The sequence below is a fragment of the Pseudanabaena sp. FACHB-1998 genome, from assembly GCF_014696355.1.
Classification (GTDB): domain Bacteria; phylum Cyanobacteriota; class Cyanobacteriia; order Pseudanabaenales; family Pseudanabaenaceae; genus Pseudanabaena.
In genome coordinates this window covers 173,015-288,357 of the sequence record NZ_JACJQA010000033.1, presented here as the reverse complement: position 1 = coordinate 288,357, position 115,343 = coordinate 173,015, and the positions used below count along the sequence as shown (strand labels likewise).

The 115,343-nt window shown below is 42.1% G+C and carries 110 protein-coding genes and 2 tRNA genes (2 of these 112 running past the window's edge); 46 read left to right on the top strand and 66 right to left on the bottom strand.

Annotated features, from left to right (window positions below; genetic code table 11):
* The 4 genes from cobJ to H6F42_RS15135 form a co-directional block, all read right to left on the bottom strand.
* Positions 1 to 604: the 5' portion of a precorrin-3B C(17)-methyltransferase gene (gene cobJ, locus H6F42_RS15150; protein ID WP_190400192.1), read on the bottom strand. 839 nt of this gene lie to the left of the window's left edge; the window shows 604 of its 1,443 coding nt (coding positions 1-604); the start codon lies at positions 602 to 604; its stop codon lies off the left edge, out of view.
* A 35-nt stretch (positions 605 to 639) separates the two neighbouring features.
* On the bottom strand, positions 640 to 1,023 hold the full coding sequence (locus H6F42_RS15145) for a pentapeptide repeat-containing protein (protein ID WP_190400191.1): 384 nt from the start codon (positions 1,021 to 1,023) through the stop codon (positions 640 to 642).
* Positions 1,024 to 1,109: 86 nt separating this feature from the next.
* Entirely contained in the window at positions 1,110 to 1,490 is a 381-nt protein-coding gene (locus tag H6F42_RS15140; protein ID WP_190400190.1) for a hypothetical protein, read from the bottom strand.
* An 86-nt stretch (positions 1,491 to 1,576) separates the two neighbouring features.
* Positions 1,577 to 2,971, bottom strand: a complete 1,395-nt coding sequence (locus H6F42_RS15135) for an anthranilate synthase component I (protein ID WP_190400189.1) — start codon at positions 2,969 to 2,971, stop codon at positions 1,577 to 1,579.
* Positions 2,972 to 3,346: 375 nt separating this feature from the next.
* Here H6F42_RS15135 and H6F42_RS15130 point away from each other — a divergent pair, with 375 nt between their 5' ends.
* Entirely contained in the window at positions 3,347 to 3,532 is a 186-nt protein-coding gene (locus tag H6F42_RS15130) for a hypothetical protein (RefSeq protein WP_190400188.1), read from the top strand.
* Between the two features lie 63 nt (positions 3,533 to 3,595).
* Here the strand turns inward: H6F42_RS15130 and H6F42_RS15125 are convergent, their stop codons facing one another.
* The gene (locus tag H6F42_RS15125) at positions 3,596 to 3,934 is read right to left on the bottom strand and encodes a rhodanese-like domain-containing protein (protein WP_190400187.1); all 339 of its coding nucleotides are present in this window, start codon (positions 3,932 to 3,934) and stop codon (positions 3,596 to 3,598) included.
* 110 nt (positions 3,935 to 4,044) lie between these two features.
* Here H6F42_RS15125 and H6F42_RS15120 point away from each other — a divergent pair, with 110 nt between their 5' ends.
* Positions 4,045 to 4,509, top strand: a complete 465-nt coding sequence (locus tag H6F42_RS15120; protein ID WP_190400186.1) for a tetratricopeptide repeat protein — start codon at positions 4,045 to 4,047, stop codon at positions 4,507 to 4,509.
* A 50-nt stretch (positions 4,510 to 4,559) separates the two neighbouring features.
* Here the strand turns inward: H6F42_RS15120 and H6F42_RS15115 are convergent, their stop codons facing one another.
* The 5 genes from H6F42_RS15115 to H6F42_RS15095 form a co-directional block, all read right to left on the bottom strand.
* Positions 4,560 to 5,735, bottom strand: coding sequence for a DegT/DnrJ/EryC1/StrS family aminotransferase (locus tag H6F42_RS15115; RefSeq protein ID WP_190400217.1), 1,176 nt, complete (start codon positions 5,733 to 5,735; stop codon positions 4,560 to 4,562).
* Entirely contained in the window at positions 5,713 to 6,387 is a 675-nt protein-coding gene (gene plsY, locus H6F42_RS15110; protein WP_190400185.1) for a glycerol-3-phosphate 1-O-acyltransferase PlsY, read from the bottom strand. Before plsY (H6F42_RS15110) ends, H6F42_RS15115 begins: the two co-directional genes overlap by 23 nt.
* Positions 6,388 to 6,673: 286 nt before the next feature.
* Entirely contained in the window at positions 6,674 to 8,125 is a 1,452-nt protein-coding gene (locus tag H6F42_RS15105) for a hypothetical protein (protein WP_190400184.1), read from the bottom strand.
* Positions 8,126 to 8,155: 30 nt separating this feature from the next.
* Positions 8,156 to 9,232, bottom strand: coding sequence for a PIN/TRAM domain-containing protein (locus tag H6F42_RS15100; RefSeq protein ID WP_190400183.1), 1,077 nt, complete (start codon positions 9,230 to 9,232; stop codon positions 8,156 to 8,158).
* A 341-nt stretch (positions 9,233 to 9,573) separates the two neighbouring features.
* Positions 9,574 to 10,002 carry a pentapeptide repeat-containing protein gene (locus H6F42_RS15095; protein WP_190400182.1) on the bottom strand — a complete coding sequence of 143 codons (429 nt, stop codon included), beginning with the start codon at positions 10,000 to 10,002 and terminating at the stop codon, positions 9,574 to 9,576.
* A gap of 479 nt (positions 10,003 to 10,481) precedes the next feature.
* Here H6F42_RS15095 and H6F42_RS15090 point away from each other — a divergent pair, with 479 nt between their 5' ends.
* On the top strand, positions 10,482 to 10,847 hold the full coding sequence (locus H6F42_RS15090) for a hypothetical protein (protein ID WP_190400181.1): 366 nt from the start codon (positions 10,482 to 10,484) through the stop codon (positions 10,845 to 10,847).
* A 42-nt stretch (positions 10,848 to 10,889) separates the two neighbouring features.
* On the opposite strand, the gene H6F42_RS15085 is transcribed toward H6F42_RS15090, so the two are convergent.
* From H6F42_RS15085 to mfd, 4 genes are all read right to left on the bottom strand, one after another.
* A complete protein-coding gene (locus H6F42_RS15085) occupies positions 10,890 to 11,393 on the bottom strand; it encodes a hypothetical protein (protein WP_190400180.1) in 504 nt (167 codons plus the stop codon).
* Between the two features lie 62 nt (positions 11,394 to 11,455).
* The gene (locus H6F42_RS15080; protein ID WP_190400179.1) at positions 11,456 to 12,187 is read right to left on the bottom strand and encodes a hypothetical protein; all 732 of its coding nucleotides are present in this window, start codon (positions 12,185 to 12,187) and stop codon (positions 11,456 to 11,458) included.
* 114 nt (positions 12,188 to 12,301) lie between these two features.
* Positions 12,302 to 14,050 (bottom strand): DMT family transporter, encoded by a 1,749-nt coding sequence (locus H6F42_RS15075; RefSeq protein ID WP_190400178.1) that lies wholly within the window; start codon positions 14,048 to 14,050, stop codon positions 12,302 to 12,304.
* A 248-nt stretch (positions 14,051 to 14,298) separates the two neighbouring features.
* Entirely contained in the window at positions 14,299 to 17,574 is a 3,276-nt protein-coding gene (gene mfd / locus H6F42_RS15070) for a transcription-repair coupling factor (protein ID WP_242018460.1), read from the bottom strand.
* Here mfd and H6F42_RS21955 point away from each other — a divergent pair.
* Positions 17,573 to 17,740, top strand: coding sequence for a hypothetical protein (locus H6F42_RS21955; protein WP_242018459.1), 168 nt, complete (start codon positions 17,573 to 17,575; stop codon positions 17,738 to 17,740). The genes mfd and H6F42_RS21955 overlap by 2 nt on opposite strands.
* A 208-nt stretch (positions 17,741 to 17,948) precedes the next feature.
* Here the strand turns inward: H6F42_RS21955 and H6F42_RS15065 are convergent, their stop codons facing one another.
* Positions 17,949 to 18,377: a hypothetical protein gene (locus H6F42_RS15065; RefSeq protein ID WP_190400176.1), complete on the bottom strand. Its 429-nt coding sequence runs from the start codon at positions 18,375 to 18,377 to the stop codon at positions 17,949 to 17,951.
* A gap of 170 nt (positions 18,378 to 18,547) precedes the next feature.
* On the opposite strand from H6F42_RS15065, the gene H6F42_RS15060 reads away from it, so the two are divergent.
* A complete protein-coding gene (locus tag H6F42_RS15060; RefSeq protein WP_190400175.1) occupies positions 18,548 to 19,312 on the top strand; it encodes a transposase in 765 nt (254 codons plus the stop codon).
* A 251-nt stretch (positions 19,313 to 19,563) separates the two neighbouring features.
* Here H6F42_RS15060 and H6F42_RS15055 read toward each other — a convergent pair whose 3' ends face one another.
* Together H6F42_RS15055 and H6F42_RS15050 are read right to left on the bottom strand one after the other, a co-directional pair.
* The gene (locus H6F42_RS15055; protein ID WP_190400174.1) at positions 19,564 to 21,891 is read right to left on the bottom strand and encodes a GUN4 domain-containing protein; all 2,328 of its coding nucleotides are present in this window, start codon (positions 21,889 to 21,891) and stop codon (positions 19,564 to 19,566) included.
* 35 nt (positions 21,892 to 21,926) lie between these two features.
* Positions 21,927 to 22,502, bottom strand: a complete 576-nt coding sequence (locus tag H6F42_RS15050) for a Uma2 family endonuclease (RefSeq protein ID WP_190400173.1) — start codon at positions 22,500 to 22,502, stop codon at positions 21,927 to 21,929.
* 156 nt (positions 22,503 to 22,658) lie between these two features.
* Here H6F42_RS15050 and idi point away from each other — a divergent pair, with 156 nt between their 5' ends.
* Together idi and H6F42_RS15040 are read left to right on the top strand one after the other, a co-directional pair.
* Positions 22,659 to 23,207, top strand: a complete 549-nt coding sequence (idi, locus tag H6F42_RS15045) for an isopentenyl-diphosphate Delta-isomerase (RefSeq protein WP_190400172.1) — start codon at positions 22,659 to 22,661, stop codon at positions 23,205 to 23,207.
* Positions 23,208 to 23,250: 43 nt separating this feature from the next.
* A complete protein-coding gene (locus H6F42_RS15040; protein WP_242018458.1) occupies positions 23,251 to 23,733 on the top strand; it encodes a 2TM domain-containing protein in 483 nt (160 codons plus the stop codon).
* A gap of 261 nt (positions 23,734 to 23,994) precedes the next feature.
* On the opposite strand, the gene H6F42_RS15035 is transcribed toward H6F42_RS15040, so the two are convergent.
* The 3 genes from H6F42_RS15035 to ligA all read right to left on the bottom strand — a co-directional run bounded on the left by H6F42_RS15035 (position 23,995) and on the right by ligA (position 27,127).
* Positions 23,995 to 24,762 (bottom strand): PspA/IM30 family protein, encoded by a 768-nt coding sequence (locus H6F42_RS15035; protein WP_190400170.1) that lies wholly within the window; start codon positions 24,760 to 24,762, stop codon positions 23,995 to 23,997.
* A gap of 94 nt (positions 24,763 to 24,856) precedes the next feature.
* Positions 24,857 to 24,930: transfer RNA gene (locus H6F42_RS15030), tRNA-Met, on the bottom strand.
* A gap of 112 nt (positions 24,931 to 25,042) precedes the next feature.
* A complete protein-coding gene (ligA, locus tag H6F42_RS15025) occupies positions 25,043 to 27,127 on the bottom strand; it encodes an NAD-dependent DNA ligase LigA (RefSeq protein ID WP_190400169.1) in 2,085 nt (694 codons plus the stop codon).
* 179 nt (positions 27,128 to 27,306) lie between these two features.
* On the opposite strand from ligA, the gene H6F42_RS15020 reads away from it, so the two are divergent.
* A complete protein-coding gene (locus H6F42_RS15020; RefSeq protein ID WP_190400168.1) occupies positions 27,307 to 29,247 on the top strand; it encodes a S9 family peptidase in 1,941 nt (646 codons plus the stop codon).
* A gap of 23 nt (positions 29,248 to 29,270) precedes the next feature.
* Here the strand turns inward: H6F42_RS15020 and H6F42_RS15015 are convergent, their stop codons facing one another.
* The 6 genes from H6F42_RS15015 to H6F42_RS14990 form a co-directional block, all read right to left on the bottom strand.
* Positions 29,271 to 30,068 (bottom strand): peroxiredoxin-like family protein, encoded by a 798-nt coding sequence (locus H6F42_RS15015; RefSeq protein WP_190400167.1) that lies wholly within the window; start codon positions 30,066 to 30,068, stop codon positions 29,271 to 29,273.
* A gap of 73 nt (positions 30,069 to 30,141) precedes the next feature.
* Complete coding sequence (gene rpsN / locus H6F42_RS15010; RefSeq protein ID WP_190400166.1) at positions 30,142 to 30,447, bottom strand: 30S ribosomal protein S14; 306 nt, start codon at positions 30,445 to 30,447, stop codon at positions 30,142 to 30,144.
* 195 nt (positions 30,448 to 30,642) lie between these two features.
* Positions 30,643 to 31,305 (bottom strand): methyltransferase domain-containing protein, encoded by a 663-nt coding sequence (locus H6F42_RS15005; protein ID WP_190400165.1) that lies wholly within the window; start codon positions 31,303 to 31,305, stop codon positions 30,643 to 30,645.
* 8 nt (positions 31,306 to 31,313) lie between these two features.
* The gene (locus H6F42_RS15000) at positions 31,314 to 32,900 is read right to left on the bottom strand and encodes a glycoside hydrolase family 3 N-terminal domain-containing protein (protein ID WP_190400164.1); all 1,587 of its coding nucleotides are present in this window, start codon (positions 32,898 to 32,900) and stop codon (positions 31,314 to 31,316) included.
* Positions 32,901 to 32,922: 22 nt separating this feature from the next.
* Complete coding sequence (locus H6F42_RS14995) at positions 32,923 to 33,531, bottom strand: GerMN domain-containing protein (RefSeq protein ID WP_190400163.1); 609 nt, start codon at positions 33,529 to 33,531, stop codon at positions 32,923 to 32,925.
* Positions 33,532 to 33,623: 92 nt separating this feature from the next.
* On the bottom strand, positions 33,624 to 34,298 hold the full coding sequence (locus H6F42_RS14990) for a phosphoribosylanthranilate isomerase (RefSeq protein WP_190400162.1): 675 nt from the start codon (positions 34,296 to 34,298) through the stop codon (positions 33,624 to 33,626).
* Between the two features lie 21 nt (positions 34,299 to 34,319).
* Between H6F42_RS14990 and H6F42_RS14985 the strand changes: the two genes are divergently transcribed.
* A complete protein-coding gene (locus tag H6F42_RS14985; RefSeq protein WP_190400161.1) occupies positions 34,320 to 35,021 on the top strand; it encodes an SRPBCC family protein in 702 nt (233 codons plus the stop codon).
* A 153-nt stretch (positions 35,022 to 35,174) separates the two neighbouring features.
* Here the strand turns inward: H6F42_RS14985 and menB are convergent, their stop codons facing one another.
* Positions 35,175 to 36,005 (bottom strand): 1,4-dihydroxy-2-naphthoyl-CoA synthase, encoded by an 831-nt coding sequence (gene menB / locus H6F42_RS14980; protein ID WP_190400160.1) that lies wholly within the window; start codon positions 36,003 to 36,005, stop codon positions 35,175 to 35,177.
* Between the two features lie 487 nt (positions 36,006 to 36,492).
* Between menB and H6F42_RS14975 the strand changes: the two genes are divergently transcribed.
* The 3 genes from H6F42_RS14975 (at position 36,493) to H6F42_RS22330 (ending at position 38,088) form a co-directional block, all read left to right on the top strand.
* Positions 36,493 to 36,789, top strand: coding sequence for a hypothetical protein (locus tag H6F42_RS14975; protein ID WP_190400159.1), 297 nt, complete (start codon positions 36,493 to 36,495; stop codon positions 36,787 to 36,789).
* A gap of 188 nt (positions 36,790 to 36,977) precedes the next feature.
* The gene (locus H6F42_RS14970; RefSeq protein ID WP_190400158.1) at positions 36,978 to 37,652 is read left to right on the top strand and encodes a hypothetical protein; all 675 of its coding nucleotides are present in this window, start codon (positions 36,978 to 36,980) and stop codon (positions 37,650 to 37,652) included.
* A gap of 325 nt (positions 37,653 to 37,977) precedes the next feature.
* Positions 37,978 to 38,088 carry a PetM family cytochrome b6-f complex subunit 7 gene (locus tag H6F42_RS22330; RefSeq protein ID WP_190400216.1) on the top strand — a complete coding sequence of 37 codons (111 nt, stop codon included), beginning with the start codon at positions 37,978 to 37,980 and terminating at the stop codon, positions 38,086 to 38,088.
* Between the two features lie 101 nt (positions 38,089 to 38,189).
* Here H6F42_RS22330 and plsY (H6F42_RS14960) read toward each other — a convergent pair whose 3' ends face one another.
* The 7 genes from plsY (H6F42_RS14960) to H6F42_RS14930 form a co-directional block, all read right to left on the bottom strand.
* Positions 38,190 to 38,831, bottom strand: a complete 642-nt coding sequence (plsY, locus tag H6F42_RS14960; RefSeq protein WP_190400157.1) for a glycerol-3-phosphate 1-O-acyltransferase PlsY — start codon at positions 38,829 to 38,831, stop codon at positions 38,190 to 38,192.
* 143 nt (positions 38,832 to 38,974) lie between these two features.
* Positions 38,975 to 39,181 carry a hypothetical protein gene (locus H6F42_RS14955; protein WP_190400156.1) on the bottom strand — a complete coding sequence of 69 codons (207 nt, stop codon included), beginning with the start codon at positions 39,179 to 39,181 and terminating at the stop codon, positions 38,975 to 38,977.
* Positions 39,182 to 39,329: 148 nt separating this feature from the next.
* A complete protein-coding gene (locus H6F42_RS14950) occupies positions 39,330 to 40,397 on the bottom strand; it encodes an NAD-dependent epimerase/dehydratase family protein (RefSeq protein ID WP_190400155.1) in 1,068 nt (355 codons plus the stop codon).
* A 369-nt stretch (positions 40,398 to 40,766) separates the two neighbouring features.
* The gene (locus H6F42_RS14945) at positions 40,767 to 42,029 is read right to left on the bottom strand and encodes a glycosyltransferase (protein WP_190400154.1); all 1,263 of its coding nucleotides are present in this window, start codon (positions 42,027 to 42,029) and stop codon (positions 40,767 to 40,769) included.
* Positions 42,030 to 42,218: 189 nt separating this feature from the next.
* Positions 42,219 to 42,905: a methyltransferase gene (locus H6F42_RS14940; protein ID WP_347272314.1), complete on the bottom strand. Its 687-nt coding sequence runs from the start codon at positions 42,903 to 42,905 to the stop codon at positions 42,219 to 42,221.
* Between the two features lie 85 nt (positions 42,906 to 42,990).
* Complete coding sequence (locus tag H6F42_RS14935; RefSeq protein WP_190400153.1) at positions 42,991 to 43,995, bottom strand: hypothetical protein; 1,005 nt, start codon at positions 43,993 to 43,995, stop codon at positions 42,991 to 42,993.
* A 180-nt stretch (positions 43,996 to 44,175) separates the two neighbouring features.
* Complete coding sequence (locus tag H6F42_RS14930; RefSeq protein WP_190400152.1) at positions 44,176 to 45,240, bottom strand: NAD-dependent epimerase/dehydratase family protein; 1,065 nt, start codon at positions 45,238 to 45,240, stop codon at positions 44,176 to 44,178.
* Positions 45,241 to 46,018: 778 nt separating this feature from the next.
* On the opposite strand from H6F42_RS14930, the gene H6F42_RS14925 reads away from it, so the two are divergent.
* The gene (locus H6F42_RS14925; RefSeq protein WP_190400151.1) at positions 46,019 to 47,704 is read left to right on the top strand and encodes a hypothetical protein; all 1,686 of its coding nucleotides are present in this window, start codon (positions 46,019 to 46,021) and stop codon (positions 47,702 to 47,704) included.
* A 67-nt stretch (positions 47,705 to 47,771) separates the two neighbouring features.
* Positions 47,772 to 48,815 (top strand): thiamine phosphate synthase, encoded by a 1,044-nt coding sequence (locus H6F42_RS14920; protein WP_190400150.1) that lies wholly within the window; start codon positions 47,772 to 47,774, stop codon positions 48,813 to 48,815.
* A gap of 37 nt (positions 48,816 to 48,852) precedes the next feature.
* Here H6F42_RS14920 and H6F42_RS14915 read toward each other — a convergent pair whose 3' ends face one another.
* The 4 genes from H6F42_RS14915 to H6F42_RS14900 form a co-directional block, all read right to left on the bottom strand.
* Positions 48,853 to 49,365: a hypothetical protein gene (locus H6F42_RS14915; protein ID WP_190400149.1), complete on the bottom strand. Its 513-nt coding sequence runs from the start codon at positions 49,363 to 49,365 to the stop codon at positions 48,853 to 48,855.
* A gap of 7 nt (positions 49,366 to 49,372) precedes the next feature.
* Positions 49,373 to 49,597 (bottom strand): hypothetical protein, encoded by a 225-nt coding sequence (locus tag H6F42_RS14910; RefSeq protein WP_190400148.1) that lies wholly within the window; start codon positions 49,595 to 49,597, stop codon positions 49,373 to 49,375.
* Between the two features lie 77 nt (positions 49,598 to 49,674).
* Positions 49,675 to 51,492, bottom strand: a complete 1,818-nt coding sequence (locus tag H6F42_RS14905; protein ID WP_190400147.1) for a S8 family peptidase — start codon at positions 51,490 to 51,492, stop codon at positions 49,675 to 49,677.
* 70 nt (positions 51,493 to 51,562) lie between these two features.
* Positions 51,563 to 52,012, bottom strand: a complete 450-nt coding sequence (locus H6F42_RS14900) for a Rieske (2Fe-2S) protein (RefSeq protein ID WP_190400146.1) — start codon at positions 52,010 to 52,012, stop codon at positions 51,563 to 51,565.
* A gap of 326 nt (positions 52,013 to 52,338) precedes the next feature.
* Here H6F42_RS14900 and H6F42_RS14895 point away from each other — a divergent pair, with 326 nt between their 5' ends.
* Positions 52,339 to 54,135 carry a phosphodiester glycosidase family protein gene (locus tag H6F42_RS14895; protein WP_242018456.1) on the top strand — a complete coding sequence of 599 codons (1,797 nt, stop codon included), beginning with the start codon at positions 52,339 to 52,341 and terminating at the stop codon, positions 54,133 to 54,135.
* 31 nt (positions 54,136 to 54,166) lie between these two features.
* Here H6F42_RS14895 and H6F42_RS14890 read toward each other — a convergent pair whose 3' ends face one another.
* Complete coding sequence (locus tag H6F42_RS14890) at positions 54,167 to 54,889, bottom strand: tRNA threonylcarbamoyladenosine dehydratase (protein WP_190400144.1); 723 nt, start codon at positions 54,887 to 54,889, stop codon at positions 54,167 to 54,169.
* 253 nt (positions 54,890 to 55,142) lie between these two features.
* Between H6F42_RS14890 and H6F42_RS14885 the strand changes: the two genes are divergently transcribed.
* Complete coding sequence (locus H6F42_RS14885; RefSeq protein WP_190400143.1) at positions 55,143 to 55,526, top strand: pentapeptide repeat-containing protein; 384 nt, start codon at positions 55,143 to 55,145, stop codon at positions 55,524 to 55,526.
* Between the two features lie 47 nt (positions 55,527 to 55,573).
* On the opposite strand, the gene H6F42_RS14880 is transcribed toward H6F42_RS14885, so the two are convergent.
* Entirely contained in the window at positions 55,574 to 56,146 is a 573-nt protein-coding gene (locus tag H6F42_RS14880; protein ID WP_190400142.1) for a response regulator, read from the bottom strand.
* A 635-nt stretch (positions 56,147 to 56,781) separates the two neighbouring features.
* Here H6F42_RS14880 and ftsE point away from each other — a divergent pair.
* Positions 56,782 to 57,555, top strand: coding sequence for a cell division ATP-binding protein FtsE (gene ftsE / locus H6F42_RS14875; RefSeq protein ID WP_190400141.1), 774 nt, complete (start codon positions 56,782 to 56,784; stop codon positions 57,553 to 57,555).
* 40 nt (positions 57,556 to 57,595) lie between these two features.
* Positions 57,596 to 58,510 (top strand): ABC transporter permease, encoded by a 915-nt coding sequence (locus H6F42_RS14870; RefSeq protein WP_190400140.1) that lies wholly within the window; start codon positions 57,596 to 57,598, stop codon positions 58,508 to 58,510.
* A gap of 4 nt (positions 58,511 to 58,514) precedes the next feature.
* Here the strand turns inward: H6F42_RS14870 and H6F42_RS22155 are convergent, their stop codons facing one another.
* Positions 58,515 to 58,640 (bottom strand): hypothetical protein, encoded by a 126-nt coding sequence (locus tag H6F42_RS22155; protein ID WP_277873873.1) that lies wholly within the window; start codon positions 58,638 to 58,640, stop codon positions 58,515 to 58,517.
* 33 nt (positions 58,641 to 58,673) lie between these two features.
* Here H6F42_RS22155 and H6F42_RS14865 point away from each other — a divergent pair.
* From H6F42_RS14865 to H6F42_RS14855, 3 genes are all read left to right on the top strand, one after another.
* Positions 58,674 to 58,747 (top strand) — tRNA-Arg (locus H6F42_RS14865).
* A gap of 121 nt (positions 58,748 to 58,868) precedes the next feature.
* Positions 58,869 to 59,315, top strand: a complete 447-nt coding sequence (locus H6F42_RS14860; RefSeq protein ID WP_190400139.1) for a hypothetical protein — start codon at positions 58,869 to 58,871, stop codon at positions 59,313 to 59,315.
* A 271-nt stretch (positions 59,316 to 59,586) separates the two neighbouring features.
* Positions 59,587 to 60,132: a sterol desaturase gene (locus H6F42_RS14855; protein ID WP_190400138.1), complete on the top strand. Its 546-nt coding sequence runs from the start codon at positions 59,587 to 59,589 to the stop codon at positions 60,130 to 60,132.
* A 69-nt stretch (positions 60,133 to 60,201) separates the two neighbouring features.
* On the opposite strand, the gene fetB is transcribed toward H6F42_RS14855, so the two are convergent.
* Complete coding sequence (gene fetB / locus H6F42_RS14850) at positions 60,202 to 60,981, bottom strand: iron export ABC transporter permease subunit FetB (RefSeq protein ID WP_190400137.1); 780 nt, start codon at positions 60,979 to 60,981, stop codon at positions 60,202 to 60,204.
* 72 nt (positions 60,982 to 61,053) lie between these two features.
* The gene (locus tag H6F42_RS21945) at positions 61,054 to 61,923 is read right to left on the bottom strand and encodes a peptidoglycan-binding protein (protein ID WP_190400136.1); all 870 of its coding nucleotides are present in this window, start codon (positions 61,921 to 61,923) and stop codon (positions 61,054 to 61,056) included.
* 442 nt (positions 61,924 to 62,365) lie between these two features.
* Here H6F42_RS21945 and H6F42_RS14840 point away from each other — a divergent pair, with 442 nt between their 5' ends.
* From H6F42_RS14840 to H6F42_RS14820, 5 genes are all read left to right on the top strand, one after another.
* Positions 62,366 to 63,352 (top strand): SPFH domain-containing protein, encoded by a 987-nt coding sequence (locus H6F42_RS14840; RefSeq protein WP_190400135.1) that lies wholly within the window; start codon positions 62,366 to 62,368, stop codon positions 63,350 to 63,352.
* An 86-nt stretch (positions 63,353 to 63,438) separates the two neighbouring features.
* The gene (gene nth / locus H6F42_RS14835; protein ID WP_190400134.1) at positions 63,439 to 64,098 is read left to right on the top strand and encodes an endonuclease III; all 660 of its coding nucleotides are present in this window, start codon (positions 63,439 to 63,441) and stop codon (positions 64,096 to 64,098) included.
* Between the two features lie 155 nt (positions 64,099 to 64,253).
* The gene (locus H6F42_RS14830) at positions 64,254 to 64,727 is read left to right on the top strand and encodes a photosystem I reaction center subunit XI (RefSeq protein WP_190400133.1); all 474 of its coding nucleotides are present in this window, start codon (positions 64,254 to 64,256) and stop codon (positions 64,725 to 64,727) included.
* Between the two features lie 113 nt (positions 64,728 to 64,840).
* A complete protein-coding gene (locus H6F42_RS14825; protein WP_071590184.1) occupies positions 64,841 to 64,951 on the top strand; it encodes a photosystem I reaction center subunit VIII in 111 nt (36 codons plus the stop codon).
* A 309-nt stretch (positions 64,952 to 65,260) separates the two neighbouring features.
* Positions 65,261 to 65,746, top strand: coding sequence for a pentapeptide repeat-containing protein (locus H6F42_RS14820; protein ID WP_190400132.1), 486 nt, complete (start codon positions 65,261 to 65,263; stop codon positions 65,744 to 65,746).
* A 70-nt stretch (positions 65,747 to 65,816) separates the two neighbouring features.
* On the opposite strand, the gene mtnA is transcribed toward H6F42_RS14820, so the two are convergent.
* The 5 genes from mtnA to H6F42_RS14795 form a co-directional block, all read right to left on the bottom strand.
* Positions 65,817 to 66,908 carry an S-methyl-5-thioribose-1-phosphate isomerase gene (gene mtnA / locus H6F42_RS14815; protein ID WP_190400131.1) on the bottom strand — a complete coding sequence of 364 codons (1,092 nt, stop codon included), beginning with the start codon at positions 66,906 to 66,908 and terminating at the stop codon, positions 65,817 to 65,819.
* A 259-nt stretch (positions 66,909 to 67,167) separates the two neighbouring features.
* On the bottom strand, positions 67,168 to 68,037 hold the full coding sequence (locus tag H6F42_RS14810) for an aldose epimerase (RefSeq protein WP_190400130.1): 870 nt from the start codon (positions 68,035 to 68,037) through the stop codon (positions 67,168 to 67,170).
* A gap of 158 nt (positions 68,038 to 68,195) precedes the next feature.
* Positions 68,196 to 68,606, bottom strand: a complete 411-nt coding sequence (locus H6F42_RS14805; protein WP_190400129.1) for a DCC1-like thiol-disulfide oxidoreductase family protein — start codon at positions 68,604 to 68,606, stop codon at positions 68,196 to 68,198.
* A 58-nt stretch (positions 68,607 to 68,664) separates the two neighbouring features.
* Positions 68,665 to 72,822, bottom strand: a complete 4,158-nt coding sequence (locus tag H6F42_RS14800; protein ID WP_190400128.1) for a pentapeptide repeat-containing protein — start codon at positions 72,820 to 72,822, stop codon at positions 68,665 to 68,667.
* A 354-nt stretch (positions 72,823 to 73,176) separates the two neighbouring features.
* The gene (locus tag H6F42_RS14795) at positions 73,177 to 74,358 is read right to left on the bottom strand and encodes an LL-diaminopimelate aminotransferase (RefSeq protein WP_190400127.1); all 1,182 of its coding nucleotides are present in this window, start codon (positions 74,356 to 74,358) and stop codon (positions 73,177 to 73,179) included.
* A gap of 293 nt (positions 74,359 to 74,651) precedes the next feature.
* Here H6F42_RS14795 and H6F42_RS14790 point away from each other — a divergent pair, with 293 nt between their 5' ends.
* Positions 74,652 to 74,864 carry a hypothetical protein gene (locus H6F42_RS14790; RefSeq protein WP_190400126.1) on the top strand — a complete coding sequence of 71 codons (213 nt, stop codon included), beginning with the start codon at positions 74,652 to 74,654 and terminating at the stop codon, positions 74,862 to 74,864.
* 39 nt (positions 74,865 to 74,903) lie between these two features.
* Positions 74,904 to 75,257: an iron-sulfur cluster assembly accessory protein gene (locus H6F42_RS14785; protein WP_190400125.1), complete on the top strand. Its 354-nt coding sequence runs from the start codon at positions 74,904 to 74,906 to the stop codon at positions 75,255 to 75,257.
* A 45-nt stretch (positions 75,258 to 75,302) separates the two neighbouring features.
* Here H6F42_RS14785 and H6F42_RS14780 read toward each other — a convergent pair whose 3' ends face one another.
* Both H6F42_RS14780 and H6F42_RS14775 read right to left on the bottom strand, forming a co-directional pair.
* Positions 75,303 to 76,448, bottom strand: coding sequence for a glycosyltransferase family 4 protein (locus tag H6F42_RS14780; RefSeq protein ID WP_190400124.1), 1,146 nt, complete (start codon positions 76,446 to 76,448; stop codon positions 75,303 to 75,305).
* A 107-nt stretch (positions 76,449 to 76,555) separates the two neighbouring features.
* Positions 76,556 to 77,812 carry a glycosyltransferase family 4 protein gene (locus tag H6F42_RS14775; protein ID WP_190400123.1) on the bottom strand — a complete coding sequence of 419 codons (1,257 nt, stop codon included), beginning with the start codon at positions 77,810 to 77,812 and terminating at the stop codon, positions 76,556 to 76,558.
* Between the two features lie 714 nt (positions 77,813 to 78,526).
* On the opposite strand from H6F42_RS14775, the gene H6F42_RS14770 reads away from it, so the two are divergent.
* Both H6F42_RS14770 and H6F42_RS14765 read left to right on the top strand, forming a co-directional pair.
* Positions 78,527 to 79,348 (top strand): glycosyltransferase family 2 protein, encoded by an 822-nt coding sequence (locus tag H6F42_RS14770; protein WP_347272313.1) that lies wholly within the window; start codon positions 78,527 to 78,529, stop codon positions 79,346 to 79,348.
* A 224-nt stretch (positions 79,349 to 79,572) separates the two neighbouring features.
* A complete protein-coding gene (locus H6F42_RS14765; RefSeq protein ID WP_190400122.1) occupies positions 79,573 to 80,688 on the top strand; it encodes a glycosyltransferase family 4 protein in 1,116 nt (371 codons plus the stop codon).
* Between the two features lie 37 nt (positions 80,689 to 80,725).
* Here the strand turns inward: H6F42_RS14765 and menA are convergent, their stop codons facing one another.
* On the bottom strand, positions 80,726 to 81,640 hold the full coding sequence (gene menA, locus H6F42_RS14760) for a 2-carboxy-1,4-naphthoquinone phytyltransferase (RefSeq protein WP_190400121.1): 915 nt from the start codon (positions 81,638 to 81,640) through the stop codon (positions 80,726 to 80,728).
* 155 nt (positions 81,641 to 81,795) lie between these two features.
* On the opposite strand from menA, the gene pds reads away from it, so the two are divergent.
* Entirely contained in the window at positions 81,796 to 83,259 is a 1,464-nt protein-coding gene (gene pds, locus H6F42_RS14755) for a 15-cis-phytoene desaturase (RefSeq protein ID WP_190400120.1), read from the top strand.
* Positions 83,260 to 83,263: 4 nt separating this feature from the next.
* Positions 83,264 to 84,151 (top strand): phytoene synthase, encoded by an 888-nt coding sequence (locus tag H6F42_RS14750; RefSeq protein WP_190400213.1) that lies wholly within the window; start codon positions 83,264 to 83,266, stop codon positions 84,149 to 84,151.
* A gap of 75 nt (positions 84,152 to 84,226) precedes the next feature.
* Here H6F42_RS14750 and H6F42_RS14745 read toward each other — a convergent pair whose 3' ends face one another.
* Positions 84,227 to 86,608, bottom strand: a complete 2,382-nt coding sequence (locus H6F42_RS14745; RefSeq protein ID WP_190400119.1) for a HAMP domain-containing protein — start codon at positions 86,606 to 86,608, stop codon at positions 84,227 to 84,229.
* A gap of 660 nt (positions 86,609 to 87,268) precedes the next feature.
* Here H6F42_RS14745 and H6F42_RS14740 point away from each other — a divergent pair.
* Entirely contained in the window at positions 87,269 to 88,285 is a 1,017-nt protein-coding gene (locus tag H6F42_RS14740; protein WP_190400118.1) for an AEC family transporter, read from the top strand.
* On the opposite strand, the gene H6F42_RS14735 is transcribed toward H6F42_RS14740, so the two are convergent.
* From H6F42_RS14735 to rpoD, 10 genes are all read right to left on the bottom strand, one after another.
* A complete protein-coding gene (locus tag H6F42_RS14735; protein ID WP_190400117.1) occupies positions 88,274 to 89,404 on the bottom strand; it encodes a glycosyltransferase family 4 protein in 1,131 nt (376 codons plus the stop codon). The genes H6F42_RS14740 and H6F42_RS14735 overlap by 12 nt on opposite strands.
* A 30-nt stretch (positions 89,405 to 89,434) precedes the next feature.
* Positions 89,435 to 89,935 carry a YceD family protein gene (locus H6F42_RS14730; protein ID WP_190400116.1) on the bottom strand — a complete coding sequence of 167 codons (501 nt, stop codon included), beginning with the start codon at positions 89,933 to 89,935 and terminating at the stop codon, positions 89,435 to 89,437.
* 15 nt (positions 89,936 to 89,950) lie between these two features.
* On the bottom strand, positions 89,951 to 90,457 hold the full coding sequence (locus H6F42_RS14725; RefSeq protein WP_190400115.1) for a R3H domain-containing nucleic acid-binding protein: 507 nt from the start codon (positions 90,455 to 90,457) through the stop codon (positions 89,951 to 89,953).
* A gap of 152 nt (positions 90,458 to 90,609) precedes the next feature.
* The gene (yidC, locus tag H6F42_RS14720) at positions 90,610 to 91,920 is read right to left on the bottom strand and encodes a membrane protein insertase YidC (protein WP_190400114.1); all 1,311 of its coding nucleotides are present in this window, start codon (positions 91,918 to 91,920) and stop codon (positions 90,610 to 90,612) included.
* A gap of 101 nt (positions 91,921 to 92,021) precedes the next feature.
* Positions 92,022 to 92,420, bottom strand: coding sequence for a PH domain-containing protein (locus tag H6F42_RS14715; RefSeq protein WP_190400113.1), 399 nt, complete (start codon positions 92,418 to 92,420; stop codon positions 92,022 to 92,024).
* Positions 92,410 to 92,760, bottom strand: a complete 351-nt coding sequence (gene rnpA / locus H6F42_RS14710; protein ID WP_190400112.1) for a ribonuclease P protein component — start codon at positions 92,758 to 92,760, stop codon at positions 92,410 to 92,412. Before rnpA ends, H6F42_RS14715 begins: the two co-directional genes overlap by 11 nt.
* Before the next feature lie 62 nt (positions 92,761 to 92,822).
* Positions 92,823 to 92,963 carry a 50S ribosomal protein L34 gene (gene rpmH, locus H6F42_RS14705; protein WP_009626678.1) on the bottom strand — a complete coding sequence of 47 codons (141 nt, stop codon included), beginning with the start codon at positions 92,961 to 92,963 and terminating at the stop codon, positions 92,823 to 92,825.
* Between the two features lie 124 nt (positions 92,964 to 93,087).
* Entirely contained in the window at positions 93,088 to 93,699 is a 612-nt protein-coding gene (locus H6F42_RS14700) for a DUF3782 domain-containing protein (protein WP_190400111.1), read from the bottom strand.
* 172 nt (positions 93,700 to 93,871) lie between these two features.
* The gene (locus tag H6F42_RS21940) at positions 93,872 to 93,976 is read right to left on the bottom strand and encodes a DUF29 family protein (protein ID WP_347272316.1); all 105 of its coding nucleotides are present in this window, start codon (positions 93,974 to 93,976) and stop codon (positions 93,872 to 93,874) included.
* A 92-nt stretch (positions 93,977 to 94,068) separates the two neighbouring features.
* Positions 94,069 to 95,256, bottom strand: a complete 1,188-nt coding sequence (rpoD, locus tag H6F42_RS14690; protein ID WP_190400110.1) for an RNA polymerase sigma factor RpoD — start codon at positions 95,254 to 95,256, stop codon at positions 94,069 to 94,071.
* Positions 95,257 to 95,553: 297 nt separating this feature from the next.
* Between rpoD and H6F42_RS14685 the strand changes: the two genes are divergently transcribed.
* Both H6F42_RS14685 and H6F42_RS14680 read left to right on the top strand, forming a co-directional pair.
* Entirely contained in the window at positions 95,554 to 96,138 is a 585-nt protein-coding gene (locus H6F42_RS14685) for a DUF2854 domain-containing protein (protein WP_190400109.1), read from the top strand.
* A 248-nt stretch (positions 96,139 to 96,386) separates the two neighbouring features.
* Positions 96,387 to 96,965 carry a Sua5/YciO/YrdC/YwlC family protein gene (locus H6F42_RS14680; RefSeq protein ID WP_190400108.1) on the top strand — a complete coding sequence of 193 codons (579 nt, stop codon included), beginning with the start codon at positions 96,387 to 96,389 and terminating at the stop codon, positions 96,963 to 96,965.
* Positions 96,966 to 97,075: 110 nt separating this feature from the next.
* Here H6F42_RS14680 and H6F42_RS22150 read toward each other — a convergent pair whose 3' ends face one another.
* The 3 genes from H6F42_RS22150 to rimI form a co-directional block, all read right to left on the bottom strand.
* Positions 97,076 to 98,419 (bottom strand): peptidoglycan-binding protein, encoded by a 1,344-nt coding sequence (locus tag H6F42_RS22150; RefSeq protein WP_190400107.1) that lies wholly within the window; start codon positions 98,417 to 98,419, stop codon positions 97,076 to 97,078.
* 52 nt (positions 98,420 to 98,471) lie between these two features.
* Entirely contained in the window at positions 98,472 to 99,092 is a 621-nt protein-coding gene (locus tag H6F42_RS14670; protein WP_190400106.1) for a hypothetical protein, read from the bottom strand.
* Positions 99,093 to 99,227: 135 nt separating this feature from the next.
* Positions 99,228 to 99,767, bottom strand: coding sequence for a ribosomal protein S18-alanine N-acetyltransferase (gene rimI / locus H6F42_RS14665; RefSeq protein WP_190400105.1), 540 nt, complete (start codon positions 99,765 to 99,767; stop codon positions 99,228 to 99,230).
* 80 nt (positions 99,768 to 99,847) lie between these two features.
* On the opposite strand from rimI, the gene H6F42_RS14660 reads away from it, so the two are divergent.
* The 8 genes from H6F42_RS14660 (at position 99,848) to H6F42_RS14625 (ending at position 109,409) form a co-directional block, all read left to right on the top strand.
* A complete protein-coding gene (locus H6F42_RS14660) occupies positions 99,848 to 100,762 on the top strand; it encodes a sulfite exporter TauE/SafE family protein (RefSeq protein WP_242018455.1) in 915 nt (304 codons plus the stop codon).
* Positions 100,763 to 101,583: 821 nt separating this feature from the next.
* Positions 101,584 to 104,073 (top strand): ATP-dependent Clp protease ATP-binding subunit, encoded by a 2,490-nt coding sequence (locus H6F42_RS14655; RefSeq protein WP_190400104.1) that lies wholly within the window; start codon positions 101,584 to 101,586, stop codon positions 104,071 to 104,073.
* Positions 104,074 to 104,287: 214 nt separating this feature from the next.
* Positions 104,288 to 105,343, top strand: coding sequence for a septum site-determining protein MinC (minC, locus tag H6F42_RS14650; RefSeq protein ID WP_242018454.1), 1,056 nt, complete (start codon positions 104,288 to 104,290; stop codon positions 105,341 to 105,343).
* Between the two features lie 62 nt (positions 105,344 to 105,405).
* Complete coding sequence (minD, locus tag H6F42_RS14645) at positions 105,406 to 106,209, top strand: septum site-determining protein MinD (protein ID WP_190400103.1); 804 nt, start codon at positions 105,406 to 105,408, stop codon at positions 106,207 to 106,209.
* A gap of 8 nt (positions 106,210 to 106,217) precedes the next feature.
* Positions 106,218 to 106,991 (top strand): cell division topological specificity factor MinE, encoded by a 774-nt coding sequence (gene minE / locus H6F42_RS14640; protein ID WP_190400102.1) that lies wholly within the window; start codon positions 106,218 to 106,220, stop codon positions 106,989 to 106,991.
* A 127-nt stretch (positions 106,992 to 107,118) separates the two neighbouring features.
* Positions 107,119 to 108,357, top strand: coding sequence for a CCA tRNA nucleotidyltransferase (locus tag H6F42_RS14635; RefSeq protein WP_190400101.1), 1,239 nt, complete (start codon positions 107,119 to 107,121; stop codon positions 108,355 to 108,357).
* 113 nt (positions 108,358 to 108,470) lie between these two features.
* Complete coding sequence (gene def, locus H6F42_RS14630; RefSeq protein WP_190400100.1) at positions 108,471 to 109,037, top strand: peptide deformylase; 567 nt, start codon at positions 108,471 to 108,473, stop codon at positions 109,035 to 109,037.
* A 12-nt stretch (positions 109,038 to 109,049) separates the two neighbouring features.
* A complete protein-coding gene (locus H6F42_RS14625; protein WP_190400099.1) occupies positions 109,050 to 109,409 on the top strand; it encodes a cupin domain-containing protein in 360 nt (119 codons plus the stop codon).
* Between the two features lie 110 nt (positions 109,410 to 109,519).
* Here H6F42_RS14625 and H6F42_RS14620 read toward each other — a convergent pair whose 3' ends face one another.
* On the bottom strand, positions 109,520 to 109,804 hold the full coding sequence (locus H6F42_RS14620) for a YggT family protein (protein WP_190400210.1): 285 nt from the start codon (positions 109,802 to 109,804) through the stop codon (positions 109,520 to 109,522).
* Positions 109,805 to 110,641: 837 nt separating this feature from the next.
* Here H6F42_RS14620 and H6F42_RS14615 point away from each other — a divergent pair.
* The 3 genes from H6F42_RS14615 to sir form a co-directional block, all read left to right on the top strand.
* The gene (locus H6F42_RS14615; protein ID WP_347272315.1) at positions 110,642 to 111,970 is read left to right on the top strand and encodes an ammonium transporter; all 1,329 of its coding nucleotides are present in this window, start codon (positions 110,642 to 110,644) and stop codon (positions 111,968 to 111,970) included.
* A gap of 295 nt (positions 111,971 to 112,265) precedes the next feature.
* Positions 112,266 to 113,768: an ammonium transporter gene (locus H6F42_RS14610; protein WP_190400097.1), complete on the top strand. Its 1,503-nt coding sequence runs from the start codon at positions 112,266 to 112,268 to the stop codon at positions 113,766 to 113,768.
* 354 nt (positions 113,769 to 114,122) lie between these two features.
* On the top strand, positions 114,123 to 115,343 hold the 5' portion of the coding sequence (gene sir, locus H6F42_RS14605; protein WP_190400096.1) for a sulfite reductase, ferredoxin dependent. Its footprint extends 708 nt past the window's final position; only the first 1,221 of its 1,929 coding nucleotides appear in the window; the start codon lies at positions 114,123 to 114,125; the stop codon falls past the right edge of the window.

Below are 115,343 nucleotides of genomic sequence, written 5' to 3'. Positions count from 1 at the left end.
GATCTGCATCCTGAGCCAGAATTTCAATGTAGTGTTCCACCAGTTGGGGCTGCGCCTCATCTGCAAAGGGTAAATTACTTTCTAAGAGCCAAGGAGCCTCGCCAATGAGCTTAACCGAGGCTCCCGCCAATAAATCGGCTAAAAAAGTCTTTGCCTGTTCGTCAGAATTGAGCAGTTGATAACCTGCGGGCGGCGACAAGAGAGAGGTCTGAAATCGTAAATGCCCCGTCGTTGTAATTGCGGGCTGAATTTGAAAGAGCTGGGCTATTTCGGAAGCTAATTCATTGGCTCCGTTTAAACCGCCCAGTAATGGCACTACCGCGCTACCATCTTCTGCGATCGCAATTACTGGTGGTTCGGCTCGTTTATCAGAGAGTAGTGGTGCTAGCGATCGGATTAAAATTCCTGCGGCACAGATGCCAATAATCGGATGCCCTTGACTAAATAATTCACTAACGATGTCGCTAAATTTGGCATAGACGCGATCAGCACTTTGGGTGCGGGAAGCTAATCCGTAAATCGTGATCTGGGAATTAATTGCTTGAATTTGGCGAGCGATCGCAATACTTTTCTCTCCTAAAACGATGATGGCGGGAGGTTTCATTGTAAGTTTTGGCTAATTTGGAGCTAAGTTTTAGGCTAAGTTTTGGCGTTGTAAAGATTAACGTTAGTCATCTGAGCGCCATCAAATTGGGCTTCCTGCAAATAAGCCCAGCTTAAATTTGCACCTCGCAAATCTGCCCCACGCAGATCGGCTTTGCGGAGGTCGGCTCCCTTCAGGTTGGCATGACGTAAATTAGCGCGATGGAGATCGGCACTGCTGAGATTGGCATAGCTTAAATCTGAGCCAACTAATAAGGCTCGACAAAGCTTAGCTTTCGACAAATTTGATTTGCTCATTAATGCATGGCTAAAATCAACCTTGTGGAGGTCGGTATTCTGTAGATCTACCCCCACAAGGACAGCATTAGCAAAACTTTTTTTCCCCGTTCGGTATAGTTGTAAAAATTCTTTAGCATCCATCAATTGCAACAATTTTAAAAATAGATAAATTAAGAGATAAATTAAGTTAACGAAAGTATCGCCAAGCGGTACTTTCGTTAAAAACTCTAGCCTTCAAAGGAATCAAGATCGAGAGCCGCAGAGCCACCGCGATCGAGTTCTACTAACATTTGTCCTAATTGTCTCCAAACGAGGAGCGCAATACCCAAGGTGATCGGGACAGCAACGATATAGCCAAATAGGGTTGGTAGCCCAAATACTTCTAGTCCTGTAGCCATAAAGATCGCAATACTAATGGTCATGCCAAGGTAAGGAACTTTAATGCTGGCACTTTTGAGTTCTAACAAAACTCGCGAGGATTTGCTTTTTGACCAGATTTGCACAAGGTTGCGGAGAGTCACTTCAAAGGCGCGACCGCAAGCTAGCCCTGCAACTAGAGAAATTGCAAATAAAAAATAGGGGGGATCGGATGGAAAGTAGTAGTTCACAGGTATATAAACTTTTGGAGTATGTTTTTATCTTATAGCGATCGCCGCTTGTGTAATACCAAATTAAGAAATGGCGTAGCGATTTCTTAATTTGGTATGAGTCCGAGGGCAGCTAATTGAGCTTGAGCTTTTTGGAGGGATTCGCGCCACTCGCGATCGCTGACACTATCAGCCACAATCCCTGCGCCCACCTGCCCCCAGATCTGTCCATTGGTTTTCAGTAATGTCCGAATTAGGATATTGAGATCCATGTTGCCACGTTTGTCGATATAGCCACAGGAACCATAGAACAAACTACGGCGTTGAGGTTCCAACTTTTCGATAATTTCCATGCAACGCACCTTGGGACAGCCCGTAATTGTGCCTCCGGGGAAGGTGGCACGGATCAGATCGACTAGGGTGCGATCGCTGCGTAATTTACCGACCACATTACTCACCAGATGCATCACATGACTATAGCGCTCGATCGCCAAAAGCTCATCGACCTGCACAGTTCCCCATTCACAGACTCGCCCTAAATCATTGCGCTCAAGGTCAACCAGCATAATGTGTTCGGCTTGCTCCTTGGTACAGGCAAGCAATTCTTGCCCCAAGGCAAGATCTTGCTCAGGGGTCTTACCGCGTGGTCTTGTGCCTGCGATCGGACGGGTTTCAGCATGGCGATCGCGTAGGCTGACGAGGCGTTCTGGAGAGACGCTGATCACTTCGCCCCAAGTGGTGCGCCAGTAGCTTGCAAAAGGGGAGGGATTAATTTTTTGTAAATGTCGATATAGTTGCCAGCCGTCCGCTTGCCAAGGATAGCCAAAGCGCAAAGATAGATTTGATTGAAAAATATCCCCTGCATAGATATGACCCTTAGCAGTTTCCACCATTGCCTCATAGCCTTGCTGTTCAGGAGAGTAACTAGGTAACTGAATGTTTGCCAAAGGCAAACATTCAGTAGATTTAATTTGGTTGTGATGTAAGTCATGGCTTATGTACCGATCTAAGCGATCGCCTAATTCTTTTAGCTCTTGGCGATCGCTAGCCGCTAGCCAAACATCTTGAGACTGATGATCGATGACAGCAAAGCTGGAAGGCTTGTACCAAAAGGCTACGGGAAAAGGTAAATTGTCAGGCTTGGTGTAGGGAAGACGCTCAATTTCCCATGCAAGATCATAGCCAAGCCATCCCAAATAGCCTCCTGTAAAAGGTAAATGATCGGGTAAATCGGAAAAGTTTTCCGAAAAGTTTTCCGATTGGGGAATTGCTTGCATTTGCGATCGCAATTCCTCAAGACAGGGCAGAATTTCGCCAACGGCAGGAGTCCAAATCTGAAGCGGTTTCCCTGCGGCGATCGAATAGCGGGCTAGTTTTGAGGGGACTTGGGCAGGACTTTCCAATAAAACTGTAATTGGTTCCCCCGCATAGAGCGCTTCCCAGAGATCTGCGCCTGTCATTGCCGCAGGAAGCGATCGCTGCACCCACAACCAATCAGTCATAGAAAGATGTTTAAAAGTTAGTACGGTTTTATTATATAGACAGCACGGATCGCACCTGTTTACTGATGCCAAATCAAAGTACTACTCCCTTCCATAGCAAGAATTAGTGGTGCGGCGCGAAGCGCCGCACCACTAATTCTTGCTATAGCAATAGTAAGTTTTGCTTAGGACATAAAATTCAAAAAGCGAGTTGCAGCGCTTCGCGCTGCAACTCGCTTTTTGGGTTTGGTTTGTACTGGCTAACTCTTGCTTTGCTATATTTTTACACTGGAAAGGGATTACTCTCTTCCCAGTGTAAGAGTAGGCGTTGTAAATTAAGTAATTAGGAATGCCTTGCTTGGCAAGGCATTCCTAATTACTTAATGGGAAGGGATTATGAATCGTAGTTTATTTATCGGAATTCTCGTTGTGATTGGACTGATGGTATTGGCGAGTTCTTTGCCGAATAAATTCTATGGAGCCAACGATCGTAAGTTTATCGTGATCACAATTATTACTTGCATTGTTTCGGCGATCGGCTTAGCCGCATTTTTTGCAGTTCCATTTTTCACCAGCCATTAGGAAATCAAAACCCCAAGAAACAAGTGGCGGCGCGAAGCGCCGCCACTTGTTTCTTGGGGTTGATTAGTACTTTGCCATGTTGGGATCAACACCGTAGGCATAGGCATCAATGCCGCCCGCAATATTTTTAACATTTGTAAATCCCTGATTTACCAGCCATTGGCACATTTGCCCAGAGCGCATTCCGTGATGGCACAACACCAAGGTTTCCGCTTGGGGATCAAAATTTTCCTTGAAATCGTTTCCCCATAGCTCATATTCGCTAAGTGGCAAAACCGTAAAACCATCGATCGCCGCAATTTCCACCTCATCTCGTTCCCGCACATCGATTAATTGCAAATCTTGGTGATCGCCAGCTAAGCGTTCGGCTAGCTCTTGGACAGAAATTTGTATGATAGACATACGTGTAAAATATCTCTCAAAATATCTCTTAGGTATGAGTTAAAAACCTAGCATAAGACCCTGCTTCTACCACAAACTTATTCCCATTACCTACGCATCTGTCGAAACTAATGAGCCAGCCCATCGAAGAATTGTTGCAAGATCTCAAGAGTGAAGATGAACATATCCGCGATCGCGCCACACAAAATCTTTGGGAGATGTGGTTCATGCAAAAGGGAATGCAGGGTTTGCAGGTTCTTCGCAAGAGTCAAACCCTTGCGGACGGCGGCAACTTTAAACAGGCGGAATTGATGTTGACCCAATTAATTCAAGATCAACCCGATTTTGTCGAAGCTTGGAATCGACGAGCCGTTTTGTTTTATATGCAAGGTAATTACAAACGTTCGATCAAGGATTGCCAAAAGGCGATCGCCTTAAATCCCTATCATTTCGGTGCGGTGCATGGCTTAGGTTTATGCTATGCGGCGATCGGTAGTTACCATGAGGCGATCGCTACTTTTCGGATAGCTCTAGAAATTCAGCCCTTTTCCTTGACTAACAAAAAGCTCATCCTTGAATGTACTGCCATGCTCTAGAGTAAAACCTAAAAGGTGACGGCGCTTTGCGCCGCCACCTTTTAGGTTTTTTAATTCCGATTAATTAATTGGGCAAGGCGAGTTAATTCGTGCGAGGGAACAGAAGCGTAAATCGGTAAATACAGCACGCTATTCATTAATTTGGTGGCAAATACTGTCTCTTTTGCCAGTGATTTCAAACTAGTGGTTCCTGTAGTTGAGTCAAATCCTGCCTTTCTTAACTTCTGCATTAACATCTCTGGATTCTCCATCATCAAAGGAACTACCCAGTAGGAATGACTTATTGCATCTTTTCCCACACGCGCAACCGAATTCTCCAATAAATTAAGAAAGTCACGGGCAACCTGCGATCGCCGATCATAATAGGAAGCATCAAGATGCTCTAGTCGTTGTTGTAAAAGTCTGAGCATTCCATTGGGGGGGCGATATCGCAACTGAGCCTGAATATCTCCTTTCCCAAATCCACGAGTTAGCGTACTGATAAAATTATTGGTATCTATTTTCAGAAAATCTAAACAAGCGACAAGAAGCCCAAAGATTATCGGCGTAGAAAGAGATTTAAGGCAGAGATATTTGAGTAATCTTTTAAAGAACCAAAAATTGCTCTTAGTTAGATACGTTTGCTCGATCTCACGCATTCTCTCCGCCAAACTTTGATCGTGAACTATGGTGATAGAGCCACCTAAAGCTGAACAGGATTTAATTGGACCAAAACTAAAAAGATTGATATCCGCATCAGGATGCCCCAAATAACGCAATCCATCGAAAGCTTGAGCGCAGTCTTCTACGAGCAAGATATTATGCCTCTGGCATATCTCTACATAAGCATCAAGCGGTGCGATCGCCCCAAACAGATGCGCTACCACAAATAACCGACTGCGACTAGAAATAGATGCTTTGAAAAGTTCTAAGGATGGTGCAAGGGTCTCTAAATCAATATCGATGGGAATAGGAATCAAATTATGCTTTTTGACAATCTCTTCCATATGTCCGATATTCACAGCACTCATCATGATTTCCGATCCAGCAGGTAAGCTTAATGCTTGGAGTAGGAGATCGAAAGAAGTTCTGACACAAAGTGTGACCAAAATTTCTTTTGGTGTATGCCAATAGGATTGAATCTGAGTAATTATTTTCGCTCTATCAGACCATGCAAAGGAAGAAATTAGGCTGAGACTTAAATCCTTAATAGTGATATCTAAATTAATTCGTGGATATACTTTCATGGCGATCGCTCTCAAAAAAGCTGATTTTTTGCTCTGTACCATGCCATAGGCGATCGAGGTTGCTGCGATGTCGGTAAAGTATGAGGAGACTGCCGACACAAACCATCAATTTGTAGGCGAAGGGTGATTGAGTCAAAAGCATTAAACTTGGAGCAGCGATCGCTGCCAATGAAGAACTAATCGATGTCGTTCGCCACACAACGACAGTTGCTAACCAAAGACCAAATGCTCCTAAAGCTACGCTCCAATTCAAAGCTAATAGAATTCCCAAACCTGTAGCTACGGATTTTCCACCTTTAAAATTAATCCAACAGGAGTAACTATGTCCCAAAATTACTAGTAATGCTGAACTTACTACAATCCATTCATTCTGGAGTTGAATATTCATCTCAAAACTGCCAGTAAGCCATGCATTGGCGATGGGTTTAAATTTAGTAGCAGATTGAATTAGTGAGATAGTCGCTGCTCCTTTGATTAAATCAACTCCAAATACAAAAATGCCTTTACCCTTGCCAAGGGTGCGCCAGACATTGGCGGCTCCAGTCGAACCAGAACCATATTCTCTAATATCAATTCCTGCGCTTCGTCCTACTAAGTAACCTGTTGGTATCGAGCCTATAAAATAGGCAAGAATCAATAAGCCAAGTTCCATAACTAATCTCGCCAAGAGCGTATTTGAGCAATTAAATTAAGACTAATTCCCACTGGAGAATTGGTGCTATAGGGCTTCGTCCAATATCACTAATTCTTCATTTTATTATGCTTATTATGCCTGTTTTTTTATTAGAAATATAGCTATATTCACTTGCATTAGGACAAATCAAAACCCAAGAAGCGAGTGGCGGCGCAAAGCGCCGCCACTCGCTTCTTGGGTAACAAGACTGGCTATAGAAATACAACAAAAGGTGGGGCGTACGCCCCACCTTTTGTTTGTATTTCTAATAATTGTTATTCCAGAGAGGAGTGCGGCGGACAAAGGCGAGAATACAAACACCGATGCTGAGGCTGAGCCATCCGAGAATGAGCGTAACTAAAGGTAAAGCTTGATTAAAACTAAACAGAGACGTAAATTTTGACGAATTTTGGGTTGCAAAAAAAATGCTCATTAACAATAGAGCCGAGCCAACTTCCCAAGGCTGAAGATGCTTATCTGAAGATCTCGGTTGATCGCGATGGAGGCTATTTGTAGCAACTAATTGCAAGAAAAATCTGGCGATCGCAGGGCTGACAATGCAGACCCCAAGCAAAGCGATCGCACTGGCGATCGATAATTTGGAGGCTAAAGGAAACAAAAACAAAATTAGTCCGCCAACCGCAATAAACGCCGTACCTGCTAAAATCCCTGCCCCTTGCGGTAGCAAAACATTGGCTAAGCCAAGGCTATCTCGCTCCGTTTCCTGTTTCGCCAAATGAAACTCTTCTCGCAAAATTTGCCCTAATTGATCATTATGGCTCTCTCCCTCCTTGGTTTGACTGGTTAACATCGTCATTGCCAAAGGGAGCGTAATTTCACTCCTATTGCCAGACAGTTGCATCCAGCTTAATTCCCCATTCGCCTCCTGTAACTTCACTACCGCTAGTTGGGAAAATTGGCGTAAATCGATCGCATATTCCGCCGCCATTTCCCAGAGTCCACTAAAGCGCAGGTGCAGAATTTGGTCAGTAATTCTTAATTGGGCTTGCCATGTAAAAAATCCTGTTAGCCCAGTAGTCGCAAAAGCGATCGCCGCGATCGCTCGGATACTGGCTGAAAAATCCAGCATTGTCCAAAAGAAAAATCCCAAAACCATTAACACCAAACTATTAAACTGCCGAGGTTGCTGTCCTAATGCAGAAGGACTGACTAGAACAGTTTGGTCGGAATAGGTAACAATATTGAGCGCATCAGCACTAATTGTCTCCGTGGGAGTCTGGGGCTTGAGCTTTTTGTCTAAGGATGACGATTTTGATTGATTAGAGCGCAGGAGTAATGCAAAGGATAGTCCAGTAAAAATCGCCGCAGGTAAAGTCCACCACACAGCAATTACTGGTTTTGCCAAATTTTCACCAAGAATCTCAAAACTACTAAGTAACCCAATTAAAGTCAAAAAATAGCCAGCAATAGCAATTAACTGACCTTGCGAAAATGCATATTCCGAATTTTGGCGGCAAACATCCACCACTGACTTCGCTGTATATAAACCTATAAGTAGCCCGCCAATTAAGAGGCAAGACTCAATCACTAAAAATAGGGGATCGCCGATTCTCATAAGTAGCGAAGTTGCTACTATTAGCATCAAGAAACCTGCAAAGCCAAAATTTAGAGAAATAGGATAAGTCGCTTGTCGCCATCCCCACCCGACTTTACCTGATACCAATTGTCGCTGTGAGTGAAAGGGCGAAACTTGCATAGGCGTAAATATTAGTTAAGTAAGTGATTATTAAACCGTAGCGATCGCCTCATGTCGCGCAAAAATCATCCGACCTGCTGAAGTCTGCAAAGCACTGGTCACGATCACAATGATTTGCTTACCGAGATATTCGCGACCTTCTTCGATGACCACCATTGTGCCATCTTCCAGATAGCCAATCCCTTGAGAGGCTTCCTTGCCTTCCTTCAGTACCTTGAGTTCGAGGGAGTCCCCCGGCAAATAAGTGGGGCGCAAGGCTTGAGCCAGATCGTTAATGTTGAGAACTTCAACCTGTTGCAAATTGGCAACTTTGTTGAGGTTGTAGTCATTGGTAATTAGGGTGCAGCTTAGCTCTTGGGCGAGGCGCACTAATTTAGCATCAACGGTATGCAAATCCTCAAAGTCCGCCGAGTGGATCGTGATGCGATCGCTATACTGCTCACGCATATTATTGAGAATATCTAAACCACGTCTGCCACGTACCCGTTTTTGATCGTTAGAACTATCTGCGATCGTCTGCAATTCTTGAATTACAAAATGCGGGATCAGTAACTGCCCTTCCAAAAATCCCGTTTCCATCAAAGTCTGGATGCGTCCATCAATGACCGTGCTAGTATCCAAAACCTTAGCGGTGGCTGTACGCAAAGTTCCATCGGCTAACAAGCTGCTTTCGACATTGTTGGGATTGATTAAGCGCAATAGAGCGCGTCCGTGAGTATCTGAGAGGGTCATCCCCGAATAGGCAAAGATAATGCTCACTAAGATGGCAGTAAGGGGCTTAATGAAGGCAAAATCTTCGGGAATGGGGATCAAGAATAGGGGAGCTAACATCAAGTTAGCCACCAATAGCCCAAATACTAAGCCAACCGCCCTTCCCAAAATTGTCTCAATGGGCAAGTCGCGGACATTGGACTCGATGCGGCGATAGGTGTTTTGGACAATCAAGCCCGCCACTAGCCCCACAAAGGAACCAACACCCAAAGTCACCCAACGGAAACTTTGCACATTGAGTTGGGCGATCAGGTCTGACGGTAGAAAATCAATGCCGTGGAAGCCAGTGCCTGCTCCCGCTAGAATGAATGTGAAGATGATAATAGCGTCAATCATAGGGCGGAACTCCGCTTGGACGAATAAATATTAAGGATTTGAGATCAACAAAAATAATCTCTAGCCTATCGGTCTAATTGAGTTTTTGGTAATAGTCTTCCAACTTTCTCAATCCTTTGCATACAATTCTACACAACTCTCAACAATGATGTATCTCTTGATGCATCCAGTCCCGTCTATTTACTTCAAAACTATAGCAAAGCAAGAGTTAGCCAGTACAAACCAAAACCTAAAAAGCGAGTTGCGGCGCGAAGCGCCGCAACTCGCTTTTTGGGTTTTATGTCCTAAGCAAACCTTACATTGCTATAAGAATTAGTGGGGCGATGATTCGCGCCGCCCTACTAATTCTTGGGGGCTAAAGGACTAGCTTCTTTAGGACAGCCTTCGTTAGACTTTTGACCGTCAGGCATAATTGCGCCGCAAAAGTTTGTCTCGTTGATATATGCGCCTGTCAAATCTGCGCCTGTGAGGTCGGCTCCGCGTAAATCTGCTTTATCGAGAATTGCCCCAATCAGATTTGCTTCCCGAAGATCGGCAAGCTTGAGGTCTGCCGAGAATAGATTGGCATTGCGTAGACTCGCTCCGCGAAGATTGGCAAAGCTGAGTTTGACTCGCGAGAGGTCGCAACCTTGACATTCTTTGGTTTGTAAAATTTGACGAATTTGATTGGGATCGGCAAAAGCGGCTTCGTAATTAGTAGTGGCGATCGCCACCACTAGCCCTGAAATTAGTCCTGATAGTAGCCAATAAGGATTAATGAAAGTTTTCATAAATTAGGGGTCTGCAAGAATTAATTTGGGGTGATGGGGCAAAGCTACGCTACTAAAAATTGATTCTTTATTTTACTGTGCCTTTCATAATCAAGGCGTTGTTTGACAACGACTTGATTATGAATTAGGAAACTGCATCACCAAAAATTGCGATCGCAATCACAAGCACTGAGATCTTATGTCACTGAGGGTTGCTCTAAAAAACCTGATTATATATTCATCAAGCAATCGGTATCGCCCATTCGGTTAAGTTGATCGGAGGAAGTGGCGATCGCCACCTTTACCAGAAAATTAAGTCTTATACCAAATGAAGAAATTACTACGCCATTTCTTTATTTAAAAAACCTTACTGGGTTTGGTGTTTAAATCACAAAAGTGTTGTCAAACTTTCGTGATTTGGTATTAGAAGGTAAGTTGTTGATTTTGATGATTAATCGATTTTGTTGAAAGCATTTAGAGAACGCAGCAGAGAGGCAGTTATGAAAAGTACATTTGTCGCCACATTATTAGCAGTTTCAGGTTTCGCTATTTCAGGTTTCGCTTTTGCTAACTCCGTTAATGCCCAAAGTGCGATCGTTGCTGCCCTCTACCAAAATCCACCTGCTCCTCAAACCGAAGTGCGCTACGAAGAAAACTTAGGAGCAAATAGCAATCAAATTATCATTGCCGTTAATACTACGCCAGAGGTCAAGGCGATCGCTGAAAATTTGATGTTTGGTGATAGCTACGATCGCATTGTGACTATGAATAGCTCTGGAAATAGCTCTGAGCATTTAGCTTGTATGGTTAATGGCAAAGGTTCTGTGGATGGGACTGTAATGTGTGGCTTTATCGATCACGAATAGTACTCTCCAAAAGTGGCGACGCAAAGCGTCGCCACTTTTGGATTAAGCAATATTGGCGTTATTTTTAATTTCGTTGAGCTTTTGTAAGCCAAACTGAGCACGTTTAATCTGCTTTTCGCACAGATTCTCTATGTCAGTTCGCCCGATCTCAATGCCATGCTGAGTATCGGTAGCTCGATCAAAAAATACAATACTGTCAACCTGTTTCATGCCAATTAAACGAAATAGCATCTCAATTACGTTGTATTCTGCACATTCTAAACTTTCATCATTGAGCTTAAGTCGATCAATATTGGCGGGAGTGCGATCGCAATAGGCATATATCGTCACTTTTTCCACCTCAGGATTATCGTGATTACTAAGCGGCGTAAGCAACCATCCGCCTTCAATATCTTGAATCAGAAAGTAATTAGTGTATTTTAAATTTTTGGCGATCGCTTTGAGTACTGAGGCGATCAAGCTGACTGCGCTGGCAGTTTCCTCATCGGGTGTACTTTGAACTAATAAAGCTACTTGGCGATCGAGAATTTGCTCTTTAGTTAGCATTAATATTATTACCTTCCTAATAAATAAATACTGGTGCGCGGCGAAGCCGCACCAGTATTTATTTAAGTTATATCCGCACTATTAGCAGATCGTCTTAGCGATGGCTTAAGAACGTTTGGCTGTAAGGCTTCCAAAGTCTCAAATAGGGCTTCGCGGGTGGTGATTTCAGTTTCACGGTTCAGCAAAAGATTGCAATAGTCGGCGATCGCTTTCTCTTGAACCGCAGGCAAGCGATTAGTTTGGACATATTGCGTAATTTGCTTAATCGCAATTAACCGAGCCAGATCGTCATTAACGGCTAGCTGGGTAATCAGTTGATCAAAATTATTTTGCTGACGTTGGAGCCATTGACTAAAACTTTGACGAATTAAAAGTACTAAAACAGTTAAGGTCGCGCCTAATTGCAAAATACTAGCCGACGCTAGCCAATGATTGTCTTGGCTTGACCAGAGGGCTAGTAAGGTATAGGTCAAAAAAACTGTGACCGTGCCACTTGCCACCGATAAAGGCAGATAACGGTAAGGACTTTGGAAAAATTTGTGGATCTTCCACAAAATCGCATTCCAGTTCCAGTCCTGCATTACATAAATGGCAGTCATCGCCATAATTCCTGCACTAGTTGCGGCAATTAATTGCCAATTCCACACCAGCAGCATCACCAAAAAAATTGCTAACAAAGCCCATACTGGCAAGCCTTGCTCGCGAGTAAGTCCATGCCAAAGCGATCGCAAAGCCTGTTGAGACTGCGATGTTGAATTTGTATCCTGCTCTTGAAATCGGAAATCTTTGACCACTGTGTATCCCTAGGGACTCTACTAGCTAATATACCAAAAGAAGAAGCCCGCTTCGCGCTTAATACCAAAACACAAAATGGCAAAGCCATTTTGTGTTTTGCCTTTATTTTGTTTTTATTTGGCTGGGCGCTTGTACATATTTTGCAAACTGAGCATTCCTACGCCGCCTGTAACTAGAAATACACCAAATAATTGAATGAAATCTAGCTTGTTTCCCAAAATTGTAAAGGCTAAAAACGTAGTAAATACGGGACCACTAGCACTAACAATCGAGGCTTGGGCAGCACCCATAAGCTTTGTGCCAAAACTAGTAAGCAGATAACCACCCAAAGTAGTTAGAGCAATTAGGAAGCACATGAACACCAAGGAGCCATTCAAAGAAATGGATGACAGGGTAAATGGCATAGTCCCGATACATAGCAAGAGAATGATCGCAAAGTTAATGGATGTAAAGGACACAGGGTTAAGCTGTTTGAAACAGGCCTGTGAAGTAATGATATATCCTGCAAAAGAAATACCTGAAAGCATTGCAGCAATTACTCCCCATGTATCAGGTTTATTAACTCCAAATACGTTGTAGGTCAGCATGATGCCCACATAAATTACTCCGATCACCATCCACCGATCTTTGCTGGGGCGATCGCCAAAGAGTAACCAAGCCATGAGGACGGTGACAGTAGGAAATATAAAAAATAAAGTGACTGCCAATCCGGGGTTCAAAATGCCAAGAGCTATGTAGATAAAGGCAAAAGAGCAAAATTGTAATAAGGCGCTAAAGGCTACCCGCCACATTAATAAACGACGGTTAGGCATCATAAGCTGCTGAAAATCGCGAAATACATCAACCCGAAAGATAGTTTTGGCGACTATCCACATAATGGGGGTGGCAAAAAGCATCCTCAACAGCAGCAACATAAACGAGTTCGGCACACTCGCCTTAATTAATCCCCCAAATTGAAACAGTCCAAAAATATTGGAACTAGAGAAGATCACTCTTACTAAAATATTCTGTAAAGATAGGACTACCGAAGCTCCCAGAACCAAAATAAAGCCAAACCACCAATCATTAAGGCGCTTAGCAGGGGGAGCTACATTGGTGGTGGGTTCGGAAGACTCAAAGGGTGCTGTGGGTTCTTCGACGTAGGGACGAGTATCATTTTGGTCGTATTGCCGAAACTGAGCGCTATTAAATGTCGGGATTTGGATTTGACTGTAGTTGCCATTCCCATTGGGTTTGGCTGGTACTGTGCTATTGCTGCCGATCGCCCCTGTAAAATTTGAAGTCCCCGTAAAATTTGTGCTGGGCGGGTTGCCTCCTGCACCGCCATAGCGATCGCCTGAAGGTCGGCGCAGATATTCGTCAATTCTTTCCACCAGAGCCGAAAGCATTAACTCACCTTGCTGACGCTGGGTATACATTCTTTGCATCTGATCATCAAGATCGCGCTGATAGGTATCCACATCTCGCTGCAAGGACTGAAAGGTAGTACGGATCGCACTATCAAGATTGAGCATTAGTTGCTCAAAATTTTGAGAATGGTCATTGAGGACTTGAGAATTAGTCACGATTACATCATTTTTGAGGTGATAGGTAATCGCTTGTGCAAGTTGCTCGATCCATTGCTGACGCTGGATCTCCTGTTGATTCATCCCCTGCTGTGCAACCGTTAGTACCTCTAGCTCTTTGCGTTGAGACTGGAGGCGCTGAATGTCATCAGTTAAAGCATTTTTTTGGGCTTGTAAAATTAAAATTTCACGGCTGAGTTTGCCCAAGATATTTGCCCGCAGATCTGACAAGTCCTTGGTGACTCCCGCGAGGGTCTGCTCGTAATTGCTATTACTACGAATATTATTACTCTCCATTGAAGAAATCACCTCGTAACAATGCCATCTGAAATAAAGCTAGGGACTATGTTTGGCACTACTTTGTTATTGATTGGTCTTGGTTGCGTCTAGTTTGCGAACTTTATAGCACTAATTTGAGCATCTGGCATATTTTGTTTTGTGAGTAAGCCTAACAAATATCATATTTTTGTGAAATATAAATATCGTAGAGGGCTTCGTTACCCAAAATCCAGTCAAGTCGTTAGCTTAGCGTAAGTCCTAGTAATCTATGCTTGAGTTTTAGCTTGATGCATAGCATCTAGCCATTCAATCAAACTATCAAGTTGCTTATCGTGGGAGAGAGTGCCTATCCCTCTGACAGTGACATGACCTTTACTATAGACAAAGCGCGATCGCAAATGACTGGGAAGATGCTCATGGAGTAACTTCCATGCGGGTTCTTCCATTTTCGATTCGAGGACAACGTGCTGCTTGCCTTCGGGCTTGATGCGGGAGAAGCCGATGCGTTTGGCAAGCAGCTTTAGTTCCATCACTTTAATCAACTGCATCGCTGGTGCGGGAACCTTGCCATAGCAATCATTCCATTCTTCGATGATTTGAGTAAGTTCGCGGCGGCTGGTAACCGCAGAGATGGCACGGTAGGCGCTCATCTTGCGATCGCCATCGGGAATATATTCCGCAGGGATAAAGGCGGTAATCGGTAGATCGACTTGGGTATCATCGACTTCAGGAATTTCTGAGCCGCGGATTTCGGCGATCGCTTCTTGGAGCATTTCCATATAAAGATCGAAGCCGATCGTGTTAATTTGTCCTGATTGTTCGGAACCGAGGAGATTGCCCACACCACGAATTTCCATATCGCGCATCGCTAACTGATAGCCTGACCCAAGATGGGTAAACTCTTGAATCGCTTTAAGACGTTTTCGCGCCACATCGGTGAGTTCGCCTTTTTCTTGATAAAAGAGCCATGCGTGGGCTTGAATCCCTGCACGACCGACGCGACCCCGCAATTGATAAAGTTGAGCAAGTCCAAAGCGTTGAGCATCTTCGATAATGATCGTATTCACACGCGGAATATCTAAGCCTGATTCGATAATCGTGGTGCAAATCATCATGTCGGATTCGCCACTACTGAAGCTAAGCATGGTGGACTCTAGCTCTGACTCAGGCATTTGTCCATGGGCGATCGCCATGCGAACTGAGGGCAGCATTTCATGGACTCGCGCTGAAACCTCGTCAATATCATCAATGCGCGACACTACATAGAAAATTTGCCCACCGCGATCGAGTTCTTGGCGGATAGCGGCGCGAACTAGTTCGGAATTGTAGCGCGATAAATGCGTCATGATTGATCGCCGCGATGGCGGTGGTGTCGTAATTAGGCTCATTTCGCGCACCCCAGACATAGCCATATAGAGGGTTCTGGGAATGGGCGTTGCGGAGAGCGTCAGCACATCCACTTCCGTTTTCATGGTTTTGATTTTCTCTTTTTGTGCCACCCCAAAGCGTTGCTCTTCATCAATTACAAGTAAACCTAAATCCTTAAAATCTACATCCTTGGATAAAAGTTGATGTGTACCGACAACGATATCTAATTCACCCGTTTTCAGCTTGCGGATAATCTCTTTCTTTTCAGAAGCGCTTTTAAAGCGATTGAGTAACGCAATATTCACAGGATAGGCGGCATAGCGTTCTTGTAAGCTGTGGTAATGCTGCTGCGCGAGGATAGTCGTGGGAACGAGTAGCGCCGCCTGTTTCCCAGAAGTTACTGCCTTAAAAATCGTGCGAATCGCAACTTCTGTTTTACCAAAGCCAACATCACCGCACACAAGGCGATCCATCGGACGCGCACTTTCCATATCCTGCTTTACATCCTGCGTTGCCTTCAACTGGTCAGGAGTTGCTTGGTAGGGAAAGGAATCTTCCATTTCCTGTTGCCAAGGATTATCGGGCGGAAAAGAATATCCTAATTGTTGCGATCGCTTGGCATATAGTTCCAACAAATCAAAGGCAATCTTCTTAATTGCTTTCTTTGCTTTAGCGGTGCTATTTGTCCAAGCCTTGCCCGTCATCTTGTGCAGTTCGGGCTTCGCCTCATTCATTCCCCGATAGCGCGACAGGATCGACATCTGATCGACGACGACGCGCAATAAGCCATCGGCATATTTGAGAACCAGATATTCGCGAGTTTCCTTATTGACCGTCAACTTCTCTAATTTGACAAACTGCCCGACCCCATGATTTTTGTGAACCACATAATCCCCTGGGGAAAGCTTGTTTAAGTCCACCTGCTTTGATGCGGCTCTGCGGCGCTTGCGGACATAATTGGGCGTACCGAGAGCGTGCTGTCCAAAAAACTCGCGATCGCTAATTACGGCAATGCGATAAGTGGGCAATACAAACCCTTGAATTTCGGCAATGCCTGAATATTTCAAAGCAACGGCGATGCGGAGGTTATGGGTTTTGTCGATCGCAGGATAATCGCGGACATTGGGAATAAATTGAGCTTGGCAATCATGCTCTTGTAATAGAGCCACAGTACGCGAAGGTTGCGCGGAAATGAGAATGATTTTGTACTTTTGTTCGCGATAGTCACGGATGGTTTGGGCAAGCTTCCCAAATTGGTGGGGAATCGCAGGAACCGAGCGAGTAGACATATTTACGCCACGATTTTCTTCGGCAAGTTCAAAAACATCGAGGCGATAGAATTTAGTAATTTCTGTTAAACAGTCGGCAAAGGCGCGATGGAGTTTGCCCTCACCCCCAGCCCCTCTCCCAAAGGAGGAGAGGGGAGACAATTCTGCGGCGGATTCGTACCAGCGATCGCAATGGGCTTGGCATTGTTCTAACTCATCGATTACTACCAAACATTGCTCTGGATTGGGTAAATAGTCGAGGATGGAAGCACTAGATAAGGGATGAACCGCAAAACCTTTGGCACTAAATTCATCTTCAGCGTCCTGATCGGGAAATTCTAAACTCCCTAAAATATGCCCGTAACTAATGGGAGTTAGTAAAACGGAAGGAATACTATCTAAGGCTCGTTGCGTTGTCGGCTCGAATTCGCGAATTCTCTCAATCTCATCGCCGAACCAGTCAATCCGCACAGGCATTTCGCTCGACACAGGGAAAATGTCGATGATATCCCCACGCCTTGCCCATTGCCCTTCAGTTTCCACGGTAGAAGCGTTTTCATAACCCATGAGCGTGAGATTTTCTGCCAAATCCCGCAGCTTAATCTCACAGCCAACTTCTAGTTGTGAGCAATAGTCATTAAATTCCTGCGGACTAGGTAAATGTTTCTGTAAAGCGCGATCGGTTGCCACGATCGCCATTTTTTTCTTTTCCCCTTCCTGCTGATCCCAATCTGCTAAATCCGCCAACACCTGCATTTGTCCCCAAATCACCTCTGACTCTGGCTGATATGGCTCATAGGGCAACATATCCGAAGTCGGATAGTAATGCACCGTTGCCCAGCCCATCGTTTCTAGCTGCACCGCCCAACGTCCTGCCTCCTCAATGGTGGAGGTAATCACCAGCATGAGCTTTTCTTCTTTTTGGCTCAGGGTCGAGCTAACCAGTCCTTTAGCGACTCGCGATAAGCCTGAAAGGGTAAGCTGGCGCGATCGCACCAGTTTACTCTCTAGTTCATCGGTGAGAGGCGATCGGATTAATGAACGGATGACGGAAGAAAAGGGCATGGGCTAAGGAATAAGATGGGAAAATGGCAACTTTTAAAAGTTTAGCAATTATACTCCCTTGCCAAGGAGTGAGGACTTTGCCGTAAAACAAAGAACCAAATTTTAGATGGGGCAGCTTCGCCGCCCCATCTAAAATTTGGTTCTTTATTAAATTAATGGTGCAGGACAAAGCCGCGCACCAACAATTACAAATAGAGATAAAGATTTACTTTTAGCTAATTTGAGCGTAACTGCTCTAACTCAGATCGTAAACTTGCTAGTTGCTGGGTGAGTTCTGCAATTTCATCCCGCATACTTGCTTTGACCTTTTGATTGGACTTTTCGGAATCAGGATCAGATGCATTCTCATCAACAGTTTTGGCGGTAGTCGTTACGGTGGTTAAACCTGTTGAATCTGTTTCTGTACTTGCCTTACCACTCACCTGTTGAGCAATAAAGCTATCTACATAGCTACGAGCCTCTGCTTCAGTGGTAACGCCTTTTTCGGCAAGGGTTTGGGTGATTTCCTCAAAACTCCGCCCTAGTATTTTAAGGTTCTCTTCGCGTTTGATGGGGTCTTGGATTACTTCAATTAATGATGAGGTTGCGCCTAATGTAACGTAGTAGCCTCTTTGCACAAGCTTTTCTAAGTCGATGGTATCCATAAAACTCCTGCAAATGTGTAGTTTTGTAATATATTCTAACCGATCTGTTTAGGTCAGTTGGTGTAAAAGTTGGAGGTTTAGGGCAGAGCATTACCGTATTGAGCGGATCTGAGAATTGATAGATTGTGGCGGTAATGCTTTGCCCCTACGTGAATTATGGAAATAAAATCATGTCTCGAAAACCTCGCGAACTCATTGCTGGCTATTGCTATCACATTACGGTGCGATGTAATAATCGCGAGTTTCGATTGATTCGTGATGAATGTCGGAAGGTGCTGCTCTATGGGATTCAAAAATTAAAAGAGAAATATAAGCTCAAGCTTTACGCGATCTGCATCATGAGCAATCACATTCATTATTTGCTCGAACCTGAAAACGTGGATGAGTTGCCAAAAATTATGCACTGGCTGAATTGGTATACTGCCATGTGTTTTAACAAAATGCTCAATCGCACGGGGCATTTCTGGGAGAAACGATATCACAGTACGGGGTTTGCGAATAGCGATCGGCAGAGGGCTTTGAATACGTTGCGATATATCCATGCGAATCCCAAGGCGGCGGGATTTCAGCGCGGATTTTTTTATGATTTTAGTAATTATGGCAGTTATGAACGGTTGACCGATGACGGTTTGACAGAGTGGCATCCTGCTTTTTTGGCTTTGGGTAAGAGTTTGCAGGAATGTGCGGAGCGTTATAAAAAGTTTTGCGAGAAGTATCGACCGAAGCCAAAACCAGAAATTAAAAGAAAATGGGGTAACAAGTTACTGGCGGGTTTGGGGATTGCGCGGGGCAGCCCTAAGAAAAAGTGTAAAGGTCAGATGGGGCTACCTTGGGACAGTTGGGAAGCAGAAAATGCGGCAATTTTGGCGGTGGCGATCAAATTTGTGCAGGCTAATGCTCTGAACCCGAAAATTGCTTTGATGATGTTGGGGTAACAAGGAAAAAGTTAAAAGGCAATAGGAAAAAGTGGAGATTCAGATCCCCGACTTTTTCTGCACTAGCAAAGACCATCTGTAAATTTACAGAAAAAGTCGGGGATCTTGGCTTAAAGATTATTCACCTTTCCTTTTTCCTTTTTCCTTGCCTCTGGTGACAGGTAACAAAAGTCCTGGAAGGCTGATTATGTCGTAGAAATGGGATTGTAACAAAAGCTTAATATTGAACTGTAATCGTTATCTGCTACAGTTCACAAGTCTCGATGCGAGAAAAGAACCCCTCGCACTTCCACCAACCCCACATACACGGGGAGGTGTCCCTTCACACACATAAAATTATTCTTAAAAAATTGATCGGGATAGTCTACCCATTTACCCTCGCTTTTCCATGCAGTGCGATCGCAAAATTTATCCCAAATCTCATCACTCGGATAACTAAAATCTAGCTTACCACCCAACTCGACATAAATCTGCTTCTGAACGCTAAAGCCAAACTCAAATCCATGTTTCTTGCTATATTCCACCCACAGGCGATCTAGAGTTAATAAATCCTCGCAAGGGAAATTTTTAATATCTTCTGCTCTCACCCATCCCTCTTCCTCTCGCTCCGTCACCTTAAGTATCAGTTCCCAAGTTTCCTGATCCGCCTCATACCATTGCTGATTTTCGAGATATTCTTCCAATTGTTGATAGAGAGAATTTTTAACCTCAATTTCTACCGCTTGTAACTGACGTTGTTCTTCTAGAGCTTGTAAATCCTTTTTGACATTTGCATCAATCTGCTTCCTCGTTTCCTGAGTGCAAGCCAAAGCCAAATCGATCGCCCCTGCATCTAGCGCGGTTTTAATTAGATTGCTAGGTTTCTTAACCTTACTCACATACAACAAAATTACCTGCTTCCACCAATCATCGTGGAAATGTGAATGCAGAATACTTTCTTGATTGGTGCGAATAATTTCCATTGCCGCTAGAAACTCTTGAAAACTTAAATGTGAAAACTCCAGCTCGTCATCTTTCTGTACTAGCAATTCACTAATCTCTTCTACTTGTTTGAGAAACTCATTCGTCTCAACAGTTTCATCCTGTATGGACAAATAATCATCTAGTCTCGCTATCAAAAGCTCACGATCTATCCGTTCCTCCTTTTGCTGCATCATCTCTAATGCCAGCATTTGCAAGATTACTTGTGCATCGCCATCCGTGAGCATCGTCTCTAACTGCCGCGCCATGGGACGATCCTTTAATTGCAACTTACAGATTTCCTGATAAAGATCGCCTCTCCGTTTAGGGAGTTCCGCACTTGGATAGCAACGATGAAACCGAGCAATCATGGTCAGCAACAAGGGATTACTTGCTAATTTTGTTAATTCCTCACGATTAGCAATTTGCCCTAACAACTCATTTGCCGCATCCGTTGCTTCTTTGCGAACTGCGGGAGAGTCCATTTTGCCACAGCCATAATATTCTTGACACCAATACCATTTATTCACAAATTCCTGAATCTGCTTGATCGTAAACGGCTGAACATGAAACACTGATTTTAAATCTAATCGATCATCATCAAAACCTTGTTCAATATATGCTTTGGGACGTGATGACAAAATAAATACTGACTTAGGATAGTTCCGCATTTGCGTGTTTAACCACCGAGACAACAATGGGCGCTGTAATTTAGGAACCTCATCAAATCCATCCAACAAAATCATCATCCTGCCTTTATTGAGCAAATCCCGCGCCCAATTTGTCGGCATTTGCAAACTAGCATTCAGGCTAGGAAGATGATGCTTCTCGATGATCGTTGGTAAATCTTCAGGATTTTCTTGCGTGAGCAAATCACGATACTTCCGTAATAGCAACAACACAGGTACAAAGTGAGGTACGTCATGCTTTTGATTTTCATTCTGTTTATTGCGACATAGGCGATAGGTAACATGGCGCAAGAGTGTCGTTTTACCAAAGCCGCCCCAAGCCAAAATCGCAATTTGCCGATAAATCGAATCATTTTTTGCTTTTGCTAACAGTTCCCAAATATCAACCGTGAACCTATCCTCTAAGTCTTCTTGATTAACTTCTTTATTAAAGTTTTCAGATCTCATTAACCTAGCTAATTTCTGCTCATTGCGAAATCCCGCCGTCCCCATGTTCAAATTCAGGCTCAATCGCACAAACACATCCTCTAACATCGGTGTGGCAATGCGATCAATTTTGCCAACCCCCTCAGTTCTACAAAGCTCACAATCCGCTGCCTGTGCCTCAAAATAGCGATCCTCAACTGAGGTTACTTTTGCAACAACCGCTCCACCAACATGACTGATCCCATCATTGATAGCAATACCAAGTCTGTCTAAGCGTTCTTCAGTCCCCTTATGAATAGGTTGCAGCAATTTCGCAGCATAGGAAATACCTACACCAATGACTGCTGAAGCGATCGCTTTAGGAATATCACTCTCCTTAAACAATATCCAAAATGCATGAACACCACCAATGCCCACCCCACCTGTTTGCGTCGCCTTAAATAAAAGATCAACAATCTGTTCCTGCAAGGTTAGTTTTGATTTTGATTCTGGCTCTTGAGTCATGGTGCTTAGGGCGATCGCCTATTCAATATATTCTGTTACCAAATTTCCGCAAGACTCAAAACAAACTCAGGTAAGACATCTTCCCCAGAGAGAGAATTTGGATTTTGCAAAACTTCCTTAGACTTCCCAATACGATAAACTTCCACTTCACGATCTTTGCGATTAATCAGCCAACCAAGCCTTGCACCATTATCTTGATATTCCTGCATCTTCGCTTGCGTAACCTTCAAGTTATCGCTAGGCGACATCAATTCAACTACAAAATCTGGACAAATGGGCGCAAACTTAGACTGTTGCTCGGTCGTTAGTGCTTCCCAACGCTCTTTCAAGATCCATGAAGCATCAGGAGAGCGATCGCTCCCATTGGGGAGTTTAAAACCCGTTGACGATCCAAAAATAAAGCCTAACTTAGTTTTACGATTCCAAATTCCTAGATCTGTAGTAATGCTGGCACTTCGCATCCCTGTACCACCACCTTCTGGAGCCATAATTGTGATATCCCCTTGAGCATTTCGCTCCATTCTTAGATCGCTATTTTTGCGACAGAGTTGAAAAAACTGTTCATCTGTAAGTTCAATAACAGATTCTAAGCTGATCGTTAAAGAATTCATAGTTTTAGGTAAGGTTTTGAGCCTACAGCCCGATTTTATCACAAGCGCTGAGTCATGGTCTTTGGGGCGATCGTCTGTCATGCTCTGAACAAAACCAGATAATATTTTAAAAGCTTTGCAAAATCAGGGCTTTTAAAATATTATTTTTTGATTTTTATGAATGCAACTAGAGAATTAGCTAGTCTAGATCTATTAGAAGAAAAAATTATCTTAGTGGATGCTAGCGATCGCCAAATTGGAATTGCTGAAAAATTACAAGCTCACCGTGAAGGTTTATTACATCGAGCATTTTCGATTTTTGTATTAAACTCGCAAAGGCAGCTTCTGCTCCAAAGACGTGCCAAGCATAAGTACCACTCAGGAGGACTCTGGACAAATACCTGCTGTAGCCATCCTCGCGATGAGGAAACAACTTTAGCTGCCGCCCACCGTCGTTTGCTAGAAGAAATGGGCTTTGACTGCGAACTGCAAGAATTATTTAGCTTTATCTATCGAGCCGAATTAGATAATGGCTTAACTGAGTATGAATTTGATCATGTATTTGTCGGATATAGCGATCGCCAGCCCACGCTCAACCCAGAGGAAGCCGATGCTTGGAAATGGATAGATTTAGACTCTTTGCAAGCAGATATCAAACAACATCCCGAATCCTATACCTATTGGTTGCGCGATTGCTGCGATCGCTTCATTGCTGAACTAAGATAATTAAAACTAGCCTTCGGGGCTAGTTTTAATTATGGAGGAATCTATGGATACTTATTCAGATGAACAGGTTGATCAAATTCTTCGTTATGCTCTAGCCAAGAGACCTAATGGGCAAAACCTAACTAAAAAGCAGGTATACGAAATAGCCTCAGATATGGGGGTAAGTGAAACTGACTTTCTAGCCGCAGTGCAGGAATGGCAATCCACCCAAGGGGTGCGTAAGGAGCAAGTGGAATTTGATAAGTATAAGAAAAAATCTTTTCAGTCAAATGTTCTTAAATATGCGATCGTTAATTCCTTTTTAGTCGCCTTGAACTTAGTGACCTCTGGCAAAATTGGTTGGGCTGTTTATCCACTATTATTTTGGGGCTTAGCGGTAGCGTTAGACGCTTGGGGAACCTATCAAACTGATAGCGAAGAATACGAAAAGCAGTTCCAAAAATGGCAACGTAAGCAAAAACGTGATCAACTCACGGCGCAAATTACAGGCAAGTTAACCACCAGTCTCGAAGATTGGCTTAAATAATACCAAAACTAAAAATGGCTGCGCCATTTTTAGTTTTGAAAAACTTTACTGGGTTTGGTTTTCTAGCAATTCACAAAAGTGTTACAACACTTTTGTGAATTGCTAGAAAACGTTACTTTACTTCCCACCCAAGAAATAGTGGTGCGGCGCGAAGCGCCGCACCACTATTTCTTGGGTGGGAAGGAGAAGATAGGTTAACGATCGCGTAACACCTCATCTCTACCAAATTGATGCGTTACGTTGCACTAACGCATCCTACATTTAGTTACCCATTTGGCGACGTAGAGCTTCTAGTTCTGCATCGATCGCTGCTCCAACTGTTGGCTTGGAGGCATCCGATGGAGGTAATGCACCTTGAGGGGCAGGGCTACTCGTCAACATTTTGGCTTTGAGGGCGGCGAGTTCATCATCAACACCACTACCAGCCTCTAACTGAGCAAACTGAGATTCGAGATTGTCCATCCCAAGCTCAGAACTTGCACTAGCCTTAGCCTCAGCCATTAGCACGCGCTCTTCCATTCTCTCAAAAGTTGCTGCCGCAGAGTTAGTATTGACTTTGCCGAGCATGTTATTGAGATTCTCTTGAGCCTTAGCCGATTGCAAACGAGCCTTGAGCATCTCTTTCTTGGTTTTTGCCTCAGAGATCTTGCCTTCGATCGCAATTAGATTTTTCTTAAGAGAATCTACTTGAGTGGTTTGCTGATCCAAGCCAACCTTTAAAGTGGCTGCGGCATCAGCATGGGTTTTCTTGCGACTTAGAGCTTCTCTGGCTAGGTTGTCATCCCCCTTTTGAAGCGCTAGCATGGCACGCTTCTCCCATTCTTGGGATTGGGTTGCACTTTGATTATATTGTTGCTCTTGGCGTTTGAGGGCTGCCATTGACTGTGCGACGGCTTGGCGCAATTGCACCAAGTCTTCTTGCATATCAATGATTGATTGCTCCAGAATTTTTTCAGGATCTTCAGCAGCCGTAACCATTGCATTTACATTGGACTTGACCACCATACCAATGCGATCGAGTAATCCCATAATCTTGTCCTTTGCGTTAGGGAGTAAATTGTCTACATACTATCATGAACAAAAAACATCGGCGTTGCTGTGCATCACCGATGTTTATCTTATATAGCAGCTCCGGGATTTGAACCCGGGACCTACGGATTATGAGACCGTCGCTCTAACCACCTGAGCCAAGCTGCCGCATTTGTTAATATAACACATCTAATGTAACTATTTTGCAATATAGCAATGTAAGTTTTGCTTAGGACATAAAAACCCAAGAATTAGTGTGGCGGCGCTTCGCGCCGCCACACTAATTCTTGGGTGGGAAGGGAGTAATTAACTCTAGTAATTCTGCTTCTGAAAGGCAGGTTACGCCTAAAGATTGGGCTTTGTCGAGCTTAGAACCTGCCTCCTCGCCGACCACAAGATAATGCGTTTTTTTGCTGACGGAATCTGTTACTTTGCCGCCTGCGGATTTGATCAGGGCTTTAGCCTCGTCTCGTTTGAGGGTGGGTAACGTACCTGTGACTACAAAGGTTTTACCTGCGATATGAGGATTTATCGCGATCGCCTGACTTTCTTGCATTGTGTTTACAAATTGCAAACCTGCGTCTTGAAGTTTTTGGATGAGATCTTGGTTAGCACCTTTACGAAACCACTCATAAATAGATTGAGCGATTTCTTCGCCGATCCCAAAGATGGACGCGATCGCCTCTTTACTTGCACTTGCTAATAACTCCACATTGGGGAAATTATCGGCAATATTCTGAGCGTTTACACTACCCACATGACGGATGCCTAAGCCATAGAGGACTCGCGCCCAAGGTTTGGTTTGGGACTGGGCGATCGCCGCAATAATTTTGTCGGCAGATTTTTGTCCCATGCGATCGAGGGTTTGCAATTGTTCGCTCGTGAGGGCATACAAATCGGCAACGGAAGTGACATGATTTTCCGTAACTAATTGTTTAACCAATTTCTCACCAATGCCATTGATATCGAGAGCTTCACGGCTGACCCAATGCTCGATCGCACCCCGCACAATCGCAGGACATTCAATATTAATACAACGGGTTGTGGCTTCATCTTCAGGTTTGAGAACGGGCTGACCACATTCGGGGCAGTGGGTAGGCATCACAAAACGGTTCGCCCCATTAGGACGCAACTCAGGCAAAATCCGCACTACTTCAGGAATGATTTCCCCTGCTTTCCGCACGATCGCTGTATCACCGATATGGAGATCTAATTCTGCGAGGCGATCGCTATTGTGTAAAGTTGCCCTAGAGACAGTCGTACCCGCAAGGAGAACGGGGCGCAATTCGGCAACGGGGGTGAGAGTGCCTGTGCGCCCCACTTGCACGGTGACAGCTTCAATTACCGTAGGCATTTCTTCGGCGGGATATTTCCAAGCGATCGCCCATCGAGGAGTTTTTTGCGTGAAGCCCAGTTGTGCTTGTTTAGAGAATTCATTAAGCTTAATCACCATGCCATCGGTCATGTAGGGAAGTTTTAGGCGTTCGGTTGACCAATAATCGTAATAGTCTTGTAGTTCTTGAATAGATTTGCAGAGTTTTTTATTGGGATTAACGCGAAATCCGATTTGCTGGAGAAATTCTAAGGCTTGCCATTGAGAAGAAATATCAGGAAGATTTTGCGAAGCAAAATCTTCCTGATTAATATGAATTGTATAGGCGAAAAAATCGAGACGACGTTTAGCAACAATGCGTGAGTCGAGTTGGCGGAGTGTTCCTGCGGCGGCGTTGCGTGGGTTAGCGAATAAGGCTTCGGCTTGTTGCGATCGCTCTTGGTTAATCTCATCAAATACGGCGATCGGGAGGAATGCTTCACCACGAATTTCTAGGCGATCGGGAGGATTCTCTAGATTGAGTTTTAAGGGAATGGAACGAATGGTTTTTATATTGGTGGTAATATCTTCGCCTGATACGCCATCGCCTCTAGTTGCACCTCGCACTAGTATGCCTTGCTCGTAGGTTAAGGCGATCGCTGATCCATCAATTTTTAATTCACAAACACTATCGAGAAATTCTTGCTTTTCTAATCCCTTTTGACAGCGTTCTTGCCAAGTAGTGACATCACCAGATGTAAAGGCATTTTCTAAGCTATAAAGTGGAACATTATGCTGCACTGAGACGAATTGGCTAACGGGCTTTTCGCCGATGCGCTGGGTGGGGCTGTCGGAGGTGATTAGCTGGGGATATTGCTTTTCGAGATTCAGTAATTCATGGTAGAGCGCATCATAAACTGAGTCCTCCATCGTTGGAGCATCAAGGGCATAGTATTCATAACTAGCCCGTTGCAAAATCTTCCGCAGTTCTACGGCTCTTACTTGCAGAGTGTCTAGGGGTGAACCTTGGGAGCTTTGAGGGTTTGGAGCCATTGCGTTTCGATATCTTGCGAAGACAATTTTGTATAGCTATATGACTAATCCTAGCAAGTTTTGCGAGAGCTACTTAATCTTAGATTTTAAAGTTACTCTAATTACTTACCCATCTTGTTCTTCGCACAATCGCTATAATAATATGGGCTTTTATAGATATAAAAACTTTAGTAAAACTCATGGCAACGTCTCCCTACGGTTCTTGGAAATCGCCGATTAGTTCCGATTTGATTGTTTCTAGTAGTATTCGTCTCGGCGCGATCGCCATTGATGGTGGTTATGTCTATTGGAATGAAGGTAGACCAACAGAAGGGGGGCGTAATGTGATTATGCGCTACGACAGCGAAGGTAACTATCGCGAGATGACCTCGGCAACCTTAAACGTGCGATCGCTAGTGCATGAATATGGCGGTGGTGAATATTTGGTAGATGATGGACGGATTTATTTCTCGAACTTTAGCGATCGCTGTATCTATCGCAAAGTTGGCGGCGGTTCTTGTAAGCCTTTGACTAGTGAAAGTGCCTATCGTTATGCGGATTTTGTGTGGAGTCGGCTCTATGGCAAATTGATTTGCGTGCGTGAAGACCATACCGCAGAGGGCGAACCGATTAATACCTTAGTGGCGGTAAACACCAGCAATGGGGAAGATATTCAAGTCTTAGTTAAGGGTGCAGATTTCTACGCTTCGCCTTGCTTGAATTCTACGGGTGATAGGCTGGCTTGGATTAGTTGGAATCATCCAAATATGCCTTGGGATGGAACAGAACTATGGGTTGCCGATTTAGTAGAAACGGAAGTAGGGGTTCTTGCAATTCAGAATCCACAATTAGTAGCTGGTGGTGAGCAGGAATCGATTTTTCAGCCTCGATGGTCGCCCGATGGCAATCTCTATTTTGTTAGCGATCGCACTGGTTGGTGGAATCTCTATCGCGCCGCAGATGACCTTACGATTCAAGCTCTAGCACCGATGGAAGCGGAGTTTGGTTTGCCGCAATGGGTGTTTGGGATGTCTACCTATGACTTTACTGGGGATGGTAAAATCCTCTGCTCCTATACGCAGCATGGTAAATCCCATTTAGCCATTCTCGATCCTGCCAATCTCCAAGCAGGTTTACAAGAGATTGCATTACCCTTTACTTCCATTTCAGGCATCCATTGCGAAGGCAATCACGCTGTCTTTCACGGTGGCTCGGCAACTGAATCGTCGGCGATCGTTTTGCTAGATGTCACCAAGGGAACTTGGCAAAAAGTACGGAATGCTTCTGACCTACAGCTTGACCCCGCCTATATTTCGGCGGCACAGGCTGTGGAATTCCCTACGGAGAATGGGAAGACGGCTCATGGTTTATTCTATCTGCCAAAAAATAAAGACTTTCAAGCGGAACCCAGTGAGAAACCACCGCTATTAGTCGAAATCCATGGCGGCCCGACCGCATCCACTTCAGGAAGTTTGAGCCTTGGCATTCAATATTGGACGAGTCGCGGCTTTGCGGTGCTAGATGTCAACTATGGCGGTAGCACAGGCTATGGTCGCGAATATCGCGATCGCCTCAAGGGCAATTGGGGAATTGTCGATGTGGATGATTGCGCCAATGGTGCGAAATTCCTTGCGGATAAGGGTTTAGTCGATGGCGATCGCTTAGCGATTTCGGGCGGCAGTGCGGGTGGTTATACTACCCTTTGTGCTTTGACCTTTCGCGATGAGTTTAAAGCAGGGGCAAGTCATTACGGCATTTGTGATCTCGAAGCTCTTGCCACCGATACCCATAAATTTGAATCCCGCTATCTCGATAGTTTGATCGGTAAGTATCCCGAACAAAAGGATGTATATATTCAGCGATCGCCGATTCATTTCACCGATAAGCTATCCTGCGCGATCGCCTTTTTCCAAGGCTTAGACGATAAAGTCGTGCCGCCCAATCAAGCGGAAATGATGGTGGAGGCTTTACGCAAAAAGGGTTTACCTGTTGCCTACGTTCCCTTTGAAGGCGAGCAGCACGGCTTCCGTAAAGCTGAAAATATCAAACGGGCGATTGATGGCGAGTTCTATTTCTATTCCCAGATTTTTGGATTTACCCCTGCGGATGAGATTGAGGCGATCGCAATCGACAACAAGTAGATAAATGCGGGCAAAGCTAGCATTTATCTACTTGTTGTCAATGATTCTTTTTGAAATAAGAATGTTAATGGATAGCTCGGATTTGCGGCAAATCCGAGAATGCCGCGATCGCGATGTTCGTATATTAATTTGCCTTCAGCATCGAATAGGAATGTCGCTCCCCGCTGAGTCATGTATGAGGCATCAGGGACATAGCCGTTCCAATTGCCTAGAACTTCCGTCATGTTTCGTAAGCGGAGGGTGGCAAGCTCAAAGGGACGCTGAAATCCTGAGCCCCCAGCCCACTTAAAAAAAGAACCTTTTAAGGGTGGTAAGGGTGATGCTTTGATGACTTCCTCATCGGCAATTAATTGTGGTGCATGGCGATCGCCTTTATATCCCCGAAAAACTTCCCTTAATGTGCCTTGGCTACCAATCCCCGCACACATCAGCATCAGGTTTACCCATGCGCTTTGTCCCGAAGATAGCAAGGGAAACTTAGTGGTTAGTCCAGCATAGAGCTTTAGCTGCCGATGCAGTTCTCCTGTGTGATCCATAAACATCCAACTAGGATCGAAACCTGTAAATTTACAGAAATATTCTCCCGATTGGCGATCGCCTATGCCTACAGCCCTAACTGCAATTCCTTCAGCTTTAATTCTGTCAATTTCCCTTTGAATCCACCAGATATATTCGAGGCTATCGAAGTCGCCTAGTTGAGGTAGTACTAAAATTAATTTGCGCGAAGTTGATGGGCAGTGATCAAATATTGAGGCGATCGCGCCATCACTTACCCGTTGTCTTTGAGTTTTACTCAGGATTTCGTAAATATCTTGAGACATAGTTACCATAAAAAACCCATAAAAAAGCCGTTACTCAATGGTAACGGCTTTTTTATGGGTTTCTAACAGAAGACTACCAGCTAGACTTAACTACACCGGGGAGCAAGCCTTGGTGAGCCATCTCTCTGAGTACGTTGCGGCATAGACCAAAATCTTTGTAATATCCGCGAGGACGACCAGTCAACCAGCAACGGTTGCGATGACGAGTGGGATTGGCATTACGAGGAATTTGTTGTATTTCGCGGTGCACTGCAACTTTTTGTTGTTGTGTCAGTTCAGGACTGGCAAACTTTTCTTTAAGTGCTTCTAACTTAGCTGCATATTTTTCAGCTAATTTGGCGCGTTTTTTCTCGCGCTCGATCATGCTTTTCTTAGCCATTTAGGTTCTATCAGGGGGATGTAGAGTTAAGGTAAGTCTAAAAATTTTATACAATTCGCGACAGTTACCGATCATAACCTAAATAGCTAATTTATTGAAGATAAATTTTGCTGGTCGCAGGATTCTAATTAGGCGAAACTTGCTTTGCCTAGCTTCAAGATTAAGGTAATGCTTGACGCTGTCTTGATTTTGGAGCTAGTTAACAACCCATAAATATATTTTGTGGGCGCGATCGCCAACTTTAACTTCCTGCACTTGCTGAGGAGATAAATCACCAAAATCATAATCATGGGAAACAACTCTTGTCCCCGATTTTAATTTAGGTAATATTTCAGATCGCACCCTTAAATTAGCTTTGGGCAGTAAATATAGCGTAATCACCGTAGCTTGACTCAAATCCGCCTTGAACAGATCCTGACGTATAAATTTAAGGCGATCGCTAATTTCTGGGGTTTTGGCGATCGCCTCTTTACTTGAGCGATCGGACTCCCTCATTAACTCAGGATCAATTTCAATGCCGACTGCATTAGCTCCAAAATTTTGCGCCGCCGCTATTACAATGCGACCATCCCCGCTACCGAGGTCATAGACTTGGTCAGCAGTAGATACCTTTGCCATTTCCAGCATTTTTAGCACCACCTCGGTTGGCGTTTGGATATAGGGAGCATCGGGAATTAAATCTGCATCCTTATCTTTGGAGTCAACGGTAGAGCTTGAAGTTAAAGCAGGATTTGCTGTCGGCAAACTTGGTGAGGGAATGTTGCTAACACTGACGAAAGAGTTACAACTCACTAAAGTTAACACCGTCAGCAGAAAAATTCCCATAAAGCGTCTAATCAATCGAGAAAGATTTGACATAGTTGGCTTTATCCGAATCCTAACTTTTGTAAAACTGCCTCCTGTGCTTCGGGCTGCTGGCTATAGGCAAAACCCCAAGGCATTGTGTTAGGTAGACTTGGCAATAGCCGATCTAAAGGGTAAGGACTACCATAGACGACCACTCCTTCCAACTTTTTATTGTTGAGTAAATCATGGATAAAGTTGTGAATCTTTTCATGCATATCGGTCTGACCGCGAAAGGGATTGCCACGGCTAAAAATTTGCATAAATATATTGGAGAAGCGATCGCATTGCAGAGTCTCTAGGGTTAGGGCATCCGCTAAGATTCGCTTATAGTGATGCTGTTGGGGCAGTAACACCGCAGGCGATCGCGAATTGAGAAAGTCACTACAGGTAAGGGGATCATCCACAATAATCAAATTGAGATAACTCTTCGACCTGAGACTGAGGTTATTGAAGGCAGCATTAGCTTGGTTTGAAGATTGCAAATGTTCAATCTCTGAATAAACGCTAATAGCTTTAGTGGCGATTTCCTTAGCAGCTTGAATATTTTCAGGATTACCTAACTTACTGAGATCGGTAGGAATTCCACAAACTTTTTGCTTAGCTATCCAGATACGCCGCACTGATTCAACGATCCGATCGCGGCTAATTTCCCCTGCCTCGACGGCGGCGCAAACTGCATTAATCGTAGCGATCGGGTCAACGGGCATTAACAAAATATCGGCTCCCGCCTTTACTGCTTGCACAGCTACAGCCTCTGGCGTTGCCAAATTTGCTACCCCTGACATAATCAGTGCGTCGGTGGTGATTAGGCCCTCAAAGCCCATTTCGTGACGCAAAATATCCGTGAGAATTCTTGGGGATAGGGTCGCAATATTCTCTGGATCTAGCTCTGGGACAAAAATATGGGCGGTCATGACCGCGTCTACCCCTGCGGCGATCGCATTGATAAAGGGCGGAAATTCAATATTGTCAAATCTTTGGCGATCGTGGGGCAGCATGGGCGTTTGCAAATGCGAATCCACCGCCGTATCCCCATGCCCCGGAAAATGCTTGGCGGTTGTCAGCACAGGATATTGCTTTGCCCCTGCAATAAATCCTCTGGTTGCCCCCATGACCTCACCGACCGTAATCCCAAAGGCTCGCACATTAATTACAGGATTTTCGGGATTATTGTTCACATCAACAATTGGGGCTAGCAACCAGTTAATCCCGATCGCGATCGCTTCTTCCGATGTGATGCGTCCCATTGCTTCCGCGTATTTCAGGGCGACTTCTTGTAACGCCATCGGTGGCGGAAACCATGTCGCCCCGCTAAAGCGTTGCCCCACGCCTTCCTCGATATCCGCCGAAATTAATAATGGCACTTTTGCCCAAGACTGCATCTGTTTCGTTTTGATGGCAACTTCCGCAGCACTCCCCCCCAGTAAAATGACACCACCGACTCCATACTCACTAATGAGCGTTTGTAGGTTTGCTTGGGGCAATTCCCATTGGGGATATTGAATTTGATGGTCGTACAACATTCCGCAGGTACGCACAACCAGCATTTGCGAGACTTGCTCAACGAGGCTTAGTTTGTCAATGTCAGGCAATTGGAACGGCGGCATGATCTATTTAAAAAAGATATTGTTAAAACTCTAGCGCAAAATCTTTACGTGTCATCGGTTGGGGTACTTCCAATCCTTCGCCGCCAATGTATTTTAGGGGCTTACCTTCGACCGATAAATAAACTTTTGCTTCTGGCGTGATGCTAGTGGCAGTATACAAAACTTGAATGATCCGTCCTTGCATTGATGCCGAGCCGCCACCTTTGGTGAATTCTGAAGATAAATTAATCCGAATTTCTTGATCCTTAGAAGTCACATTCAAAATCTTAGTATTAGCGGGAATAGCGCTATACATTTCGGTTTCAGGAGGCTTTTCCGCAATTAAAGTGTTAATCACCGAAGCGATCGCCTGATCATTACTTTTAGCTTTGACAGCGATCGGTACGGCAATTAATTTGTTTTTATTTGACTCAATCCAATAAACCGCCAACTGCCCATCGACGGCTCTAGGTGCGGGGGGCGTTTGGCTAATTTGATTGACTGAGGCAGGGGCTGACACCTGCGAATTAGGCTGATTGACATTTGGCTGATTGAAATCGTTGTTCAGCAAAACTGCCGTTGCTGCACCTCCAGCGATCGCCACTCCCACTAGTCCAAACCAAGTAGATTTATTTAAAATTGGAATTTTCATGGTTTTGCCCTGCTTTGGTCTTTAACTCTTGATAAGTTGCCCTAAGTTTGCCTTATTTATTGACGTAAACAAACATGAATTAGCTCCATTAATTAATAGCGAGAATTTGCCAAAAACTGCTCAACTTTAAATAGATCTTTATCACCTGCGGAACGTTCAACCCCACTCGATACGTCTAAGCCATCGGGAGATACTAACGCGATCGCCTGTTTTACATTCTCAGGGGATAGCCCGCCCGCTAGCCACCAAGGACAACGAGGACGAAAATCACGTAACATTTGCCAGTCAATGGTTTTGCCAGTACCACCCGCCATCTGTGGATCATAGGCATCGAGCAGAATCGTATCTACCACATCACTATAAATTTGAGCTTGCGCTAAGCCTTCAGCATTTTTGACCCTTAGAGCCTTAATTAATTTTATTTGACGATTAATATTGGTTTTGTCAAGATGCGATCGCAATTCACTGCAAAATTCAGGAGATTCATCGCCATGTAGCTGCACCCCATTTAATCCCCCTTGGATCAGCGTCTGAAAAATTTCCTCTGGACTAGCATTGAGAAATACTCCAATTAATTCTAGTGTGGTCACTCTTTGCCCCACTCTCGGTTCGAGCGTCGGTAAAGACGAGGTGATTTGCCCGATTTGTAAGGGGCTGATATATCGTGGTGAAGAACTTACGCAAATAAATCCCAGAGCTTCGACTCCCATTTGCGCGATCGCCTGTGCTTGATCGAGTTTTGTAATTCCACAAATTTTGATATACATACACAAGAACCACCCTATTTCATGCCAAAGTATTCATCCTATCCAAATTCCATGCTGTCAAACCACAAATATCAATTAGATAAATTAGGCAAGAAAATAGTGACCAAGCTTTCTACTGGATCGGCTGTTGTCATGGCGATCGCGATCGCTTGCTGTACTCCTGCGCTTCCTGTGCGGGCTGCTCTATTCGATGGACCCGTTGATCGTTTACCCTCAATTCAGCGTGATTCCTTGCGTAAGGGACAAACTGTAGTCACAGGCGAGCAAGGTAAGTATGTGGCTAGGGTCTTAGTTACAGCTTCTCCCGATACCGTATGGCGAGTACTAACCGACTATGCCAATCTCTACAAGTTCATTCCTAATATGACCTCTAGCCGAGTTATAGAAAACCGTGGTAATCGGAAGGTGATCGAGCAGGTGGATTCTCGCCAAGTTTTTCTAATTTCGATTGTTTCTCGCACTAAACTCGCTATTCAAGAAACCGATCGTAAGCAAATTGATTTTCGCCTCATTGATGGCGATCTATCAAAAATGGAAGGCTATTGGAAAATGGAATTAGTTTCTTCGGTGCCACGCCGCCCCCCCAATCAGGTTTTGATTACCTACACGGTGAATGCTCAGCCCAATAGTTCTACTCCTGCTGATGCTTTCTATGGCATTTTCAAAGATGCTCTAAGTGATACTTTGCAAGCAATCAAGAAAGAAATCAAGAATCGAGGCTAAACTCTCTTTCAGTTATGCCAAAGCCCAAAATAGCTACACTATTTTGGGCTTTGCTAAGTAGCTACTCCCTTCCTACCCCAGAACTAGTGTTGCGGCGCTTAGCGCCGCAACACTAGTTCTGGGGTTTGTTTCCTAACAAGAAAGGAGTCGTACCTACGGAAGTTTAGGATATTGCCGAAAATTGGGTTTGCGCTTTTCTAGAAACGCTTGTTTCCCCTCTTGAGCCTCTTGGGTCATGTAAAACAATAGCGTCGCATTACCTGCTAGTTCCTGAATACCTGCCTGTCCATCACAGTCTGCATTAAAAGCAGATTTGAGGCAGCGAATAGCAAGAGGACTCTTATCTAAAATTTCTTGCGCCCATTGAATGCCTTCCGCTTCTAGTTGCTCGACAGGTACAACTTTATTTACTAAGCCCATTTCTAGGGCTTCCTGTGCGTCGTACTGACGACAGAGATACCAAATTTCGCGAGCCTTCTTCTGTCCGACTAGTCGCGCCAAATAGGAAGCACCAAAACCACCATCAAAACTTCCTACCATTGGACCAGTCTGACCAAAAATGGCATTGTCGGCGGCGATCGTTAAATCACAAACTACATGCAGCACATGACCACCACCGATCGCATAGCCAGCTACTAAGGCAATTACAGGTTGTGGCATTGTGCGAATGAGGCGTTGCAAGTCGAGGACATTTAATCGAGGTACACCTGACTCAGAAATATAGCCGCCATCGCCCCGCACCTTCTGATCTCCCCCTGCACAAAAGGCATACTTACCGTCAGGAGCAGGATTTGCCCCAGTTAGCAAAACGACACCGATTTCAACATCTTCACGGGCATCGGCAAAGGCGGCAATCATTTCCGTAATGGTTTTAGGACGAAAAGCATTACGCACATGGGGACGATTAATTGTAATCTTTGCCATTCCATCTGCTTTGTGATACAGAATGTCTTCAAATTCGGCAGCGATTTGCCAATCAGTCATGGTTTTGAATCAAAAAAGTACAGAAAATTATCTTATCAGTTAACCAGATCCCAAAGGAAAGTGGCGGCGCAAAGCGCCGCCACTTTCGCCCCCTATCTATTGTGAGGCGGCACAATAGATAGGGGGCGAAAGTTATATAGCTATAGCCAGTCTTGTCAGGACAAAAAAAGCGAGTGGCGGCGCGAAGCGCCGCCACTCGCTTTTTTTGTTTTGGTTTGTCCTGATGCAAATAACTACAGCTATATCACCTAGCAAATTAAGCCTTCCTACTTATGCAAAGCGCTGTATATTTAGAATATGGCTAAGATATGTACTTAGGAGAAAAGCAATATGATCATTATTTGGAATAGCTTTTTTTTGGGAGTTATTTCTGCTTTTGCTCTATCTAGCTTAATCTTAGGGCTAATACTTGCCTTGTCTTTGGGCAAATTTCCTTTAGAATTTAAGTAATTTTTATCTATACAACACAAGGGCATAGGGGCAAATAATGGCAACTCCTCACAGGACAAAGCAGGTAAATCTTAGATTTCCTCTGCCTTTATTAAGCCAAATCAAAACTAAAGCTGATGCTAAGCAACAGGCGATCGCGGATTGGATATTAGAGATCGTCAGTCGCGAGTTTGAGCCAGAACCATCATCAGCTACGCCTCAAGAAGAGCGGGGAGCCGCAACAACTCCGTTTGTTTTACATCCTGAGTTTTTGGCATACGTGGAGCAATGCCTATCGCCGCTTCATTCCCAAATCATTGAATTGAGGACTCAGTTGGGGGAGTCCGTAGCCTGATTGACAATGGGAAGTCTAGTCAGGCAGATGAATCTATCCCCCATGTAGATAACTCTGATCGCCACAAAAGTAGTGATAGTAATAGCAATCAGGGCAACGGGAATATTCCTGATGGTTACTGGGCGGAAGCTATTAACAAACCTCCGAGCAAACCGTTATTTAATTCTCTAGCAGGCTTTGCCTTAGAAATGGGCGATCGCCTGTTGATTAATGGTGAAGAGGTAATTTTTAAAGGATGGGTCGATCAATCACTTACGGCTATTGAAGTCAAGGCGATCGTCGATGACCAAGCCACAGTTAAGCAAGTCCGAGCTAAGGACATCAAAAGTCTGGCGCGATCGCTCGGAACTGATCCTGCGCCACAGACGGTAAACCCCAAAACTTCTACATCCGAGGAATTACGTGATGCTTCGGCTCCAGATCATCACCAAGAGCATCCACAAGTTTCGGTAAATTCTGACCTAGAGCCAGAAATTAGTAATCAGGATGTTGTAAGTACCGAACATCAAGGGGATACGGACGAAGCAGAAGCCGTCTCACCTGAAGATCAAACAGAACTTACCCCAGAGCCTGAATATAATGCTTGGGAAGTATGGATGTACTTAGAGCGACAACGCTTAAAAACCCTCAAGTTACTCAATACCTTTCAGGCGGAATGGGAAGCCAATCGCTTTGTGCGTGAGGCAGAGCGGAGCGCCCCACCGACGCTCAGAGTCCATTATGAGATTCGCCCTATTTGGCTGGATGAGTCTACGCTTAATTCAAGTGATCAGAATGAGCAGGATTCTAATCACTCTGCCAATAGTCAAGATGATCCTGCCGAAAATTATGCTGATGCGATCGATGTGGAGATCATTAGCTAACGCAAAAATACAAAATGACTACACCATTTTGTGAATTAAATAATAAAGCCTAAATATTGTGAGGTAGCGCATTGCGCTACCTCACAATATTTAGGCTTTATTATTTAAGGAAACTAGCAGCAATTATGGCGATCGCCAGTTAGCTATAGCCAGTCTTGTTAGGACACAAAACCCAAGAAGCGAGTGGCGGTGCTTCTCGCTCCCACTCGCTTCTTGGGTTTTGGTTTGTCCTAAGACAAGTAACTACAGCTATATTAGCTATTTGTACGGTAAAATTCCTAAAGCAATATTAAGCAATATTATTTATTTTTTTAAAGAGAAAATTATGGGAGAAATGGTTAACGCAATGGTTTTGTGCATGGTACTGATTCCTGTCGGTATCGCTTTTGGTCTCTTTCTACTGAAGTTACAAGGCGAAGAAACCGAAGAAGCCTAAAGCCAAAAAAAGAAATTTTTTAAAAGTGTTGCAAGGCAACACTTTTAAAAAATTTCTCCTATACAAAAAAGAGGCGGCGCATTGCGCCGCCTCTTTTTTAGCTAAGCTTTAGAGTCAGATTTAAAGCTAAATTCAGTGCCATTGAGCAAACGCTCGATATTAGAGCGATGTAGCCAAATCACAAAAATACATCCGACCGTTACAAAGCTCGAATAAACAATATTTCCTTGGAAAGTCCACATGAAAATGGGAGCCGCAGTAGCTGCGGCAATGGAACTAATAGACACCGTGCGCCAAATTGCCATCGTACCTAGCCACACACTAAAGGCGGCGATCGCCACAGCCCAACTCAACATAAACAAAATTCCCAAGCCAGTCGCTACTGACTTACCACCCTTAAAGTCTAGCCACACTGGGCGACTGTGACCGAGCAGAGCCAACATACCTGCGCCAATTACAAAAAATGACAAATTATTAGAGGAAATATTTTCGGCTAAGCCCAAATTGCTGACTAACAAATTAGCCTGCATCATCATGTAGATGGCTAATGCGCCCTTAGCAAAATCTACGGTAAAAACGCTAATTCCTGCAAACTTGCCCACGTTGCGCCATACATTAGTTGCTCCCGTCGAGCCAGAGCCATGCTCACGAATATCCATACCTGCCATCCGTCCCACTAGATAGCCCGTGGGGAAGGAGCCTAAGAAGTAAGCGATCGCAAGCAACAGATAAGGAAACCACATAAGCTATATCTAAAAGGCGTAATACTAAAATAAATTACAGCTAAATTACAGCGCTTTGCGCTTAAAACCAAACCAAAATTTTTTTGATTTGGGCTAAATAAATTTTAAGGCTCGCTTAGCGAGCCTTAAAATTTATTTAGTATTTAGTCGATGGAGATCGATTGTGGCCCATCACTCTTGCCACTATTGCTAGCAGAAGATACCGTAGTCGGTGTTGCTCCTTGCTTTTCTAGCCAACCCTTTAACGGATCTTGTTGGAGATCGAGCTTAAGAAAGCCCGAAACGAGTCCACCAAAAAATGCAACGGGTTGCCCTAAGAACTCATTGAGAATCGGTTTTAGCTCGTCCATAAGTGCAGGAATTGTAATTTGGGTTAGATAATAGAAAATAATAGAAATATTTAGTAACTACGCCAAAGGCTGAAAGAATTACCTACTACAATTGTATCGCAATCTTAATTTATTGAGCCGCTTTAATGAGCCGCTTTAAGTATGGTGACTAAATGAAAATATTCTTCACCGTATCAGAATATAGATCAATCCATTCATAAATATCCAGCAGAGTCTGTTTGGCATCTTTTTTGGGATACCAATTTGTAGCCTCAATCACTTTACGAGAATCGGTAATAAAAATAGGTATATCGCCCAACCTAGTATTAGTGTCAGACGTGATTGGAATCTTATTTCCTGTAATTTCTGCACATAGTGTAGTTGTCTCCAAAAGTGAGAGAGAGTTACTGACTCCACCGCCCACATTAAACGTCTCTCCTTTAATCAGATCTAAGCTTTGAATTTGAATTTCGACTAAATCAACTAAGTCATCAATATGCAAGAAATCTCTAACTTGTTTACCCGTGCCTCCATAACCAATATATCTAAGAGGTTTCTGGAAGTAATGAAATGCCATCCACAAGGCAAATACCCCTTGATCAACTTTGCCCATTTGCCAAGGACCTGTTAATACCCCACATCGGTTAATTACTGTCCTAATCCCATAAGCATCACCATACTCTGCAATTAATAATTCAGAAGCGAGTTTGGTAGCACCATATAGAGATCGTGGTTTGTCTAAGGGAAATTGTTCAGATATTCCGTGGTTAGAGACACCTTGCATTTTTTGATTTTCTGAGAGGTGAAAGCGAGTATGCAATTCTTCAAATTGTAGAGAATTAAGATATGAAATTGGATAGACTCTACTGGTAGAAAAGAAAATGAAATCTGCATTAGTTTTGCGAGATAACTCTAGACAATTAATTGTGCCAACCAAATTAGTTTGCAATACATAGTTAGGGGAATCATAACTTGCTAGTACTGATGGTTCTGCCGAACATTCTAAAATTAGATCTGGACTTAGATTAGAGCTATCTAAATCTTCAGGATTTCTAACATCACCATGAATAAATTCAATTCCTGCTTCCTTTAATCGAGATAAATTTAATTCCGAACCTCTTCTCTTTAAATTATCCAAAATAGTGATACTCCAACTAGGGTATCTATAAGCCAAACCTAACGCCAAGGAACTCCCAACAAAACCAGCTCCTCCAGTAATTAAAACTTTTTTACTCATAATTCTGTATTGAATCGGTTTTTTACGTGCTATATAACTATTTTTAGCTATTGGTTAAGATTATTGGATCTTAAAGAGAATTAAAACTCTTTATTACCAAAGTATGACAAATCAGTATCTTCAGGATTTTACCTGTATATTGCATATTCTTTAATTAACTGAACATAATTAAAAAGCACAATTAAATTCTGTGACGTAGGCGTGGATTGTGCCACAGATTGCAAGACTTGATATTTGATCCTGCCTAGCCACTTAATGTATATATCATAAGGATTGATTTAGTATTCTTAAATCTATTCTATTAGATAAAAAAGAACTTCGATAAAATTATTTTTTTTGTCTAATTTTAGGATATCAAAATTAACTTTGTTATAACTTTTTTTTGTAATCACCCATTGACAGATGTTTTTCTAGCCAAATGTATAAAACAACAAATAGATAACGACTTCCCATCTCCTTGAGCTTTAATTTAGATATGCCAGACTTACGATTACTCCATGTAATTGGTATAGTGTCATAGGAATAATTTCTTACAATTGCTTTAAGAGGGAGTTCAACAGTTAAGTTAAAATGATGAGATATAAAGGGAGACATCTCATGGATTACATGCTTTCTGTACGCCTTAAAAGCATTAGTAATATCATTAAATTTAAGACCAAATATAATTTGAATAAATAAATTAGCTAACCTATTAATAATAAGTTTATATGCAGGATAGTCTATTACTTTACCTCCTTTAACAAATCGAGAACCAAAAACACAATCATAACCTTCTTGAAGTTTATAGTAGTAATCCACTATGTTTTGAGGTGAGTCCGAACAATCTGCCATCACTATAGCAACTGCATCACCTTGGAAATTTTCTAGACCACAACGTACTGCAAAGCCAAACCCATTAGGGTAGTAATTGTTAATGTAACGTATTTTATTATTTTGCCTACTTAAGTTTTGGAGTATATCTTCCGTACAATCTTGACTGTTGTCATTAACAACTAATATTTCATAATTAATTTTTTCTGTTTCTAACACTTCTGTAATTGATTGAATGGTTTCAGTAATTGAACCTTCTTCGTTATGGGCTGGGATGACTATAGAAAATAGATTAAGTTCAAGGCTATTTATATCTATATCTTGCTTCGAGACTATTGAATTATTTTTTAATGTGGGAGATAAACCCTCTGGATAGTAGACTTCTTCTGGAACTCGTTTATCTTTATTGTAAGTTTTAAAAACAAAGCGATCGCTAATTGTATAGTTAATAACTGCACTAAGCAGAACACCTATTAACGTGTTAATCACATAATTGATTTTTAGAAAATCTAAGACAGGAAAAATAAAGAAAATGCGGGCTAATACAGAAAATCCTGCTGATACATGATACAAAGGTAGCTGTCTTAGAAGGACTTCTTTAATATTCCAATTACCACCCGTCCATACTAAATTTCTATAGATAAAAAAACCACAAACCAGTGAAATTTCCAGAGATATAATATTAGCTATATTGCGTAATATTGGTGTGTCTAGTCCTACATAGTCAATCAAGAAAAATATTAAAAATAAATTGATTGCTGATGTGACACCTCCTCCTATAAGAAATTTAAATACTTTGGATTTAAATATTTTTATTAACATAATTAAATAACACAAAATTCAAAATATAAAGAATCATCTAAGTAGCTAGGCACAATTAAATTTAGAATCAAAACTTGGAGTGTATTCTGCACGTTCATTATAGATTTTGAGATTTTATATTTAATTGTGTCTAGTTACTTAAGGAGTTATATATAAATGCTCATTAAACCCATATAATTGTTGGATTTCTTATATGGGTTTAGAAGCTTTGATGAACATCTGTCCACCTAAAAAATTCCATATAAATGGTAAGTTTAGATAAATTTTTAATAAAATTGGCGACGATGGTCTCCCTTTTGTAGAATATGGAAGAAATCTAGGAATTAATACATCTATATTGAATCCGATGCTTTCTAATACCTCTTGAAGTGATAAATGAGTAATGGGAAGCTGATGATCGATAAAATCAAAATATTCTTTATAAGAGTACCTAAAATTAGGCTGTATTATTAACAAAGAACCATTGGGGTTAAGATATTGAAAGCAAAAAGATAAAACCTCAAATAAATCTTCTTTACTGGCGAGATGTTCAAAAAAATTAGAAACAAAAATAACGTCAAAACTTTTGTTTATTCGCTCTCTGTCATTAATATTTAGTATATTCAGGTTTAATACTGTAACTTCAGGATTGGCAAATAGTTTGGCATCAGGATTAAGATCAATTAAATACTTCTCTCTAGATTTAACATTATTGATGAATTCACAGTAACCTCCACCTATATCTAATGTAACAGAATTAGGATTTATATAATTCTGTAAAAAATTATCAACTAGAGTACGCCAAAGAACAAGCTTGGCTTTTCTTTGATTTAAATTAAAGCGATTGTTATATAACTTTTGTAGATATTCATGCTGTTCTATTTTAGGGTTTTCCACTAATTCATACCTTTAAATTTATATTTTATGCCTAGTCTTCTGCTCAGAATATTGTAATTAGTCTTAGTCCTGAGAAAAATTCGCGTCACAAAAAACATGCAGATCCTACACATTTCAACACCCGAAATATTTCTAGAGGTAAGGGACTGATTAACGATGCTTTAGTATAGGTTACGTGCATACTAGGAATCAAAAGATTGCTAAGAACAATTATGTTTCTCATATTGGGGTTGCCAAAAACGGTATTGCTAGGTGCATTACTCCATCCCCATACTAGTAATGGTAGTACCATTGCAGCCGAACGACTCATATCAGCCGCCAAAATAGTAATAGCTAAAAATGAGCTTAAAAATAAGAACAAAGTTATAAATAGATAACGTAAGCCTCCTACCCTCAATATTAGCCAAAAGGAAACACCAATAAAAATCCATCCTAGTCTAAATGCCATCCACCAACCTAAATGAGCCCAAGGTAGCCATGTTGTAAATCCAGTCAAAACACTCTTAAAAAAGGAGGCCGATGAGGGATCACTATAGAAAAAAGTTACGTAAAGACGAGTTGCGACGTATGGAATAATCCCAAAGGTTATGAGGGAAATTAATTTAAAAATAGCGTCTTTAGTATTACTTTGGATATCTTGATGCCATCGGGTAAGAATTGCGATTGGCAGCGCTATTAAAAACTTTTCGTCAAACCAAGGAGAGATCAAGCAGGCTCCGAGTAACCATAGAGGATTTTTTGCAAAAGCTACAGTCAGGAGTCCTGATAAATACCAAGCATCATTTATTCCGAGCCAGCCCGTAGATACTACAACGGCTGAACTGCTTGCTACTAAGACACATCCTGTGAAAGCAAGCCACCTATCTCTCGTACTGCTAAGAATTGTCCAAGTTGTTTGGGCTAATAAAACTACAACCCCAAGCCAAGATATAGATAATGCTGCCCATCCTCTAATACCAGAAAAATGGGCAATACTCGGTATTAATAATCTCCACTTCAAGGCACTTTCTATTGAAGATTCCCAAGGATTATCAACCTGTTGCAGAAACGAGATAGCCCTAGCGACCTCAAAGGAGCCTGATCTACTCAAATCCCAATTTATAAATCGGGGAGAAAAAAAGAATAGGCTCAATAAAATGGAAACTGTGACTGTTGAGCTTAAAAATGTAAAAATCGAGAGCCTATTGATTTTTAGTTTTAAATTATCGAGAGTTAATTTAGCGAAGTTCATCTGTATTTTTTATAGTCATAGGTTGTTGAAACTGAGTCACTAGATCCACCTGTTTAAGTTCTGAAAGTAAATCTCTTGGAGAATATCGGATATGCCGTACTTGAGATGCCAATTAGGATAGTGTTTTTTGAATTTTTGAATGTCACTAATCCACCAGATATGATCTCCACTTCGATTAGTCTCAACGTAGCTCCAGTCTAATTTTTTATCAGCAATTTCTTCACACTTTTGAACTGCTTCTAGCATTGAGCAGTTACTATATCTGCTGCCGCCTATGTTATAAACTTCTCCTATCCGAGGAGCTTGATAAAAATTATAGAAAGCGTTAACTAAATCATAGCTATGGATGTTATCTCTTACTTGTTTTCCTTTGTAACCATATATTTGATATGGATTCCCAGTCATAGTACATTTCATTAAATACGATAAGAAACCATGTAATTTAGTTCCTGAGTGGCTCGGACCTGTAAGACAGCCACCTCTAAAACAAGCCGTTTTAATATTAAAATACCGACCATATTCTTGAACTAAAATATCAGCCGCCACCTTTGATGCTCCAAACAAAGAATGCTTGCTAGCATCAATGCTCATATTTTCGTCAATTCCTTGAAGATAGAAATGTTTATCGTCGATTTCCCAGCGCTTTTCAAGTTCAATTAGCGGTAAGTTATTGGGAGTATCTCCGTAAACTTTATTAGTAGAACAAAATATAAAAGAAGCGTCGGGGCAATTTTGCCGAGTGTTTTCCAGTAGAACGAGTGTCCCATTAGCGTTAACTGAAAAGTCGGTGTAGGGATCACTGGCAGCCCAATCATGAGAGGGTTGAGCCGCTGTATGGATAATGAGAGCTATATCTTTATTGTATGTTTTAAATATTTGAGATATTTCTTCGTGATTTCTAATATCAACATTGTGATGAATGTATTGATTGCCATAACTTTGTATGAGCGAGTCTCGATTCCATTGTGTCGAGGCTTCTTTTCCAAAAAAAACTTGGCGCATGTCGTTGTCTATGCCAACAACAGTGAATCCCAGTTTACAAAAAAAATGAACTGACTCAGAACCAATCAGTCCAGCAGAACCAGTTACTAAAACAATTGACATGCATCTCCTTAATAATTAAATTAATATTTACTAATATCTATTATTTAATAACAAAATCCCTAATTATCCTAACATCAAACCAACCGACTAATAAAGATAAAGAGCTTACCCAGTAAGGATTTCAATTCCACATGTTTTTACTTGCTAACTCTAAATCCCGAATTGCTTGACAACTAAGGATTCCAACTTTTCACACTGTTATCCTGATCTTCAGACATTAGTGGCTAAATTATAATTGATCTTGTTGTGGAAATTGTAAGACTACCGTATAAAAAAATAGCGATCCTTACCCATTAAACAATCTGAAAATCAGTAAGTAAAGACACTTGTGATTAAAATCCTTGCTGGGTAAGCCTTTTGTTTTTTGTTTGGGTAGCTCTGTAATAAGGCGGCTTGGGATTTTGCTTATTTAAACCATCTCCTTACCCTTTGATTTTTTACGCGGTTGCCTTGTAGGATGAACATCTCATTGTTTAGGTTGAATATGTAGTGTGATAATCTTAATCAGAAAAGTTTTATATTTCGTCATCAATTTACACTAAGGCAATATGTGTAGATTAATTTAAAACTTGTAATGGCAATTAAGAATGAGATAAATAATTTACGCTGTCAGTCTAGCTTAGTTATTAAGCCTTAAAGTTTGACTGTGTTGAGCCTTATTCTAAATGCTTGCTACAATTTCTGATCTTATCTAGTAATTTCTAGCCATATCGTAGTTAAATCGATCAATGCACTCTTCCGAATTTCGGGAGAGTGGCTAATCTAGAGAACATTTTCGATGACCACGCTAAACCGATCTACTCTTCGTCGCCTCAAAAAACTCAAGCAGTCATCTGCCGTTTGGGAAGGCGATCGCCGTGCTTTACCCGCTAAAATCCGTCAACCCCAAGACTCTTCAAATATTATTCCCCTTCATGCCCATGATGAAGAGTCCAAGCCCCACTGCATTTTGTGGGTAGATGGCTCGATGGGGATGGTGCGATCTATGGATGTAGTCGATTCTGTCGTGGGGCAGGAAGCATTTGTACGTGCTTTATTGCAAGCCATCGAGCATCCCCAGAGTCCCGCTCAACCATCGTTGCCGCAAAAAATTCTAGTATGCGATCGCGAACTCCAGTTTTATTTGCGAGGTGTTTTACAGGATTTGGGCATATCTGTGGAATATGTGGAACGCTTGCCATTAATTGATGAGATTTTTTCTCATATTTTAGAAAGCTTTTCGACCAATCCCCCTGTTGTGCCTGAACGCTATGCTGCGGCTCTTAATCAACAGTCTGAACAATTATGGCGTAATGCTCCTTGGAATAGCCTTTGGGATCATCAGGTGATTTCGATTAAGCTCGATAACTGGGATCTCGAAACCCTCTATGCGATCGTTATGGGCAAAATGGGGCTGGAGCAGGGTGTAATTTTTTATCGTAATGAAGAATCTCTAGTCAAATTTCGCCATCGGATTGTCTCAGGTAATTCTGATGATGAAATTGAAGAAACTTTTTTACATCAAGATTGCCTGTTTAATCTATTTGAAACCCCTGAGTTGGAAATGGAAGATGATTTCCCGCCACTTCCGTTTCGCGGCAAAGTCCGTTCTTTGCCAGTTGTAAATACTCCAATCAAGCCAATTTATGGGGCTTTACATCCCTTAGAAGGTGGTAGACCCTATTTATACGATGAAGAGGCGATCGCCCTCACTGTTGCCCTTGAAGCTTTAAATAAATTTTGGGAGCAGTACAGTAATCGCCTCAAGTCCAGTTTTGGTAATTTGACAGGCACGTATGATGTATATGCCCCTAGCCTTGATAGTGATGTGGAGGAGAAAGTAAAGGTTGTTGTCCAGACTTTGCCTGAGTTAGCCGATGAGTTGCATCAACTGGTCGATGAAGAGGATATGGACGATGATGATTCACCATTAATTAATGAAGATCTTTGGCCAGAGAATGCTCTCATTCATATGATGACGATTCCTTGGGCGCAGGTGGATTTCTTACGCAGAGCTAATATTCATCATCAAATATCAGAGCAACCTGTGACGGCTAAAGCTGCTCAAAAAGGTGAAGGTTTGGCAGGATTAATGATCCAGACTTCTCGCCCCAAGGCGTTGGAATTAATTGAGCAAATTAATGACTTGGATGGGATCAGGGCTTTGTGCTTTAATCCTGCGGAAGACATCCTTGGTAATAGCTGTCAATTGGGCTTAATGGTGATGGGCAATGATGACTTGCATCTGTTTGGCGAATTTGACAAAAAAGCCCTCAGCAGTGAGCATCACAAGCGGTGGAAGCAAAGAGCCAAGACTACTCAAGGGCATATCTGTGTGATTATTGCGATGGGAATTACGGGCGCTTCTCGCGGAAATCCTGCTCCCCATCACATTTTGGGCTATTACGAAATAAATCTCATGGATGAGAAGGAGCTAGGTTTAGGCAAATTACGGGCTGAACCAGCCTTTGATTTTGATTTCTGATAAAGTCAAGAAATGTTGGTGTGGGGCTTTGCCCCGCACCAACATTTCTTGACTGGGAAAGAAGTATATGTCTCAACAAATTGTTTATCGCATCCTTGATGCTAATCTTGATCGCGCCCGTGAAGCGATTCGCACCATCGAAGAATGGTGTCGCTTTGGTTTAGAAAATGTCGATCTATGCGATCGCTGCAAACAAATGCGGCAAGAATTAGCTCAATGGCATCGCGAAGAATTTCGTCGCGCCCGCAATACTACCGATGATCCCGCCACGGGGCTGAGCCATGCTCAAGAGGTCAGTCGTGCCGATGTGCAAGCGGTGTTAAGGGCTAATATGGGGCGTTTGCAAGAGGCTTTGAGGGTTTTGGAGGAATATGGCAAAGTTGTTGATCCCCATTTAGGGGAAGCGATGAAACAAATGCGCTATCAGGTTTACATACTAGAAAGTGAGCTAGTTAAATCATCAAATCTGGGTCAGGTGCGCCGCCAAAAGCTACAGGAGGCAAGCTTATATTTGGTGACCACTCCTGTAGATGATATTGTCTCTGTTGTCGATTTGGCTTTGCAAGGGGGAGTTCAGATCGTGCAGTACCGTCAAAAGGAGGGGGAAGATGGGACTCGTTTAGCGATCGCCCAGCAGCTTTGTGATCTTTGCCATAAATACGAGGCGCTATTTTTGGTGAATGATCGCGTGGATATTGCGATCGCGGTGGGAGCCGATGGTATTCATGTGGGGCAAACAGATTTGCCTGTGTCGGCGGTGCGTCAAATTTTGAATGCGAATGGTGGCGATGCTTCGCAATACATCATCGGTCAGTCCACGACTAATCCTCAAGAATTAGCGATCGCTTTGAATAATCAGGTGGACTATGTGGGGGTTGGTCCCGTTCATGCTACACCGACCAAGCCTAATAAAGCTGCCGCAGGCTACGAATATGTTAACTATGCGGCGCAAAATATTAGTATTCCTTGGTTTGCGATCGGCGGAATTGATGAACATAATTTAGCCGAGGCGATCGCTTCAGGGGCAAAGCGAGTGGCGATCGTTCGCGCTCTCATGAAAGCGGAATATCCCGATCGGATTGCTAAACAAATGCGATCGCTCTTGTCATAGTCATAAAAAAGCGGCGCGAAGCGCCGCTTTTTTATTTTCAATTTGTTCTCACCAGCTTTACTGGTTGATCGTCGGCTTGCAAGGTTATGCCATCGGACAATAATGTATAGGACTGAGTGGGAATAGCTTCAGTGGGCTTTTCTCCATTTAAAATTTCTACTTGCGAAACGACTTTCCCATTAATAATTCTGACTCGACCTGCGGTGTTAATGTTTGAGATCTCACCATTACTCTTAACCAGTTTTAAAGCAGCCGCAAACGCGCCATTCGGACTAATTGTCCACTGCCCCGTAATTGATACAAATCCTTCTTTTTTTGCCTCCGCTAGAGCCTGAGCATCTAAGATCACTTTGTAAGTACCAGCAATTTTGACAACCCTTGGTTTAGATTGCTTTTCTTTTCCCGCAATGGATTTCACTTCATTGGCTTGGACTGACTGAGCAGCGCAAAATGCCGAACAAGTAACCGTAAAAGTAATGGCAACGGTCGCCATAAGGCTAAAGTAGCGATCGCCATGAGTAATCTTTGGGAACCTTATATTTTTTGTCATCACAATTTTAAAGGATTTGAAAATCTTCAATTTCAATAACATCACCGATCGCGGCGATCGACATTACATCATCCCGAATTTTGGCGGTCACACTTAATTTCAAGCCTTCTCGCAAAATGGCTTCTGGCGCAGGCTGCCAAATCTCATACTGCTCGTCGGTATCCGTAGCGATCGCCCAAGTTCCCGTGCCAATGTCAATATATTCAACAGTTCCGACAATCTGAGTATTCATGATTTTTACTTTAAGTAAAAGGCTTCAAGAAGCCAATTCTCACCGTTCGCGGGAGAATTAGCTTCTTGAGACTGGGGTTAAATGGTAGCGGTTTCTGACTTGATCGATAGATAGGCACAACCAAAACAGAGAATGGCATTGATGCTTAGGAAGGCGATCGCGGGCATCCCTTCGCCAATCCACATCAATTGCGGCGCAAGTACGGCACTGGTTGCTAAGCAAGCCGTCGTCCCGATCGCGGAACCAATGGCAAACCATTTCCATTGAGGATGACCTAAAAGAATAATCAATAAGCCAAGGGGAAGTAATACACTCGCCGTAATTGGATTAAGGGCATTTGTGTTAGAAAATGCATTGCCTAACTCTGCCAAAGAACTCCCTGCGATACGGAAGGGAACTTGGGTTAGGTCAAATACATAAAATCCGCGTAGGAAAAACAAACCCGCACCACCAAAGAAAACTCCATTAGAAAAAGACCAATTCCAACGGAAAGGAAACCAGCTATTGAGTAGCCAAGCTAAGAGATAGGAACCAATGACCATAATTAATTTAGGAATTAGCGCCACCGCTCCACCATCAATCCAAAAGCGAGGACTCAAATAGCCATTGTCTCGCGCCCATCTCAAGAAGTCAGGGACTCCCAGTTGACCTTCGGAAGCTAACGTGACTGCGGTGGCTGCATTTAAATGTCCAGCACCGTAGTAATTTTGGGTGTCGTCAGCAACTTTACGCGCCGACTGTTTGACGATTTGCATCACTTTTTCGGGATCTTTCACACCCGAAGCTTCGATTAAAGCCACCACACCCGCAACGTGAGGGGCTGCCATACTCGTTCCTTGAAAAGAGCGGAATACGGATTCCTTGGTTTTCGGATCGATTGTATTTTGGAGGATACCGCCTGAAATATCGCCTTTCTCTCCATTTTTGGCTCTAGCGATCGCCCCACCCGGAGCCGCTACATCTACGCCCGCCCCGTAATTAGAGTAGGGGGCTTTTTCGCCTGTGGCACTGGTAGCCGATACTGCAATTACTTTAGGATAGCGAGCAGGATAGAAGGCGGCGTTGCGGTTAGAGTTACCAGCCGCCGCCACAACCACTACACCTTTTTTGTAGGCATAATCGATCGCCTCTTGCATGAGCTTGCTTTCGCCGCCCCCACCCAAGCTCATGTTAATGACATTTGCGCCATTGTCCGCCGCAAAGATAATTGCTTCGGCAATATCGGAAATCGTGCCTCCCCCTGACGCTGAGAGGACTTTAAGGGGCATGATACTGGCTTCGTAGGCAATACCTGCTACACCAAAATTATTATTAGTTGATTGGGCGATCGTGCCAGCTACATGGGTTCCATGCCCATTGTCATCACTAGCATCTTCGCGATCGTTCACAAAATCGTAGCCCTTAACAAACTTTGTGTTTTTAAGATCTTCAACGCGGCTTACACCTGTATCGATAACGGCGATCGTAATACCTTTACCCTTGGTCTTTTGCCAAGCCTTCTCCACATCGATCGCTCTCAAGTTCCACTGCTGACCATACATCGGATCATTGGGAGTCGTACCGCCGATAAAGTCCATCGAATAGACATAGTTAGCTTCGACATATTCCGTCAAGTTGCGAAGTTCTTCTGATTGCTTAAGCTTTTCGAGGACTTGGGCATCTCCCTTGACAACGTAAAGCTTATCCGTCTTAGAAAAAGCACTATTAAATTTAGCCGCTAATCCATATTTAGAGGCGATCGCCTTGAGTTCGCGATCCACTTGGGCTGGCGATAGGCTATCCCGAAAATTCAATACCATCGAGTCATACTGACCTTCCACCGCCAATCCTTGATAAGTGGAGAGCGCCCAAAATATACCTGCGAAAAATAAGCACGCCAGCAAAAACTTTTTCATTGCTTTAAGACCTTTGACAAAAAGTTGTAAAAGTTAAGAGGTATGGCTAAGCCACACCTCTTAACTTTTATTAGGAACTAACTAATACTTGACCTTTTTCGATTTTGGCAGCATAGGTAGGCAAAGCCTTATTCGCAGGTCCTTGTTTTACGGAGCCATTAGCTGCAAACTTGGCATCATGACAAGGGCAAACATATTCTTGACTACTTTTTTGCCATTCCACCACACAACCTTTGTGAGTACATGCTGAATTAACGGCTAAGACTTTATTAGAATTTTTAGGATCGCGTACCACTAAAATTTTTTTATCGGTAGATATCAATTTGCCGTCTTTATCAAGCTGGGCAACTGAACCGATCGCTTTAAACTCTCCACGAGGAGCAGCAGCAACGCTTTCAGGTGCGGCAGGAGAAGAAGAGTTACTCACTGAATTTGTATCACTACAACCACTTAGGGAGGATGGCAAAAAGCTGATTAACCAACCTAAACCGAACCATGAAAGTAATTTACGGCGATCCATATTTGTTGTTTATTTATATGTTGTTAATAGGCTTAGTTGACAGAACTAAGTCTGCTCCAATTATAGCCATAGTATAGCTGTGGTCACTTGTGTCCTACTCTTTCCCCAAGAATTAGCTGTGTGGCGCTTCGCGCCGCACAGCTAATTCTTGGGTTTTAATATCTATTTTATAAGCTGGAAGGGCGTAACAAGAATGGCGATAGCTATAAATTCACTGGTAGTTAGGTTCAAAAAATGGCATCGCCATTTTTTGAACCTAACTACTTATTTGGCTTCTTGCGAGTACAATTATTCGCCATAGCTGATAAAGCCCTAGCATCATGAAAATGACATACCGTAAAACGCTAATTCCGATTCTTGCCGCTTGCTGTCAATTTGTCATCGCCGATAGCGCCCCATCCGCCACTCCTAATAGCGGAACTGTGATTCAGCTAAATGGACAGCCTTGGTCAGGACGTTGGCTCCGAAAAGTGGAACAGGGACAGCAAAATCTCTATGTGCAAGAGGATTGGCTCACTGGCGGTTTGGGCGTACAGATGCTGGATTCGGAAAAAAGCGATCGCCAACGATTACGCTGGTTTTCTAGTCCCACTTTTTCTAGGGTAGCCTTTGATAGTACGGGGAGATTTCGCTATCTGGATCTCACCCCCTTTGCGGATCAATGGCGGACAGAGATTTCAGGTAATGCTCTCAATATTTATACTCCTGACACTTTGATGCAAGCGGTGCGCCGTAGCAAACAACCTTGGGGCGATCGCCTTGTAATCGATCTCAATCGACGGACACCTTGGCGAGTTAGTCGGCAGGGCAATGTCATTAATCTGATCGTTTCCGCAGAAGTGGCTTCAGATTTACCCATTGGGCTTAATTCTATTGCTGGCAATCTCGTGAAGTCCGTCACCATTCAGCCGCAGGGAAAACTAACGCAGATTCAGATTCAAACCAATGATTCGATTAATCCTGCGATCGAAATGCTAAGTAGTCCTACACCTCGGATGGTCATTGATTTACGGCGTGACTATGTACCGCCTAGCCTGACGGTGCAATGGGCGGATGGTTTACGAAGAATTGAAAAAATTGTCGAAATTCCCCATAAGCCGAAAAATCCCCAAGATCCTAAAACTATTAAGTTTTCCGTAACCGCCCTAGAGGTGGATCTGAAACAACCACGCCTAAAAGTCCGCCCGATTTGGAGCAATCCCGATGGCTCTCCCAATGGCATTCTTGGACTAAGTCCTGTGCCGCAAATGGTGGAACAAGCCCAAGCTGTGGGAGCGATCAATGGGGGATTTTTTAATCGGATTCGCCAGTTACCCGTTGGCGCAATTCGGGAAGGTAATCGCTGGATTGCAGGGACAGCGTTAGTACGGGGGGCGATCGCTTGGAATGAGAAGGGCGAAACCCTGATTGATCGCCTGAATTTTACGGAAGAAATTACTGCCAATCAAACTAAAATCGCGCTCACAAATCTCAATAGTGCCTATGTGCAACGAGGGATAGCTCGGTATACGCCCAACTGGGGCAGTGGCTACACCCCCCTCACCGAAAATGAACTGATTATTGTGGTCAGAGGCGATCGCGTTGTTGCTCAATATCAAGGAGGCGTAGTCGGTGTTGGTCAAGTGACGATCCCCAGTGATGGCTATGTTTTAGTAGCAAGGCAATCGCCCGAAGCCGCGAAGCAATTACCTGTGGGCATGACGGTCAAGGGTCGTCAAGCCTTTGTCCCTGAAAAATTTGCCAACTTCCCTAACCTCATCGGTGCAGGCCCCCTATTACTCAAGAATGGGAATCTTGTTCTTGATGGCAAAGCGGAGAATTTTCAAGCAGGTTTTGATACACAAGCGGCGGATCGCAGTGCGATCGCCACCACTAAAGATAAAGGTAAACTGCTGCTGGTCACCGTCCAAGAGGCTCCCAATGGAGTTGCACCCAATCTCTTACAAACTGCGGAAGTTCTCAAAAAAATTGGCGCAGTTGAAGCCCTAAATCTTGATGGCGGCAGTTCATCAACCCTATTTTTAGGCGGGAATATTCTCAATCGTTCGATTACCGAAATTGCGCCCGTCCACAATGCGATCGCTATTTTTATCACCCCACCACCCACCAAACCCGAATTTTAGATAAATTAAGGCGCAAAGCGCCTTAATTTATCTAAAATTCGGCAATCAAATCACGAATGACGATACTTGCCATATTGATCCCAAACAACGCAGGAATATAGGAAATCGTGCCGTAATACGATCGCTTGAAATTACTGCCATCGGTTAACTGCAAAGAATCGCGATTGACCAACTCCTCCGAATACACCGCCATAATCTGAGCATTAGCAAAACCCTTGCGGCGCAAACCCTTCCGCACCTTATAAGCAAAGCGACAGCAATCCGTCTCAAAAATTGGCGCAATTCTCACCTTTTGGGGATCAACACGTCCACCAGCCCCCATACTGCTCGCCACCTTCACGCCATTAGTCACCGCCGCCCCCAGAAAATATAACTTAGGTTGCAAACTATCAATGCAATCTAAAACCCAGTCAAATTTGGTTGTCACCAATTCCATCATCAAATCAGGGGTAAGAAATTCCTTCATTGACGTTAATTGCAACTCAGGATTAATGTCTTGCATTCTCGCCGCCATCACATCCGCTTTATGCACATCAACCGTACTATCGAGAGCCACAATCTGGCGATTTTTGTTAGAAGGATCAACGCGATCGCCATCCACAATTGTCATCCGTCCGATCCCCGCCCGACATAAAAACTCGGCGGCAAAACTCCCCACGCCCCCCATGCCCACCACTAAGACATTCGCCTGCTTGAGCTTGGCGATTCCATGATTGCCAATTAATAATTCCGTGCGTTGTAACCAGTCCGTCATGACCAAAGTTAGTAATATTTATGGATGGCTGTAACCTTACAGCGCTTTGCGCTCAACCTAGAACCAAGAATTTTTTAAAGGGTTGCAAAGCAACCCTTTAAAAAATTCTTGTGTTTCATTAACTTGGTAATTGCTCCCCCTAAGAATTAGTAATGCGACGTGAAGCGTCGCATTACTAATTCTTAGGGGGAGGCAGTAGCCTGAACAATTAAATATAAAATTAAATATAAAACTAAATATAAAACTTTTGCATATGACATTCCCTTCTCATGCCGCCTTAACTAAAGCTGAATTGCTTGATCGCTACACCAAAGGCGATCGTAACTTTGAGCAAACCCATCTCCATGAATCGGATATGCAAAACATATCGCTGCATGGCATCGATCTTAGCGAATCCATCTTAGCCAAAATTAACTTTAGTGGCTCTGATTTGCGAGGAGCCGACCTCGCATGGGCAGATCTCAGCCATGCCAATTTAGAAAAAGTAGATTTGAGAGGAGCTATTTTAACCAGAGCCGATCTTAGTCATGCCAACCTACAGGGAGCAAATCTTCTCAAAGCCGATCTTAGTCTTGCCAAACTAGAAAAGGCAAAATTATCAGGTGCAACTATGCCTGATGGCTCCATCCACCAATAGAAAAAGGTAAGTTTTACCTCCCTTTTCTATTGGTGATTTACCAATTTTTATTTTATTTTTTTCTTGATAAAGTCTACGAGTTGTTGGAATTGCTTTTGTTGGGTAGCTATTTGCTGTTCCAAAATCTTGGACTTTGCTTCTAGCTCTTCAATCCGCTTAATCAACGCATCATCAGTCTTTTCGGTGGCAGGGGTATCTACAGTTGTACTTGTGGGAACTACGGAAACAGGAGGACGTTTTTGGACTAAAACCATAGCCCGTTTAATGGCTGTAATTAGTTCCTTCTGCTCGAAAGGCTTTTCAATAAATACTAAATACTTATCTTCAAAAGGCTCGGAAATTTTGCTCGTTACTTCTTCCTTACGTCCAGACATCAAGACTAAGGGAATACGGCTTAATTCGGGACTCTGCTGCAAGGTTTCATAAACTTCAAAGCCACTCATGCGAGGCAATAAAAAGTCGAGCATGATCATCCAAGGCTTTTCCTGATGAATCATCTCTAAGCCTTTGATGCCATCGGCGGCTTCTAATACCTCAAAATTTGCGGGCGGGAGCATATCACGCACCATATTACGGATTACGCGACTATCATCAATCACTAGTATCTTGTGAGCTGCCACTGCTGATAACCCCTTAGTTGGTTTGGTGAATAGACATATATGTTATGAGCTGGTTCCTATGAGATGGTTCCTTCGGTTACTACATTGCCCACTGATAGCGAATCTATTTAAACGATCGCAAGTCTTTGATTTTAAGGTAAAAGTACCAGATGAATAAAAGCTTACTAGTTTTTGTTAAATTTGGCTCATGATATCTCATGCTCAGGACAATTCAACTACAGATCGCGGCTGATTACAGGGCTTTGCGCTCAAATCTGAATCAAGAACTTTTTTGAAAGGGTTGCAAAGCAACCCTTTCAAAAAAGTTCTTGTGCTTTGTTTGTTCGGAAATTGCTGGAATAGGAATCTAGAGCAGGTAATAATTTAACCGCAATAATTTAGCACATACAGCCCTTGTCATGGCAAAGTTGCCACAATTTTCTGGCTAATCTAAAAGAGAGTTGCGCCGCAACTCTACTTTTAGGAATAATACCAAAACCCAAAATGGCTTTGCCATTTTGGGTTTTGGTATTATTCCTATTCAAAAAGCTGTATAGCCGATGCCGATCGCTTGACGAGGTCTGTATAATCTCAAGTACCAAGATTGGGCATGGTTAACTATGCTCAGCTTTTAAAGAATATAAAAGCGATCGCCCATGCTAAAACTGCCAACTAAAGTAAATCCCTTATCTAATAAATCTGGTACAACTCAGAATAACGACGATCGCCCCACTAATCATCAGCCAGAAAGCCCCAAGCCCAATGGACAAAAGCCACTGATCGTCAAACTAGAAAATGTGCGTAAGACTTACACGAACGGCGCAGTCGGTTTAAGAGATGTCAATCTCGAATTATATAAAGGGGATTTTAAATTTATTACTGGTCATTCAGGATCGGGTAAATCGACATTACTAAAACTGCTTTATGGCGCAGAGCAAGCTACCGATGGGGAGGTGCTGGTAAATGGCTTTAACCTCAATGGCTTAAAGGGTAATAATTTAGCGATGCTGCGCCGCAAAATTGGCATCGTTTTTCAAGACTATAAGCTGGTGCCGCGTCGTACTGTTTCCGAGAATGTAGCCTTTGTGTTGATGGCGCAAGGCTATACCTACAAAGAAATTCAGCGCCGTGTTCAACCTGCGCTAAAGATGGTGGGCTTATCACATAAAGCTAATTGTTTCCCTGAAGAGCTATCAGGCGGCGAGCAACAACGGACTAGTATTGCAAGGGCGATCGTGAATACGCCACCTCTCGTTCTTGCCGATGAGCCAACGGGTAATCTCGACCCCGACAATGCATGGCAAGTAATTAAGATTTTAAAAAAGCTAAATTCCTTTGGTGTGACTGTGCTGTTAACTACTCACGATGAGCAGTTGGTGCGAGCCGCTAATCATCCTGTGTTGCATTTGCAAAATGGTTATATTGTTTAGGCTTAGCTTTTGACTTTTTTCTTTTTCCTTCCCCAACGCTATGGTTCAAAACGTCGTTCGCTTCTTTACGAAAATTGACTATTTGTTACGCGAGACTCTGCTCGGCTTGCGGCGCGGTGGCTGGATGAATTGGGCAGCAGTAAGCACTGTGGCGGTGTTGTTGTTTTTGTTTGGGGCAAGTTTACAAATTTCTTGGCAATTGGAAAATGTCCTAGGGCAGTTAGGCAGCCAATTAGAAATTTCAGTATATTTAGATGAAAATACGGTCGGCGAGTCGATGCAGTCGCGTCTATTGCTGGTGGAAGGCGTTGCTTCAGCCAAGTTAATTCCTAAAGAAGACGCATGGCAAAATCTGATGAAGGATCTGGGTAAAACCGATCTCAGTCAAGCGACCCAACAATTAGGTGGAAATCCGTTGGTGGATGAATTTAAAGTACGGGCGGTATCTAGCGATCGCGTGCCTGATATTGCGAAGCGGATTTCGGGATTAAAGGGGGTTAATGAGGTGTGGTACACCAATGAGGTGGTGGAGCGCATTGGACAATTACGCCGTGCAGTGAGTAATAGCAGTGTGGCGATCGTCGCTATCTTTACAGTCATTGCGATCGCCGTAATTACCACTACTATCCGTCTGATCGTGTTGGCAAGACGACGCGAAATTGAGGTGATGCAATTGGTGGGAGCGACCTCAACTTGGATCTATTTCCCCTTTGTTTTGCAAGGTGTGGTCTTTGGGGTGGCGGGTGCAGGGACAGCCTATCTCATGTTGATGTTGAGTTTAAATCTCTTGGGTGAGACGATCATGAATCAACCTGAACTAATTAAATCCCTAGCTCTAGGCTTAACTACAGATTTACGAGTGCAGTTCCTCCTACCTGCAATCTTAGCTATTTTTGGAGCAATGATTGGTGTAGTCGGTAGTTTGCTTGCGGTAAGGCGTTTTTCCTTTAACTAGCAAATTAATTAACAAAGATTCGCCAAATTGCGATCGCCTCCTGTTTTCCCTTAACCAAAACGGGTTCACAGGGCAGAGCATCTCGTAGTTGAAAAGCTATGTCAGAATCAATAATTGCGCTATATCCCATAGCCTGCTGCTGTGGTATGATTGCTAGCAATATGGGTATGTAGCTCAGTTGGATAGAGCATCAGATTCCGGTTCTGAGGGTCGGGGGTTCGAGTCCCTCCATACTCGTTACTAATACAAAAAAATGGCTACGCCATTTTTTTGTACTAAAGGAGAGTTGCGCCGTAAAGCGGCGTAACTCTCTTCTTGGGTTTTGGTATCATGGCTTTGACTTTGATAAGCTGAAACAATGGAACGTGGATTATTGTGGTTGCCCCTGCTAGTAGTTTTCTTTTGGCTAGCGTGGTCAGGCTGGAATGAATACCAAAAAATCGAGTCCTATAAAAGATGGGCAACTCAATTTGAACGACATAAATATGATATTTATGCCGTATTGGGACAGCACGGCGATCGCCTTACTTGGGGCAAACCTACTCGCAAAGATCCCAAAGATTTACAAACGGTTTTACTGCAAGATATAGCTCGAATTAGATTTCGGATTGATAGTAAGTTCTTTGATGAACAGGATGCGGAATTCCCCTTAAAAGCAAAAAAAATCTTGTTGGAATTAGTACTTAAAACTGGCGAAATGCCCAGCATTCAATTTACAGATATTGATATTGCTGCAAAGTGGTATCGCTTTTTAAGCGATCGCCTAGCTAATACCAATTCACAAAAGGGTGACGACACTTTGTGAATTAAAACTCCAGAAGCAAGTTGAGGCGCGAAGTGCCTCAACTCGCTTCTGATCTGGTGTCCTAACAAGAATGGCAACAACTTAACAAAAAGAAGTCTGTGCTTTGCACAGACTTCTTTTTGTTAAGTTGTGTTAAGGCGATCTAAAGATTAATTTAACGATTTATGGTCGATTCAAGTACATTTGCTCCCCTCAATTCGATTCTTAACCTTGCTATAAACCGAACTTTAACTTCATCTTTTAGGCTTAAACCAAGTTTTGAGGATTTACTTTGGAAGTTATTTTAGAAGTTACTCTAGAATTGATTAAAGCTATTTCAACAACATTGTTGTTACTTCTGCTAGGCGACTTCTTTTCAACATTTTTCTATCATGTTCCCGAACATGTATTTGGTAAATTTCATACCATTGTGCATCACGGTAAAAATCGCAGTTTTCTTCATTATGCGGTTTTAACTAGAAATCCTCTCGTATTATTAGACGGTATTTTGGGAGCCGTTCCCTACTTTATATTTACACCTTGGCTTTGGCAATTTTCCGCGATCGGTACGGTAATTGGACTTTTGCTAGGCGAGTTTCATGTGGTTTGGAGACATGTTTCGATTCTCGAATGGAAAACTCCTGAACCAGTTAAATATTTTTGCGATTTATTATTTATTACAACTCCTGAAAGGCATTGGCTACATCACCAAAATGCTTTTGCAGCCTATGGAGATATTTTTTCTTTCTATGATTATCCTGCTCAAAAATGGTTGACTTTTTTGAGATTTGTGCGGCGCAAGTTCAAGCAAATTAATCGAGAAACTGTGGGAGTTTAATTGCTATAAAAATATGTCAATAAAATAGATTTTGGTGCGACTTTGCCGCACCAAAATCTATTTTATTGACTACGGTAATTTGAGTTGCTGGGATGTAGTAAAAAACTGACGACTTACCAAATTAGTGAGAATTAGAGCAGTAATTAAATTTGCTGTAGTAATCGCGAATAAAATTACCAATTGATAGCGCACAGCTAATAAAGGCGAAACCCCGCCCAAAATTTGCCCTGTCATCATGCCCGGTAAAGAAACAACTCCCGCCACCATCATCACGTTAATGGTTGGAATCATCGCGGCTCGGATTGCATCGAATTGGTAATTAGCGATCGCCTGCTGGGGTGTTGCTCCTAGACATAAATGTGTCTCAATCTCTTGCGATCGCTTGACTAAATCCTGCGTAAAGCGCTCGGCTGCGATCGCTGCTCCGTTCATCGAATTTCCTAAAATCATTCCCGCCAACGGAATTAAATATTGCGGCGAGTACCAAGTGCTGGGCTGAACTACTAAAAAAGTAGTGTAGAAAAGAATTGCTAAAGTGCCAACGATTACTGATACCCACATGATCGGCAAAATGTAAGGCACTTTCTCCCGCACCCGATTTTTAGCTTCGCGAGCCGCCATCAAGCTCATCAATAAAATAATGAACAGGATTACTACAGGTTGCTTGATCTCAAATACAGCATCTAGCAAAAATCCCACGACAATCAATTGGATAATGCTGCGAAAAGTGGCAATTAAGAGATTCTTTTCGATCGCCAACTTTTGCCAGACAGAAAAACTAATGGCGATCGCTACCATGCCAAGGGCGATCGCCATTTTGGGAATATTCAGATCGATGACTGCATTCATAGAAGGAGCATTATGTATCCATGCAATTATAAAAGAGAGAGGATGGCGCTTCGCACCATCCTCTCTCTTTTCCTATGACTGCAATGCACCTAAGGTTTGAGAACCAAGCACTCCATCGACGGGTATGCCATAAAAGGCTTGAGCCTCTTTAATAGCAGCCGTAGTTTTTGAGCCTTGAATGCCGTCAATTGCGCCATCATAGAAACCGAGATTACTCAAAAGGACTTGACCTTCTTTGATCGAAGAAGAAGAAACTTCAGATCCTTGGGAATTGTTGGCTTCTTTATAGCTAACTTCCACCTTCGCTACATTGTTAGCATCGACATTGGTATCCGCTTCTAATGCGCGAATCGTCAAAGAACCAGCAACACCATCCGCGATTAGCCCATAGGTTTTCTGAGCCAGAATGATCGCCTCTTGGGTCATTGGACCCGAAATTCCATCGATCGCACCACCATAAAAACCGCGATCGCTTAGCAATTGCTGCAAGTTCTTCACTGCATCGAAATTGCTAGATGTAACTTGGCTAACAGGAATTGCTACAGCCACAGATTCAGCTTCGTAGGTATCGTTATCTAAAGCTGCCAAGGTTTGCGCTCCAACGACTCCATCGGCTTCTAATTTATAAAATGTTTGGGCGGCAATGATCGCTTCCGTAGTGGCTGATCCTTTAATTCCATCAATAGCTCCTGGATTAAAACCACGTCGAGCTAATAGCTGCTGTACGTCAGCAATTCCTTGGCTATAGGCAAAGGCTGCGATCGGCATCACGTTCATGGCGATCGCTCCTGCGGCTAATCCTACACACAAGACTGATTTAGCATGGTGCGAAGATTTGGCGATCGCATCGAGCATTTGACAATCTAAGTTCTGATCGATAGATTCGCCTTGCTGTAAACGTTCGCAAAGCATTTCACTATGGAGATAAGCAACAAGTTCCATACAATTCCGCCTCTCTAAAAAATGCCAACAGGTTCATCAAAATTTAATAACTTTGTGGGACTTGCTTAAGCCCTATAAATTATTCGAGACTTTCAGACATGGCGTGGGCTTTGCTCGCGCCATGTCTAAACCCAAAGCTAATAATTTCTTTGGACTTGCTTAAGCCCTATAAATATTGTATGGAAAAAATCAGTAAATGTCAGAAAATGCTGTTTTTTGTAAGGAAGTAGATGAGCATAACTAATTACAAATCCAAACCCATAAAGTTACGCCCCGCAGGGGCGTAACTTTATGGGTTTGGATAATTTATTTTGCCTTTCAGGCTTTCTTAAACCCCAGAAGCGCCGCAACTCGCTTCTGGGGTTTTGATTTGTCCTCAAGCAAGTGACTACAGCTATATAAGGGGTATTATTGATGGAAATTGAGCAAATGCAGGAAAAATATGATTGACTTCTTGTTTAGCTTTGTCGTTGGGACAAGTGTATTTTTTGGCTTAGGCAGTACCTCCTTTAAAATAGTTAACCAAGGCGAAGAAGCATTGGTCGCATCCTTTGGTAAATACAAACGCAAATTACCTGCGGGGCCGCACTTCATCGTTCCTTTTATTGATACGGTTTCCTATCGAGGCTCCATCAAAGAGCAAGTATTAGATATTCCACCCCAGCAATGCATCACCCGTGACAACGTAGCCATTACTGCGGATGCAGTCGTCTATTGGCGAGTTGTCGATATGGAAAAAGCCTTTTATCGGGTGGAAAATTTGCGCCAAGCGATGACCAATATTGTCCTTACCCAGATTCGCGCTGAGCTAGGTAGCCTAGAGCTGGACGAAACCTTTACCGCCAGAAGCAAAATTAACGAAATTTTATTGCGAGATCTCGATGATGCCACCGATCCTTGGGGTGTAAAAGTGACGCGGGTAGAGCTACGGGACATTCTGCCAGCTAAAGCGGTGCAAGAATCAATGGAATTGCAAATGACTGCCGAACGCAAAAAAAGAGCCGCAATTCTAACTTCCGAAGGGGAAAGGGAATCGGCGATTAATAAGGCGCGAGGTTTAGCGGATTCGCAATTGCTCAATGCCGAAGCTTCACAAAAGGCGGCGATCCTTGAAGCTGAAGGTCAGAAGCAATCACGGATTTTGCGGGCGGAGGCGGAGCGTCAGGAACAGGTGCTAAAGGCGCAAGGTACGGCTCAGGCGATGCAGGTACTTTTGCAATCCATGAAGGGCAATCCCCAAGCTCAAGAGGCTCTGCAATTTTTGCTAGCGCAAAGCTATATCTCGATGGGTACAGCGATCGGTTCTAGCGGCAGTAGCAAAGTTATGTTTATGGACCCTCGTGCGATCCCTGCGACTCTAGAGGGGCTGAAATCAATGGTGGATAGTCCTGATCAGGGCGATTCCCCAACAAAGGAATGGCATAAATAGATAGTTAACAGGGCAACGCCCTATTAACTATCTATTCAGACATGGGCGAATGCTAAACTGCGAATTATCGGTGTAATGCGCTAATTATGGGAATTATTACCAAACGTTCATCTAAAAAAATTCGAGCTAATGAAATTTTGATCCGTCTCAAGCGGCTATATCCTGACGCAACCTGCTCGCTAGATTATGAAACACCTGTCCAGCTATTAGTTGCGGTGATTCTCTCTGCTCAATGCACCGATGAACGGGTGAATATGGTAACGCCTAAGTTATTTGCGAGATTTCCCGATGCGATCGCCCTTGCGAATGCCGATCTGGATGAATTAATGGAATTAGTTCATTCCACAGGTTTTTATCGCAATAAAGCCAAAAATATTCGTGGGGCTTGTGAAATGATTGTGCGAGACTTTAATGGACAAGTCCCGAACACCATGGATTCCCTGCTCAAGTTGTCGGGAGTAGCCCGCAAAACTGCCAATGTAGTTTTGGCTCATGCCTTCGGAATTAATGCAGGTGTCACCGTGGACACCCATGTAAAGCGTCTTACCAAAAAATTGGGGCTGACTAAATTTGATGAGCCTGTGAAGGTTGAACGCGATCTGATGTCGTTACTGCCCCAACGGGACTGGGAAAATTGGTCAATCAGAGTGATTTATCACGGTCGAGCCGTTTGCAAGGCCCGTAAGCCAGCCTGCGATCGCTGCGAGCTTGCGGATTTATGCCCATCGGTAGCAATCCCCAAATAAAAGGGCGGCACTTCGCGCCGCCTCTTTTATTTGGTACTCACAAGCATTGGTTGTGAAGTTTTCTAAAGATAACTATCTTTTATGCTGTGACATCAGCGCTTATTCCCTAAAATGAAGACAAAATTCTCCCTGCAATCTTTACTTAATAAAGAGTTATGACAGATTTTGTAAAACCCTTCAAGAACGATCCCCAACTAGGGAATTTGTCTACCCCAATCAGCGATTCGGCAATTGTTAAAGCTTTTATCGGTAACCTTCCTGCTTACCGTAAAGGCTTGTCTGCTAGCCGTCGCGGTCTAGAAATTGGCATGGCTCATGGCTACTTCATCTATGGACCTTTTGCTTTACTTGGTCCCCTCAGAAATACCGAATTAGGTAGCCTTGCTGGTTTGTTGGCAACTGTTGCCTCTGTGGTGCTTTTGACCCTTGGCTTGTCCTTATATGGTCAGACTGTAACTAAGTTGCAATCTAGCTCTGCTGTGGATGCTCCTGAAGAATTAAGCTCTGCTGCTGGTTGGAGTGAATTTGCTGGTAGTTTCTTGCTTGGTGGCGCTGGTGGTGCTGCATTTGCATACTTCCTTAACTACCTTGAGCCTTTCCAAAAGTTTGGCGGTTTGCTCTGGTCTTAGGTTTGATTTTAGGTTTGATTTTTTGGTGTTAATCCTGTTAACTCAAAATTTTTCTAAATTTAAGCCCGATCAATTCCCACAATAATTTCATCTTATTCAAGGAAATCATAACCATGACTGGATACTACGCACATTATTACGTTTCTTTCATTTTTGTGCCTCTTATTGGCGTAATCCTTCCCATCGCAACTATGGGTTTACTTCTCAACTACATTGAGAACTAATTGAGAGCTAATTGAGAGATAGTTTTTACAGTAATTTGTAATCTGTAAATCGTTTTTATTACATATTCAATATTTTCTAGGCGATCGCCTAAACCAAAAAGAGAGATGTTGTGCTTTGCACGGCATCTCTCTTTTGGTTTTTTATAGCTGTAGTCACTTGCATTGGGACAAACTAAGACCCAAGAAGCAAGTAGCGGCGGTTCGTGTCGTCACTTGCTTCTTGGGTCTGAAGAAAAGCGGCGCTTCGCGCAGTATTTCTTTGTTTTTGCTAAGGAGTAATATAAAGAGATTATATTTTGTCTTACATCTATGTCCTACCTTCGCTTGGCAATTACGACTTTAGTGGCGATCGCCTGTTTATTGATTGCGCCTCTTGATACTCAAGCTGAAACCTTATCCTTTAGCCATGCTCAGTTAAAAGGACGAGATTTTTCGGGACGAATGTTAGCGGGGTCGGGCTTTGCCAATGCCAATATGGAAGGGGCAAATTTTGAAAATGCGGACTTACGAGGCTCGGTTTTTAGTGCTTCAATTTTACGCAATGCCAAACTTAAGGGGGCTGATTTTTCTAGCGGATTGTTAGATCAAGCGGATTTTGCTAAAGCCGATTTAACGGATGCGCTCTTAGTCGAGACAATTCTTCTGCGGAGTACCTTTGACTTTGTGAATATTGATGGTGCTGATTTTACGGATGCCATCATGGATGGCAGTCAGCGCAAGTGGTTATGCTCTAAGGCGAAGGGAATAAATTCTAAAACAGGTGTTAGTACGAGAGAATCTTTGGAATGTGATTAAACGAAAAAAGCCGCAAAGCGGCTTTTTTCGTTTTGCTAAAGCAAATTCAGTAAGGTTTTTGAAAAACTTTCTAGGGAATCAAATCCAGAAACATTGCCGAAATTGCAGTTTCGGCGGCTTCACAAATACCGCGTTCGGTAATTAGACCTGTCACTAATTTGGCAGGAGTAATGTCAAATCCATAATTCAAAGCTGAGGTTTCTAAAGGTGCAACTCTCACTTTGCCCAGTTCACCATTATCCTGTAAACCTTGCATATAAAGCACTTCGTCCGCACTACGGGTTTCGATCGCAATTTCCTTAAGGCCATCCACAATGTGCATGTCAAAGGTGGAACTGGGCAATGCCACATAAAAGGGAACTTGATTATCAAAGGCGGCTAGAGCTTTTAAATAAGTCCCGATTTTGTTTGCAACATCGCCACTGCGAGTTACGCGATCGGTTCCTACGATGCACAGATCCACCTTGCCATATTGCATTAATAAACCACCCGTATTATCCGCAATCAGGGTATGGGGAATCTTGGATTGTCCAAGTTCCCAAGCGGTCAAATTTGCGCCTTGATTGCGTGGACGGGTTTCATCAACCCATACATGAATATTGAGACCCCGATCGCTAGCTTCATAAATTGGCGCTAAGGCACTGCCGCGATCGACGATCGCCAACCATCCTGCATTGCAATGGGTAAGAATATTTACGGGTTCACCCTTGGGCTTAGTTTTGGCGATCGCCTCAATTAACTCACAGCCGAATTTACCGATGTTGCGCGTACCTATGACATCCTCATCAGCGATGGCGATCGCCTCCTTGAGAGCAACTTCGATTAAATCAAGCTTTTTACTAGCCGCCTTTTCTAAAACTGTAATCATGCGATCGACCGCCCACATCAAATTCACCGCCGTGGGGCGGGCGCATCTCACTACCGCAGCGAGATTCTTAATTTTTTCCAGATCGCCTTGACTTTCTCGCGCCGCCAAGTAAACACCAAAAGCTGCCACATTACCAATTACGCCTGCGCCCCGCACAGTCATATCTTGAATCGCCAATGTCGCGTCGGCACTAGTTTTGAGGGTTTTTGTCGCCAATTTAAAGGGAAGTAGCGTCTGATCGATCACCACCAAATCGCCACCTTCCAACCAAAATGCTTTATATGTCGAGTTCATAAACCCTCTTTCAGATAATTTCGTTAATTAAAGTCAATTTTGCGCCATTTTCTCCCTGTAAAGCAGGGAGAAAATGGCTAGATCGAACTCAAGTTAACTAAGTATAGCTGTCGCCCCATGAAAAAATTAGTGGCGGCGCGAAGCGCCGCCACTTACATTTACAAATTACATTTACAAAAAGATGTAAAAGCGTTGCAAAGCAACGCTTTTACATCTTTTCTTGGTTTGGGTTTGAGCGTAAAGCGCTGTATTAAATAGCTTAGAAAAAGTTAGCAGTGATGCTGACTTTGGTGCTACAGCTATCATTAGGAGCTAACACCGTTAAATATTCCTTCGTATTTAAGGAATTGCGGGTAGCAGTCCAAGGCTCTAAACAATAGAAGTCTTTGCCCTTCACAGTCCAAAAAACGAGATAGGTATAAAAATCATCATAATCAATCGCAATTTTCAATTTGCGATCGTGATCGGTCACAGAGGTAGAACGGCTCGACAAATTCCCAAATACGGAATCAATCTCATCTTGATCGAAGTTAAACTTGCCATCAAAATCAAAGTTCTCTTTGGTGCGATTGTCTTCATATTTAGCAGAAGGAATTTCCACCTCGATCTGATTCTTATCACCACATAAAAAGTATGGATGAAATCCCGAAGAAAAGGGCATTGGAATCGCTGAGAGGTTTTGATATTCCTGCTGAATTGTGAGCGTATTGCCTTGCAATTCGTAGGTAAAAGCCAATTGAAAATCAAAGGGATAAACTAACTTAGTTTGTTCATTGCTAGACAAAGCGATCGTTAGACTTGCCTTGCCATCATTGCTCTGAGACGTAACTGTCCAAGGTAGCTCACGGGCAAACCCATGCTGTTTAATTTTGTATTCCTGACCTTCGACACTATAGGTGTCATTGGGTAAGTTACCGCAGAGAGGAAATAGAATCGGATTCCCCCCTCTCACACTGAGATCGGGATGTGCAAAGCGTTCCGTATCAAGATAAAAAACTTCTTGCCCATTAATGCGCCAGCTAATGACTATGCCACCTCGTTCAGGGACAACTTCGATTTGCGAATTTGCCGCATCATCCGCCAGAACGTAAGTTTTGTATTGCTTTTGCTGAGAGGAAACTGTATACACAAATTTTACCTTGTAACTTTATTGGGTAATTTTCCACTTTATAGCAAAACACAAAATGGCTACGTCATTAGGTGTTTTGCAGTAGCAATTCAAAAACCAATATTCAAAGTGGCGGCGCTTCGCTCCGTCACTTTTATTCCTAAGCAAGGCTTGCATTTCTATACCTTTTTTTGGGCGGCACAACCAACAGGATAAGCCGTGTGATAAGTGCGATCGCGTTTTCCAAATAGCCTATAGCGATGATCACGAATTTGAATATATGTCGCATCTCCTAAAGCTTTGAGTGGAGAAATTGCGCGATAAGCGGTAATCAGAGATTTACCTAATGGCAATAACTGCAAAATTTCTTCGGCGGCTTCACTGCCTTGCCATCTTCTCTCAGGATGATTGCCATCTATTAAAATCATTCCCATTTCACAATCCGCAGCAGTGACATTAAACTGCTGCAAACCTTCTTCGTCCTGCATCGGAATATAGCTAAACAGATTACCGCGATCGCTTCTCTCTAAAATGCTCACAAAGTTAGCACAGAGATTACAATTTCCGTCATAAATGACAACATAGAACATATAGTTCGCTCCTTAGCCTAAATAAAGAGACGTAAAACGTCTCTTTATTTAGGGGATTCTAGAATTTGCAAGGACCTTTTTTACCATTAGGGCAAACCGTTTCCTCATCGGTTTTTGGCAGCTTATTCTTATCAAAATTCACCCCACTAAGGTTGATCCCATTCAGTTTTGAGCCACTTAAGTTTGCCCCATTAATCTGACCACCACTGAGATTTGCTCCACTCAAATCCGTTCCAGTCATATCAGTGTAATTAAGCTTCACATTAGTAAGATTAGCCCGTCTTAAACTGGTGAAGCTAAGATTTAAGCCTGATAAATCCTGATCAGCAAGGTTGCGACCTTCCTTTGGCTCGTTCACAATTTGCCAAGCTAATAGAGTGGTAGGACTAAATTTAGTTGCTTTCTCCGTGCCTTGAGCGCCAATTTTTGTACCCTTTAGATTGGCTCCTTCCATTTTCGCACCGCTAAAATTAGAACGGGTCAAATCTGCCCCCGCTAAATCAACCAAGTTCATTTGGGCATTTTTGAATTCTGACCAAATCACACTGCTTTGAATTAACCTTGCTCGGCTTAAGTTGGCATTGGTAAAATTCACTCCATCCAGATTTGCTTCTTGGAGATTTGCACCGATGAGGCTAGCGTCCTGCATCTTTGCACCCGTGAGAATTGCCTTGCTAAAGTCCACATTATCTAGCTTTGCGCCTTTGAAATCAGCATTGCTGAAGTCTTTTCCACTCGCATCCTTAAATAGTCCCCAACGTAATCCCAAGTCAAAAATGGGTCTATTGACAAGACTATAAAGTAAAAACGCCCCAGCGATCGCCCCTAAGCCAATCACAGGAAATTTGAGATAATCTTGCCACAGTGATTCAATGCTAACACTGGGTATCGTGATTTTTGTCCGACTCGGACTTGGGGCTGGATCTTTCTCTACGGGTGGTTCGCTACCATAGGAACCATAGTTATCTTCAGTAAATCGATTAAAATCTATTTGATCGGGAGGTGCTGACATTCTCGCCTGAGTCGCATCGCCAAAACTAGACATAGGGCGGCGATCGCGTGGTAATTCTCTGGTTTCACTAACTCCCGTCAAATCTGAACGGACGGGAACCTGGCGACTGCGCGGAGGTAATTGAGTACTAGTATTACTGATGCTTGTAATATTGTCTGACAAATCCCCTGAGTCAAGTAATCCCGACCAATCCGTATTGTCATCATGAATTTCCAATCCCAGATCGTTTAGATTAGGTAAACCTGTATCTTTCCGCTTCGGATTGGGAGACGGGCGATGTTCTCTTGCCTGTGGAGAGCTACCAGTAGAATTACCAGCACTCCTACCGCGACTATTACCACTACTAGGTGGCATACTTCCACCCATATCACCATAGGGCTGAGTAGGTGTGTTTAAGACTCCCGAAAGTACAGTATCGGCATCCAGTAAATCCGTCCAACCTTCGTCAATTGCACCCTCTGACCTGCTACTGAGGGATTGCCCATGAAAACTATCAAAGTCATCATGCCCCAATCCACTCACAGGAGGATTACTTAATAAATTAGGGCTAGTTGGAGGTTGAGAAAGCGGCTTACTTTGATGGGGCGATCGCTTGGGGGGTAGGGGTGGTAGAAAAGGTGGTGGCGGTGGCGGATTAATGAGTGAAGGTGAAGTTATATTCTCCTGCTTAATTACAGGAGGCGCTAAAGGAGCAATAGGAGGAGGTGGAGATTGGACGTTAAGCCCCGTAGAGATTTTGGCGGGAGCAAAACCAGAGTCAAAATCATCTCCAGTTAACTCGGTATCTAAGCTATCAAGATCAAAATTATCTAAAAAGTCGTGATCGTTAGTATCTATAGCAAAACTCGCCGATGAAGCTGAGTTTGGAACCAAATTGGGAGATGGAGGAACTGGTGGAAGTCCCATGCCTACAGGAGGTTGCTTAAAATTATCTATTCCAGATATATCTCCATTTAATAAATCAATTGCTAAAGCTTCTTCAAAAGGATCGGTTTCTAATGATTCTTCAATGGCGATCTCAACATCACCGATATATTCTCTAGCGATCGCCATATCAGGTGACTCTACAGAATCTTGGAAGTCATCGACTGGTGGATTACTGCGGTTAGAAGTTAGGGTTGTCGCGATATTGGGATTACTAAGATCTGATGAGGTTACTTCTGGAAAACTTTCTTCGTCAAAAGCATCAAGATCGAAATTCTCATCAATAAAACTATCGATGCTCCCTAAATCATTATAACTAGTAAGACTGCTATCTAGATCATCGGTTAAGCGATCGCTTGAAGCGATATCTTCTGATATAGGTTCGAGAGCTTGATTATCAAAGGTCTCAAGACTTGTAGAAAACTCTGAGGGCGTAAACTGCTCACCGATAGCATCGCTAAAATTTTCCCAATCGGAATTGGAGTCTATCTCATTATCAAGGTTACTGAGGTTATAATCTTGACTAATTGAATAGTCGGGATAAGTTTCTTCGGAAACATGTAAATTTTCAGGCTCATTCGCAGCCTCTGAAAAATCAGCTATATCTTCTATTAAATTGTTTTCTAGTAAGTCTCCTGCGGATTCTGGGATAACAGATTCATCGGGGGGAGTAAAGTATTCTGCTGATTCGTTATATTCTTGATTCCACTCAACACTAGCTTCATTATTGACTGAGTAATCCTGTGGCTCGTTATATTCTTGATTCCACTCAACACTAGCTTCATTATTGACACTGATTTCAGCCTCTATGGCAGCACTCCAGTCTTCTAAATCATTAGTTTCTCCACCGATATACTCTTCCGATGAGGCGAAGACATTTTCAATAGCTGTATGAGATAGGTCATCAGAGTCATTACTAGAAGATGTATTCCAGATGGCATCATCTACATTGCCCCCATGGTCAATATTATTAGCTTCCCACGCACTGGCAAAAGGGTTATCAGCATCAGCATCAATATAACTTGACTCATTTTCCAAGGTAGATGAGCTAGCCCAAATCTCATCATCGATCGCAAGGGAATCTACTGGAGCAGAAAGTTGAACTTGTTCAAAATCATCGAATTCATCACGCTTCCCGACAATTTCTTCTGCCAGATCGTTTTCAACCCAGCCGTCAATATCTTCACTCCCCAGATCGTTTTCAACCCAGCCGTCAAGGTCTTCACTGACAGGGGATTCACCTAATTCTTGAGGTTCAACAAATGCTTCGTTATCAGCTACGAAACTGTCCAGAGAAACTTTGTCAGCATAGTCATCAGCAACTGATTGGTCTAAAGCTAATTCATTTACTAACTCGTCTGCTACCTCATCACCAATGAATTCATTTTGGAAATCATCAAAATTTTCATAAACATTGTCAGGTGTAGAGCTATCAATAAATTCTTCTGCTGAATTTACCGAATTGTCTAACTCAGGCTTACCAATTTTTGCAAGTTTAGTGGGTCTAACAAAAGAATCACTGACACTGTCTAAGCTATCATTTTCAAAGGTTTGAAGATCTTGCTGAAAATTAAATTCATTAGAGAGATTAGCAATTTGATCCCAATCATTATCAGTTGACAGATTATCTAAAGACGCATTATTTAAATCGAATAAATCATTGCCTGAATGTTCCTCGGCTAATTGAGAAAGCTCTCTAATTTTACCTTCAGTAATATCAATTTCATTAAGTAAGTCGTTAACATCAAAATCATCTACGGGAGAATCAGAATCTCCAAAATCTAAAGATTCTAATTCTGACAAATTAGAATCTCCAAAAAAATCTAGCTCGTTTATGCCTAGAGCGTCGCCTAATTCGTCAGCTAAGTTTAATTCTGCGGGAGGTGTGATGACTTGGGATGGAACATTCGGCTCGTCCATTCGAGTTTTGAGATCGGTTACAATCAGCCAGTCAATGTTACCTACATCGTCACTTTTATTTTGACTATTTGCCGTTATCTTGGAATTAGGCGATCGCTCGATGGGTTCGTCTAATCCTATAGATTTTAACCATTCGAGATCTTCTAAATCATCATTTAATTGTTGAGTTTTAGCTGATGGAACAGGTGAATTATTAGGGGGAGGAGTAGCTTCTTTTTTTGCCTTTGAAGGTACGCCAATTCGCGTACTAATATCGGATATAATCATCCAGTCAACGTTTGCAGCATCAGTTTCCAATGGCTGATGATCTGGTTCGTTAGCGCCTTGTCCTTTGTTTGGGCTATTTCCGTTAGAAGCCATGAATCAATCCTCACCTTTATTTTCGGGCTTGCACCACTAGGCACTTTGAGCTGTTAGATCACATTGTTTCATTTATATGTGATTATCCAATCTATAGCTTAGCAACAACATCATTACGATTTCAACAGAACTTAAACATTTCTGTCTAAGTTTTTTTAGCTAAAGCCTAGAGAAGACTGCATTTTAGACTTTTATCTGCATCAATACTGTAAACCCTTGCAAAACTTAAGATAATCTTAACAAAAGCCAAATTGCTTTGTATCAAGTGCCTTGACTAAGCAAGATATTATCCAGTGAATCATTAGTGATGCACTGCTCTGCCGTGCATCATTAATGATTCACTGGGGAGTATTTTTATATCGATTTTTCTTTGTCAAAAAACTGTTTAATTTTAGTCACAGCTTCACGTAAAACTTCGGGTGGATGTACTAATGCAAAACGTACATAGCCTTCCCCATGTTTGCCAAATCCTGCCCCCGGAGAAAGGGCTACACCCGTAGATTCGATCATATCTAGACAAAATTTCACTGAGTCATGGGTATAGCGTTCAGGTAGCTTTGCCCAGAGATACATCGTGGCAGTTGGGTTAGGAATTTGCCAACCGATCGCATTCAAAGCTTCGAGCATGACATCACGACGTTCTTTAAATGTGTTGACCATCCTCTCAATCGGAGCGCGATCGCCTGCTAGGGCTTTGATGGCTCCGCGCATGATGCCTTGGTATTGATTAAAATCAACTACGGCTTTGACTTGGCGGAGAGCTTTAATTAATTCCCGATTGCCGACCGCAAAACCGACTCGAAAGCCGCCCATGTTGTAGGACTTAGACATTGTAAAAAATTCAATGCTAACTTGGCGATCGCGATCTACTTGTAAAACAGAAGGCTGAGGCGAGCCGTCAAAGACCAAATCCACATAGGGAAAATCATGAACTAATACAAGATTATGCTTCTTGCAAAAAGTGACTGCCGACTCGAAAAAATCAAGGGAAGCCATTGCCGTCGTCGGATTATGAGGATAGCTCAAAACCATCATTTTCGACTGAGCCAATACTGCTTCAGGAATATCTTCAAGTACTGGTAAAAAATTATTTTCTGCTAGTAATGGCATTCCATAAACTTGACCACTAGCCATATGGATACCACCATAGTGGGAAGGATATCCGGGATCTTGTAAGAGCGCAAAATCATTAGGATTAAGCAATGCTAGAGGTAAATGAGCGGTTCCTTCCTGTGAACCTATGAGAGGTAATACTTCCGTTTCAGGATCGACAATTACGTCAAATTTGCTTTGGATCCATGAGGCTACGGCTTTCCGAAAATCCTGCGTGCTGCTAAATAGAGAATAACCGTGAGTACTCGTATCATTTAGTGATTCGGCGATCGCCTCTAAAATAAATTGATCAGTGGGTAAGTCCGACGAACCCAGAGATAAATCAATTACTTGCCTGCCTGTAGCTTTGACACGGATTTTGGCATTGTCCATATCGGCAAACACATTTGATTGTAAAGGCTGAAGGCGATCGGCAAATTGCATAGGGTAGGAATAAATCGTTGTACAAACAATCTTACGCTAACTAACTTTCTAAAACCCGAAAGATAAATGGCGGCGCTTCGCGCCGCCATTTATCTTTAATAATTAGCCGATCTCTTGCATTGCCATAGATCCCACAACTCTTTTTTGCTTGCGTTAACATAGAGATACTACCTTTCCAGTATAAAAATAGACATTAAAATCCAAGGATTAGCGTTGCGGCGCGAAGCGCCGCAACGCTAATCCTTGGGGAGAGGGAGTAGTGGTCATAAATCAAACTTAATTGGAGAAAATCTATGGGTTGCTGTAAAGCCAAGTCAAAACTAGCAAAAGCCGTAAAGTTACATCGCAACTTTCATTTCAAAACAGGACTTCTTCTCGATCAGGGTATACGTCTATTTGGCGTGCATAAATGTCCTCTTACTAAACCTCTTTACAAAGCGGTCAAAGTTGCTGGTTACACTAATGTTTCCTTAGCGAGTATTGCACTTGTCTTACTAGAAGACTAAGATGGCACGTAGCACGATTAGTATATAGAGAAATTTCGTATGATTACATTGACTGATGCAGCGATCGCTCGCGTCAAAAATCTTCAAACTCAACGAGCCACCTCCGCTCCTTTACGTTTAGGCATTAAGCAAGGCGGATGTTCTGGTTTGTCGTACTTGATGGACTTTGCGGAACAACTAGAGTCTGATGATAACGAGTATGAATATAATGGGGTGAAAATTGTTATTAACAATAGTAACTTGCCTCAGTTACAAGGTTTAGAACTAGACTATACCGAAGATCTATTAGGGGGAGGCTTCCGTTTCCGTAACCCTAACGCCAGCAAGTCTTGCAGTTGCGGTACTTCCTTTGCTACTCCCAAAGAAATTGGCGCACCTGTAGCTTGCAGCTAACAAGCAATAAAAAAAGAGAGCCTTGCTTAGCAAGGCTCTCTTTTTTTATTGCTTGTTAGCTGCACTCAATTCTCTAAAAATAGATTCCAAAACTTGAAAGTTCTTATCACTATCAAAATCTGACTCGACAATTTGTCTGGCTCTCTTTCCCATGGCGAGACTCAAACTCGGATTATCAATCAAAGTCTGGATTTTATTCGCTAATGCTTCGCGATCGCCAGCAGGAATTAAAAAACCTGTCTCCCCATCCTTCACAATTTCAGTTGTCTGTACTAGTTTAGAAGCGATCACAGGCAAACCCGATGCCATCGCCTCAATAAAGACTAATCCAAACGCCTCCGCATAACTTGGCATCACAAAAGCATCAGCCTGTTGATATAAATCAAGCCACTCAGGTGTGTAAGCCTGAACATTGCTGTATATTCGCACATTCGGATGTTCACACTTAACTGATTCGGAAGTAACAATATGCAAAATTGCTTTGTCAGTAAAATTCTTCAAAAAAACATCTAGTACATCTTCCCCACCCTTCCGTTTAAAATCTCCTCCAATAAATAGAAGGTTATACGGAACCTGTCTTGACCTATTTTCACGATTGGTAAAAACTACTAGCTTTGTATCTACCCCTGGAGGCAAATGTTTTACCTTGTCAGGATGGATTCCATAATCATTAATAACAGAGTTTCTAGCCCAGTCTGTTAAAGTTATGATCTTAGTAGCATGGTTATAAACTAACTTTTCCATAAATATATTCGGACTATATGTCCAATTGTATTTATGATGTTTCCCCTCTATCGAAGCTTGAACATTAGTCATATCAATGCTCACTACTGTAGGTATCTTTTTCATCACATCTAATGCTAGAAAAGCCAAAGGTTGAGTATGCATGTACAAAACATTATACTTTTTGTGTTTAGTCTTTCTATCAATTAGTCTGCGAGTCAATAAGGCATAGCCAAGCTGGGCGCGAATACGAAAGAAGTCTAAGTTGCGATCGTCTATAAATTTGATAGGAATCCTAAAACTTAGTAGCTTATTAATGACACGAACTAATACCTCTTTATCCTGATTATCGCAGTAAACATCAACCTGAATGCACGACAATGCAAAATATTTACTCATCCTAACACTAGAAGTTTTGTGTCCCATAGATGATTCAGTAATAGCCAGAACTGTTAGGTTACTACCCATATTTACTTGAATTATAATAAGGTTTAAAGGCTAGAGATTATAGCTGAATAGATAGGGAAAATATAAAACGCGATCGACATGAATGTCTAAATACTATTCTTTACATTTTAAATGTTTAAATCCTTAAGAGCATTGCCAACGTTTATACTCACGGCTTCCCAAGAGTAGCGCTGTTCAAATAATTTGAAAGCGGATTGAGAAATCTTTTCGCTTAGATCTCTGTCAGCCCATATTTTACCTACACTAGCTACTAGTGCCTCAGTAGTATCACCAATGAGCAGGTGTTCTCCATCAATAGCCTCTATGCCCTCACATCCCTTAGAAGTACTGACTACAGGACGACCTGAAGCAAAAGCTTCTAATATCTTGAGACGCGTTCCACTACCCTGCAAAAGTGGCACAATAACAGTGCTGGCGGCAGCAAAATATGGTCTCATGTCAGGAACTCTTCCTGAAACAATAATTGATGGATCTTTTTTTGCCATCGAGAGCATATATTCAGTTGGCTTGGAACCTATTAATAACAACTGACATTCTGGATACTGTTTTTTAAGTTGAGGATATATTTCGTCTATAAGTAGATGAGCTGCTTGAAAGTTTGGCTCATAGTCAAATATTGCAGGAAATAACAGATTCCAAGGACACAACCTTAATCCCTCTGGCAAATTCGGAAGAAGATCTTGCAGATCTTTATAGTATTCTGTATTTACTCCATTGGGAATTGTAAAAGATTTAATTGGTTTGGGAGTAAGTTTTTGCAGTGTAATAATATCCTGATCTCCACAAGTCCACACCTGATCCGTATCGCGCACTAACTCGCGTTCGATTATCTCACTTTTAATTATTTCAATATTGGTTTTAAGCTTTGCTTTAAGACCATCTACAGGCTTAATCTTGATATTTTCTCGAAACAATTGAGTTTCTGCATTGTGTGCGTCAAGAATAAGTTTGCAAGGATATTTTTGAAGTATGGGAAGATAAGAGCCTAAAAATATCTGGGAAAAAATCACTATATCAGGCTTAAATGTCTCTAACGTTCGCTCCAGTTCTTCAATCATTTTAGGCGAACAAATAGAACTCGTATTAGTAAATGGATGTCCACGAGTTAACAGAGATTTGAACTGTTGCCCAATTTGACCTAGCTTTTCAGTAAGTGACAATTTTCGTTCAAATACATGCTGAACATTCCACAGTGCTAACCTTGGGGGGACTTCAATATTTTGCTCAACATCATTGACTACAAAAAAAACTCCAACATCACCAAATTTCAACATGACATTAATGTTTTGCCAATTTCGCAATGAAGCGCCACCAATAGGAGGATACAGTGAGTGATTTTGTTTGATCAAGAAAAGAGTCTTCATAAATCTATCTTATTAATACACAAATTAATATAGGTGATTTGCTCGGAGTTGTAAAATCTTTGAATTACCAAGTCTGTCAAAAAAATATATAATTTAAACATGTTAGTCTCTAAATTTATATATTACTTAATTCTAGACTGACTGATTCTTCTTTCAATTTCAGCAATTACATTATCAAAAGCTAGGAAGAACTTAGCGCGGTTTTTAGGTTAACTTAGATAAACTTGCTCACATTTCTGACTATTTTGGTTTGATTTGTTTTTGAGATAGAGGTTAGTTACTAGATTTTAGGGTTTTATGCTTGCCAGTTGTGAAGTAAAAAAACGATCGATAAGTTTTGAAGTTATCTTCGTATCGTGCATTTATTTTGATTAAAAACTTTAATATAATTTGTATAGCATACTTTTGTGTTTGCTCGTGGATTATTCACAAATATAAGCGACCGCTCTAAGGTTAAGTCGTTTTTTTATAAATAAATCAGATATTGTCAGAGATTAAAGCATTTTCCAAAATGTATCTTCTTTACTCTGTATAATTGCTGAGTTTGGATAAACTCTGGCTCTAAGAGCATTACTTAAGTTTTTTTGGCAAAAAATCATAGGGATAAGTACAATGTTTTTTGCTGTATCTTCATCAATTTTTATCAAAAGAATTGATGAAGATATTCATAAATAATGCTAAATTAAAATCTAAGTTTTAAACTTAATAGAGATTGTGAAACTAACGATTAAGGAAAAAATGATTAGCGTAGTTACACCAGTATATAACGGCGAGAAATTTATCAAAGACTGTATCTTGAACGTAATTGAACAAGACTGCAATCAAGTTGAGCATATAATCGTGGATGGGAACTCTACGGATAAGACTGTAGATATCATTAAAGAATATGCCGATAAGTATGACCATATTCGCTGGATTTCGGAAAAAGATCAAGGACAATCTGATGCCATGAATAAGGGGATAGCGATGGCTAAAGGTGAGATTTTATCTTTTTTAAATGTTGATGATTACTACAGTCCGAATGTTTTAAATAGAGTGTTAGAATTATTTCAATCTTTGCCCGAACCAACTTTATTGGTTGGAAACTGTAATATGTGGGACCAAGAAGGAAAGATCTATGCTGTCAATAAGCCAGATAACTTGAACTATTTTGACTTACTGACATCTATGTATATCAACTACGATATACAGCTACCAACAAATCCAGCCGCATATTTTTATCACACTTCTCTTCATAAAGATATAGGTCTTTATAAAGTCGATGAAGATTATGTATTAGACCTAGATTTTATTTTAAGAGCTGTTAAATCTGCAAATTCTCTTTACGTGGATGAAGACTTTGGCAACTACAGATACATCCCAAACTCAAAAACCTTTGAAGACGTGCAGAGAGGAGAAAATCACAATAGAGTAATTAATTTATTGAAGGGTTATCGTAATAGTCTACCTATTCATTTACGCATTAAAATTTCTCTACTAGAAATAAAAGCAAAATTAAAATATATTCTTTGGAAATTAAATTTGCGCAGAATTTAAAATTTAGGTCTGCTACTTGGTATAGAAAATTTTTAAATAAGTCGTCTTATTATAGTTTGATATAGAGTTTATAAGTAGGATTTCTCAGTCAAGTGAATCATAAACTTGTTTGATCAAAAACATTAAATTAACTTCTGGCTTTCTTTTTAGTTTCTATTTGAATTAGAACTAGTTTTACATTTGACTGCGATTTATAGAAGTCAATATTTCTTGAGAATGTGACAATGAATAAAATTTGGCATTGTGCTGCTTATCTGGCATTTTCAGGTGGAGGGGTTAAATCATACATAGATGGACTAATATCTTCTTTACCAGATATGTATGCTAGTGATTTGATTACGTCTTTTGATAGTGTTGACCAAACTACATATGTTCTTCTTCATGTACATGAAGGAGAGCTATTAGATAAACTTTGTAATCAATGTCCTGCTGTCTATACTTTGCATAATCACCATCCTTACTGTCCTAGCGGGTCTAAATATCTGCCATTACAAGGGAAGGGATGCGATCGCATAATGTCTAAACTTGGGTGTACGTGGGGGCATATTGTCGATGGCTGCGGTAGTCGCCGACTTAAGCAAATTTCCTATGATTTTCGTCGGGCTTATACGGCTCTAGAAGCAATTCAGAGATTGGGAATAACTGTAATTGCTAATAGTGATTATGTGCGATCGCAACTAATTTTTAATGGGGTTTCGCCAGAACAAGTGGTTACTTTGCGCTGTGGCATTATGACTCCCCTATCAAAACATGAGCCTCTTACTGAAGAGGTTCATGGACAGCAGCATATTTTGTTTGCGGGTCGCATTGTGCCAGAGAAGGGGCTAGATTGGCTTTTGAAAAGTATGATGAAAGTTAATCCCAGTATTCATTTGGATGTTGCGGGTGATGGTTGGGATTTGGAGAGGGTGCAAAACCTAGCTAAACGATTAAAGCTAGAGCATCGCGTGACTTGGCATGGTTGGTGTGATGGTGAAAGGCTGGAAGAGTTATATCGTCAAAGCTTTGCGGTTGTGTTTCCGAGTGTTTGGCCAGAGCCTGCGGGTTTAATCACCTTAGAGGCTTACGCGAGGTATCGCCCGATTATTACAAGTGCGGTCGGTGGTATTCCTGAGCATGTACGCGATCGCGAGACAGGGATTTTGGTCAAGCCAAATCATATTAAGGGTTTAGCCGATGCGATCAACGATCTATCTACTAATTTTGAAAAGGCAAGAACTTTAGGCTTGCAGGGAAATGCTTGGTTTCATGAGGAATTTACCTTAGCTGTTCATGCAAGTAGATTACAAAAAATTTACGATCGCGAGATTGCAAGATTCAATAAAACTCAAAAAAGATGAGTAGCAGTGCAATGGTCGAATATGCATCTTTGGTTTTCTAGAAAATCAAACTAATGCTTAAGCATGAGCCAACTACGAAATGTAACCCCACTGCAATAAATCGACAATTTAGTAATAAATCAGCTTGATCATGATTCTCGTTAATGAAGGTACATAGCTTCCATGCGATCGGTAAGCTGACTAACACGATCGCTGTCCAGATAGGGAAAAAGTTACAAGCGATCGCCGCGATCGTAATTGCATAAATCACCCCACAAAGCCAAGGTAAAAGCTGAGCGGATCGTTTGGTTCCGAGGCGAACTACAGGGGATTTTTTCCCTGCCGCCAGATCATCGGCAACTTGATTGAAATGGGAACAGAACAAAATCAAACTGGTGATGATTCCGACAATGATGGCGGCGGATATCGATCCAATTGACCAAGATTTGGCTTGACTATAATAGGCTGCCGAAACTCCTAAAGGACCAAAGGCAAAAAAGCATAAAATTTCCCCTAATCCTTGATAGCCCAGTCGAAAAGGTGGTCCTTGGTAGATATAGCCTAGAAAGCAACAAATGGCGATCGCGCTGACTACTACAAAGTCCTGCTGTAGCCATGAAATCGCCAATACGCCACTAATCCCCGCCAGTAAGCAAATATTGGCGATCGCAAAGATTACATTTTTCTTGCCTGTGAGATTGACCACCGAGTGCGCCTTATTGACATCAATCCCTGTCTCCGCATCAAATACATCATTGCAGAGATTTTCCCAGACCAAAATCAAAATGGCGGAAATCAAAAACGTAAAGAAAATACTCCAGTTAATTGCCCCAGTATCCCGATAGGCGATCGCCGTCCCTGTAGCAATCGGCACGATCGCCACACTATACATTGGTAACTTAATCGCCGCCATCCATAGCTTACGAGATGTCTTGGAAGATAGCTCAGGAGAATCAATGAGGCTTTTTACCATACTGAATAAAATTAACTTGAGAGCGCCATCTTAAACTTAAACCCAAAACGCAATCATCTTAGATTTTTGGTGATAAAAATTAGTAAATTATTAAGCTTTGCAAAGTAAGATGGAGATTAGTAATAAAAAAATAAACGTACAGGTACTAGAGCAATATGCGCGTGGCGATCGCTGGAGGAGGGTTAGCAGGACTATCCTGTGCCAAGTATTTAGTAGACATGGGGCATGAGCCGATTTTGCTAGAGCGCAGTAACGTTCTTGGTGGTCTAGTCGCTGCGTGGAAAGATGCTGATGGCGACTGGATCGAAACTGGGCTACACAACTTTTTTGGCGCTTATCCGAATATGTTGCAACTTATGGGCGAGCTAGAAATCCTCGATCGCCTGCAATGGAAACGCCATGCTTTAATTTTTAATCAACCTGAAAAGCCGGGAGTGCTGTCATGGTTTGATGTACCTGATATCCCCTCCCCCTTTAATATTATTGTCTCGATTCTTCGCAACAACGATATGCTCACTTGGAATCAAAAGATTCGGTTTGCGATCGGGCTAATTCCTGCAATCGTGCGTGGCGATGACTATGTTGTCTCGATGGACAAATACACCTTCGAGGAATGGCTAGAAATGCGTGGGATCGGTAAGGACATTACCACCGATATTTTTATTGCCGTTTGCAAATCGCTCAAATTTATCGATCCCGATGTCATTTCCGCAACAATTCCCCTCCGCGCCCTCAACAAATTTCTTCAACAAAAAGACGGCTCGAAGATTGCTTATCTAGATGGCGCACCTCCTGAACGTCTCTGTCAGCCCATCGTTGATTATGTAGTGGCAAGAGGTGGTGAAGTTTATACAGGTGTTGCCCTTAAGGAAATCGTCACTGATCAAGATGGCAATGTCGAAAAGTTAATCATCCAAGGCACAGACGGTTCCCCCAGTCGCGAAATCTTTGCCGATGCTTACGTTTCGGCGATGTCAGTGGACGCATTTAAAAATTATATTCCTACAACTTGGCAAGGTTTACCCTATTTTAAACAGCTAGATCATCTCGAAGGCGTACCCGTAATTAGTGTGCAGCTTTGGTTCGATCGCAAGCTCACGGATATTGATCACACCCTATTTTCGCGATCGCCCCTGCTTAGTGTTTACTCAGATATGAGTAATTCCTGCAAAGAATATGCGAACCCTGACAAATCGATGCTAGAGCTAGTATTTGCCCCTGCTGCCGATTGGATTGATCGCCCCAATAGTGACATAGTAGAAGCAACCCTCAATGAACTTGCTAAGCTATTTCCCCAGCATCTCCCCAGCCCTGCTAAAGTCCTCAAGTCCCACGTAGTCAAGACTCCGCACTCAATTTATACCGCAACTCCTAACCGTGAGCAATTCCGTCCGCAGCAAGCCACGCCGATCGCTAATTTCTTTTTATCAGGTAGCTATACAGCTCAGCCCTTTTTTGGCAGTATGGAAGGGGCGGTACTTTCTGGTAAGCTAACAGCACAGGAAATCCATAACGCAAGTCAAAGCGCAAATCTAAAAGCAAGTCAATCTTCTGGAAGTAAAGTCCTTGGTCGAACCTCTAACCAAAACCAGTCAAATCCATCTGTCGTCAGTGCCTAAGCCGATGGGAATGCGTCAGCCAGTCAGTCTGGAGGAAGCCTACGAGATTTGTCGTTGCATCACGGCAAAGTATGCCAAGACATTTTATCTTGGCACGATGCTGATGTCCGAAGCCAAACGGCGAGCAGTTTGGGCGATTTATGCTTGGTGTCGGCGTACTGATGAGCTTGTAGACGGTATGCAGGCGGAAAGCACCGATGCTGAAACGCTTTTTAACTGGGAAAAACAGTTAGAAGCGACGTTTCGTGGTGATCCCATCCATGCTTCAGATATTGCCTTAGCGGATACTGTCAAGCATTACCCCATGCCGATCCAGCCATTCAAAGACATGATTTCGGGAATGCGAATGGATCTCAAGTATGACCGCTACCAGACCTTTGAAGATCTGCATTTATATTGCTATCGGGTCGCGGGTACAGTGGGCTTAATGTCGGCGGCAATCATGGGCTTTGAGACGAAAGATCCTTCGGTAATTAGTACTGCCACTGAAGCGGCGATCGCCTTAGGTATTGCCATGCAATTAACTAATATTTTGCGAGATATTGGTGAAGATGCTCAGAGAGGACGCATTTATTTACCCCTTGAGGATCTACATTATTTCGACTATACCGAAAAAGATTTATTAAATGGTGTGGTTGACGATCGCTGGACTGAGTTAATGCGTTTCCAAATCCAAAGGGCGCGAGAATTTTATCAACATGCTGAGGATGGCATTTCGGCGCTCTGCCGCGATGCCCGATGGCCAGTGTGGTCGTCCTTAATTTTGTATCGCAATATTTTAAAGGCGATCGAAAATAATCATTACGAAGTATTTATGCAAAGAGCTTTTGTTCCAGCACCTAAAAAAATGCTAGCTCTACCTTGGGCATGGCTTAAAGCCCAAACATCCTAATTTATGGATTTTGTCCTCCCATAGATGACAGTCATCAAAAAAGAGAGTTGCGGTGCAACTCTCTTTTTTGATTTTTTAATTAACTTTTACGGGTAACGTTACTACATAAAATCTATAGCGGTCGCGATTACTGGTAAACCATTCCACAGATATATTACCGCTATATCTTTGCAGAATCTTCTGTAAAGCTGTTAAACCCATTCCTTTTGTAAGTTCTTTGGTCTGGCTATTTTTACCAATTAAAATATACAAATTACTCACGATGGATAACAAATGTTCTGGAGATAGTGAAGAATTAACTTTGCCAATAGTGATTACTACTTGCCTATCAACTAGCCTAGAGTGACAAATCGCCAAACGGAACTCGTTAAAACTCGCAACTCTATTAAATAAACTAATCAAAATATATAAAATCTCTTCATGATTTCCTTCTACTAAGCTTGAATCATTGTCTACATTTACAATAAGTTTGCTATTGTTTTTTTGAAATATCGTCTCAGTTTCTTGCTTGACTTGATTTAATAGCTCCGATATTAGAAATTGATTTGTATTTTGATTAGATTCAGTATCTAAGCCATTTTTACCTTCTTCAGGAAACATTTCTCCAATAGATCTAGCAACCTGTGTTCCTTCAGAGATCATGATCTCAAAATTACTGCTAATTTGCCTAATGGTACGCTGTGTTTTAGAGTCCATCGAGGGTAAATTAGCAAATACAGAATCTTGAAATTTTTTATGAGTTAACTTTAAAAATCCTAGTAATGAAGTAATTGGAGTACGAATCTTTATAGAAACTTCTTTTGAAATGTTGGAATCTAGTCTGGTAGCTAAAATATCTTTTTCCAAGAAAGATGTCTTTACACCCTGTTTATCCAACTCAGAAACAACAATAATAGTGCCTAAAGAATGTGATTGCTCTTGGTTATTCCTGTGAGGGATGTTAGATACTACGGCTTTATAGGTACTTTGATAAGGGATCGAAAATTCAGATAGATAGATATTTTGCTTTTGGGCTCGCATTGACGAAATCAAGTTAGCTATCTCTATCGGAAATACATCCTTATAGGATGCGCCCATAGCATCAGCAATAGATATGGACAGAATCTCCGCAAGATTAGAATTAATTTGTAAAACTAAATCGTTACCATCTAATAGCGCAAAACCTTCACCCGTATGCTCAATAAAATGTTGAAGAATTTCCGATGATTGATTAATTTGCTGAGAAACCGACTCACCAGACTCTACCACTTCCTGATTAAGAGTCTTTAATCGATCAAGCATATGGTTAAATGCGATCGCTAAAGCGCCAATTTCATCTTTTTGACTATTAGGAAATCTTGCTTCTAGGTTGCCATCGGCGATCGCCACAGCAACATCCGTAATCTCCACTATTGACTGAAAACGATATCTGATAATTGCATAACAAATAGCAGTCATTAATATGACTAAGCCTGTGACAATTAAAGACATATCACGAAATAATCGATTAGCTGGCGATAAAGCAACTTGCTGATTAAGTTCTACTATTAAAGCCACATTCAAATCTTTAATCCAACCATAGCTACCTATTACTTCACTAGCTCCGTAGTTTTTATAATTGCTACTACCACTTTGTCCTTTCAGAGCATTATCGATTCCTAGACTATTAAGAGTTTCATTGTTCTCTTGAAATTCACTTAAATCTCCAGCAACTACAATAGGCTTATTATTTAGCTGCCCAATTAAGTAAGCCTCCGCTTTTAAATTAACGTTAGAAGGAATGGCTAAAATTTTATTAATCTCCTCTATTTTGACATTTATCAATACATTAGCCGCTCGATTTCCCAACTCATCAAATATAGGATTCACAAAAACAATAATTGGTCGATTATCTTTAAATGACACATAAAAATAATTAACCCTAGAATTATCTCTGGAGCTTTTTCTATACAATTGCTGTTCAGATTCTTTGATTGATTTACTTGTGTTTAGAGGATTATCAAAAGAGTCAATTCTAGTTTTGCCATCTTCTTTACGCTTAGTGTCTAACTCATTTTCTGCTGACACTATGACTTTGCCTAAGCTGTCTATTACATATATAGAGTCTATCTTTGAGCTTTTAATAATATTTGAATCTAAAATATCCTTTATATCTTTAATAGTTTTGGCATAGTCTAGATTGTCATTTTTTGATTTAGTTAAACTAACCAGTTTTTGCCTAAAGTTATTAGAGTTACTGACAGTAGAAGATTCATTTTGATTTTCTAAAATCCACTTATATAAACTTGCCTCTCTTTCTGATTTTAAAGATAGAGATTGATTTAAGGCGGATTTTTTGAGGTTATCACTATATCCGATTTTATTAAGATAAACGATAAATATACCTGTTAGTTCAGAAAGCAGTAAAAAAGACAAGACGATTTTAAACAAAAAACTCTTGTTGATACTTTTGCTAATTCTTTTATATAAGTATTTCATTGGTTATCTCATTCAAATTTATTTCAATATTTTTAGATGGATTTTTTAGATAATAACTTAATATCATCGATCGCATTTATTAGTCTTAACACTCTGCTATCGATTTTATATTTTTGACTTTTAACTTTATAAAATTTACCTTTTATAGCGAAGGAAGTAGGACAAAAAGCTTATGCCTAAATAAGTATTTTAAATGTAGTTTCATGTTAACTATTGTTCGATAGAGCAATCTTATTTTATTTGTGAGAAAGGCAAAAGGCTTAAGCCCCTTGTTATAAGATTTTGTTTCTTCTGACTCCTTTAGGGTGGCTATATATTGGGAGCGATTATTTTCTCGGAGCGGGGGGATAAGTTTTGCAGATCATAAATTAATTACTAGAGATTAGTAATAGCTATTTGACGGATATTTTTAAATCTGACATGTGTTACTGTCAAATTTAAACTTACCCGCTCTCCTATTGTGATGGAACTATAAACCTAATAATTTGATAAAAGCTTGCGGTTCCTTTTTAGGGAACACTTATGGGCTAGTTAGCTAGATATAACTTCACCACTTCCACTCTATTTAGATTTTGTTTAGTCTAGATGAATTTTAAAAAATCCTAGATTTTAAAAAAGCTTAAAGTTCTGCAATACTATTGACTTGAAAATGAGTTGATTATGAACGATCTATTTTTATTCTATGCAACTCTTATTGGATTTCCTACAATTGGTTATATTTTAAAGACACTATTTCCAATATATTTCTCAAACTATACATATCAATTTGCAGTTTGGATTGCAACTCCAACGCTTGTATTTACTTCCTATAGAAATAATATTTTAAGTGATTTTTGGACTATTCCATTTATTGCTATCACTGCTATTGTTATAAGTACTATATTCGTTTACATAATAATTGACTTGGGATGTATAAATGAGCGAATTCATTTATTATCTAATACCAATAAAGTTAATCAAAATTTTAATTTTATAACCCACACTTCTCCTCGCCTAAGTTCTCTAATCACACCTAAAAATAGTGAAACCCAAGCATCTCTTATTATAAATGGAGTTATTGGTAATACAAGTTATATAGCTTTTCCAATAATTTTACTGGTTTTAGATTCAACGCAAACGCAGTATTTTACTTGGGGTGTAATATTCAGCTTGTTTAATAGCACTTTAGTTTCCTATTTTCTTTTAATGATTTCTTATAGGTTTCATAATGAAAAATTAGACTTTGAATCCTTAACTACCCCTATAAAGTCAATTTTTAGAAATCAAATATTTTGGGCTTTATTAATAGGTTATCTTGTTAATATTTTTATGCCCCTTGATAAACTAGAAGGATCTATCAATCAAGTCCGATATTTGATTATATGTATAAATCTAATAGCGATCGGCGCACAACTTTCATTTTCTAAATCTAAATTGAATTGGAATCAATCTTTTACAATTTTATTAGTTAAAATGTTAATTACTCCTTTGGTAATATCTGCATTATTCCTATTATTAAATATTACTAGTTTTCCCACAATTATAATATTGCTTCAAGTAGCCATGCCCCCTTTATTATTAAGTAAAGAAATTTATAAACAATCTAACTTATCTAAAAACTTTAATATTTCGGCTCATTCAATTGGTTTCGTTTTATTAGCCTTTACTGTACCTATTTGGGCTGTTTTATCTAGATAAAGCTTCTTCGTATAATCTGAAATTATCTTTGGCGATGTTTGTCCATGAATATTTTTGAGCGGTCTGATAAGCATTAAGTCTTAATTTAGATAAATACTCTTGATTGGTTATTAATTTTCTAAGTGCTTCCTTGATCGCTAAACTATCTCTAGGCGGAATGATAATAGAGTCAAAATCATGGGTAACTATTTCCGTTGGACCTGGGATGTCAGTAACTATAGGTACTAATCCACATGCCATAGCCTCAACCACAGCTAAGCCAAATCCTTCTGATAGAGATGGAAAAAGATGAATGGCATGACCCAATAGTAATGATGCTAGATCCCCATTTTGATATCTGGGAATTACATGAATGCGATCGCCTAAATCGTGATCAAAATCGGTGAGAATTTGCTCCTTCTCGATCATGCTTCCTAAAAAAGTGACCTCAACATTTGGGTAGTCCCGTAAAATTTTCTGCAATGCTGGGACGCTGTAATGCGTGCCTTTGCGAGGAATATAACTACCAATGAGGGCTATCCGAAATTTGTCATCCTTTAAGTCAGGCGGTAATGGCAAATTCAAAAGATTGTCTAAAATTCCATTTTTGACAATAAATGTATTTTCTCGTTTGACTTTTAATTCGTTAACGGAATACTCTAAATCGTGTTTGTTAAGTAAAAGCACTAAGTCAGCAAGACGCATAGAGCTTGAGACTTCCCGCAGGTGAAATCCCCCATGATAAATTGGATATTTCCAACTTATTTTCATGTTTCCCCGCTTAACTTCTTCTAGTAATTGCAAATGAACCGTATGTTCTAGTCCATGACTACGGGTTACTAAAAGAGGTGTTTTTTTATGAAAGCTTTTGCTTAATTTACCCCAAAGCCATCCATCACCTGTGGATGCGTCAACTACATCGATCTTTCCTAGATTTACCAAAGAGGCTACTTTTTGGGCAACAAATTCTGGAAATAATATGCTCTTGACGAGGGGTGGCAAAAAGGAAGGGAGATCGTCAAAGGAAAAGAAAGAAACCTCATGCCCTAGTTTTAAGTACTCTTGCCCCAATCGCCATGTAACACCTGGTGCGCCCAAATTAGGATTTAACTCATGGTGGATGGTGAGTAAGATTTTCATTTTTTTAAGCTTTACTTTCTAAGCTTGATGCTATTCCGATAGCTGCAAAGAGCTTAGCACAGCCCAGCGTTTATCTACTGATGTCTCTAGGTTTGTCTGAGGAGATTCGCTTAGGTCTAAAGCAGGAGCATCAGGGGCTATTTTCGGATAGGGGATGGCTAGCACAAGTTGTTCGTATAGCCATGCTGCGGGATCAAAATATCCATTGGGCGAGAGAGATTCTACTAAATCTCCTGTTTCGACTTCGCGTTCCTTGGGATATTCGCCTTCGGGTAACGGCTCAGCTAGCCAGATCATTTCCGAGGTATTGATCGCTAGTCTATAGTTAAATTGCACTAAGGTGCGATCGCAGGTCAAAGTCATAATTGTTGAGGCTTTGGCACTAACTTCGATAAATGAGCCTACGTGGCGAATACTGATGATTCCTTGGACGGGAGTTAAGGTTTCTAAACCTTCGATAAATTCTTTAAACTCAAAGGATTCAGTTGCTTCAACGGCTCTGGCAATTTGGGGTATGTATAACTTTTCCATCAGAACTACACCACTTTAACTATTGAATTTAACTATTAAATGACGATTTGGCTCTCTACCTTGACTATGGGTTTCAATGTCAGGAAAGCTTTCTAAAAGCTGGTGAATATATCGGCGATCGGCGGCCGACAAATGCTTCATTACAAATTCATTCTGGTTTTCTCGAACCTGTTGAACAGCATTTTCGGCTAAAGAATTCAACTCAGTTAAACGCTTAGAGCGATAACCATTTAATTCAATTGTATAGAAATTATGGGTGTGCTGTTGGCTCGCATCTTGAGAAAAATGCCGATTTAGATGAGTATTAGCTAAATACTGAAGTGCATCCAAAGAAGTGCCATCTTCACCAGTTAATCTTTGAATTTGCGACTCTTGCAAGTTATCAGTTTTTATTTCTAGCCAATAATTATTAGAGCTAGTTTCGGGAGATGCTTCTAAGGTAAGGACTTCAACTGAAGTGTTATATCCCATCAATCTCAAAACTTCTTGAAGCCAATTTCCGCTTATTGCAGCATCTTCCATAAATTTATAAATATTTTATTAAAATTTTTACTGAATAATCTTAAACAAATTCTCAAAATGGCAAAGCCATTTTGAGAATTGAAAAAGTTACTGTTTGTTTTTCCTATTCACTACAGCGTTTTCATCCTGTTTATGAATTTGAATCGCAGATACTAATTTTTCTTCTTTTTCTTAGAAGAATTATTATTAGGTTCAAAAGGTAAAGCTGACTTTGTGGGGGCGTTACTATTCTTGTCCTTGTCATCAACTACGGTTGCTTTGTTTGACTTGGCATCAAAGGGGATTTTCGTGGTTTCGCTCTTGCTGGAGGCGATCGCCTTGGAGTCGGATTTAGGCTGAGCTTTTGTAGATCCAGCAGCATTAGCCGAAACTGTAACTAGCTTTTGTAAGTTTTCGGGTAAAGGCTCTTTAGCAACGATAAAAGCCTGTAAGGTTTGGAAAATGTTGGCAATTAACATATAGAGCATTACACCTGAAGGCAAGGGGAAGAACAAAAACATCCCAGAAAAAATAATGGGGGTAAGTTTGTTCATGGTGTCCTGTTGCGAAGCTTCAGGAGTAGGGCTATCGTTTTTGGGTGTAGATCCACTAGATATTGACTGGTTAGCATATAAGCTGATGCCAAAGCCCAATACCATGATGACAATATCCCAGTTGATGCTGCCGTCTGCATTAGTTACACCAGTCTTACCAAGAGCTTTGATAAATAGGAAGCCTTTATTGGATGCTAATCCGGGAACAGTGGCTTGAACTGTAACTTCACCCACTTGCTTGGCAATTACCGTACCATCTTCTAGAATTTCCGCAAACTCTTGCCCCTTAGTGATTTTCCATGTAGGAGCTAGATCTATATCGGGATATTCGGTAGCTAGAGCTTTAAAGTCTTTACCTTGAGAGGTTTGCAAAATTATTTTTGATTGCTCACCCACCGCTAAGCTTGTGCCATTTAATGAGGTGGCTAAAACAGGGTAATGTACGCGATCGGCAAAGTATACATTTTGGCTAGGTGATGTAAAAGCCTGATGAGTGATTTGCGCTTGATTTTCTGTAGGGGAAATTTGGAAATTGAGCGAATAATTAATGTCCGCGAAAGGCGATCCCCTTAGGGTGGCAAACAAAGCAAACAGAATTGGCAATTGCACCAGTGCAGGCAAACATCCAGACAAAGGATTACCAAATTCTTTGAAGTTAGCCGAGTTAACCTTTGCTAGCTCTTCTTGCTGCTTAGCAGGATCACTCTTGTAACGTTCTTGAACTTCTTTAATTCTTTGCTGCATTACGGGGTTAGCAATTTTCATGCGGCGCATACTGCGAAGCTGATTAGCACTCACAGGAAACAACGCAAAACGCACTACTAACGTTAATGCAATAATTGCCAGTCCATAGCTCGGCACGATGCCGTAAAAAAAATCTAGGAAAGGCAACATTATGTTGTTGGAAAGAAAACCTACACCGAAATCCATTTTCTACTTTACTGTTGGGTTTGCATCCGAATGATAACTAATCACTCATGAAAATTAGGATCGCTCTGTTTTTTGATTTTGAGAGCGATCCTTGAATTAATTTAGGCTCTACCGCCAATAGCACCACTAACTTCTTGGGCTTTGAGGGTTAGCTTCGATTCGATATATTCGTATGTTTCGCGAAATTTAGGGAGAGATTTTAGTTCAAGGCGAGAACCATCTTTAAGAGTTAATACCATGTCGCCCCAACTGCCTAAACCACGAGGAACCGTGACAATTTTAGCGATTTCCGCATATACAATGTCAGTACGGGTCTGACTGCGCCATCCACCTGTAACGGTGATACGACGATTGGTAATGCGATAACGTACCCATAGCGCTCTGGCGATCGCTGCAATACCAAAAGGAATTGTGATCACAAAAATACTCATCAGCAAGCTAATTATTAGATCGCCAACATGGGGTGCGCCTTCGTAATAAACTTCCTCATTAACTGCCATGCAAAACCTTCGCCTTCGTTAGTAACTTAGTTAGATCGTCCCAAATTTCTTGATAACTTGGTTTGCTTTGAACAGTAGTTACTGTTACAACAATTTGCAATCCATTTTTCAATTGTGACAGAAGTTGTCGAAAAATGGCGCGAAGTTGGCGCTTAAATCGATTACGGGTTACCGCCAACTTGCTGACTTTTTTGCTGACAACTATGCCAATCTGGGATGTTGCCACATTACTATCAAAAAGAACTTTCAAGTTTAAGTAAGTGCCTCTGTAGCGATCGCCTTTGGCATATACCTTTGCAAAGTCCTCACGCCGTCGCAGACGGTTTTGATTGGGTAGCACTAGAAAATTAACAAGTACAAATTTAAGTACGACTAGGTTGAAAGTTTAATTCTGATAGTAGTCTAAACGGTTGTTAGACGTACTCGACCTCTACTACGACGAGCTTTAATTACTCGTCTACCTGTGGGGGATTCCATTCTGGCGCGAAATCCAGAGGTGCGTTTCTTTTTGCGGACACTACCGCGTAGAGTACGTTTTGTCATAACCGTTACTTACTTAATTTAGTTTCAAAGGGTGTCTTTTTTTCACAGGCTTTTAACTATAACACTTATGTTTAGCGTCTGTATAGTTTTATAAGACACTCTAGGAACTTATTTTCAGCTTTTTCTACCAACAGGATGGCTTAAAATCTTCATCATTGGCGATCGCCACACTGTCACCCGATGGCTTAATTACAAATAAACCTTGCCGATAGGCATAGCGATCTATACCATCATTAATTTCTATGCCTGCCACTGCCCCATAAGCTTGATAGGATTTGTAATGGGGAAAAGACATCTTGAAACGATTTAGTTTTTCAATAAATTCATCAACATCATCTTTGGAAAGTCGAGATTTGCACTCTACCAATACCAACTCAGTGTCATCAATGGCTAAAATGTCTATCTCCATTGCCGCACCTTGTCGCTTGGTTCGCGCACGCGGATATACCTCTTTAACATCGATGCCTTTTTCTTGAAAAAGTCTTAAAACCGCAGGTTCAACTAGTTCTTCAACAAAACGTCCCCATCTAGTGGTTAGAGCATCAACGGCTTTGCTAGTACGTTCAACTGTGCGCTCTAATTTGACTAAGCTTTTTTCACGGTCGGCAATAAGTCTCTCAAGTTCCGCTTTGGATTCTGCGGCACGGCGATCATTCTCAGCAAAACGGCGATCGGCTTCTTCTTGAGATCTTTGAAATAGTTTATAAATGTCTTCAATGGTTACAGGACTACTCATAAGTCTTGACTAGCTCTTAGGTCTTGACTAATAGCGTAATTTTTTAAGCTTGGTGACTGCTTAAGAATATCCCTAAGTGCATTGCGAGTTCTATCAATAGTCTCCCCCTACCCTGCATAGTCATATTCACTTTTTGCATAGCAACGCTTTAGCAAAGGCTCGATTAGCGTAGTCAATCTTTGCTTTCCCGTCTATCCCTACCAGACAAACCTTCTAACTCCTCCACTAAATTTTCAATATCAAGATTATGAAAATCACCAGCTTTTAACTGGGCGATCGCCGATTCTAACCAAAGATGAAGATCGCGATCTTATAGAGAGGTTTTAGAAGGTTTAGGTAAGGCTTGAGTCATAGCAGACACTCAACAAATTAGCGAATGTACTCTTTTAAAACGCTATTACGGTTAGGATGGCGCAACTTGCGGAGAGCCTTAGCTTCGATTTGACGGATACGTTCGCGAGTGACGTTGAAGATTTGACCGATCTCTTCAAGGGTTTTCATGCGTCCATCGTCTAAGCCGTAGCGTAGGCGCAAAACATCGCGCTCTCTGGGGCTGAGGGTTCCTAGTACGCTTTCGAGATCTTCACGCAGGAGACTCTTAGCAACTTGATCGTCAGGAGTTTCGCCTTCGGACTCGATGAAGTCACCGAGGCGAGAGTCTTCTTCCTTACCGATAGGAGTTTCTAGGGAGATTGGCAACTGGGCAGATTTGGCGATAAAGCGGAGCTTTTCGATCGTCATCTCCATGCGAGTGGCAATCTCTTCCTCAGTTGGCTTACGTCCCATTTCTTGAGAAAGCAATTTAGTTGTTTTCTTAATGCGCGAAATGGTTTCGTAAAGGTGGACTGGTAGGCGAATCGTACGGGATTGATCAGCGATCGCACGGGTAATTGCTTGACGAATCCACCATGTCGCGTAGGTCGAGAACTTGTAACCCTTTTCATGGTCGAACTTCTCGGCAGCACGGATCAAGCCTAAACTACCCTCTTGGATTAAGTCTTGGAAGGACAAGCCACGATTCATGTACTTTTTGGCGATCGATACTACGAGACGTAGGTTCGACTGCACCATTTTGTCTTTGGCTCGACGACCAGAGTGGAGACGCTTCCGAAATTCGCCTAGGGGCATACCCATCTTGACCGCCCAATCGGGCTCACGCACATCGTCGGGATGGCAATCGACTTCATTAGCAAGTTCTTCGCGCTTTAGCTCTAGTTCTAAGAGATCGGCAATCTTTCTGGCTAGCTCAATTTCTTCATCGGCTCTGAGTAGGCGAATTCGACCAATTTCTTGGAGATAGAGGCGGATTGAGTCCTCAGTAAAATGTTTTTTCTTAGTCTGACTAGCTCTCTTTTTTGTCCCCCTTGCTTTGCCAGTTTTATCAGGGTCATCTTCGAGATCAGGGTCTTCATCTGAGTCATCAATTAAGTCGTCCTTTTCGAGTTCGATTTCATCGTCAATATCTTCAAGGTCTTCTTCAATTTCTTCAAGATTTCTATCAAGTTTGCTCGCTGGCAACTTGATATCAATAGGTAGGTCGATGGCTACTTTGCTCATGCCAGATTCCTCAGATCCGTACTGTCTTAAACTTATTGTCTACGGGGAATTACACCTAGATGATTGTAGCTTGCTAAACACAAAAATGGTGGTTAGGGCTACTCAGAATTATGAAAACACAGTCTTAATAAGGTGTTTTCTCTATTCTTACTTTTGGAGTTAGTAGGGTAATCCTTAAGATATACATTTAATAGTCTAGCGATGGTATGCCCTCTTTTGAAAGAATTTTGCTAGAAAGCGATCGCTATATTGCGTTAAAAAACAGATACATTTGTTAAGTATTATTAAATTTTGATTATGCTTAAGCTTAATAAGATATCTCTTGCTTCGGTTGGTTTGTTTGTTGGCGGAGTTCTTTTCTTGGTTGGGTTTTGGGCTTATTCCAAGGGCAACTCTACCCTCAATTTGATAGGTTTTTTCTATGGGTTTCCTATTTTGTTAGGTGGATTTGCCTTTAAATCATCGGAGGTTTTACCATCGCCGATCATTGTTGCCGAGACTCCCGAAGTTATTGCTTTACGCAATCAACAAGAAACGCCTACCCAAAAACAACTTCGACGCGACTTAACTAGATATCGCTATGGCATCAAAGCTCATCTAGATGAAGTGTTAGAAAAATTGGGTATGAGTCCTACCGATGAAGAACGTCCTGTTTTGATCGGTATATATGAAGAAATTTCTCAAGACGAAGAGACTAGAGGTGCTTATAGCCTAGTTCTGAGATTTAAATCTCCTTTAATGGGGGCTGAGATTTGGCTACAAAAACAGGAAAAATTGACGCGCTTCTTTGGTCCTGGAATTGTCGCGATCGTTAAGGAATTAGAAAATAAAGAATTTGATCTACGATTAATTTCCCAGCAACCTCTAGCTGTAAGTAGTTAGGGCTTTGTCACTGGCGGAACCTTTAATTTAAACAAAAGCAAAAGGCAAGAATATGAAGATAACGGGAAGCGCCATCTTTATATCCTTGCCTTTTATGTCTTAATACAAGTAATACCAAATTAATAAACGGCTGCGCCATTTTTTAATTTAAAACCCTTACTGGATTTGGTTTTTAATTCTCGAAAGTGTTGTCACGCTTGCGAAAATTGGTATAACAACAGCTATAAAGTGAGGAATAAGTAAAATCAGTGGGTTTAGTTTGTTTATCAGCTTTAATTGCAGGTGCAAGATCAGGAAAATTAGTCAGTTTTCCTACGGACACAGTACCTGCCTTAGCGGTTCGCCCCGATCGCAGTGGTGATATTTTTACTCTCAAGCAGCGATCGCCCGATAAGCCCCTAATTTTGATGGCGGCTAGTTGGCAAGAGTTACTACCTTTTATTGATAGGGCTAATTCTGACTTGCCTAAGTGGGAACAGACAGCCCATAAATATTTTCCGGGGGCGATAACGTTAGTTTTGCCTGCCAGTGATCGCGGTTGTACATTAAATCAAGGTTTTACAACTCTGGGGGTAAGGATTCCTGATAACAAAATGGCGATCGCGATTTTGCAGCAAACGGGGGCGATGTTAACGACTAGTGCCAATAAGAGTAATGAGCCACCATTAAGGAAAATGCTAGAAATATCTACCAGTTTTCCTAGTGTATGGACATTAGGTGATGTTATTGATATTGCTGAGACCACAGGAAGCGGTTTGCCTTCAACGGTTGTGGAATGGAAGCCAGAAGGTTGGCTAGTGCGTCGTCAAGGAGCAATTAGTTTTTAATACAAAGAACAAAATGGCTAAGCCATTTTGTTCTTTGTATTAAAAACTTGGGACGTTTTGCCATCTAAGTTATCTAAAAGAGAAAGGGACACTTTGTGTCCCTTTCTCTTTTAGGATTGCCAATCTCGCGAGAACTGCTCGATTTGCGTTACGGTTAGCTGTTTTTCTAACCACTGCAAAGCTGTTAGCTGATCGGGGAAGTTATAGTCTTCGTAATTTTCAAAGATGTCAACTAAGGAAATAGGAAGCGTAGACTGCTGTGAGGCTAAAGCCCAACGTTGAAAAAATTGCTGAAGTATGACATCAGAGAGCGATCGCTGTAAATTTTCTAAAGCAGTTACCTGATTGGGAAATTTGGCGCGACTATAAACTTTGACGGCTCCACTCAGACTAATTAACTGAAGATTATTAATGGGGGGGCTAGCAGGAGTCGATGATGGTGGTGTAAAGGGCGTACCAAATTCAGTACTTGTATTTAGCCTTGACCAATCTTGACGGAAGGTCTCGATCGCTTGAGGTAATAAATTTCCTTGTAGCCATTGCAAAGCCAGATTTTGATTTGTCATTTGAGCCGCATTGTAGCTACTAAAGGCATCAGCTAAAGACGAGGGAACCTGTCCTGACGCAGTTTGCCAGCGCTCAAAAAATTGTGGCAAAATTTCCGCAGGAATATTAGCTTGTAGATTATTTATAGCCAGAGTTTGATTGGGTAATTTGGCGCGAGCATAGCTATTTGCAGCACTAATTAAACTGATTGCTCCTACTGGAATTGAAGTTGTAGGAGAAGTTTCAGGAGGAGTGGGGGTAACGCTTGGGGAAGCAGGTGTAGCCGTTGAAGGGGGAGAAGGGTTTGGGGGAGTAGATGGTGATGGTGTGGGAACAAAAATTGAAGATATAGGGGGGGCAGATGTCGAGGGTGTTGGTGTCGCTACTGGCGCAGGTGTTGGCGATGCGGTGGGAGGCTCAATCACGATCTCGGTGGGATTTGTGGCTTGGGGAGGCGTAGCATTGGGAATCGCGGGGGCTTGCAATTTTTGCCATGTTTGGTTGCCAACCTTGCCATCGACGGTTAACCCATTAGCACGTTGAAAGTTAGCGATCGCCTCCCTTGTGCCTGCTCCAAAATCCCCATCAATGCGACCTTGGTAATAGCCCTTTGCCTTGAGAAGTTGTTGAGCCTGAGCTACAGCTTGCCCTTTAGAACCAGATAATAACGTTGGCAAAGACGTAGCAGCCGACGGTGATTGACTCCCCCGCAGTAATGTCCAGCTAGCATTTCCCACGATGCCATCAGCAGTTAAACCATTTGCTTTTTGAAACTTGAGCACAGCATTAGCAGTACCCGTACCAAAATCACCATCAATCTTGCCACTATAAAATCCTTTGGCTTGAAGAAGTTGCTGCAATTCTGCTACAGCATTACCTTTGCTACCTTGTTTTAATATTGCGTCCATAATTAGCCCAATTTTTTCAAATTAATAGTTCGAGAAAGGTTTAAAAATAAATTTAGAAATAGAGTACACGCGCATCTAGTCCTTGCGATCGCAAGAAATGTTTCAAAGATTCGGCGGCATCACGATTGGTATAACCGCCTGCATAGATATAATCGCCTCGAAAAGATTTGGAAATAAAGGCGTTGGGGATGAGTTTTTTGACTTGGGCTAAGGCTCCTAGTCCGCCAGCACTCATGGGAACTGCGGTAACATAGCGATATTGGGCGGAGTTCTGCAAACCGATATTGGAATTATTATTTGGCAAATTATTATTTGGCAAATAAGTCGGCAGTGTTACATAGGGGGTATTAGTCTGAGGAATATTTTGAGCAACTTGATAGGTTTGCTGTGCAGCTATACCTCGTCTTTGCAACTCTCGGGTTACAAAATCTGCGGTTGGAGCATCAAAGTAACCTGTCAATATAGATGTTCTCCCATTTACTAAGCCAATCACAGGATTAGTAACGACTTGTCTCGTAATGTCTAAGGTGACAGGATTGTTTCCTGCAACGTAAACAAGAATATTTCCAGATTGGGCATTAGCACTGGCGATCGCGACAGCCCAGAATCCACAGCTAGCGATCGCTATAGTTGCAGTTTGTATAGTTTGCTTTGCCCAGTTAAATATCCGCATTTTCGTTAGACCTTTAATGCTAAAGCGAATTAATTGCTCTTAAACTTAAACTAATTCTATAGCAATCCCTAGTTAATTTGGCTGATATCCTAACTATAGAGGTTTTCCCAAGAGTGCATACTCATGGGAAAACCTCTATAAGTTCCAGCCTTTTGTTAATAAATTTATAGAAATTGCCTCATGCCATTGCTCTAGCAACAAGCCAAATTCAGGTGTATGAATATTTTTGCACCATAAAATCAAGGCATCTTCGCCAGTAGCTTCATAATAATTTGTACGTCTACCAATTTCCTTAAACCCGAAACTATCGTATAACCCAATAGCTACATAGTTAGAAGCTCGAACTTCTAGGGTGGCCCATTCTAATTGGCGATCGCGAGATTTTTTGAGTAATCCCCAAACAATCGCTTTGCCCAGCCCCTGACCTTGATATTCGGGGCGTACTGCCAAAACCGTAATGTGAGCTTCTTCAAGGACTGACCACAGACATCCAAAACCGAGTAATTCATAATTTTCTGTGGTTAAACCCAATACGCAACTGCTAGGATTATCAATCTCCTGCTGATAAGCCTCTAAGCTCCAAAAATTTCCGAGACAAGCACAATCAATAGCCTTTAGTTGCGCTAAAAATTTTTGATTAATCTCACTTAGATAGATTCGGGTCGATAGGCTCATGTGTTGTAATTATCTAAACATTCATAGGATTTGCGGCTCAACGCGCCGTAACTCGCCTGATACAAACGGATTATCGATCAATGTCAGAACTCATGCCAATTGTATATCTCAGTGTGGTTAGCTTTTTTGCTTGGATTGTTAGCACTTTGGCAGGTGGGGGCAGTCCATTCATCTTAATTCCGTTAGTTAACCTCCTCATGGGATCTGCTGCTGTTCCACCTGTAATCACGATCGGCATGTTTTTTGGTAACGCCCATCGGGTTTTACTGTTTTGGCGAGATATTGATTGGGTATTGACCGCTTGGTATGCACCGGGAGCGATCGTAGGCGCAATTTTGGGTGCTTATACCTTTACCCAAATCCATCTCGATTGGTTGCAAATAGTGATTGCAGTTTTCCTAATCGTGAGTGCCGTTTTATTGGGACTAGAAAAAAGTCCTGAAAAAACCGTTGCTGAGGATCAGGCAAAACAGATCAAATTGGTCGATGATTCCAAAGAGTTAGAAGAGATCGAAAAACTCATCGAGATCAATCAGTTAGGGGAACTAAGTGAATTAGGTGCTCTCGAACAATCAGCTTTAATTCCTAAAGAAGTAAAACCCAAATTTCAACTTCAGGCTTGGCACATTATGCCTGCGGGGTTCCTCAAAGCCTATGTATCGGGCTTAGTCGGCACAACGGGTCCTGTCTTAAATCCCTTTTATCTGGGCTATGGCTTAGTCAAGGAGAAAATGCTAGCCACCAAAGCAATGCATATGACGATTATCCATGTCGTGAAAATCATCACTTACGGAGCGCTAGCAGCAATGTCTAAGGAACAAATTGTCGCAGGATTAGCGATCGGCTTAGCCGCCCTACCTGCCAATCTTATTGGCAAATATCTCCTCAGTCGCATGAGTCCCCAGCAATTTCGCCAAGTGGTGCTTGCTTTTATGGCGATCGGAGGATCATGGATGCTTTGGCAGCAAAGAAGTTTACTTTTAAATGTTTTGTAGTTAAAGCTATAGCCAAGTAAGTTAAGACATAAAACCCAGAAGAGAGTTGCGGCGCGAAGCGCCGCAACTCTCTTCTGGGTTTTTCTTTTGTCCTAACATAGTAGCAATGCCTCTAATTTGGGATTAAGGGTAACAACTATTGACACAGAGTGCCTCTTTTAACGCAAAGATTCCAAGGTTCCTATAGCTTGAGAAAATTAATCTCAGCGATCATCTATTCAACACAAAATAAGAATTTTATATTTAATACAATGTTCGGATCGTAGTAAAGTCTTCTATTGCCTCTTCGTTGTTTTAAAAATTTATTGCTCAATGAATAGCAATAGCTCACCCCATCTATAAAAGTTTTTAAAAGTAGCTCTAGAAACTGATACTTTTTTAATTCTTTCTATTCTTTTACGTTAACAGCATTTGCAAGATTAAAAAGTAGTAATGACAATAAAATTGAGCAAGATATTCCTACCTCAGTTTTTTTCTTACACCTATTTTCATATATCTTGCGGTAAGAGCTTTAGGACATAGCTAATTAATTTATCTTGAGTAATTACCAAGTCTAAATATTGAGTCTTATACTTTCGCTAGAAATAAAAATCTTCTCCCACCCTAGCCTTCGGGTACAGTAAACAGTTCCTTTAATCGGTTTCACAAGCAACAAAAAACTAAAAATATGGGGTTAAACAGCCCGTAAGAAGCAAACATGATCCCTAAGAGAGATCTTAACAATTTAGGTAAAAAGGAGTGAGATCCGTACACACAGAATGCTGTTAAGGCTGTGCTAGTATTAACTTTAACCAGAACGCAGCAAAGTATGGGGAAACGCCATGTTTGAACGCTTTACAGAAAAAGCAATTAAAGTCATCATGCTGGCTCAAGAGGAAGCTCGCCGCCTCGGTCATAACTTTGTCGGCACAGAGCAAATCCTATTGGGTCTAATCGGAGAAGGAACTGGCGTTGCCGCCAAAGTACTTAAGTCCATGGGTGTAAACCTCAAAGACGCTCGTATTGAGGTTGAAAAGATCATCGGACGCGGCTCTGGTTTTGTCGCAGTCGAAATTCCTTTCACTCCTCGCGCCAAGAGAGTCTTAGAGTTGTCCTTAGAAGAAGCTCGCCAGCTCGGACATAACTATATCGGTACTGAGCATTTATTGCTAGGACTAATTCGCGAAGGCGAAGGTGTTGCCGCTAGAGTTCTAGAAAATCTCGGCGTGGATCTCTCCAAGGTTCGTACACAAGTAATCAGGATGCTCGGTGAGACTGCCGAAGTATCCGCAGGTGGTGGTTCATCGGGACGCACCAAAACGCCAACCCTCGACGAGTTTGGCTCAAACCTGACCCAGCTTGCCCAAGATGGCAAACTCGATCCCGTAGTGGGTCGTGAAAAAGAAATTGAACGAGTCATCCAAATCCTCGGTCGCCGCACTAAAAATAACCCTGTCCTGATCGGTGAACCTGGTGTGGGTAAAACCGCGATCGCTGAAGGTTTAGCACAACGCATTTCTAACAGTGACATCCCTGACATTTTGCAAGAAAAGCGGGTTGTTACCTTAGATATCGGCTTACTAGTGGCGGGTACAAAATACCGTGGTGAATTTGAGGAACGCCTCAAGAAAATCATGGAAGAAATCCGCACGGCTGGCAATGTGATCTTGGTAATTGATGAAGTCCATACCTTGATTGGTGCTGGTGCTGCTGAAGGCGCGATCGATGCCGCCAATATTCTCAAGCCTGCCCTTGCCCGTGGTGAACTGCAATGCATCGGCGCAACTACCCTCGATGAGTACCGTAAGCACATTGAGCGCGATGCTGCTCTTGAGCGTCGCTTCCAACCAGTGATGGTTGGTGAGCCTAGTGTTGAAGAAACCATTGAAATTTTGATCGGTTTACGTCAACGCTATGAAGAGCATCACAAGCTGAAGATCGATGACGCCGCCTTAGTTGCTGCGGCAAAACTAGCCGATCGCTATATTAGCGATCGCTTCTTGCCAGACAAAGCGATCGACTTAGTTGATGAAGCAGGTTCTCGTGTGCGCTTAATCAACTCCCAATTGCCTCCCGCCGCCAAAGAACTCGACAAAGAATTGCGTCAAGCCCTCAAAGATAAGGATGATGCAGTCCGTAAGCAGGACTTCGATAAGGCAGCGGAATTGCGCGACAAGGAAATCGATCTCAAGCAACAAATTCGCGCCCTCAGCCAAACCAAAAAAGCCGAGACTCCTGCCGAAGACTTGCCTGAAATTCATGTAACTGAAGAGGACATCGCCTACATTGTCAGTTCTTGGACTGGCGTGCCTGTTCTCAAGATTACTGAATCTGAATCTGCAAAACTCATGCAGATGGAAGAAACCCTCCATGGTCGCGTGATTGGTCAAGACGAAGCTGTGAAAGCAATTTCCCGTGCCATCCGTCGCGCCCGTGTTGGTCTGAAGAGTCCCGATCGCCCGATCGCTAGCTTTATCTTCTCTGGCCCCACAGGTGTTGGTAAGACTGAGTTAACTAAAGCACTCGCTGCTTACTTCTTCGGTTCTGAAGACGCAATGATTCGCCTCGATATGTCGGAATACATGGAGCGTCACACCGTATCTAAGTTGATCGGGTCACCTCCCGGATATGTTGGCTATAACGAAGGCGGTCAGCTTACTGAAGCAGTGCGTCGTCGTCCTTACACCGTTGTGCTATTCGATGAAATCGAAAAAGCGCACCCTGATGTCTTTAATTTGCTATTGCAAGTATTAGAAGACGGTCGCCTAACTGACTCGAAGGGACGCACCGTTGACTTCAAGAATACTCTCTTGATCATGACATCGAACGTTGGTTCTAAGGTCATTGAAAAAGGCGGTGGTGGACTTGGTTTCGACTTCGCTGCTAGTCAAGAAGATGGTTTATATACCCGCATCAGATCGCTAGTTAACGAAGAACTGAAGCAATACTTCCGTCCAGAGTTCTTGAATCGCTTGGATGAAATCATTGTCTTCCGTCAGTTGACCAAGCCCGAAGTCAAGGAAATCGCCGATCTCATGCTCAACGAGTTCTTCAAGCGGATGCTTGCTAAGGATATCGTCTTGACCGTGACCGAGCGCTTTAAGGATCTTCTAGTCCAAGAAGGTTATAACCCTAGCTACGGGGCGCGTCCATTACGCCGTGCGATCATGCGCTTGCTCGAAGATTCTCTTGCTGAAGAGATCCTCACTGGCAAGGTGCGTGAAGGCGCATCAGTGACAGTGGATGTCGATGACGATGGCAAAGTCAAAGTCATTGAACAGGCAGCTTTAGGTGGTACTGAAAACAACCTTCAGTTATTGCCATCAGCCTAGAATTAACCAGAAAACAAGGAGCTTAAGCCTCTTGTTTTCTAGTTTTTCTGATCGCCTTTAATGACTTTTGTGGATTTATAGCAGTAGCTCGTTATGTTAGGACAACCTTAAAAACTAAGATAGACTTGCGGCGCTTTGTGTCGTAGTCTACCTTCATAACTGGCTGTAGCTATAGATGGTGTATAGGTAGATAGCGCTAAATTTAAAGAGCTTCATGAATAAAGAGCGTAATATTGCCGTAAAAACGAATCCTCTATCGCCTACTAAATTGCAGTCGGCGGTAGGGGATTTGTCATCTGCGGAGATGCCTGAAGTCTCTGTCATTGTTGATCAACCTGAAGAAGTCGTAACTATTGCGCCACTTACGGTTGACGATGTTGAGGGGGGAGAACTCAAGCCAATCCCTAGGAAGCCTGAGCCAGATCTTAAAACTGTGCCTTTGCCTGACGCGGAGATTTGGCAAGTAAGGTTTAAGACCCTAGATGGCAAACTCAATTTATTATTACCAACTGAAAAAAAGGCAACCCTAGAGCTTTTTAAATCAATTGTTAAATCGGTAAATGAGCCTGTTGCTAGTGAGGAAAAGGCTGTAGATAATAATCAATCTCCTGCCACTTCGCTGCTCGATCTAACTTGGGCGGAGATGCTGTCTCAGCTAGAGCAACGTATGGCTGCGAGTGGGCATGATTGGAAACCTCGGACACAGGTATATTTGCAAGCAGGCGATCGCCTATTGGATACGCGCCAACTGCAAGAGTTGGTAGAATCCTTGCAAAATTATCAATTGCTGCTACATTGTGTGGTAACCAATCGCCGTCAAACCGCGATTAATGCCGCGAGTATGGGCTTATCGGTAGAGCAGGGAACGATTTTTCGGGAACTGCTAGGATTTAATCCTTTACCTGAAGCTCCGACCGATGATCCGCTCTACATTAAGATGACCGTAAGATCTGGCACAGAAATTCGACATTCTGGCAGTATTATTGTCTTCGGTGATGTTAATGCGGGCGCAGAGTTGATTTCCGAGGGCGATATTATTGTCTGCGGTAAACTGAAAGGCATGGCTCATGCTGGGGCTAAGGGCAATGCTCAAGCCGTAGTTATGGCTTTACACCTTGATGCCACCCAAATTAGGATTGCCAACTTTATTGCTCGTGTTGAAAGTCCTAGTACGTCTTTCTGTCCAGAAATAGCCTTTGTGAGTACACAAGGTGCACCTGTGATTCAAATAGTTCAAGCCGTTGATTTTTCTTCAAAAAGTAAGGATTAGCGCCTTTATAGCGTTACTAATTACTGGTAATTTATTCCTCGCTCAATTATTAATCCGTAAAAATGAGTCGCATTATCGTTGTTACCTCTGGTAAAGGTGGTGTCGGCAAGACCACATCTTCTGCAAACCTCGGCATGGCGCTTGCCAAGTTAGGACGTAAGGTGGTTTTGGTAGATGCTGACTTTGGCTTGCGTAATCTTGATCTTTTATTAGGTCTAGAAAATCGCATCGTGTATACAGCCCTAGAGGTGATTGCGCGGGAATGTAAGCTTGATCAAGCCTTGGTCAAAGATAAGCGTCAGCCAAATTTATCTTTATTAGCTGCCCCTCAAACTCGGAATAAAACTGCCATTACCGCCGCCCATATGAAGGCTTTGGTAGAAGTTTTAAGCCGCTATTTTGATTATGTTTTGATTGATTGCCCTGCGGGAATTGAGTCTGGTTTCCAAAATGCGATCGCTGGTGCAAAGGAGGCGATCGTGGTAACTACGCCTGAGATTTCAGCTGTGCGCGATGCCGATCGCGTAGTGGGATTACTCGAAGCCAATCGAATTACGGATATTAAATTAATTCTTAACCGCATTCGTCCTGCGATGGTAAAGAATAATGACATGATGAGTGTCGAAGATGTCCTAGATATTTTGTCAGTTAAGTTAATTGGAGTGATCCCTGATGACGAACAGGTGATCGTTTCTACCAATAAAGGGGAACCATTGGTGTTGTCAGAGAAAGCATCCCTTGCGGGTACTGCTTACGAGAATGTGGCAAAGAGACTGGAGGGCAAAAATGTAGAATTTTTGCAGCTTGAAGCTCCACCCAAAGGATTTTTTGCGCGTCTGTCAAGCTGGATTAGTGGAAATGCCTGAGGTTCGATATGATTTCAACACTGCTCGATCGCCTATTTCAAAGAAGCAATGTTACTAGCGGAACGCAAGTCAAGCAGCGTTTGAAGTTTATCTTGGCGCATGATCGAGCAGCGATCGAACCTCAGATATTTGACAATATGCGCCATGAAATTATGCGTGTTGTTTCAAAATATGTAGAACTTGATGAAGCTTCCTTAGACATTCGCTTAGAGTCTGATAAACGTATGACGGCTCTGATTGCAAATTTGCCAATTCGGATGGTGCGTGAAGAACTCCCCGATCTGGTCAGTCTTTTTGATGAACCTAGTGAAGAAGTTAAACCACCAATTAATCCTGATGCGATCGCCTTAGAAATGGATCAGTCAGCCGAGGATGCTCTTGATGCGATCGCCGCTAAAGAAATTTACAAGCCAATCCCAGATAGTTCTACGCTAGAAGAAATGGCGGTAGTAGCTGAGCGTACTACTCAAGTGACCAGCAAACTAAGGACGGCAGCAAATAAGTCACCAAGTGTAGAGTTAGAGAAACTTGCAGAACCTGAAACTTTTCTTGTAGATACTCCTAAAAATAAAGCTCAAGTTATAGTTGAGAGGTTAGAAGCAATCTCTATGGGGCAAAATATTGCAAATGGTGAACTTTCAATAGAGTTACCAGAGAGTGAACAAAGTGATCAGTTAGAGTTATCACTAAATTTGCCAGAAGTCGTAGAATTATTAGAAGAATCTCCAGAATCATCTCCTCAGAAAGCTTCAGAAATTATCAATCAACAGTCCTCAGAGTGAAAAAATATGCTGATTACTGCCGATTACTAAGGAATTAGAAATAGCAAAAATAGGTTGGATATCATCAGATTTAGATATTTTTCTTTATAATGATGTTCGCTATAATATCAACATTTTTGAATAAATTTTGACACAGTTTCCCTTTGATTTTAATGATTTACCCACTCCGACCTATCTAGTGGGTGGATGGGTGCGCGATCGCCTATTAAATCGTCAAGGCAAATATCTTGACCTAGATTTTGTATTACCAGAGAAAGCTATAGAAACGGCTCAGGCGATCGCCCGCAAGTATCAAGCGGGTTTTGTTGTACTCGATGCCGAACGTCATATTGCGAGGGTAGTGTTTAAAGATGGCACGGCGGATTTTGCTCAGCAGATGGGTAATAGCCTAGTTGCTGATTTGGGGCGACGCGACTTTTGTATGAATGCGATCGCCTTGGAATGTCATCAATTAATTGAAGTTGAGGCAAATTCACAGGAGATATGTTACATCGATCCGTTTGATGGAATTGGGGACTTAAAAGCTAAGAGAATCAGGATGGTAGCTCCTGAGAACTTGGCAGAAGATCCCTTGCGGATTTTGCGGGGATATCGTCAAGCCGCCCAATTGGGATTTGAGATAGAAGACTGGACAAAACAGGTTTTGATGAAACTGGCTCCTAAATTGAAGTCTGTTGCCGCCGAACGGGTACTAACCGAACTGGGATATTTGCTATCAATACCTAATGGAAGGCAGAGAATGTTAGATGCGGTTCGTGATCGCATTTTAGAAGATTGGCTACCTTCGCGATATCTTAACTTGGCGAGATTCTCTGAAACAGAAAAAGTTATCTCAAATCTTTTAACTAGATTTCCTAGTCTTGAATTATTTTTTAGCAAATCCTTAGCAGGCGATCGCCATGCATTAGTAATAGTAAAATTAGCCGCGTTAACTAAGGCCGCAAATGCTTTAGAGTTCTTATGCTTAAGTCGTGCCGAACAACGCTGGCTAGTCGGAATTTTGCGCTATCTATCACAATTTATTACTCTCCTCGATTCTGCTTCCCCCAAGGAGCAATATAAATTTTTCCAATCAACCTTAGAATTTTTTCCCGCGATCGCTACTCTAGCATTAGCTAGCAATTACCAATGGGAGCAAATTACCCCTTGGATTGAGCGTTGGCTCACCCCCCACGATCCGATCGCCTATCCCATGGCCTTAATTACAGGGGATGATCTTCGTCAAGAATTAGGAATTCCCCCTAGCCCTAAAATTGGAGAGTTTCTCGAAAAAGTTAAGATTGCTCAAGTAGAAGGGAAGATTAATTCTAAACAAGATGCTCTTGATTTTGTGAAAATACTTATGGACACCCAGAGCAATGCTTGAGTCATGCTAACCTTCAAAAACAGAATGGCGGCGCAAAGCGCCGCCATTCTGTTTTTGAAGGTTTACAGCAAATTATGCCAAAATATAAATAGTCAACTAAAAGCTAATAGGCAATGTCTGCAATCTCTATCAAAGTCCCTAAACAAAAAGTCAAAAATCCGCCTCTAGAAGTGCATACAATGGGTGATCGCGTATTACGTCAGCCCGCTAAGCGTATCAGCAAAGTCAATGACGAAATTCGCCAAATTATTGTGGATATGCTGCAAACCATGTACAGCAATGATGGTATTGGGCTTGCTGCTCCACAGGTGGGAATCAATAAACAATTACTGGTAATTGACATTGAACTCAAAGATGAGAGCAAACCTCCTCTCATAATGATTAATCCTGAAATTAAATCGTCGGGTGGAGACTTAATAAATGGTGAAGAGGGTTGTCTAAGCATTCCTGAAGTCTTTTTAGATGTAGTACGCCCCGATCAAGTAGAAGTTGTCTATCGCGATGAAGATGGTAGACCACAACGTCTGGTGGCGAGTGGCTTACTTGCTCGAGTAATTCAACATGAAATGGATCACTTAAATGGAGTTCTATTTGTTGATCGCGTTAAAAATCCAATCGCCTTGAATAAAGAACTAACGGCTCATGGCTTCGCGACTAGGGATGTCCAAGCGATTAAATAAATGACTAAATAAATGCTGATTCAAAAATTACTTGATTGTCCAGAATTTATCGCAGGTGATTCGACAATTTTGCGAGAGTTACTGCATCCTGAGAAACAGGCGATTAATTTGCGCTATAGCCTTGCCCATGCCATTTTACCTATAGGTGAAACTTCTCAGTCCCATTCCCTGACTACTTCTGAAGTTTATTATATTCTTAGTGGTCGCGGCGAAATGCATATTGATGATGAAGTTCGCGAGATAGAATCTGGTGATGCTGTGTATATCCCTCCAGATGCTAAGCAGTTTCTTAAAAATATTGGTGATGAACCCATTGTATTTATCTGTATTGTCGATCCTGCTTGGCGCAAAGAAGATGAAACAATTTATTAAGCAAGTGCAGATTTTGCTTGAAACTCAAAAAGAGAGAGTCAGTGCTTAGCACTGACTCTCTCTTTTTGAGCGACAGATGTTCCTGAAATCAAAGACTTCCGTGGCTAAAACTATTGCATCATCGTCAAAATACCTTGCTGACCTAGCAACATTTCGCGCAAGAGGCTGAAAATACCCACCCCAATCACAGGGGCAATATCAATACCGCCAATGGGTGGGATCAGCTTCCGCAGCACAAACAGTAAAGGCTCAGTAGGGAAAGTAATCAGGCTATAGGGAAATTGCTTGAGAGGAATCTGGGGATACCATGTCATCACGATGCGAAATATGTACATGAGAATGAATAGCCCCAACAAAATATTGAGCGCTAAAGAGCTAATGGCGATCGCGTCCACGTCAGTAACCAATTGTAAAGATAAAGAACCAAGTTGTTGTTGGCACAGCTTCGCATTGCGATCAACAACTTATTTCTTATTTTACAGCCAAGCTATTATTGCGATCGCTCATACTCTCTTCCCACCCAAAGATTAGTGGTACGTCGCTTCGTGCCACTAATCTTTGGATAGGGAAGTAAGCGATCATCCTAAATTCTTAGATATAAGAATCTTTTTTCTAAAAAAATTCTTTAAAAATTTTTAAATGTTTTAATAGTGATTAAAATCTTCATCTGCAAAAAGGTGAAAAACAAACAATATTAATCTCTAATCTTGAATCATTTTCGCAAGTTTACACTGATAAATACCTGATTTAATCAATTAAAAAGGGGGATTGTAAAATCTTATACAAATTGATGCCTTATATATTGATGAAATCATCTTTGAATAATTTCTTTACTGTAAACATAAACATGAGTCTATAGACAGGTTAATTTTTTAGATTTGTAACTTAAAAATCAACTTGTGCAATAGAGCAAAAGCTTACATAGACTCATATCGCCTTAATGTGATGACAAGAAAAATTGTGAAAGGATGGGGTCTGTGATCAAAAAATTTATACTGAGTGCGCTGCTAGTATTGTGGTTAGTGAGTTTTCCGTTTACAGGTCAAACTTGGGCGCAAGCAACCACTTCTCCTTCTCCCACAGCTAGCCCAACAGCTACTACTTCTCCAACTTCTACGGCGAGTCCATCGCCTACAGCTTCTCCTAGTCCATCTTCTAGTGCTGTATCTACCCCAGCAGCTAGTGGTGATGTGGTGACTTTAACCAAGGAGCAAAAAGAAGCACTTGACAAGTTGCTTGCACCAGCGCCTGCCGCTTCACCAATTAACTCAGGTGACACCGCATTTATGCTGGTGGCTGCTGCTCTTGTATTATTGATGACTCCCGGACTTGCCTTTTTCTATGGTGGTTTAGTTCGTACCCGTAACGTTCTCAACACAATGATGATGAGCTTATTGCTCATGGCTGTTGTTGGTGTTACTTGGGTATTGTGGGGATATAGCTTAGCCTTTGATGTCTCCATCAAAGCCCCTGAATTTGGACAAGGTATCGAAAAATTTATTGGTGGTCTTGATTGGACTTTTCTCAATGGAGTGAAGTTTGATGCACCTGATCCCGTCGGCTATGCAGGTACGATTCCCCATGCAGTGTTCATGGTTTACCAAATGATGTTTGCGATTATTACTCCAGCACTTATTTCTGGGGCGATCGTTGAACGCATGAGCTTCAAGGCTTATTTTTGGTTTATTCTTCTCTGGTCTAGCTTGGTTTACTCTCCTCTCGCTCATATGGTTTGGGGACGTGGATTTTTGCAAGAACTTGGAGCATTAGACTTTGCGGGCGGAACGGTTGTGCATATCAGTTCTGGCGTTGCCGCAGTAGTTGCTGTTGTAGTTGTTGGTTCTCGTAAGGACTTTACCTCTAGACCCCATACGCCCCATAACGTTCCATACGTTTTGTTAGGTATTGGCTTACTTTGGTTTGGCTGGTTTGGCTTTAATGCAGGTAGCGCCCTTGCGGCTGGTCCCCTTGCGGCAGTTGCATTTGTGGCAACCACAGTGTCCACCTCAGCGGGTGGTTTGACATGGCTACTAGTTGAATGGGTTCTTCGCGGTAAACCAACTGCGGTGGGTATTGCTAGCGGATTTCTTGCTGGACTAGTGGGTATCACTCCTGCTGCTGGTTTTGTAACCCCAATTGGAGCAATTTTGATTGGCTCCATTACGTCTGTTTGTTGTTTTATTGCTGTGAGCTTGCGTGCTAAGTTCAAATTCGATGATTCCCTTGACACTTTCTCCGTCCATGGTGTTGGTGGAACTATTGGAGCAATGCTAACGGGTGTATTTGCAACTAAAGTCGCCTTTGGTGGAGAAGCTAACCTTGGACTTTTGGATGGTAATCCTGGGCTAATTTGGAAACAGTTCGAGGGTGTCGCATTTACCTATGTATTTGCAGCGATCGCTACTTTTATCATTCTCCAAGTTCTTAAGTTGTTTATGGACTTGCGTGTTACTCCTTCTGTCGAAGAGCAAGGTATCGACTTACCTGTTCATGGTGAGGAAGCATATGGTAGTGAATTTGGTTCAGGGGTATTTGTGAGCCAGAGTTCATCAGAAGGTTAATGATTTCTGGCAATATAAATTTTGCTTAGGACATAATCTCAAAAGATAAGTGGCGGCGCTTTGCGTCGCCACTTATCTTTTGGGAGGTGATTTTCCTTTTTGATATATTTCAGATTTGGCATTTATCTATGGTTTGGATAGTATTTTTTCGCTAGATCTTCTTCTTCAGAAATAGACATTATTGACCTAAACAGTATCAATTCACACAAAGTCAGGATGCTTGAATCTGTTGTTATGAACGTAATTAATCTTTGCATTTGCATTGTTATGTTAATTCGCTGAGGAGATTTTTAAGGTGTTGGTTTCTAAGTTCAATCAAAAGAGGAAACTCAAAAGCTCAGTAAACTGGGCTGCTTGTATTCCACTAGCAGCAATAATTGGTGTTTTCTGGGTGTATGCAGCTACTGCTCAAACTGCTACTCCTACGCCTGAGCCCCTTACTGCCGACAAGGTTCAGGAAAATGTTGCATCCCTAAAAGTTGGTTTAGATACACTTTGGGTGGTAATTGCCGCCTTTTTAGTGTTTTTTATGAATGCGGGTTTTGCTCTAGTTGAGTCAGGCTTTTGCCGCCGTAAAAATGCAGTTAATATCCTTACTAAAAACTTAATCGTATTTGCGATCGCCACCCTTGCTTATTGGGTAGTTGGGTTTGGCTTCATGTATGGCGATAATGCGGGTAATGGCTTTATTGGACTAAAAGGATTTTTCCTAGCTGGTGCTGACAATAGCCCTGCAACACTTGATGCATATAAAGGTGACTTCCCCGGACTAAACTGGACGGGTGTGCCACTAGAGGCTAAATTCTTATTCCAGTTGGTATTTGCGGCAACCGCAGCAACGATCGTGTCAGGCGCAGTTGCTGAACGCATCAAATTCGTTGCATTCTTACTTTTCAGTTTTGTTCTAGTGGCGATCGCCTATCCCATCACAGGTCACTGGATTTGGGGTGGTGGCTGGTTATCAAAAGCTGGCTTCTTTGATTTTGCTGGATCTACAGTAGTTCACTCCGCGGGAGGATGGGCAGCCTTAATCGGTGCAGCAATCCTTGGCGCACGTTCTGGAAGATATGGTGAAGATGGCAAAAATCGTGCGATCCCTGGACATAATATGGGACTTGCAACTTTAGGGTGTTTAATCCTTTGGTTAGGATGGTTTGGCTTTAATCCCGGTTCCACTATGGCGGCTGATGGTCGTTTGATAGCTCACATTGCTCTAACAACCAATATGGGAGCTTCCGCTGGTGGTATTGCTGCAACAATTGTAGCTTGGTTATATCTTGGTAAGCCCGACCTATCGATGATTGTTAATGGTATTTTGGCTGGCTTGGTTTCAGTAACTGCGCCTTGTGCTTGGATTACTCTACCTAGCGCCCTAATCATTGGTGCGATCGGCGGTACGATTGTGGTATTTGCTGTTGGCTTCTTCGACAAGCTAAAAATTGATGATCCTGTAGGTGCTACGTCGGTTCACCTAGTTTGCGGTATTTGGGGTACTATTTCCGTGGGTCTTTTTGCAGTTGGTCAAAAGACTGACATTGGCGGCGGTTATATATTACAAGCAGGGGCTGGACCAAAGGCTGGGCTATTCTTTGGTGGTGGCTTCGACCAACTCATTTCCCAATTAATTGGGGTTGCATCAGTTGGTGGATTTACCGTTGCTTTTAGTTTTATTGCTTGGTATGTGATTTCTATAATTACTAACGGTATCCGTGTTCATCCTGAAGAAGAGTTTAGAGGACTTGATATTTCTGAACACGCAATGGAGGCTTATTCTGGGTTTGGCAAAGAAAGCGAATAAATTCAGTTTATAACGTCTATTGTTTGGATGGGAATAGAGTAGGACAAAATTAAAATCCAAAAAGAGAGGGGCAGCGCTTTGCACTGCCCCTCTCTTTTTGGATTTTATAGCTGTGGTCACTTGCAGTAGGACAAAACAAAACCCAAGAAGCTAGTTGCGGCACGAAGCGCCGCAACTAGTCTTCTGGTTTTGTACCCTAACAAGAATGGCAATAGCTATAGGTTCTAATAAACTTGGTGACAGCCATAACAATGAGTTGCTTTTTGTAAAGTTCATCTTAATTCCGATGGGATTATCGGGGTATAATGGTGGGGCAAAGAAGTTAAATGTATATTAAGTCTCGATAGTGGAACCATGACAAACACTCTAGTCAATAATGTGAAAGTATCAAAGGTTGAAGTGCTCAAGCAAAAAAGCAACTTCTTGCGGGGCCCTATCGATACAGAATTAAAAGATGGCAATCCATTTTTTAGTCAAGACGGGATTCAAATCCTCAAGTTTCATGGTTCCTATCAACAAAAAGATCGTGACCTCGAAAAAGCAAAAATCAAGGGTGAAGAAGCACAATACAGCATGATGCTACGGACTCGGAGTCCGGGGGGCGTGATTCCTTGGCAGTTATATTTGGCTTTAGATCGGCTATGCGATAAATATGGCAATCACACCCTCAGAGTTACAACTCGCCAAGGCTTTCAGATTCATGGCATTCTCAAGGAGAATCTGAAAACGGTGATTGCTGATATCACTAAAAATATGGGATCGACTGTGGGTGCGTGTGGTGATATCAATCGTAATGTGATGGCTCCTCCTGCCCCTTTTAAAAATAAGCCTGAATACCAATATGCTCGGGAATATGCGGTAAAGATTGCGGATCTTTTGGCTCCTCAAGCTGGTGCTTATTACGACATTTGGTTAGATGGCGAAATGGCAGTCACGGCTTCAGAAGCCACTGAAGTAACGGAGGCAAGAAGTCGTCAAGGTACTGGCGCTGCAAAAACGAATATTAGTGATATTGAGCCAATTTATGGGGTTCAATATTTGCCTCGTAAGTTTAAAATCGCGATCGCTGTAGCTGGTGATAACTCTGTTGATCTCTATACCAATGATTTATCGCTAGTAGTAGTTACCAATGCCGCCAATGAGCTTGAGGGCTTTAATGTTTATGTAGGTGGTGGTTTGGGTCGCGCCCATAATAATGACGCGACGATTGTGCGGTTAGCCGATCGCCTTGGGTTTGTGCCTGTTGACCAGATTTATGATGTGATTAAGGCGATCGTAGCCCTACAAAGAGATTATGGCGATCGCCATAATCGCCGCCATTCACGTTTTAAACATATTTTAGAAGAATGGGGTGTTGAGAAATTTAAACAAGTTTTGCTAGATTACTATCCCACCAAGCTTGCGGACGCTCGTGAATTACCTGCGTTTAAATATCAAGATTATCTCGGTTGGCATGAGCAAGGCGATGGCAAATATTTTGTCGGAGTTTCCATTGAGAATGGTCGAGTTAGCGATCGCGAAGATTTGCAGTTAAAAACAGCTTTGAGGGAAATCAGCGAAAAGTTTCACCATGAC

What these genes read in the sequence shown, in the direction of transcription:
- H6F42_RS15145 (WP_190400191.1), bottom strand. Translation starts at nt 1,023, where the DNA reads ATGGATGCTAAAGAATTTTTACAACTATACCGAACGGGGAAAAAAAGT.
- H6F42_RS15135 (WP_190400189.1), bottom strand. Translation starts at nt 2,971, where the DNA reads ATGACTGATTGGTTGTGGGTGCAGCGATCGCTTCCTGCGGCAATGACA.
- H6F42_RS15130 (WP_190400188.1), top strand. Translation starts at nt 3,347, where the DNA reads ATGAATCGTAGTTTATTTATCGGAATTCTCGTTGTGATTGGACTGATG.
- H6F42_RS15125 (WP_190400187.1), bottom strand. Translation starts at nt 3,934, where the DNA reads ATGTCTATCATACAAATTTCTGTCCAAGAGCTAGCCGAACGCTTAGCT.
- H6F42_RS15120 (WP_190400186.1), top strand. Translation starts at nt 4,045, where the DNA reads ATGAGCCAGCCCATCGAAGAATTGTTGCAAGATCTCAAGAGTGAAGAT.
- H6F42_RS15115 (WP_190400217.1), bottom strand. Translation starts at nt 5,735, where the DNA reads ATGAAAGTATATCCACGAATTAATTTAGATATCACTATTAAGGATTTA.
- plsY (WP_190400185.1), bottom strand. Translation starts at nt 6,387, where the DNA reads ATGGAACTTGGCTTATTGATTCTTGCCTATTTTATAGGCTCGATACCA.
- H6F42_RS15105 (WP_190400184.1), bottom strand. Translation starts at nt 8,125, where the DNA reads ATGCAAGTTTCGCCCTTTCACTCACAGCGACAATTGGTATCAGGTAAA.
- H6F42_RS15100 (WP_190400183.1), bottom strand. Translation starts at nt 9,232, where the DNA reads ATGATTGACGCTATTATCATCTTCACATTCATTCTAGCGGGAGCAGGC.
- H6F42_RS15095 (WP_190400182.1), bottom strand. Translation starts at nt 10,002, where the DNA reads ATGAAAACTTTCATTAATCCTTATTGGCTACTATCAGGACTAATTTCA.
- H6F42_RS15090 (WP_190400181.1), top strand. Translation starts at nt 10,482, where the DNA reads ATGAAAAGTACATTTGTCGCCACATTATTAGCAGTTTCAGGTTTCGCT.
- H6F42_RS15085 (WP_190400180.1), bottom strand. Translation starts at nt 11,393, where the DNA reads ATGCTAACTAAAGAGCAAATTCTCGATCGCCAAGTAGCTTTATTAGTT.
- H6F42_RS15075 (WP_190400178.1), bottom strand. Translation starts at nt 14,050, where the DNA reads ATGGAGAGTAATAATATTCGTAGTAATAGCAATTACGAGCAGACCCTC.
- H6F42_RS21955 (WP_242018459.1), top strand. Translation starts at nt 17,573, where the DNA reads ATGAGCTTTTCTTCTTTTTGGCTCAGGGTCGAGCTAACCAGTCCTTTA.
- mfd (WP_242018460.1), bottom strand. Translation starts at nt 17,574, where the DNA reads ATGCTGGTGATTACCTCCACCATTGAGGAGGCAGGACGTTGGGCGGTG.
- H6F42_RS15065 (WP_190400176.1), bottom strand. Translation starts at nt 18,377, where the DNA reads ATGGATACCATCGACTTAGAAAAGCTTGTGCAAAGAGGCTACTACGTT.
- H6F42_RS15060 (WP_190400175.1), top strand. Translation starts at nt 18,548, where the DNA reads ATGTCTCGAAAACCTCGCGAACTCATTGCTGGCTATTGCTATCACATT.
- H6F42_RS15055 (WP_190400174.1), bottom strand. Translation starts at nt 21,891, where the DNA reads ATGACTCAAGAGCCAGAATCAAAATCAAAACTAACCTTGCAGGAACAG.
- H6F42_RS15050 (WP_190400173.1), bottom strand. Translation starts at nt 22,502, where the DNA reads ATGAATTCTTTAACGATCAGCTTAGAATCTGTTATTGAACTTACAGAT.
- idi (WP_190400172.1), top strand. Translation starts at nt 22,659, where the DNA reads ATGAATGCAACTAGAGAATTAGCTAGTCTAGATCTATTAGAAGAAAAA.
- H6F42_RS15040 (WP_242018458.1), top strand. Translation starts at nt 23,251, where the DNA reads ATGGATACTTATTCAGATGAACAGGTTGATCAAATTCTTCGTTATGCT.
- H6F42_RS15035 (WP_190400170.1), bottom strand. Translation starts at nt 24,762, where the DNA reads ATGGGATTACTCGATCGCATTGGTATGGTGGTCAAGTCCAATGTAAAT.
- ligA (WP_190400169.1), bottom strand. Translation starts at nt 27,127, where the DNA reads ATGGCTCCAAACCCTCAAAGCTCCCAAGGTTCACCCCTAGACACTCTG.
- H6F42_RS15020 (WP_190400168.1), top strand. Translation starts at nt 27,307, where the DNA reads ATGGCAACGTCTCCCTACGGTTCTTGGAAATCGCCGATTAGTTCCGAT.
- H6F42_RS15015 (WP_190400167.1), bottom strand. Translation starts at nt 30,068, where the DNA reads ATGTCTCAAGATATTTACGAAATCCTGAGTAAAACTCAAAGACAACGG.
- rpsN (WP_190400166.1), bottom strand. Translation starts at nt 30,447, where the DNA reads ATGGCTAAGAAAAGCATGATCGAGCGCGAGAAAAAACGCGCCAAATTA.
- H6F42_RS15005 (WP_190400165.1), bottom strand. Translation starts at nt 31,305, where the DNA reads ATGTCAAATCTTTCTCGATTGATTAGACGCTTTATGGGAATTTTTCTG.
- H6F42_RS15000 (WP_190400164.1), bottom strand. Translation starts at nt 32,900, where the DNA reads ATGCCGCCGTTCCAATTGCCTGACATTGACAAACTAAGCCTCGTTGAG.
- H6F42_RS14995 (WP_190400163.1), bottom strand. Translation starts at nt 33,531, where the DNA reads ATGAAAATTCCAATTTTAAATAAATCTACTTGGTTTGGACTAGTGGGA.
- H6F42_RS14990 (WP_190400162.1), bottom strand. Translation starts at nt 34,298, where the DNA reads ATGTATATCAAAATTTGTGGAATTACAAAACTCGATCAAGCACAGGCG.
- H6F42_RS14985 (WP_190400161.1), top strand. Translation starts at nt 34,320, where the DNA reads ATGCCAAAGTATTCATCCTATCCAAATTCCATGCTGTCAAACCACAAA.
- menB (WP_190400160.1), bottom strand. Translation starts at nt 36,005, where the DNA reads ATGACTGATTGGCAAATCGCTGCCGAATTTGAAGACATTCTGTATCAC.
- H6F42_RS14975 (WP_190400159.1), top strand. Translation starts at nt 36,493, where the DNA reads ATGGCAACTCCTCACAGGACAAAGCAGGTAAATCTTAGATTTCCTCTG.
- H6F42_RS14970 (WP_190400158.1), top strand. Translation starts at nt 36,978, where the DNA reads ATGGGCGATCGCCTGTTGATTAATGGTGAAGAGGTAATTTTTAAAGGA.
- H6F42_RS22330 (WP_190400216.1), top strand. Translation starts at nt 37,978, where the DNA reads ATGGGAGAAATGGTTAACGCAATGGTTTTGTGCATGGTACTGATTCCT.
- plsY (WP_190400157.1), bottom strand. Translation starts at nt 38,831, where the DNA reads ATGTGGTTTCCTTATCTGTTGCTTGCGATCGCTTACTTCTTAGGCTCC.
- H6F42_RS14955 (WP_190400156.1), bottom strand. Translation starts at nt 39,181, where the DNA reads ATGGACGAGCTAAAACCGATTCTCAATGAGTTCTTAGGGCAACCCGTT.
- H6F42_RS14950 (WP_190400155.1), bottom strand. Translation starts at nt 40,397, where the DNA reads ATGAGTAAAAAAGTTTTAATTACTGGAGGAGCTGGTTTTGTTGGGAGT.
- H6F42_RS14945 (WP_190400154.1), bottom strand. Translation starts at nt 42,029, where the DNA reads ATGTTAATAAAAATATTTAAATCCAAAGTATTTAAATTTCTTATAGGA.
- H6F42_RS14930 (WP_190400152.1), bottom strand. Translation starts at nt 45,240, where the DNA reads ATGTCAATTGTTTTAGTAACTGGTTCTGCTGGACTGATTGGTTCTGAG.
- H6F42_RS14925 (WP_190400151.1), top strand. Translation starts at nt 46,019, where the DNA reads ATGACCACGCTAAACCGATCTACTCTTCGTCGCCTCAAAAAACTCAAG.
- H6F42_RS14920 (WP_190400150.1), top strand. Translation starts at nt 47,772, where the DNA reads ATGTCTCAACAAATTGTTTATCGCATCCTTGATGCTAATCTTGATCGC.
- H6F42_RS14915 (WP_190400149.1), bottom strand. Translation starts at nt 49,365, where the DNA reads ATGACAAAAAATATAAGGTTCCCAAAGATTACTCATGGCGATCGCTAC.
- H6F42_RS14910 (WP_190400148.1), bottom strand. Translation starts at nt 49,597, where the DNA reads ATGAATACTCAGATTGTCGGAACTGTTGAATATATTGACATTGGCACG.
- H6F42_RS14905 (WP_190400147.1), bottom strand. Translation starts at nt 51,492, where the DNA reads ATGAAAAAGTTTTTGCTGGCGTGCTTATTTTTCGCAGGTATATTTTGG.
- H6F42_RS14900 (WP_190400146.1), bottom strand. Translation starts at nt 52,012, where the DNA reads ATGGATCGCCGTAAATTACTTTCATGGTTCGGTTTAGGTTGGTTAATC.
- H6F42_RS14895 (WP_242018456.1), top strand. Translation starts at nt 52,339, where the DNA reads ATGACATACCGTAAAACGCTAATTCCGATTCTTGCCGCTTGCTGTCAA.
- H6F42_RS14890 (WP_190400144.1), bottom strand. Translation starts at nt 54,889, where the DNA reads ATGACGGACTGGTTACAACGCACGGAATTATTAATTGGCAATCATGGA.
- H6F42_RS14885 (WP_190400143.1), top strand. Translation starts at nt 55,143, where the DNA reads ATGACATTCCCTTCTCATGCCGCCTTAACTAAAGCTGAATTGCTTGAT.
- ftsE (WP_190400141.1), top strand. Translation starts at nt 56,782, where the DNA reads ATGCTAAAACTGCCAACTAAAGTAAATCCCTTATCTAATAAATCTGGT.
- H6F42_RS14870 (WP_190400140.1), top strand. Translation starts at nt 57,596, where the DNA reads ATGGTTCAAAACGTCGTTCGCTTCTTTACGAAAATTGACTATTTGTTA.
- H6F42_RS22155 (WP_277873873.1), bottom strand. Translation starts at nt 58,640, where the DNA reads ATGGGATATAGCGCAATTATTGATTCTGACATAGCTTTTCAACTACGA.
- H6F42_RS14860 (WP_190400139.1), top strand. Translation starts at nt 58,869, where the DNA reads ATGGAACGTGGATTATTGTGGTTGCCCCTGCTAGTAGTTTTCTTTTGG.
- fetB (WP_190400137.1), bottom strand. Translation starts at nt 60,981, where the DNA reads ATGAATGCAGTCATCGATCTGAATATTCCCAAAATGGCGATCGCCCTT.
- H6F42_RS21945 (WP_190400136.1), bottom strand. Translation starts at nt 61,923, where the DNA reads ATGGAACTTGTTGCTTATCTCCATAGTGAAATGCTTTGCGAACGTTTA.
- H6F42_RS14840 (WP_190400135.1), top strand. Translation starts at nt 62,366, where the DNA reads ATGATTGACTTCTTGTTTAGCTTTGTCGTTGGGACAAGTGTATTTTTT.
- nth (WP_190400134.1), top strand. Translation starts at nt 63,439, where the DNA reads ATGGGAATTATTACCAAACGTTCATCTAAAAAAATTCGAGCTAATGAA.
- H6F42_RS14830 (WP_190400133.1), top strand. Translation starts at nt 64,254, where the DNA reads ATGACAGATTTTGTAAAACCCTTCAAGAACGATCCCCAACTAGGGAAT.
- H6F42_RS14825 (WP_071590184.1), top strand. Translation starts at nt 64,841, where the DNA reads ATGACTGGATACTACGCACATTATTACGTTTCTTTCATTTTTGTGCCT.
- H6F42_RS14820 (WP_190400132.1), top strand. Translation starts at nt 65,261, where the DNA reads ATGTCCTACCTTCGCTTGGCAATTACGACTTTAGTGGCGATCGCCTGT.
- mtnA (WP_190400131.1), bottom strand. Translation starts at nt 66,908, where the DNA reads ATGAACTCGACATATAAAGCATTTTGGTTGGAAGGTGGCGATTTGGTG.
- H6F42_RS14805 (WP_190400129.1), bottom strand. Translation starts at nt 68,606, where the DNA reads ATGTTCTATGTTGTCATTTATGACGGAAATTGTAATCTCTGTGCTAAC.
- H6F42_RS14800 (WP_190400128.1), bottom strand. Translation starts at nt 72,822, where the DNA reads ATGGCTTCTAACGGAAATAGCCCAAACAAAGGACAAGGCGCTAACGAA.
- H6F42_RS14795 (WP_190400127.1), bottom strand. Translation starts at nt 74,358, where the DNA reads ATGCAATTTGCCGATCGCCTTCAGCCTTTACAATCAAATGTGTTTGCC.
- H6F42_RS14790 (WP_190400126.1), top strand. Translation starts at nt 74,652, where the DNA reads ATGGGTTGCTGTAAAGCCAAGTCAAAACTAGCAAAAGCCGTAAAGTTA.
- H6F42_RS14785 (WP_190400125.1), top strand. Translation starts at nt 74,904, where the DNA reads ATGATTACATTGACTGATGCAGCGATCGCTCGCGTCAAAAATCTTCAA.
- H6F42_RS14780 (WP_190400124.1), bottom strand. Translation starts at nt 76,448, where the DNA reads ATGGGTAGTAACCTAACAGTTCTGGCTATTACTGAATCATCTATGGGA.
- H6F42_RS14775 (WP_190400123.1), bottom strand. Translation starts at nt 77,812, where the DNA reads ATGAAGACTCTTTTCTTGATCAAACAAAATCACTCACTGTATCCTCCT.
- H6F42_RS14765 (WP_190400122.1), top strand. Translation starts at nt 79,573, where the DNA reads ATGAATAAAATTTGGCATTGTGCTGCTTATCTGGCATTTTCAGGTGGA.
- menA (WP_190400121.1), bottom strand. Translation starts at nt 81,640, where the DNA reads ATGGTAAAAAGCCTCATTGATTCTCCTGAGCTATCTTCCAAGACATCT.
- pds (WP_190400120.1), top strand. Translation starts at nt 81,796, where the DNA reads ATGCGCGTGGCGATCGCTGGAGGAGGGTTAGCAGGACTATCCTGTGCC.
- H6F42_RS14750 (WP_190400213.1), top strand. Translation starts at nt 83,264, where the DNA reads ATGGGAATGCGTCAGCCAGTCAGTCTGGAGGAAGCCTACGAGATTTGT.
- H6F42_RS14745 (WP_190400119.1), bottom strand. Translation starts at nt 86,608, where the DNA reads ATGAAATACTTATATAAAAGAATTAGCAAAAGTATCAACAAGAGTTTT.
- H6F42_RS14740 (WP_190400118.1), top strand. Translation starts at nt 87,269, where the DNA reads ATGAACGATCTATTTTTATTCTATGCAACTCTTATTGGATTTCCTACA.
- H6F42_RS14735 (WP_190400117.1), bottom strand. Translation starts at nt 89,404, where the DNA reads ATGAAAATCTTACTCACCATCCACCATGAGTTAAATCCTAATTTGGGC.
- H6F42_RS14730 (WP_190400116.1), bottom strand. Translation starts at nt 89,935, where the DNA reads ATGGAAAAGTTATACATACCCCAAATTGCCAGAGCCGTTGAAGCAACT.
- H6F42_RS14725 (WP_190400115.1), bottom strand. Translation starts at nt 90,457, where the DNA reads ATGGAAGATGCTGCAATAAGCGGAAATTGGCTTCAAGAAGTTTTGAGA.
- yidC (WP_190400114.1), bottom strand. Translation starts at nt 91,920, where the DNA reads ATGGATTTCGGTGTAGGTTTTCTTTCCAACAACATAATGTTGCCTTTC.
- H6F42_RS14715 (WP_190400113.1), bottom strand. Translation starts at nt 92,420, where the DNA reads ATGGCAGTTAATGAGGAAGTTTATTACGAAGGCGCACCCCATGTTGGC.
- rpmH (WP_009626678.1), bottom strand. Translation starts at nt 92,963, where the DNA reads ATGACAAAACGTACTCTACGCGGTAGTGTCCGCAAAAAGAAACGCACC.
- H6F42_RS14700 (WP_190400111.1), bottom strand. Translation starts at nt 93,699, where the DNA reads ATGAGTAGTCCTGTAACCATTGAAGACATTTATAAACTATTTCAAAGA.
- rpoD (WP_190400110.1), bottom strand. Translation starts at nt 95,256, where the DNA reads ATGAGCAAAGTAGCCATCGACCTACCTATTGATATCAAGTTGCCAGCG.
- H6F42_RS14685 (WP_190400109.1), top strand. Translation starts at nt 95,554, where the DNA reads ATGCTTAAGCTTAATAAGATATCTCTTGCTTCGGTTGGTTTGTTTGTT.
- H6F42_RS22150 (WP_190400107.1), bottom strand. Translation starts at nt 98,419, where the DNA reads ATGGACGCAATATTAAAACAAGGTAGCAAAGGTAATGCTGTAGCAGAA.
- H6F42_RS14670 (WP_190400106.1), bottom strand. Translation starts at nt 99,092, where the DNA reads ATGCGGATATTTAACTGGGCAAAGCAAACTATACAAACTGCAACTATA.
- rimI (WP_190400105.1), bottom strand. Translation starts at nt 99,767, where the DNA reads ATGAGCCTATCGACCCGAATCTATCTAAGTGAGATTAATCAAAAATTT.
- H6F42_RS14660 (WP_242018455.1), top strand. Translation starts at nt 99,848, where the DNA reads ATGTCAGAACTCATGCCAATTGTATATCTCAGTGTGGTTAGCTTTTTT.
- H6F42_RS14655 (WP_190400104.1), top strand. Translation starts at nt 101,584, where the DNA reads ATGTTTGAACGCTTTACAGAAAAAGCAATTAAAGTCATCATGCTGGCT.
- minC (WP_242018454.1), top strand. Translation starts at nt 104,288, where the DNA reads ATGAATAAAGAGCGTAATATTGCCGTAAAAACGAATCCTCTATCGCCT.
- minD (WP_190400103.1), top strand. Translation starts at nt 105,406, where the DNA reads ATGAGTCGCATTATCGTTGTTACCTCTGGTAAAGGTGGTGTCGGCAAG.
- minE (WP_190400102.1), top strand. Translation starts at nt 106,218, where the DNA reads ATGATTTCAACACTGCTCGATCGCCTATTTCAAAGAAGCAATGTTACT.
- def (WP_190400100.1), top strand. Translation starts at nt 108,471, where the DNA reads ATGTCTGCAATCTCTATCAAAGTCCCTAAACAAAAAGTCAAAAATCCG.
- H6F42_RS14625 (WP_190400099.1), top strand. Translation starts at nt 109,050, where the DNA reads ATGCTGATTCAAAAATTACTTGATTGTCCAGAATTTATCGCAGGTGAT.